The sequence below is a fragment of the Stenotrophomonas sp. FBCC-B152 genome (assembly GCF_059134105.1).
Window position 1 is genome coordinate 3,752,108 of the sequence record NZ_CP101442.1, and the last position, 111,115, is coordinate 3,863,222.

Sequence of the window (111,115 nt, forward strand, 5' to 3'; positions counted from 1 at the left end):
GCGACGGCACGCCCGCCAAGCGTGATCCGCTGCTGAGCCGCCGCTACGTGTGGCCGTTCGTACTGGCCTGCCTGGTGCTGGCCTTTACCCAGGCGACCGGCATCAACTCGGTACTGGCCTATGCGGTGAACATCCTCAACCAGGCCGGCCTGCCGGGCGCGGTGGCCAACTGGGCCGATGTCTCCATCAAGCTGCTCAACGCGCTGATGACGGTCGTCGCGCTGGTGCTGGTGGACCGCAAGGGCCGCAAGTTCCTGCTCATGCTGGGCACCGGCGGCATCACCATCGCCCTGCTCGGCGCTGCGCTGCTGTTCGTGCGCAGCGAACACGGGCGGCTGGATGTGCAGGCCGCGCTGCAGCAGCAGGTGTACGAGCAATCCCTGTCGCTGCCGATGGATGCCGCGCAGTGGCGACGGCTGGATGGCAACGCCGACGGGCAACCGCTGCAGCTCACCGTGTCCTACGCCTACGGCGGCTTCAGCAACGTGCGTTCGCTGCGCAGCGACAACCCCATCGACGCCACGTTGCAGATCCGCCGCGAAGACGCGGTATCGGCCGACAGCGTGATCGGCGCGTTCTTCCGCCGCATCCACCTCAACCCGTTTCCGGATCCGGCTGCCGCCGTACAGGCGCCGCTGGTGATCGAACGCGCGGTCATCGGCCCGGTGCCCTCGCCTGCCCACGGCTGGCTGGTGGCCAGCTGCATCCTGTTGTTCGTGGCGTTCTTCGCGGTCGGGCCGGGCGTCTGCGTGTGGCTGGCGCTGTCGGAGCTGATGCCCACCCGCATCCGCTCCAACGGCATGAGCATCGCGCTGCTGCTCAACCAGTTCGTGTCGACCGTGATCGCCGCGATCTTCCTGCCCACCGTGGGCCACCACGGCTACGCCAGCATGTTCTTCTTCTGGGCCGGCTGCACGCTGCTGTACTTCCTGGTGGCCGCGTTCCTGCTGCCGGAAACCAAGGGCAAGACGCTGGAGGAGATCGAAGCGCGGTTCCGCTAGCAGCGCTACGGTCGCCCGGTGATCCGGGTAACCAGCTCGGCGGCTTCGCCCGGCTCAAGCCCGGAGGTCATCATGCTCTCGCCGAAGGGGCCGCTGAGGTTTGCCCGGGAGATCGGTTCGCCATTGACGGTGATGACCATCGCCCGTCCCACCAGGCGCTCGGTGGCGCTATGGATGCGAGGCGCGGCGGCCTCGGTGAACGCGTAATACACGTTGGCCTTTCCGTCCTCGTTGACCACCTGGCGCACGCTGGCGATCGCGCCGGTCGTGAACACGGGCGGATTGGCCAGCTTGACGGTCTCCCCGTGGGCGAAACGCACCTCGACGCCCGGCTCGCCGTCTTCGGCAACCGGACGCATTTCGATGCGTACATCGGTGAGCGGCGGGTTGCCCTGCGCTGCAGGGTTCAACGCCGCGTCGTTATCCTTGTTGCATGCCGTGACCAGCAGCAGGCTGGCTGCCGCCAGGCTCCATCGCCATCCGTTGCGCATTGCCGTGCTCCCGTTGTTTCAAGCATTGTGGCCCGAACCGGGGCGGTCAGCGCAACTTCCTGAGCCGGAACGCCACCGCGACCTGCAGCACGCCGTAGATCAGGCTGCCGATGCCGATCCACAGCGTGGTCACCGCCACCCCGCCGAGCGGGTTGCCGAACATCATGACGCCCAGCACGATGGCCAGCAGGCCACTGACGATCAGCAGCCATTCGCCTTCAATCTGCCTGCGTACGCGGATGGCGAACACGATGCGGTATACACCGGCCAGGATCAGCCAGATCGCCAGCAGCAGCACCAGCACCTTGGCGGTCACCAGCGGGTTGATCACCGCCAGCGCGCCAAAGCCGATCGAGGCCAGCGCGTAGACCAGCGCCCAGCCACGCGGCGCGCCGCTGTTGCCGCTGAATACCGCGAACAGGCTGACCAGGCCTTCCACCAGCGCCATCACGCCGATGGCCCAGGCCAGCCCGGCGGCGGCGGACAGCGGCCGGGCGATGGCGATCAGGCCAAAGCCGATGGCGATCAGGCCATACAGCAGCACCACCCACCAACTGCGGCCCACCAGCGACAACAATGACGTAGTGCGCAGTTCCGGAGCCTGGCTCATGGCGGTGTTCCTGGGAGGAGGGTCAACTGCGATGCTAGGCCCGCTCCGTGTGCAGGCCGTGGCAAGGTGTCACGGCGCCCGGGCGCAGACCCACAGCATGGCCTCCTGCAGGCCGGACCGGCGCAGCGCCCTCACGGCGGCGTCCAGGGTCGCCCCGGTCGTCATCACATCATCCACGAGGATCAGCCGGGCCGGCGGGGTGGCCCGCACGGCGAAGGCGCCTTTGAGGTTCTGGCGACGTGCGTCGGCGTCCAGCGTGGACTGGGCCAGGGTCGCCCGGCTGCGGCACAGCCCGGTCCACAGCGGCAACCGCAGCTCCCGACCCAGCGGGCGGGCCAGTTCCCGGGCCTGGTCGTAGCCCCGCTCACGCAGCCGGCGGCCATGCAGCGGCATCGGCAGCAGCGGGTGCTGCGCGAAGTCCGGCACGGCGTGCAGCATCAACTGCGAGAGCAGCCGCCCGGCGGCCAGGTCCTGGTGGAACTTGAAGCGCAGCACCAGCCGGTCGATCGGCGGCGCATACAGGAAGGTCGCCGCCGCCCCGGCCTGGCGCGGCGGCCCAGTCAGGCAGGCACCGCACACCTTGGCCGGTTCGTCCGGCGGCAGCGGCAGCGCGCACAACGGGCAGGCATGGTCGTTCCACGGAAGCTCGGCGTAGCAGGCGGCACACAGATCCAGCCCGTCATTTCCCGGATGGGCGCAGACCAGGCAGCGCAGCGGCAGGCAGTGATGCCCCAACCAGCCCAGTGCATCGTAAACTTTGCGAAAGTCCATATGGTTGACAGCCTCCTTCAACCTCACCAGACTGCCGCCCCTTCGATCTCCAATCTGTCAGGACACTCCCATGGCTTCTGTCATCCGCCACGACTGGCACCCCGAGGAGCTGCTGGCGCTGTTCGAGCTGCCCTTCCCGGAGCTGCTGTACCGGGCGGCGGGCGTGCACCGGGAGCACTTCGATCCCACCGAGGTGCAGGTCTCGACCCTGCTCTCGGTCAAGACCGGCGGCTGCCCGGAGGACTGCGCGTACTGCCCGCAGGCGCAGCGCTACGACACCGGGGTGAGCGCACAGAAGCTGATGGCCACCGACGACGTGGTCGCCAAGGCCCGCCAAGCCAAGGCCGCCGGCGCGTCGCGGTTCTGCATGGGCGCGGCGTGGCGCTCGCCCAAGGACCGCGACATCCCCAAGGTAGCGGCAATGATCCGCGAGGTGAAGGCACTGGGGCTGGAAACCTGCGCCACGCTGGGCATGCTCGACGGCGCGCAGGCCGTGGCCCTGCGCGAAGCCGGGCTGGACTACTACAACCACAACCTGGACACCGCGCCGGATTATTACGACTCGATCATCCACACCCGCCAGTACCAGGACCGGCTGGATACGCTGGAACACGTGCGCGAGGCCGGGCTGAAGACCTGCTGCGGCGGCATCGTCGGCATGGGCGAAACCCGCGCGCACCGCGCCGGGCTGCTGCTGGCGCTGGCCAACCTGCCGGCGCACCCCGATTCGGTGCCGATCAACCGGCTGGTGCAGGTGGCCGGCACGCCGCTGCATGGCAGTGCCGAACTGGACCCGTTCGAGTTCGTGCGGATGATCGCCGTGGCCCGCATCGTGATGCCCAGGGCAATGGTGCGGCTGTCGGCCGGGCGCGAGGCAATGAGCGATGAGCTGCAGGCGCTGTGCTTCCTGGCCGGGGCCAACTCGATCTTCTACGGCGAAAAGCTGCTGACCACCGGCAACCCGGACACCGAACGCGACCTGGCCCTGTTCAGCCGGCTGGGCGTGCGCCCGATGGCGGTGCAGGTGGATGCGGCCGGGCATGACCACCCCGGCACCGTGCATGCCGACATCACCTGTGGCGGTGGTTGCGGACAAGCGGCCTGAGCCCTGCCCCGGGCGGTGCAGCGCAGCGCCCGGCAACCGGGTACGCTAGCTGCCCTGCCTGCCCATGACATTGACGACCATGGCCCGTACCGACCTGCACGACCGCATCCAGTCCCAGCGCAAGCTTTGCGACGCGCAGGGCCGTATCCGCGTGCGCCGCACGGTGACCCGGCGCGATGGCGTGCGCCTGGAGGTCAATGGCCAATGGCTTACCGGCTTCTGCAGCAACGATTACCTGGGCCTGTCCCAGCAGTTCGGCGTGGTCAGCGCGTTGCAGGATGCCGCCGCGCGCGAAGGCGCCGGGGCAACCGCCTCGCACCTGATCTGCGGCCACCATGCGCTGCATGAAGCGCTGGAACAGGAAGTGGCCGATTGGTTGGGCTACCCGCGTGCGCTGCTGTTCGGCAGCGGCTTTACCGCCAACCTGGCGGTGCAGCAGGCGCTGCTCAGCGAAGAAGACGATGTGTGCGTGCAGGACCGGCTCAACCACGCCAGCCTGCTCGATGCCACGCGCCTGGCCGGCTGCCGCCTGCGCCGCTACCCGCACATGGATACCGAAGGCGCGCTGCGCCAGCTCAAGCACGCGCCCGATGGCGCGGCGATGCTGGTCACCGATGGTGTCTTCAGCATGGATGGCGACATCGCCCCGCTGCGTTCGCTGTCCCTGGTGGCGCGCATGCAGGAAGCGCTGCTGTACGTGGACGACGCGCATGGCATTGGCGTGATCGGCGAGCACGGCCGCGGCTGCGTGGCCGAAGCCGGGCTGGGCGTGGCCGATGTGCCGCTGCAGCTGGTCACGCTGGGCAAGGCATTGGGTGGCAGCGGCGCGCTGGTGGTGGGCGACGAGGCGATGATCCAGCACCTGGCCGAAACCGCGCGCCCCTACATCTACACCACGGCGGTGCCGCCGGCGCAGGCTGCTGCGGCATTGGCCGCGGTGAAGCTGGCACGCCGCGACGACTGGCGCCGCGAAAAGCTGGCCGAACTGGTCGGCGTGTTCCGTGCCGGCGCGCGCCAGCATGGGCTGGAACTGATGCCGTCGGACACGCCGATCCAGCCGCTGCTGTGCGGGGCCGAATCGACGGTGATGGCGTTGTCGGCCTCGCTGGAAGCGGCCGGGTTCCTGGTCAGCGCGATCCGTCCACCGACCGTACCCGAAGGCAAGGCGCGCCTGCGCGTGACCCTGTCGGCGCTGCACACGGTGCCGGAAGTGCGCGCGCTTACCGATGCCATCGCCCACGCACGCGACCAGGTGCTGCGCCAGCAGACACTGGATGCGCTGAGCGCGTGATGCACGGCGGTTGGGTGTGAGCATGCATATCGAGGTGGTCGGCAGCGGGCCGGCCCTGGTACTGATCCACGGCTGGGCCCTGCACGGCGGCGTGTTCGCACCGCTGGTGGAGCGGCTGTCGGCGCAGTTCGAGCTGCACCTGGTCGACCTGCCCGGGCACGGCAACAGCCGCGACGACGTCACCCCGCTGCGGCTGCCGTTCGTGGTCGGTGCGATTGCCGCCGCGACCCCGCCCGCGGTGTGGTGTGGCTGGTCGCTGGGTGGCCTGTTCGCGCTGCATGCGGCGGCCACGCTGCCCAAGGTGCGCGGGCTGGCGATGATCGCGGCCACGCCGCGCTTCGTGCGTGGCGAGGACTGGCTGCACGCCGTGGAAGCCTCGGTCTTCGAACAGTTCGGCCAGGACCTGGCCCAGGACTATCGCGGCACGCTGGAGCGCTTCCTGGCCCTGGATGCGATGGGCTCCGAACACGCCCGGCAGGAACTGCGCACGCTGCGCGCGGCGCTGGTGGCGCGCGGTGAACCCGCCCCGCGCGCCCTGCAGGAAGGCCTGCGCCTGCTGGAAAGTACCGACCTGCGCGGTGCCCTGCCCGGCCTGCCCGTGCCCAGCCTGTGGTTGGCCGGGCAGCGCGACCGGCTGGTCTCGGCGCGGGCGATGCAGGCCGCTGCCGCGTTGGCACCGCGTTCCAGCGCGCAGGTAGTTGCCCATGGCGGACACGCGCCGTTCCTGGGCCACACCGACGAGGTGGCGGCGCAGCTGCAACACTTCGTTGCCTCGCTTTCCTGACCCACCCACGCGCGCATCGCCGATCATGTACGCCTGTCCCCTGTTACGGAGCTGATGCATGGACCTTGGAATCGCCGGCCGCTGGGCCCTCGTCTGCGCCGCCAGCAAAGGCCTGGGGCTGGGCTGCGCACGCGCCTTGGCGCGCGAAGGGGTGAACGTGGTGATCGCCGCCCGGGGTGAGGAAGCCCTGGCCCGCGCCGGTGACGAACTCCGGGCGCTGCCGGGCGCCGGCAAGGTCATTACGGTGGTCGCCGACGTCACCACCGAGGCCGGACGCGCGGCGGCGTTGGCCGCCTGCCCGCAGGTGGACATCCTGGTCAACAACGCCGGCGGCCCGCCGGCGGGCGACTTCCGCCAGTTCGAGCGCGAGGACTGGATCGCCGCGCTGGACGCGAACATGCTGGCGCCGATCGCGCTGATCCGAGCCACCGTGGACGGCATGATCGAGCGCGGCTTCGGGCGCGTGGTCAACATCACCTCCTCGTCGGTGAAGGCACCCATCGACATCCTGGGCCTGTCCAATGGCGCGCGCTCGGGCCTGACCGGCTTCGTCGCCGGGCTGGCGCGCCGCACCGTGGCCCACAACGTCACCCTCAACAACCTGCTGCCCGGCCAGTTCGACACCGACCGGCTGCGCGGCAACTTCGCCTACATGGCCCAGCAGCAGGGCGTGGATGCCGGCCAGATCGCCGAGCGCAAGCGCACCCACATTCCGGCCGGGCGCTTCGGCACCGCCGATGAATTCGGCGCGGCGTGCGCGTTCCTGTGCAGCGCGCAGTCGGGTTACATCACCGGGCAGAACCTGTTGATTGATGGCGGCGCCTACCCGGGCACGTTCTGAGTTTTCGTCGCACGACCAACGGTCGTGCGCTACCGCATGTTTCTGTTTTGTGTAGTGAGCCTTACATGACCGCCAGCTTCGATCCCCAGCACGTCCGCCGCGCGTTTTCGCGCGCCGCCAGTAGTTACGACGCCGCCGCTGCCCTGCAGCGCGAGGTGGAAAAGCGGCTTCTCGAATCGCTGGACTACCTGGAGAGCCGGCAGCCGGAGGTGGTGCTGGATGTGGGCAGCGGCACCGGCCACGCCAGTGCGGCCATGAAGAAGCGCTGGCCGAAGGCGCAGGTGATCGCGCTGGACATGGCCGAGCCGATGCTGCGCGAAGCGAAGAAGCAGGCGGGCTGGTGGAAGCCGTTCACCCGGGTGTGCGGTGATGCGCAGGCGTTGCCGCTGCGCGACCAGAGCGTGGATGTGATCTACAGCAACCTGTGCCTGCAGTGGGTGGAGGACCTGCCGGCAGTGTTCGCCGGATTCCGCCGCGTGCTCAAGCCCGGCGGGCTGCTGGTCTGCTCCACGTTCGGCCCGGAAACGCTGATCGAGCTGCGCGATGCATTTGCCAGCGCCGACGACACCTCGCACGTGAGCCGGTTCCCGCCGATTGCGCAGTTCGGCGATGCGCTGATGATGTCCGGCTTCCGCGACCCGGTGCTGGACCGCGACCTGTTCACCCTGACCTATCCCGACATGGATGCGCTGATGCGCGAGCTGCGCGCGATTGGTGCGACCAATGCACGGCAGGATCGCCGGCATACGCTGACCGGGCGCGGCAGGTTCGCGGCAGCGCGCGCCGCCTATGAACCGCTGCGCCGCGACGACGGCACGCTGCCGAGCAGCTGGGAAGTGATCTACGCGCACGCGTGGGCGCCGGATGCCGGCGCGCCGATTCGCGAGCGCGGGCAGGATGTGGCCAGCGTGCCGGTGTCGGCCATTCCGATCCGACGCAAGACCACGTAGCAAGCAGTAGAGCCACGCCCTGCGTGGCTGCGCCGGGTCAGGAACCGTTCGCGGACGGGAACATGTCGCGATGGAAGAAATAGATTTCCTGCGCCAGGAATTTCCAGCTGGTGTGGAAGCTGCGGAAGCGCGTGCTCGGCGTTGACGAGGCCAGCGCATCGATGCCCAGTTCGCGCGCCAGCCGCAGCGCGCGGGCCATATGCAGCGGGTCGCTGACGATGATCACCCGGTGCAGCTTGTGCTGGTCCATCAACAGGCGCGCTTCAACCAGGTTCTGGCGGGTGGTGCGCGAGGCGGTTTCGATCAGGATCGCGTCTTCCGGGACGCCCTGCTTCAACGCGTAACGGCGCGCGACCTGCGATTCGGAAAAGCGCGCGCCGGTACCACCGTAGCCACCGGTGAAGATCAGCAACGGCGCATAGCCCTGGCGGTACAGATCCAACCCATGCCGGATGCGTTCTTCGAACACCGGTGACGGCTTGGCATCGTAGGCCGCCGCACCCAGCACGATGATCGCGTCGGCCTTGGCCGCCTGGTCGCGCTCGCCGACCCACACGATCCACGCCGTGACGCACAACAGCCAGGCCGCCAGCAGCATGCACAGCCGCCACAGCCAACCCACCAGCCCGACCCGTGCGCGCCGGGTCATGCCGCGGCCCATGGCAGGGCGTCCAGGTCGACGTTGCCGCCGGACAGCACCACGCCCACCCGCTGCCCGGCAAACCGCGCCGGCTGGGACAGGATCGCGGCCAGGGCGATCGCCGAGGACGGCTCCACCACCTGCTTGAGCACCTGCCAGAGCAGGCGCATGGCCGCCACGGTGGCCGCATCGTCCACCGTGATGACCTCGGCCGCGCCCTGCAGCAGCGCGAAGTTCGGCGCACCGAGGGTGCCGCGCAGGCCATCGCAGATCGTATCGGGGGTGAAGTCCAGGCGGCGCTCGCCGGCGGCCAGCGAACGGGCCGTATCGGCCGCGCCCTCCGGTTCGGCCAGTACGAGCTGCGTGCCCGGGGCCGCCGCCTGCAGTGCCAGCCGGGTTCCGGCCGCCAGGCCACCGCCGCCCACCGGCACCACCAGGGTATCGAACGGGCCGTGGCTGCCCAGCAGCTCCAGCGCCGCCGTGCCCTGCCCGGCGATCACGTGGGAATCGGTGTACGGATGGACCAGGGTGGCGCCGGTCTCGGCCTCGACCTGGGCGCACATCGCCTCGCGCGCGGCGATGGTCGGTTCGCAGCGCCACAGGGTGGCGCCATGGCGCACGATGTTGGCCAGCTTGGCTGCTACCGCGCCTTCCGGCACCACCACGTGACAGGCGATGCCCCGGGTGCGCGCGGCCAGTGCCAACGCCGCACCATGGTTGCCCGACGAATGGGTGACCACCCCGCGCGCGGCCACGGCCCCGGGCAGCGCCCAGACCGCATTGCAGGCACCACGGAACTTGAAGGCACCGCCGCGCTGCAGGTGCTCGGCCTTGAACGCCAGCCGCGCCCCGCTCAACGCGTCCAGCACCTGCGACTGCAGCACCGGGGTGACGCTGGCGTGCGGCGCGATCCGCGCAGCGGCGGCCAACAGGTCATCGGCGCAGGGCAAGGATGAATCGGTCATGACACAAGATTAACGTGCCACGATGGCAACCGTTCATCCGGCCGGGGCAAAGTTAAGGGCCGATTCAATGCGGCGGCCTGAAGCTGGGCCCATACCCCAGGGGGACCCTTTCATGAAAATGCGCCTGATGCTTGCCGGCAGCCTGTTGCTGACGCTGTCCGGTTGCGCGACCTACGACTACGTGGGCGGCGGTGGTGGTGGCAACGGCTACTACCACGGCGCCCCGTCGGTGGAGTACCGCTATCCCGCCGGCTACCCGTACGGCTACGGCAGCGGCTACTACGGTGGCGGCGGCTATTACGGCTATGGCGGCTACGGTGGCTACAGCAACTACCCGATTTACCGGCCGTACCCGAACTACCGCCCGCCGCACAACCACCGCCCGCCGCCGCGCCCGGGCAACGGCAATGGCGGCCAGGTGCGCCCGCCGGACCGTCCGCGCCCGCCCTACAACGGCGGTTCGCCGTGGCGGAACATGGATTCGGTGGGGTCGCGCCCGCCGCGCCAGGACCGCCCGCCGCAGCAGCGCCCCCAGGTGCAGCAGCAGCGCCCGGTGAGCGCGCCGCAGTCCCGGCCCAACCCGCCGGCGCAGCGGAGCAGCGGCTCGCCGTGGCGGAACATGAATAAGTTGAACCAGCGCACAAATGAAAATTAAGAACGCTTGATTTTCACCCGCCTGGCAGGTCAATCTAGCCCGGCAGTGACGGCCTCGGTCGAAAAGTGACAAAAACGACAGAGGGCGTCACATTGAGCTCTATGTCGATATCCGACAGGAACATCTGGATCCCCCCTGTTCCGGCCCTGTCGGATGTCGGCACCTACAACGCAGAAGGCCCCGCCAATGGCGGGGCCTTTTGTCTTCCGGGGCATAAAAACAGGGCCGGCAGTCCCCCGACTACCGGCCCTTCTGCTTCCCCACGATGCGCATGAACCGGCCCCTGTTCCAATTCCGGTTCGTAGTGCCTTTCGGCGCCTGCCATCCTGGGTGCTATTGGGTTATCTGCAGAGAACGTGCCAACTTTAGGGTTGATTGCGATTTTTTTTGCAGGCCCCCGTTCACGGACCCGGCGCGAACGGCGCTAAAATGACCACCGCGCCCTGTCCCAGGGCGGTTCCGGGCCGTACCGGCCCTGCCCAGAGCACCCCATGACCGATTCTTTCTACGGCTACGACGTCATCGTGATCGGCGGCGGCCATGCCGGCACCGAAGCCGCGCTGGCGGCTGCCCGCAGCGGCGTACGCACCCTGCTGCTGACCCACAACGTGGAAACCATCGGCGCGATGAGCTGCAACCCGGCCATCGGCGGGATCGGCAAGGGTCATCTGGTCAAGGAAATCGACGCGCTGGGCGGCGCCATGGCGCATGCCGCCGACCGCGCCGGCATCCAGTGGCGCACGCTCAATGCCTCCAAGGGCCCGGCCGTGCGCGCCACCCGCTGCCAGGCCGACCGCAACCTGTACCGCATGGCCATCCGGGGCATGGTCGAGGCGCAGCCGAACCTGACCGTGTTCCAGGCCGCCGTGGATGACCTGGTCATCGACGGTGATGCCGTGCGGGGCGTGATCACCCAGACCGGGCTGCAGTTCAACGCCCCGGCCGTGGTGCTCACCGCCGGCACCTTCCTGGCCGGCAAGATCCACGTCGGCCAGACCCAGTACGCCGCCGGCCGCATGGGCGACCCGCCAGCCACCACGCTGGCTGCGCGCCTGCGCGAGCGCCCGTTCGCCATCGACCGGCTCAAGACCGGCACCCCGCCGCGCATCGATGGCCGCTCGCTGGATTACAGCGTGATGGACGAGCAGCCCGGCGACGACCCGCGCCCGGTGATGTCCTTCCTGGGCAGCGTGGCCGAGCACCCGGCGCAGGTGAGCTGCTGGATCACCCACACCAGCGAGCAGACCCACGAGATCATCCGCAGCGCGCTGCACCGCTCGCCGCTGTACAGCGGCCAGATCGAGGGCATCGGCCCGCGCTACTGCCCGTCCATCGAAGACAAGGTGGTGCGTTTTGCCGAGAAGGCCAGCCACCAGATCTTCGTCGAGCCCGAAGGGCTGGACGTGGTGGAGATCTACCCCAACGGCATCTCCACCTCGCTGCCGTTCGATGTGCAGCTGGCGCTGGTGCGCAGCATCCGTGGCTTCGAGAACGCGCACATCACGCGGCCGGGCTACGCCATCGAATACGACTTCTTCGACCCGCGCGGGTTGAACAACACGCTGGAAACCAAGGCGGTTGCCGGGCTGTTCTTCGCCGGGCAGATCAACGGTACCACCGGCTATGAAGAAGCGGCCGCGCAGGGCCTGCTGGCCGGCCTCAACGCCGCCCGCCGCGTGCGCGACGAAGCGGGCTGGTGCCCGCGCCGCGACGAGGCCTACCTGGGCGTGCTGGTGGATGACCTGATCACCCACGGCACCACCGAGCCGTACCGCATGTTCACCAGCCGCGCCGAGTACCGGCTGCAGCTGCGCGAAGACAACGCCGACGTGCGCCTGACCGGCATCGGCCGCGAGCTGGGCGTGGTCGACGATCGGCGCTGGGCGGCCTTCCAGGCCAAGCAGGAGGCAGTGGCGCAGGAATCTGCGCGCCTGCGTGCGCTGTGGGCGACCCCGGCCAACGCGCTGGGCCGCGAAGTGGAAGCCGCGCTGGGCGTGGCGGTCAGCCGCGAAACCAACGTGCTGGACCTGATCAAGCGCCCGGAACTGGATTACGCCAAGCTGATGCAGGTGCCCTCGCTGGGCCCGGGCGTGGCCGATGCCAAGGTGGCCGAGCAGGTCGAGATCGGGGTGAAGTACGCCGGCTACCTGGACCGCCAGCGCGAGGAGATCGAACGCCAGCAGCGCCATGAGAACACCGCCATCGACGCGGCGTTCGATTACGCCAGCGTGCGCGGGCTGTCGGCCGAGGTGCAGCAGAAGCTGGAGCGGGTACGCCCGCAGACCATCGGCCAGGCCCAGCGCATCCCCGGCATGACCCCGGCCGCGATCTCGCTGCTGCTGGTGCACCTGGAGCGGGCGCGGCGTAGTCGCGTCGCCTGATTGATTGCTTCAGCCACGCAGGGCGTGGCTCTACCTGGACTTTTTCCCATGGCTTCTCTTCGTCCCTTCCTCGACACCTTTCCCGTCGTCGGCGAACGCGCCTATATCGACCCCGCCTGCACGATCATCGGCGATGTGGTGCTCGGGGATGATGTGTCGGTGTGGCCGGGCACGGTGATCCGGGGTGACGTCAACCATGTGCGGATCGGCGCGCGCAGCAACATCCAGGATGGCACCATCATCCATGTCAGCCACCACAGCCCCTACAACAAGGGCGGCTACCCCACCCTGATCGGTGAGGGCGTCACCGTCGGCCACGGCACCATCATCCATGCCTGCACCATCGGCGAGTACAGCCTGATCGGGATGGGGGCGTGCATCCTCGATGGCGCGACCGTGAGCCGGCACGCCTTTGTCGGCGCCGGCGCGGTGATCGGGCCGGGCAAGGTGGTCGGCGAAGGCGAGCTGTGGGTGGGCAACCCGGCACGGCCGGTGCGCAGCCTGAGCGCGCAGGAGATCGAGTCGCTGCACTACTCCGCCGACCACTACGTGCGGTTGAAGGACAAGTATTTGGGGATGTGACCCCGCACACGGTAAAGTCGGTGTCCGACCCAGGAAGCAGTCGAGAACCGCATGCCGTTGGCAGCCGTCCGGAGGGACGCGTGCGCATGAGCGCACCCATGCTGGATACCTACCGTGAAGTGATCACGCCCGAAGGCGTGCCGCTGCACCTGCCGGCGGCCGGGCCGGTGCCGCGTGCGCTGGCCTGGGCCATCGACTTCATGATCCGCGTGGCGGCGCTGATGCTGCTGAGCATTCCGCTCACGCTGCTGGGCGAATTCGGCCAGGGCCTCTACCTGGGCCTGATGTTCCTGCTGATGTGGGCGTACACCATCGTGCAGGAGGCCTGCTGGGGCCGCACCCTGGGCAAGCGGGTGATGAGCCTGCGCGTGGTGGCCCAGGACGGCGCGCCGATCGGCTGGATGGCCTCCATCACCCGCAACCTGCTGCGCACCGTGGACATGCTGCCGTTCGGTTATGCGCTGGGGCTGCTGTCGAGCCTGTTCGACCGCAACGGCCGGCGCCTGGGCGACCTGGTGGCCGGCACCGTGGTGGTGCATGACAGTGGCAGGCCGTGGTCGGCCAGCGTGGCCATCGATACCGTACTGGCGCCACCGCAGCCGCTGCAGCCGGCCGAACAGGCGGCGATCATCGCCTTCGCCGAACGTGCGCCGCGTCTGTCCGGCCCGCGCCAGCAGGAACTGGCGGCGGTCGCCGCGCCGATCAGTGGTGGCCAGGGCCAGGTGGGCGTGCTGCGCCTGTATGCCATGGCCAACTGGCTGCTGGGGCGCCGATGAGGCAGGAACAGTTCGTGGCCCGCTACCAGGCCGAATGGCAGGCGCTGGAACGTTGGCTGGCGCTGCGCGGTGACCGGCCGCGACATGCGCGCCGTTCGCCCGATCCGTCCGCGCTCAACGATGAAGACATTCCGCAGCACTACCGCCGGCTGTGCCAGCAGCTGGCGCTTGCGCGCAAGCGCGGCTACAGCCCGCAGCTGGTGGCGCGCCTGCAGCTGCTGATGCAGCAGGGCCATGGCCTGCTGTACCGCACGCCGCCGCCGCGCTGGCGCCGCGCCCTGGAGTTCCTGCTGGCCGATTTCCCGCAGCTGGTGCGCAGCCAGGCGCGCAGCATGTGGGTGGCCACCGCGCTGTTCGTGCTGCCGCTGGTGGGCAGCTTCGCGGTGATCCAGTGGCACCCGGATGTGATCCACATGCTGATGGACAACGGCGCGATCGCCTCGCTGGAGAAAATGTACAACCCGGCCTCGCCGAACCTGGGCCGCGACAGTGGCACGGACTGGATGATGTTCGGCTACTACATCATGAACAACATCAGCATCGGCCTGCGTACGTTCGCCAGCGGGCTGCTGGCCGGCCTGGGCACGGTGCTGGTGCTGCTGTTCAACGGCCTCACCATCGGCGCGGCGGCCGGCCACCTGCAGCACATCGGCCACGGCGATCCGTTCTGGCGCTTCGTCTGCGGCCATGGCGCGTTCGAGCTCACCGCCATCGTCATTGCCGGCGGTGCAGGCCTGCAGCTGGGCATGAAGCTGCTGGCACCCGGCCGGCGCCGGCGCATCGATGCGCTGGTGGAAGGCGGCATCATCGGCGCCCGGCTGTGCCTGGGGGTGGCGGCGATGCTGCTGGTGGCCGCCTTCATCGAGGCGTTCTGGTCCTCCATTGCGGCCGTGCCCGCATGGGGCAAATACAGCGTGGCGGCCGTGCTGTGGACGCTGGTGTTCGTGTGGCTGTGGCGCGGTGGTCGGGGGGGCGGTCATGCGGATTGACCAGCTCAACGTCACCCTGCGCGCGCGCTCCGAATGGGAGGCGATGGAGCTGGGCACCGCCCTGGTACGCCGGCACGCGCGGGCGATCTGGCTGCCGCTGATCGCGGTGTCGCTGCCGGTGTTCGCCGTGATCAACGCCGTTGCATGGTGGGCCGATGCGTTCGGTTGGGCGTGGCTGCTGATGTGGTGGCTCAAGCCGGTATCGGACCGGATCGCGTTGTATGTGATCTCACGCGGCGTGTTCGGCGATGAACCACGTCCGTTGCAGACCCTGCGCGCGCAGCGGCACTGGGGCTGGAGCGGGTTCTGGGGCTACCTGGGCTGGCGCCGCTTCAGCCCGTTCCGCTCGCTGCTGCTGCCGGTGAACCTGCTGGAAGGCAGCGATGCTTCCCAACGCAGCGTGCGCCGCCGCGCCGTGCTCAGCGGCACGTTCGGGCATGCCGTGCTGCTCACGCTGATGTGCATGGTGTTCGAGCTGGTTATCGTCAGCGGCTGCATCGCGGCGGTCTTCCTGTTCGTGCCGCTGGAACTGCTGTCCGATTCCTGGCGCGCGGCGTGGGAGATGGTCAGCGAGAACATGCCGGCGTGGGCACAGCTGGGGGTGAATGCCCTGTTCTGGCTCGCCGCTACGTTGATCGGGCCGTTCTACGCCGGCGCCGGCTTCGCGCTGTACCTCAACCGCCGTACGGAAATGGAAGCCTGGGACGTGGAAATCGCGTTCCGGCGCATGCGTGATCGCCTGCAGCAGGCCGCCCCCCTGCTGGTACTGGCGCTGGTGCTGTGCTGGCCCATGGGTGGGCTGCACGCGGAAGAACCTGCGCAGGCGCCGAGCTGCGCTGCGCCCACTGGCACGGATGACGATGCGGGTGATGAGGAAGAAGAAGCGGCCGACACAGTGCCTGCCGACGATCCGTCGAACACCCCGGCCGTGATCTTCGGTGGCACGCCCGACACCGCCGGCTTCCGCCAGGCTGTGCAACGCGCGTACGAAGATCCGCTGGTGGCGCCCACGCGCGAAGTGAAACGCTGGGAGCGCACCCTGAGCGAGGCGGAGAAGAACAAGAAGAAGGACGATGCGGACAAGGACCGCAATCCGTTCGGGCGCGGCCCGCGCCTGCCCGCACAGATTGCCGAATGGATCCTGTGGGGCCTGGTCGGCCTGCTGGCGCTGGGGCTGATCGCCACCGCGCCGTGGTGGGTACGCTGGCTGCGCGGCACCGGCGTGAGGCGGCGCAAGGCCACCGATCCGGTGGTCGAGGAAGCGGTGGAACTGCCCGAGGTGATTCCGCCGGATCCGGCCGCACGCGCACGCGACCTGTGGCAGCAGGGCCGTCCGCGCCAGGCGCTTGCGCTGCTGTACCGGGCCAGCGTGGAATCGATGAGCGAACGCGCCGAGGTGGTGCTGCCACCGGGCGCGACCGAAGCACAGTGCCTGCGCGCCTCGCGGCGCATGCCGGTGGAGGCCGACCGCACCCTGTTCGCCCGCATCGTGCGGGTCTGGCAGTACGCCGCCTATGCCGGCCGCCTGCCCGAGCCGGACGAGTTCGACGACCTGGCCACCACCCTGCAGACCCAGTTCCGGTGGCGCGCATGAGTGCCCGCCTGCGTTGGCTGGTTGTGCTGGGCGTGCTGCTGGTGGTGGGCGTGCCATTGGCGATCCTGTTCCTGCGCAGCCATGAGCGCGTGGTCCATACCGAGCACCTGCCGCCGCAGGGCGAGGCCAGCTACAACCCGCTGTACGTGCTGGGCCAGGCGCTGCGTGCCGACGGCATCACCGTGCATTCCAGCCCGCGCATCGACCTGCCGCGCATGCAGCTCAAGCCGGCCGACACCGTGCTGCTGCTGCAGGACACCGCCGATGTGCCCGCCCCCACCGCGCAGGCGCTGCTCGCGTGGGTGGAACGGGGCGGCCACCTGCTGCTGCGCACGCCGCCGCCGTTCAAGGACGAAGACGCCCCGCAGGGTCCGCTGCTGGACGCGCTGGGCGTGGATACCGGGTACTACGAGAGCAACTGCAAGGCCTTCCACGTTGTCGACGACCCCGGCCATTCCGAGTTCTGCAGTGGCCGCCGGTTCGGCGTGGACGTACCCGACGGCATCCGCGTGGCGCGCGAGTGGGGCGATGACGAGGGCAATGTGTTCGCGCGGCTGCGCAAGGGCGCAGGCACCGTCGACGTACTGTCGGACATGGAGTTCCTCAAGGGCACGCCGAGGATCTTCAACGCCGATGATGCCAAGGGCAGCCTGGCCGACGGGCTGCACGACATCGCGCATCGCGACCTGGCCCGCTACCTGCTGGACCCGAATTACGCCGAAGGCACGGTCTGGCTGATCTACGGCTCGCGCCCGCCCACCCTGTGGTCGCGCATCTTCTACCAGGGCTGGCCGGTATGGGTGCCGTTGCTGCTGGCCCTGCTGGCGTGGCTGTGGCAGCGCGCGCAGCGGCTGGGCAGCCTGCTGCCGGCGCCGGCCACCGAACGCCGCTCGCTGCTGGAACACGTGCGTGCCAGCGGCGAGCACCTGCTGCGCTATGGCAAGGCACCACTGTTGTACGACGCCACCCGCCGCGCGTTCCTGGCCCGGCTGCGGCGGCGTGCACCCACCGCTGCCGCGCTCAGCGGCGAGGCCCAGGTGCATGCCATCGCCAGCCTGCTGCAATGGCCGCATTCCCGTGTCCAGACCGCCCTGCAGGTGCCGCCATCGAAGGATGTCACGGCCCTGCGGGAGCGCATCCGCCTGCTGATCCAGATGAGAAACCTGCTATGACCGAGCACACCGCACCGCCGCCGTTGTCCCCGCCCGCGCTGACCGGCCAGAGCCTGGTCGAACGCGTCGATGCCGTGCGCGATGCCGTGGGCCGCGCCTTCATCGGCCAGCCCGAGGTACTCGACCAGATCCTGATCGCGCTGCTGGCCGGCGGCCACGTGCTGATCGAAGGCGTGCCCGGGCTGGGCAAGACCCTGCTGGTGCGCGCCCTGGCGCAGGCACTGGAGCTGGACTACGGCCGCGTGCAGTTCACCCCGGACCTGATGCCCAGCGACGTCAGCGGCCATGCGGTATACGACCCGAAATCGGAGAGCTTCAAGATCCGCCGCGGCCCGGTGTTCACCAACCTGCTGCTGGCCGATGAAATCAACCGCGCCCCGGCCAAGACCCAGTCGGCCCTGCTGGAAGTGATGCAGGAAGGCCAGGTCACCATCGAAGGCAAGGCCTTCGCGCTGACCCCGCCGTTCCTGGCGCTGGCCACGCAGAACCCGGTGGAGCAGGAAGGCACCTACCCGCTGCCCGAAGCGCAGCTGGATCGCTTCCTGCTCAAGGTGATCATCGATTACCCGGCGCTGGAAGACGAAAAGCGCATGGTCGATGCGATCACCACCGGCCGCAGCGCGGCCGACTTCGACCTGTCGCAGGTGCCGCGCGTGCTCAATGCCGCCGAGGTGATCGCGCTGCAGCAGGCGACCGCGGCAATCACGGTGGACCCGGAAGTGGTGGACTACGCGGTGCGCATCGTCGCCGCCACCCGCACGTTCCCCGGCATCGCGCTCGGTGCGGGCCCGCGCGGCAGCATCGCGCTGGTGCGCGCGGCGCGTGCGCAGGCGGTACTGGCCGGCCGCGACTTCGTCACCCCGGATGACGTTCGAGAGATCGCCCGCCCGGCGCTGCGCCACCGCATCGCACTGGCCCCGGAACTGCAGATCGAAGGCCAATCGGCCGACGATGCGCTGACCGCGTTGCTGGCCAAGGTGGAAGCGCCGCGCAAATGAGGCCAGGCCCGCTGCTGCTGATACTGCTGGTCGGCTGGGCGCTGCTCGGGCTGCCGGTGGCGTTCGGGCTGCTGCCGGTGTCGGCGTGGTGGGCGTCCGCAGCGGTGATCGCCGTGCTGGCACTGGTGGACCTGTTGCGCCTGCGCGCGCAGCCCTCGCCCACGGTGCAGCGCGAACTGCCCGAGGCACTGGCGCTGAACGTCGAACGGCGCACCACGCTGCGCTTTGAATCCAGCCGCCGCCAGCGCGTGGAGGTGTTCGACCTCGTGCCCGGTGCGTGGACGATGCAGGGCCTGCCGCGTGCGTTGACGCTCAAGCCGCTGGTGTCCAGCAGCGTGGAGTACACGTTGACCCCGACCGCGCGCGGCCGCTTCGTATTCGATGGCGTGCACCTGCGCCTGCACGCGCCGTGGCGGATGTGGCGCCAGCGCCGCCTGCTGCCGCCAGCGCTGACCGTGCGCGTGTATCCCAACTTCGCCCCGCTCACCCGCTTCGCGTTGTTCAGTGCCGAACAGGCCTCGCGGCTCGTGGGTGCGCACCTCAAGCGCCGCCGTGGCGAAGGCACCGATTTCCACCAGATGCGCGAGTACCGCATCGGCGACAGCCTGCGCCAGATCGACTGGAAGGCGACCTCGCGCGCGCGCAAGCTGATCTCGCGCGAGTACCAGGACGAGAAAAACCAGCAGCTGGTGCTGATGATCGACACTGGCCGCCGCATGATGGCCAGCGAAGGCGGGCTGTCGCACTTCGACCATGTGCTCAATGCGGCACTGGTGGTGTCCTACCTGGCGCTGCGCCAGGGCGATGGCGTGGGCCTGTTCGCCAGTGGTGGCGAGAGCCGCTGGGTGGCACCGCAGCGCGGCATGGGCGCGATCGACGCGCTGCTGCGCGCCAGCTACGACCTGCAGGCGCAACCGGTGGCCACCGACTATCTGGCGGCTGCCACCGAACTCAGCCTGCGCCAGCGCCGGCGTTCGCTGGTGATGCTGGTCACCAACGTGCGCGATGAGGACATCGAAGACCTGCTGGTGGCGGTACGCCTGCTGCAGCGCCAGCACCTGGTGTGCGTGGCCAGCCTGCGCGAGCGCGAGCTGGACGTGGCGCTGGAGCAGGAAGTGGAAACGCTGCAGGACGCGACCCAGGCCGGTGCCATCGCGCGCTACCTGCAGCAGCGCAACGATGCGCATGAAGCACTGCGCAGCCACCGGGTGATGGTGCTGGATGTGACTGCCGATGCCCTGCCAGGCGCACTGGTAGAGCGCTACCTCGCCGTCAAGCGTGATGGGTTGCTGTAGGCACGTATCGACCAACGGTCGATACCTACCGGTCGGTGTCCGCCGGTACCGCCGGTAGGTCACGACCGTTGGTCGTGACGCCGTTGACCTATTACACGTAGATGCGCGTCGGCGCTTCGTCGATGATCGCGTGCGGCACGAAACGGGCGCTGTCGCGGGTGATCCGGCTGTTGTCTTCGCGGATGCCCATGCCGCAGGCCTGGTCGCCCACGATCCAGCTGCCGATCAGCGGGTAACCGCCGTCGAACGACGTCAGCGGGTGCGCGGCCTGGCGGATCGCCGGGCCGGTGTACGGGCCTTCGCTTTCCTGCCAGCTGCCATCGGCCAGGTGCATGGCCACGTTGGCGCCTTCGCGCGAGAACAGCGGTTTGCGTACCCAACCGGCCGGCAGCGGGCTGCCGTCATCGAACTCGGCCGCCAGCAGGTTCGGGTGGCCGCGGTGGCGATCCCACAGCAACGGCAGCACGCCCTTGTTGCTCAGGATCGCCTTCCACGCCGGTTCCAGCAGCTGCACGCCCGAGCCGGGCAGTGCCTGGCCGAACGATTCGGTCATAAGGTCTTCCAACGGGTACAGCTTGAACAGGCTGCCGATCACCGTGTCATCGAGCGCGGTGAAACGGCCATCCTCGGACAGCCCGATGTCCTCGATCGCGATCGCCTCGCCGCGCAGCCCGGCCTGGGCCGCGCAGTCGCGCAGGTAGGCCACGGTGCCCTGGTCTTCTTCCGACGCGCCCACGGCGCTGAAGTACAGCGGCGGCGGCAACTGCGCCGACAGCTGACCGAAGCGCTCCACCAGCGCCTCATGGATGGCGTTGAACTGGTCGGCCTGCGGCGGCAGGCGGTTCTGGTTGCGCTGGTCTTCCAGCCACTGCCACTGGAAGAACGACGCCTCGAACAGCGAGGTCGGCGTGTCGTAATTGAGCTCGTAGAGCTTGGCCGGACCGGTGCCGTCATAGGCGAAGTCCAGCCGGCCGTACAGGTGCGGCTCGCCACGGCGCCAGCTGTTGGCGATCCAGTCGCGGAACGCGGGCGGAATCGCCAGCTGGTCCATCAGCTGTTCGCTGCGCACCACCTCGTCCACCAGTTCCATCGCCATCGCATGCAGCTCGGCGCTGGGGTCTTCGATGTCCTGCTCGATCTGGCGCAGGGTGAAGGCGTAGTACGCGGTTTCATCCCAGTACGGCAGGCCGTCGATGGTGTGGAAGCGGAAACCGGATTCGGCGGCACGCGCGCGCCACTGGCTGCGCTCGTCGATTCGCACACGCTTCATTGCATCAACCGCCGTAGCTGCTGCGGCTGCTGCTGGTGTTGCCGAAGCCGCCGCGGCTGGCGGTAACGGCACGGTTGGGGGTGCTGGTGACCGGGGCCAGGCCGGCCTTGCCGGCGCCGATGCCGCTGGCGGTGTTCAGCCCGCCGCTGCCGCCCGGGGCCGGGCGCGCCCAGCCCTTGGCCTTGTCCTGGTAGGCCGGGCTCGCGGCCGGGGCCTGCGCCAGGCCGGCGCCACGGTTGCTGAGCATCTGCGACATGAAGAAGCCCATCATCACCGGGCCGATGAACGAATGGCCAGTGGAGGTCTTCTGTTCCACGCACTGTTCGGCGTTGTACTCGGCTTCGCATTCGGCACGCGAGGCGTACTTGGGGGCCGCGTCGGCCGACTGCTTCTGCGCCTCGGCAAATGCCGTGCGGCAGGCGGACGGGTCACCGGTGGCGTCGGTACAGGCCTGCACCGAGGTGTACAGCCCCTCCTGCACCTGCACCGCCTCATCCTTCTGGCAGGCGGTGAACAGCAGCGGTGCGGCGCTCATCAGCAGCAGTGCGGTGGTCCTGGAACGTTTCATGGCGTCGTGCCCCCTTTTTTACGGTTATCCCCTCAATCATGCCTGATCGCCGCCAACAACCAAAACCGGCAAAGTCGAAAAGATGAACGGCGTTTCAGGATCGGCCGCCCGGACGGTTGCAACAGCAACCGGAATTTTTGGGCAGAATCGAGTGGCAACGCGCCCCCACGGCCCGCCAGATCCTGCCAGCCCCCATGCCTGAATACCGCTCCCGTACCTCCACCGCCGGCCGCAACATGGCCGGCGCCCGCGCCCTGTGGCGTGCCACCGGGATGACCGATGCCGACTTCCACAAGCCGATCATCGCCATCGCCAATTCATTCACCCAGTTCGTGCCCGGCCATGTGCACCTCAAGGACCTGGGCCAGCTGGTGGCGCGCGAGATCGAACAGGTGGGCGGCGTAGCCAAGGAGTTCAACACCATCGCGGTGGATGACGGCATCGCCATGGGCCACGACGGCATGCTGTATTCCCTGCCCAGCCGCGAGATCATCGCCGACTCGGTCGAGTACATGGTCAACGCGCACTGCGCCGATGCGCTGGTGTGCATTTCCAATTGCGACAAGATCACCCCCGGCATGCTGATGGCCGCGCTGCGGCTGAACATCCCGGTGGTGTTCGTGTCCGGCGGGCCGATGGAAGCGGGCAAGACCCGGCTGGCCGAGCACAAGCTGGACCTGGTGGATGCGATGGTGATCGCCGCCGACGCCAGCGCCTCCGATGAAAAGGTGGCCGAGTACGAGCGCAGCGCCTGCCCCACCTGCGGGTCGTGCTCGGGCATGTTCACCGCCAACTCGATGAACTGCCTCACTGAAGCGCTGGGGCTGTCGCTGCCGGGCAACGGCTCGACCCTGGCCACCCACGCCGACCGCGAGCAGCTGTTCCGCCGTGCCGGCCGGCTGGTGGTGGAGCTGTGCCACCGTTGGTATGGCGGCGAAGATGCCACGGCGCTGCCGCGCGGCATTGCCACCCATGCCGCGTTCGAGAATGCGATGACGCTGGATATCGCCATGGGCGGTTCCACCAACACCATCCTGCACCTGCTGGCGGCCGCGCAGGAAGCCGAAGTGGACTTCGACCTGCACGCCATCGATGCGCTGTCGCGGCGGGTGCCGCAGCTGTGCAAGGTGGCGCCGAACACGCCCAAGTACCACATGGAGGACGTGCACCGCGCCGGTGGCGTGTTCGCGATCCTGGGGTCGCTGGCGCGCGGCGGGCTGCTGCATACCGAGGTGCCCACCGTGCACAGCCGCACCCTGGCCGACGCGATTGCGCGCTGGGACGTGGCGGTGACCGACGATGCCGGCGTGCACGAATTCTTCAGTGCCGGCCCGGCCGGCATTCCCACCCAGGTGGCTTTCAGCCAGGCCACGCGCTGGCCGTCACTGGACCTGGATCGCGCCGATGGCTGCATCCGCGATGTGGCGCACGCGTACTCGGCCGAAGGTGGGCTGGCGGTGCTGCGCGGCAACCTGGCCGAGGATGGCTGCGTGGTGAAGACCGCCGGTGTGGATGAGTCCATCCACGTGTTCGAGGGCAATGCGAAGGTGTTCGAAAGCCAGGACGCGGCCGTGCAGGGCATCCTGGCCGATGAAGTGGGCGCGGGCGACGTGGTGGTGATCCGCTATGAGGGCCCGCGCGGTGGGCCGGGCATGCAGGAAATGCTGTACCCGACCAGCTACCTGAAATCGAAGGGGCTGGGCAAACAGTGTGCGCTGCTGACCGATGGGCGGTTCTCGGGCGGTACGTCCGGGCTGTCGATCGGGCATGCGTCGCCGGAAGCGGCGGCGGGCGGCACGATTGGATTGGTGCGCGATGGCGACCGGATCCGGATCGATATTCCGGCGCGGCGGATTGATGTGCTGGTGGATGCCGCGACGTTGGCGGCGCGCCGTGCGGAGCAGGATGCGTTGGGGTGGAAGCCGCGCGAGGCGCGCCCGCGCAAGGTGACCGGCGCGCTCAAGGCCTATGCGTTGTTGGCGACCAGTGCGGACAAGGGCGCGGTGCGGGATCTGAGCAAGGTGTAGCGTTGCGACCGCCCCGCCAACCGCTGATCGATGCGTTGCGCGGGTTCGCGCTGCTGGGCGTGTTCCTGGTCAACCTGCGGTTCTATTCGCTGGATGCCTTGCTGGATGAGGCCGCGCAGCAGGCGCTGCCGAGTGCTGCGCTGGATCATGCGCTGCGCACCGGGATGGGCTGGCTGGTGGATATGAAGGCGGTGACGATCTTCTCGCTGCTGTTCGGCATGGGCTTTGCGATGCAGATGGAAATGCGCCCTGGGGTGGTTCCGCACCTGCGCCGGATGGGCGCGTTGGCACTGATCGGGCTGCTGCACGCCACGGTGCTGTGGTGGGGCGACATCCTGCTGACCTATGCGCTGGTGGGCCTGCTGCTTCCGTTGTTCCGGCATCTGGGCAACCGCGGGCTGGTGCTTGCCGGGCTGGTGTTCGCGCTGTTCCTGCCGCCGCTGCTGTCGCCGTGGATGCGCGAGTGGGTGATGACGCTGGCGCCGCGTGCGCAGATGTATGGAAATGCGTTCGAAGCCCTGTCCAGTGGCACGCTCTGGCAGGCGTGGTGGCAGAACCTGGTGCTGGGAGGGTGGGTGCGGTTGACCAACTGGGCGCTGCTGCTGTTCGTGCTGGGCCGCTTCCTGCTGGGCTACTGGGCAGGGCGCCGGGGGCTGTTACAGCGCCCCGAACAGCACCTGCCGCTGCTGTGGGGCCTGTGCGTGGGTGGCGCAGTGGTTGGATTGATGTTCCTGTGCATCGAGGCCGCTGCGCCGACGATGAAGGCCGAATGGCCACTGCTGCGCGAGGGGGTGCCGGGCTATCTGCTGCGGGTGAGCTACCGGGTGGCGCCGCTGGCGCTGGGCATCGCCATCGCCTGCGGGTTCGCGCTGCTGTACCTGCGGCCGTGGGCCGAGCGCGGGTTGCGTGTGCTGGTGCCGGCCGGGCGCATGACGCTGAGCAACTACCTGCTGCAGAGCCTGGTGTGCGTGCCGCTGTTTGCCGGGTTCGGGGCTGGCATCGGTCCCTCGCAGGGCCTGTGGCCGGTGCTGCTGGTGGCGGCCATCGTGTTTCCGCTGCAGCTGTGGCTGAGTGCGTGGTGGCTGCAGCGGTACTACTTCGGCCCGGCGGAGTGGCTGTGGCGCAGCCTGGGGGATGGGAAGCGGCTGCCGATGCGTCGCGCGTAGATTCACCGCGCTGGACACGCATGGCGTGTCCCTACGCACCGTTGACCACGTAGCGACACGCCATGCGTGTCCCACGGGATGCCCGTCAGCCGATGACCCGCTTGAACGGCGGCAACGCGTCGATGATGCGCTTGCCGTAGCGGCGGCTGATCAGGCGCGAGTCGAGGATGATCACGCGGCCGGTGTCGGTGGAGGTGCGGATCAGGCGGCCGGCGAACTGGGTCAGCGTACGCAGCGCGTGCGGGATGGCGATCAGGTTGAAGGCGTTCAACCCGCGGCTTTCAAACCATTCGCTCAGGGTGGAGGTCTGCGGATCGGTCGGCACCGCGAACGGTACCTGGGTGATCACCACCGTGGTGCAGGCTTCGCCAGGCAGGTCCAGGCCTTCGCCGAACGAATTCAGCCCGAACAGCACCGAGCCCTCGCCCGCCGAGGTGCGCCGCAGGTGCTCGTCGATCATCTTCTGCTTGGCCGTTTCGCCCTGCACCAGCACCTGCTTGCGCTGCGCGGCCGGCATCAGCTCCGCCACTTTTTCCATCTTCCAGCGCGAGGTGAACAGCACGATGCTGCCCTTGCTCCAGTCCAGTTCCTTGACCAGGTACTTGGCGACTTCCTTCGGGTGCCGCTCGCGGTCGTCCGGGGTGACCGGGAAGTTGGGCACGATCAGCTCGGCCTGGTTGGGCAGGTCGAACGGCGAGGCCAGCGAGACCATCTCGGCTTCGTTGGGAATGCCGTTATCAATCGCCAGCGCCTGGAAGTCGCCACCGCCGGTGAGCGTGGCCGAGGTCATCACCACCGAATCCACTTCGTCCCACAGCAGCTTGCGCAGCACGTTGGCGGCCGACACGGGCGAGCCGTGCAGGATCAGGTCGCCATCGCGCGACAGCGTCACCCAGCGCGCGAACGGCGGCTGGCCGTCCTTGTCTTCGCGGCGCCAGGCGGTCCACAGGTTGTGCTGCTGTTCGATCATTTCCAGCGCCATGCCCAGCGTGCGCTGCAGGCGCTCGCGCGCGGCGTCTTCGGGCTTGCCCTTGGCCACCTGGGATTGTGCGGCGTGGGCCCAGTTGAACAGCGCGCGGGTGTCGTCGGCCAGCGCTTCGATGTCGGCCATCCAGATGTCCGGCAGGCGCCCGTTCGGCGCGCGCCACATCGGCTCCTGCGCGGTCGGGTCCGGTTGCCAGCTGCGGTCGATCACATCGCGGAACGCGCGCAGCTGCTTGCTGACCCGCGCCGCCACGTCGATGGCTTCGTTGGGCAGCAGGTTGCCCAGCTTGTCCTTGTCCACCGCGCGGTAGGCGGCGGCAATCAGGATCTGCAGGCGGCCGGTGCGCTTGGCCATTTCATCCAGGGCCAGGCTGGCCGCGCCCTGGTCGATGGCCACGTTGCCGATGTGGTGGCCTTCGTCGAGCACCAGCAGCATGTCCGAGGGCGGTGCGATCAGCGGCTGGCCGTTGTCGCTTTCGCCAATGGAGAGCGCCGACAGCAGCAACGCGTGGTTGGTCACCACGATCTGCGCATCGCGCACGGTGGTGCGTGCGCGCAGCACCGCGCACTGCGCCGAGTAGGCGCACTTGCGGCCCGCGCAGCCCGACGCCGGGGTGGTGATGCGCGAACGCAGCGAGGGGCTGATGGTATCCGGCGCGTTGTCCAGGTCGCCGTTCCAGCGGCCTTCGACGAAATCCCTGCTCAGCTTCTGCGCCAGGTCCATTTCGATCGGCGCCAGCGGGCGGTCGAACAGTGGCTGCTCGTCCTCGAACATGCCTTCCTGCGCGCCATCGCCATGCGCTTCGGCGGCGTTGCGCGTGCACAGGTAGCGGGTGCGGCCCTTGGCCAGCGCCACGGTGGCCTCCAGGCCGGTGGCCTTGAGGAAGTTCGGGATGTCGCGCTCGACCAGCTGCGACTGCAGCGCCACGGTGCCGGTGCTGATCACCAGCTTCTTCTTCGTGGCCAGCGCGATCGGCACGCCGGCGGTGAGGTAGCCCAGGCTCTTGCCCACGCCGGTGGGCGCTTCGACCACGCCTACCCCGCCGCTCTGCGACAGCGCACGCGAGACCACGCCGATCATCTGGCTCTGCGAACGCCGCGTGCTGAAGCCGGGGGTATTGGCCTGCAGCTTGGCGTAGGCATCGCGGATGACGGTCTTGAGCTCGTCGTTCAGCGCGCGCGGGGCTTCAACTTTTTCGGTCACGCCGGGGAGGTCCTGCCTGGATCAGGCGGGTATTTTCTCATGCCCGGGGCCTGCGGCCGGCGCGGATTTTTCCGCGCCGGTTCAGTTCCGTGACCGGGGTCGCCCGCTCAGGCCGCCGGGGCGGTGCGATTGCGCAGCGCGCGGGTCATCGCCCACACCAGCAGCACCGTGCCCAGCGCATCCACCAGGCCGATGAGGAAGTGGCCGCCGCGCAGCAGCCACGACAGCATCTGCACGTTGCCGTACTCGCCGCGCTGGACCAGCCAGGTCGGCACGACGTTGAGGGCCAGCCCGGCCAGGCTGGCCAGCAGCAACAGGGCCAGCGACCACAGCGCCACGCTGCGGATGGTGCCGCGCGGGGCATCCACCACCCACACCAGCGATACCGCCAGCGCGATCAGCACCGGCAGGCGCAGCGCGGCCATGCCCAGCAGGCTGAGCAGCAGGTCCATGTTCACTCTTCACCCGCCAGCGCGTTCTTCGCGCGCAGCTCGGCATAGACCGGGTCGGTTTCCGGGCGCACTTCGTGCCACTGCTGGAAGCTGGTGGCGGCCTGCTCGACCAGCATGCCCAGGCCATCCACCATGTTGCGGCACTGTGCGGCGCGGGCCCAGGCCAGGAAGGCGAAGGAGGCTTCCCCGTAATTCAGGTCCACGGCGGTGGTCATGCTGTTGACCAGCGACAGCGGCAGCTTGAACTCTTCATCGCGATCACGGCCGGCGGAGGTGGCGTTGACGATCAGTTCGAAGTCGCCGAGTTCGTCCATGCGTTCCCAGTAATGCGTCAGCACGCGGCCGGGCTCGCCGATCGCATCGCTCAGCTCGTCGGCACGCTCGGGGGTGCGGTTGACCACCACCAGTTCGCGGATGCCGGCATCCAGCAGGGCCGGGGCCACGCTGCGTGCCGAGCCACCCGCGCCGAGCAGCAGCACGCGGCGGCCGCGCAGGTCGAGGCTGTGGCGGTCGGTGAGGTCGCGCACCAGGCCCACGCCATCGGTGGTGTCGCCGTGCCAGTAGTCGCCCTTGCGCAGCAGCGTGTTGACCGAACCGGCCAGCTTGGCGCGCGAGGTGAACGTCCTGCACAGCCCGAAGGCGATCTCCTTCAGCGGCGCGGTGACGTTGGCGCCCACGCCACCGTCGGCGGCGAACGCCTCCAGCGCGGCCGGGAAGTCGGCCGGTGCCGCTTCAATGGCGCGGTAATCCAGCGCGATGCCCTCCTGGCGGGCGAACGCGGCATGGATGTGCGGCGACTGCGAGTGGGCGATGGGCTGGCCGAATACGGCGTAACGGGCGGTCATGGGTGTCTTAAACTCCGGGCCTGGATTGAAACGCAAACCCCAATGGAAGCGACTATGCGCACTCCCTTGTCTCTGCTCGCGCTGAGCCTGAGTTTACTCTCCGCACCGGGCGCGATGGCGCTTTCCGAGTTCGGCATCGAAGGCATGGGGGTGGTGTCGACCAAGGCCAACGAGGCCCAGGCGACCATCGCGCCGGATGGCAAGCGCATCATCTGGGCCAGCGACCGGCCCGGCGGGGCCGGCGGCTGGGACCTGTGGCAGGCCACGCTGCGCGACGGCCGCTGGCAGGACCCGGCGCCGCTGGCGTTCAACACTGCCGGGGATGACGTGGACCCGTTCTTCAGCCATGACGGGGCCTGGCTGTACTTCGCCTCCAACGGCGGCAGCGGGAGCGGTGGGTTCGACCTGTACGGGGTGATGATCCGCGAGGACGGCAGCTTCGGCACCGTGCTGACGATGCCGGTGACGGTCAACACGGCGGCCGATGAGCGCCACCCGGCGGTGCGGCCGGATGGGCAGGTGCTGCTGTTCGCCCGTAATGGGAAAGGTACCCAGGGTGGGTTCGATCTGTACGTGGCGACCGCGCAGGGACGCGGGTTCAACGCCGCGACGCCGTTGCCGGCGCCGCTCAACAGTGCGGCCGATGAGCTGGGCGGCGACTGGCTGGGCAACGGCGGGGCGCTGGCACTGACCCGGGTGGCGGGGGGCCATTCGCAGGTGTGGGTGGCGGGCTGCGATTACCGCAAGCCGGCCGAACCGCTGGGGTTGTCGTTCAATACCGCCGACGGGCAGACCCGTGCGCCGGTGGTGGATGCATCCAAGCCCAGCGAGATGGTGGTGGCTGGGCAGGCGCGGTCGCCGAAGGCCGGCGGGTTGGATCTGTACAGGTTGCGCACACCCGCGGTGGCTGGCTGCCGGTGAGGGTGTTCAGTACGCGCGCAGCAACGCGGCGCGCTGCTGCTCGTACTCGGTTTCGCTGATCTCGCCATTGTCCTTGCGCTGGTTCAGCGCGGCCAGCTGCGCCTGCACGGCAGGCGGCAGGTTGGCTTCGCGGGCCAGGCGGGCGGCGGCCGAGGGTTGTTCGGGCGCGCGCCGGGCGGCACGCAGCACGCCGCGGATGACCAGGCCGATCACCACCGCGAACACCAGCACGCCGGTGCCCCAGGTCAGCCACTGCACCCATCCCATCGTCTGCATCATCCTGCTCCTGTCTGCGTGTTGACGCGTATTGTCAGCGTTCGCGCAGCCAACGCGCCACCTGCGGTGCGAAATAGGTCAGCACGCCATCGGCACCGGCGCGCTTGAAGCCGATCAGCGACTCCAGCACGCAGGCGCGTTCGTCCAGCCAGCCATTGGCGAACGCGGCTTTCATCATCGCGTACTCGCCACTGACCTGGTAGGCGAACGTCGGCACGCCGAACTGCTGCTTCACCCGGCGCACCAGGTCCAGGTAGGGCATGCCCGGCTTGACCATCACCATGTCCGCGCCCTCTTCCAGGTCCAGCGCGATTTCGCGCATGGCCTCGTCGCCGTTGGCCGGGTCCATCTGATAGGTCTTCTTGTCGGCCTTGCCCAGGCTGGCCGAGCTGCCCACGGCGTCTCGGAACGGGCCGTAGAACGCCGAGGCGTACTTGGCCGAATAGGCCATGATGCGCACGTTGACGTGGCTGTTGGCATCCAGCGCGCGGCGGATGGCGCCGATGCGGCCGTCCATCATGTCCGACGGCGACACGATGTCCACGCCGGCTTCGGCATGCGACAACGACTGCTTCACCAGTGCCTGCACGGTGATGTCGTTGAGCACGTAGCCCTTGTCATCGATGATCCCGTCCTGGCCGTGGGTGGTGTACGGGTCCAGCGCCACGTCGGTCATCACCCCCAGCTCGGGGAAGCGCGACTTCAGCGCGCGGATCGCCCGCTGCGCCAAGCCGTTCTCGTCCCATGCGGCGGCCGCATCCAGGCTCTTGCCGGCCGGGTCGATCACCGGGAACAGGTCGATCACCGGAATGCCCAGTTCCAGCGCTTCCTCGGCCACTTTCAGCAGCTCATCGATCGACAGCCGTTCCACGCCCGGCATCGACGCCACCGGGGCGCGCCCGGCCAGCTCGTGGACGAACACGGGGTAGATCAGGTCGTCGGTGGTCAGCGTGTTTTCGCGCATCAGCCGGCGCGAGAACTCGTCGTGGCGCATGCGGCGGGGGCGATAGTCGGGGTGGGCCATGGAATGCTCCGGGCAGTGTCGGGTTACTGCAGCAGGTAGCGCTGCGGTTGCAGGGGTTCCGGCAGCGGGCGCACGCCCAGGCTGTCGAGCAGGTCGATTTCGATGGTGCGCACCATCGCATCCAGCGGCAGGTCGTTGGGTTCCAGCCCGAACGGCTCTTCCATTTCCTCGCCCAGCTGGTCCAGCCCGAAGAAGGCATAGGCCAGCACCGCCGACACCACCGGGGTGGCCCAGCCCAGCGAGCTGGCCAGGCCGAACGGCAGCAGCACGCAGAACATCCACGCGCAGCGGTGCAGCAGCAGGGTGTAGGCGAACGGCAGCGGGGTGAGCAGGATGCGTTCGCAGCCGGCCTGGATGCTGGACAGCGCATGCAGGCGGGTTTCGAACTGGGCATACAGGATGGTGTCGATCTCACCGGCGCGCAGCGCGGCGGTGGTTTCCACCGCGATCATCGCCAGCAGCTGGTCCGGCACGTTCTGGCGCTGCGCGTAGCGCTCGCGATCCGCCTCAGGCACCCAGGGCAGCCCGGCCAGCGCGGCGTCCTGCCCGCGCAGGCGCGCGGCCAGCGCATGCGCGAAGGCGATGGCCAGGCGGCAGATGCGGTCGGCGCGTGCCGGTTGTGCGGCCAGCAGCGTGCTGCACAGCCGCGCCAGGCTGCGCGATTCATAGATGAGCTGGCCCCACAGCTTGCGCCCTTCCCACCAGCGGTCGAAGCAGGCGTTGTTGCGGAAGCTCAGGAAGATGGACAGCACCAGGCCCAGCAGGGTGAACGGCGCGACCGAGACGCGCTCGATGCCTGGCGGGTGGGCCAGTTCGGCGAACGTGGCGACCGCGACGGCCAGCACGAAGATGGCGGCCACCTTTGGCGCGATGGCAGGCACGATGGAGCCGCGCAGGATGTACAGCAGCTGCCAGCCGTGGGGGCGGGGACGAATGATCATGGGGCGGTCATTCTACGCCCTTGGGTGCGGCAACCCGGCAGGTGCGACGGGGTGTCGCAGTCAGATGATCCCGCCGCCAATGGACAGGCGGACGATGCCCACCACCACCACGACCGCATTGAGCAGCAGCCCGGTCCATGCGCGGCCGCGCTTGGTCGGGTGGGTGAACAGGATGCCCAGCGCGCCGATGACTGCACCGACCGCGGCGAACGGGATCAGGAACCAGTTGCCCCAGCCCAGCAGCGGGATCAGGGCCAGGATCATCCACAACAGGGCCACTACGCCCCACAACAAACTGATCAACCCCATGCCCCGCTCCCCTAACCTGAAAATGCTGGCGGCAGCGTAGCGACCCCCGTGCCAGTGGCGCGTGATGGCGGCGGCAAGAACGGGATGCGGCAGGCTCACCCCGGCGGTGTTAACGTTCGCCAGAACGGGGTTGGCGCCGATTCAGTGGCCGGCCCGGATGATCCAGGCGCAGGCCGACCAGGCCGAACAAGGGTGAACCCATGAACATTCGACTCCTTCCGCTGCTCGGCGTTCTGCTGGCCGTGACCGGCTGCGCCAGCACTTCCAAGGTGATGCTGGGCCAGACCCGTGCGCCCACCGATCCGGCGCTGGTGCAGATCTATTCCACTCCACCGCCGGGTTCGATTGAAATCGCCCAGCTGGAGTCCACCAGCGCCGCAGGCTTCGGCACCCAGGGCCAGACCGATGCGGCGGTGATGCGGCTGAAGAAGGAAGCGGCCGCGCTCGGCGCCAACGGGGTGATCCTGATGGGCGTGGAGTCCAGCAGCTCAGGCGGCGGCCTGTCCGTAGGCGGCGGCAGCTACGGCTCGCACAGCGGCGGCGGCGTGGGCATCGGCATTCCGACCACGCAGAAGCGCGCGGCCGGCGTCGCCATCTGGGTTCCCAACCCGCCACCGGCGGACCGCCTGCCGGTGCAGACGATCACGCCGACCCGGTGAAAGCGGGTCACGACCAACGGTCGTGACCTACCAGAGGCGCCCATGTTTGGCCGGAACGTACATATCATCCGCCGGGGCGTACATGCGACCACGTTGGGTAGGCCACGACCGTTGGTCGTGGCCCACGCGGAGGCGATTACTTCGCCTTGTACCGCGGAATGAAGACCTCGTTGACCGCCTTGGCCAGCTGGTCCGGCGGCAGCAGGCCCTGGTCGAGCAGGAAGTTGTTGAACGCCAGGCGGTCGAACTTCGCGCCCAGCGCCAGCTCGGTCTGCATGCGCAGTTCCAGGATCCGGGTGTAACCGTAGAAGTAGCTGCCCGCCTGGCCCGGCGACCGCACCATGTAGCGGTCCAGTTCCTGGGTGGCCATCGCCTGCGACAGGCCCACTTCGTCGATCAGCACGCGCTCGGCCTTGGCCCGGTCGATCAGGCCCAGGTTGAGCATCGGGTCGAGCATCGCGCGCGCGGCGCGCAGCAGCCGGAACTGCAGGGCGATCAGCTGCCCGTCCAGCGGCTCGTACGGCACCATCTCGGCTTCGGCATACAGCGCCCAGCCTTCCACATTGACCGAGTTGAACGCGAACATCGTGCGCGCCAGTGACACGCCGCGCTCCACCATTGCGGTGAACTGCAGCTCATGGCCCGGGCGGCCTTCGTGCGCGCTCAGGGTCCACGCGGCCGAGCCGAAGTTGAAGTCGTCGTACTGCGCGGCCTTGTCGCCGGCGGCCGGGTTGCCCAGCGGCAGCACGAAGGTGCCCTGCTGGCCGGTGTTGCCCACCAGCGGCGCCGGCAGGAAGTGCGGGGCCGGCGAGGCAGCGCTTTCGGCGGCCGAACCCAGCCGCATCTGCATCGGGCGCTGCGGCACGTCCACGATCTTCTGCGCGCGGATGATCGGGTCGATCGCATCGATCACGCCACGGTAGTGGTGCTCAAGCTGGTCGTCGGCGATCTTGTCGCCCTTCAGCGCGCGGATCACCGCCACCGGGTCGGTCGGGTCGGCCACCTTCAGGCCCTTGGCCTTCACCACCAGCGGCGCCAGCTGGCGCATCGCCGAACGGGTTTCCATGAATTCCAGCTGCGCCCGCTGCATCAGCAGCTTGGGGTCGATGTCGATGCCCACGCGCTTGAGCTGGAACGCGTACAGCGGCTCGGGCAGGCGCGCATCGGCACGTGCCTTGGGCAGCACCTCGCTCCTGGTCCAGTCGCGGTACTCGAGCAGCTGGGTGGCGATGGTCTTCAGCGCCTCGTCGGCACCGGCGACCTTGTACTTGTCGAACAGCTTTTCGATGCCGGTGATGTAGGTATCGACGTTGGCCAGCGACTGCTCGACCTCGATCTTCGTCGGCTGCAGCAGGGTCTTGTCGGCCAGGCGCTCTTCATAGCGCTGGCGCGACAGCGTGGTGATGGCGGTGCTGCCCGGGGCCAGGCCGGCGTAGGCCTTCAGGCGGTCCAGCGCCTTGGCGCGGCGCTCGGCCGGCACCTGGTCGGACAGCAGCAGGTTGATGCCACTGAACACCGTCTGCGGCGTGTCGCTCCACGGCAGCAGGTACTTTTCGTTGAGTTCGCTGCCTTCGATGTTCTCGTCGGCCGCAGCGATCATGATCGCCAGGTCCTGGCGCACGTTCGGGTCGCGCTCGGTGGCCAGCTTGGCCTTGAGCTGGTCGCGCGCCTTGGCCATCGCGGCGCGGTAGCGCTTGCCGTTGTCCGGACCGAAATCGGCCACCTTGTCGTCGTAGCCCGGCACACCGAAGAAGCCGGTCTCTTCCGGCTGGAACGGGCCCTGCGCGTCGAGCAGGATCTGCGCCAGTTCGTTGCTGCGGGTCACCCAGGCCGCACTGGCCGGGGCCTTGGTGGCGGCAGGAGCGGCAGCGAAGGCCGGCGGCGCACTGAGCGCGGCGGGGACGGAAAGGGCCAACGCGACGGCAAGGGCAAGCGGCTTCATGCAGGACTCCAGTGAGCGGTTGCCTGCGACCCTACGCACTCAGGGGGGCAGCGGCAATCGGCCGGAGGTCATGGCCGCCGCTCAGCTGCCCCAGCGCCCGCCCGGCAGCGGGCAGTGGCCCTGCTCGCGGCAGTCCTGCAGTGCGCACAGGCCAGCCGCTTCGGCATCGTCCAGCGCGGTCAGGTCGATGGCTTCGTCCTGGCCGGTGATCACGTACAGCAGCGGGTAGTCCCACCGGCCCTTCTCGCGATGCGCTTCCAGGTACAGCTCGGCGGTGCCGCGCGGGCCGGACAGCGCCACCACGAAGTCACTGGAACCTCCGCCCCCGGCGCTGCGTTGCATGCTGCCAGTGGGCAGGAAGCCGTCCTGGATCGGCTCGCCCAGCACTGCCACCAGTTCGATGCTGCAGCGCGCGCGGCGCATGGCTTCCTGGTACGGCTCGCTGCTCCGGCTCCAGTGCGACCATTGGCTCAGCCCCAGCCAGAGCAGCGCCGCAACCACCAGCAGCGCTGCCAGCACCGCCAACGGCATGGCCCAGCGCCAATGACGGCACCACCAGCCGGCGCGCGGCGCGCCGGGGATCGTGGGGGGGTGGGGCATCGGCGTCCTCCTTGGCAGCCCGGTCAATGCAGGTGCGTTACGGCGTCAGGCAGCGACCCAGGAAGTCTTCGGCCAGGCGGTAACGGTGCAGTGCATTGCTGCCGGACAGGCCGTGCTTGGCGCCCGGGTAGGTCATCAGTTCGAAAGGCTGGCCACGCTTCTGCAGCGCGCTCATCAGCGCGGTGGAGTTGGTGAACAGCACGTTGTCGTCGGCCATGCCGTGGATCAGCAGCAGGCGCGAACGCAGGCCGTCGATGTGGGCCAGCACGCGCGCTTCTTCATAGCCCTTGGCGTTGCGCGCCGGCAGGTCCATGTAGCGCTCGGTGTAGTGGGTGTCGTACAGGCCCCAGTCGGTGACCGGCGCGCCGGCCACGCCGCAGGCGTACTGGTCCGACGCCTTGGCCAGCAGCATCAGGGTCATGTAGCCGCCGTTGGACCAGCCCTGCACGCCGATGCGCGCCGGGTCCACCCACGGCTGCTGCATGAGCCATGCCACGCCCTTGAGCTGGTCGGCCACTTCCACCGTGCCCTGCACGCCGTACAGCGCACCACCGAAATCGCGGCCACGGCGCGGGGTGCCGCGGTTGTCCAGCGAGAACACCACGTAGCCCTGCTGGGCCAGGTACTGGTTGAACAGGTGGTCGCCACGACCGGGCCAGCTGTCGGTGACGGTCTGGCTGGCCGGGCCGCCATACACGTACACCACCACCGGGTAGCGCTTGGCCGGGTCGAAACCGGCCGGGGTGATCAGGCTGAAGTGCAGCGGGGTGCGGCCATCGGCAGCGGTGAGCGTGCCGAAGGTGACCGGGCGCTGCGCGTCCAGGTAGCGCGCGTACGGGTGGCTGGGATCGGCCAGGTTGTTTTCCACCAGCGTGGCGATCTTTTCACCAGTGGCGCGGTGCAGGGCGATCTGCGGCGGCGTGGTGGTGTTGGACCAGCTGTCCACGTACACGCTGGCATTCTTCGCGAAGCTGGCGCTGTGCATGCCCGGTTCGCTGGACAGGCGCTGCAGCGCCCCACCCTGCAGCGGCACGGCGTAGAGCTGGCTTTCGCGCGAGGAATCCACCCCGGCGCGGAAGTAGACCTTGCCGGCGTCTTCGTCCACCGCCAGCAGTTCGTCCACCGGCCAGTTACCACTGGTCAGCGCGGTCACCGTCTTGCCGTCATCGGACACGCGGTACAGGTGCTGGAAACCGCTGCGCTCGGACGACCACAGGAAGCCGCCCTGCTTGAGGAAATGCAGGCTGTTGTGCAGCGGCACCCACGTTGGCGAAGTTTCGGTCACCAGGGTGCGCTGCTTGCCGCTCTCCAGGTCGGCCTGGACCAGCTCCAGGGTCTTCTGGTCGCGCGACTGGCGCTGGAAGGTGAGGTGCTGCGGGTCACGCCAATCCACGCGGGCCAGGTAGATGTCCGCATTGCGGCCCAGGTCGACCCAGCGCGCGGCGGCATCGGCGCGCGGGGCGATCACCCCCAGCTTGACGGTGACGTTGTGGTCGCCGGCGGCCGGGTAACGCTGTTCAATCATTTCGGTGCGGTCGGCATACATCTCATAGCGCTTCTGCACCGGCACCGGCGATTCGTCGATGCGGGCAAAGGCGATGGCCGAGTCGTCCGGCGCCCACCAGTAACCGGTGTGGCGGTCCATTTCCTCGTCGGCGACGAATTCGGCCACGCCATTGCCGATGGTCTCGCTGCCGTCGCGGGTGAGCTGCAGCTGGCGGCCGCTGGCCAGGTCGATCACCCACAGGTTGCGGTCGCGCACGAAGCTGACGAAGCCGCCCTTCGGCGACAGCTTGGCATCGGTGGCGAAGCCCTCACCGTGGGTGAGCTGGCGCACGGCGGCCTTGCCCTGCTTGTCCAGGTCGTACAGGTACAGTTCGCCGCCCAGCGGGAACAGCAGGGTGCGCGCGTCGGGCGACCACTGGTAATCCACGATGCCGGTCATGGCGGCAATGCGCTGGCGCTCGCGACGGGCCTTTTCGGCGTCGCTCAGGGTTTCATCGCCGGGCAGCACCACCTTGGAATCGACGAGCAGGCGGGTCTGGCCGCTGGCGATGTCATACGCCCACAGGTCCAGCTGGTTGCGGTCGGCCTCCTTGCCGCGCAGGAAGCTCACGCGTGAGCCATCCGGCGCCACCTTGGGCTTCATCAGGGTCGGGCCGGACAGCGGCAGCGGGCCGGTGATGGCATCCAGGGTGAGCTTTTCGGCGTGGGCGATGGTGGTCGAGGCGAGCATGAGGGCGAGCGAGGCAACAATGTGGCGCATGGAATCTTCCGGCGGCGGCTGGGCGGTCCCGGTCCGGTGGGGCGGTTGGGAGCGGACCATCCTAACCAAAACCGAGGGGCGGGTGCCCGTGGGAGGTGCCCGCCCCGACGATTACCGCTGGCCGAACAGGTGCTTGCGCTCTTCGTCGCTGAGCGGCTTGCCGGCATCCGGGTTGACCTGATGCTTCAGCGCGTAGGCCCGCTGGGTCGCCGGGCGCGCGGCGATGGCGTCGTGCCAGCGCTTCAGGTTCGGGAACGCGGCGAAATCGGCCGGCAGCTTGTCGTACGCGCCGATCCAGGGGTAGCTGGCCATGTCGGCGATGCTGTAGTCGTCGCCACCCAGGTAGGCGCTGCTGGCTAGGCGCTTGTCCATCACCCCATGCAGGCGGCGCACTTCGTTGCCGTAGCGCTCGATGGCATACGGAATCTGCTCGGGCGCGTACACGTTGAAATGGCCCATCTGGCCGCTCATCGGGCCCAGCCCGGCCATCTGCCAGAACAGCCATTCCAGCACCGCCACCCGGCCGCGGGTATCGGCCGGCAGGAACTTCCCGGTCTTCTCGGCCAGGTACAGCAGGATCGCCCCGGATTCGAACACGCTCTGCGGCGCGCCCCCGTCGGTCGGCTGGTGGTCCACCAGCGCCGGCATCTTGTTGTTGGGGGAGATGGCGAGGAATTCGGGCTTGAACTGGTCGCCGCTGCCGATGTTCACCGGCTTGATGGTGTACGGCAGGCCCAGCTCTTCCAGCAGCAGGGTGACTTTGTGGCCGTTCGGGGTAGGCCAGTAATACAGATCGATCATGACAGGACCCAGCGGTTCAGGAATGCCGAGTCTAGTGCGTCAGTTGGGTTGGCAGGGTCATGAAGGCCCGCTACTCTGCGGCGTCCCCCGCAACGCAGCATTCCAGCATGAGCTCGACCGAAAAGCCCATCAGCCCCCTGTCGTCCCTGATCTTCGCCTCGCGCTGGCTGCAGCTGCCGCTGTACCTGGGCCTGATCCTGGCGCAGTGCGTCTACGTGTTCCTGTTCGGCAAGGAGCTGTGGCACCTGCTGCACAAGGCCAACAGCATGGGCGAGCAGGAAATCATGCTGCTGGTGCTGGGCCTGATCGACGTGGTGATGATCTCCAACCTGCTGGTGATGGTGATCGTGGGCGGCTACGAGACCTTCGTGTCGCGCCTGCGCCTGGAGAACCACCCCGACCAGCCGGAGTGGCTGAGCCACGTCAATGCCAGCGTGCTGAAGGTGAAGCTGGCGCTGTCGATCATCGGCATCTCCTCGATCCACCTGCTCAAGACCTTCATCGGCGCCGGCAACCTGGACGGCCTGCCCATGTGCAAGACCGAGGCCTACTACGCGGCAGCGGCGGACGTCGCGGCCAAGTACGGCCCGGACGCGCAGCTGGCCTGCGCGACCATGACCTCCAATGGCGTGATGTGGCAGACCATCATCCACGCCGCATTCATCCTGTCGGCGATCGGCATTGCCTACACCGACAAGCTGATGGCCCACACCCCGAGCAAGGCGCTGGCGCACTAAGCGCCCGCCCTGCCCGCCCCGGTCCTGCAAAGCAGGGCGCGGGGATGCTAGATTGGGCACCTGCTGCACCGCACCGGACGCTGGGAAACGTACCGGGGCTTCGGTCGGCCTGACCGCATCAGGCCTTACGTATCGTCGTTCTTCAAAGGGGAGTTGGATGTCGCACGTCAACACGAACACCAAGGCGCGCCTGCTGGTGCCGCTGACCCTGGTGGTGGCTCTGGCCGCCTGCTCGGGCAAGGACGAAACGGCTCCGGCCGCGCCGACCGCACCGGCTGCCACGGCCGCCGCACCTGCCGCCGCGCCGCCGGCGCCGGCGGTTTCGGCCAAGGTCCAGTCAATGGGGACCGAGGAACTGCGTGACCTGGCCAGCAAGGCCCTGCGCGAAAACCGCATGTACGGCCCGGCCGGCGACAACGCCATGGAGTACTACCTGGCGCTGCGCGAGAAGACGCCGGACGATGCCTCGATCAAGAGCGCGTTGTCGGACCTGCTGCCGTACACGCTGATTGCCGCCGAGCAGAGCCTGACCCGCGAGGACTTCACCGAAGGCCAGCGCCTGGTGGCGCTGATCGAGAAAGTGGACCCCACCGCACCGGCGCTGCCGCGCCTGAAGTCGGGCATCACCAACGGCATGCAGACCGCCCTCAAGCGCACCCAGGAAGAGACCGACAAGGTCAAGAAGGACGCTGAGAACAAGGTCAAGCTGCTCGCCGACCAGCAGCGCCAGCAGCAGGCCACTGAAGCGGAAGCGGCCAAGCAGATCGCCGCGCAGCAGGATGCGGCCCGCCGCGAAAGCGAGCGCCAGGACACCGAGCGCCAGGCTGCAGCCCGCCGCGAGGCCGAACAGCGCCAGCAGGCTGCCGCTGCCGCCCAGGCCGCCGCTGCCCGTCAGCCCACCGCCGCACCGGCCGCTGCGGCCGCCCTGCGCCCGATCAGCACCCCGGCCCCGCGCTACCCGACCGACGCGCTGCGCGCCGGCACCTCGGGCGAAGTGCTGGTGGAGATCACCGTGGGCACCGACGGTTCGGTCACCAGCTCGCGCGTGCTGCGCGCCACCCCGGCCCGCATCTTCGACCGCGAGGCGCTCAATGCGGTCAAGCGCTGGAAGTTCGAACCGGTCAGCGCCCCGGTCACCACCCGCCGCACGCTGTCGTTCGCGCCGGGCGGTTGATCCACGGTTGATGGGCAAAAGAAAAACCCCGGAGCGATCCGGGGTTTTTTGTGGGCTCAACCGGAGATCGCGAGCCGCTCCTGGTGGTAACGGCGTACTGCCGCGAACCACAGCAGCGCGGCCAAGCCGAAGCCAGCCACCAGGTACACCGCCCACATCTGCGCGCTGATCGGTTCGTGGCGGATGATCTTCAGCAGCATCTGGTTCTGCGCCAGGAACGGAACTGCCAGCTGCCACAGCTCGGACTTCACCGGGTACACCATCAGTGCGTAGCCGGGCAGCATCGGCAGCAGCATCAGCCAGGTCATGTGGCTCTGCGCCTCCTTCATGCTCTTGGCCGCTGCCGAGAGGAAGGTGAGCAGCGAGGTGCCGATGAACAGGATCGGCATCATCACGAACAGCATCTGCAGCATCGACAGCAGGCCCATGTTGAGCTGCCGTGCCGCCGCGCCGGTGGATAGCTGCGCGCTGAGCTTGAACGCCGCCAGCGTGAGCAGCAGCGACACCACGCCCACCACGCAGGCCGCGGCGATCTTGCCGCTGACGATGGCGCTGCGCCGGGCCGGGGTCGCCAGCAACGGCTCCAGCGACTGCCGCTCACGCTCGCCTGCTGTGGTGTCCATCACCAGGTAGGCACCGCCCAGGAACGAGGTGATGGTGAGCAGGATCGGCAACAGCAGCGACAGCATCACACCGCGCTTGGCCTCGGCCGTGGCCAGGTCCTGGGTGGCCACGTCCAGCGGGCGTGCCACCTGCGCGTCGATACCGCGCGCCAGCAACCGCAGCGCGCCCACCTGCTGGCTGTAGCCGCTGAGCGCCGCCTTCAGGCGCGCGGTGGGAATGTCGGCATCGCGGCGGGTGCTGTCCTGCACGATCTCCACCAGTGCCGGCCGGCCCTCGGCCCAGTCCTTGCCGAACTCCGGGCTGATGCGCAGCGCGATGTCGATCTTCTGGTCGCGGATCTCAGCGGTCAGGTCCTTCGGCGGGTCCACCGCGTTGAGTCCCTGCGAAGCCAGGAAGCGCACCAGGTTGGGGGCGTGCTCGCGGCCGATGGTCGGAATGTCCAACGGGGTGTCGATCTGGGTCTTGAAGCGGGTCTCGGCCAGCTTGCCCATGCCCAGGATCAGCACCGGGTAAAGCAGTGGCCCGAGCAGCAGGGTGAGCGCCAGGGTCCGGCGGTCCCGCGAGAGGTCGCGCAGTTCCTTGCGCATGACGGTCAACAACGTGGCAAACGCGCTCATGCGTGCAGTCCTTCTTCATTGCCGATCGCCTTCACGAAGGCATCTTCCAGGTTCGCCTCGCCGGTCAGCGCGCGCAGTTCATCGGCGGTGCCGGCCGCCATCACCGTGCCCTTGGCAATGATCACGATCGTGTCGCAGAGCGCGGCCACCTCCTGCATGATGTGGCTGGAGAAGATCACGCAGCGGCCTTCGTCGCGCAGCTCGCGCAGGAACCCCCGCAACGCACGGGTGGTCATCACGTCCAGGCCGTTGGTGGGCTCGTCCAGGATCACGTTGCGTGGGTCGTGCACCAGCGCACGTGCAATGGCGGTCTTGGTGCGCTGCCCCTGCGAGAAGCCGTCGGTCTGGCGGTCCAGGATGTCTTCCATGTCCAGCGCCTTGGAGAGCACCTTGGTGCGCTCGCGGATGTGCGCCGCGCTCATGCCGTGCAACTCGCCGAAGTAGGCGATGTTCTCGCGCGCGGTCAGACGCTTGTACACGCCACGTGCGTCGGGCAGCACGCCCAGGCGGCGGCGGACCTCCACCGGGTGGGTGGCCACGTCCAGCCCGTCCACCAGCACCCGGCCCTGGTCGGGCGCCATGAGCGTGTAGAGCATGCGCATCGTGGTGGTCTTGCCGGCGCCGTTGGGGCCGAGCAGGCCGGTGATGCGGCCGTCCTCGGCCTGGAAGCCGACGTTGTCCACCGCCTTGATCAAGCCGGTCTTGGTCTTGAAGGCTTTATGCAGGTTCTCGGCGACGATCATGGTTCCCATCCGTTGAACGAGGTGAAGGCCGGCACCGCGGTGAGGGTATCCAGGCAGGAGGCGTCGAGTGCCTTGGCGTCGGCCTTGTCCATGAACTGCGCCAGCAGGCGCGGCATGCAGCCGGCGCCGAGGGTGCCATGGCCCTGGCCCTTGGCCACGATGTGGCGGCCGTTGGGCAGGTGCTTGAGCACCTGTTCGGCGTAGCGCGGCGGGGTGACCGGGTCGAACTCGCCCGACAGCAGCAGCACCGGCACGTCGGTGCTCAACGGCGCGGTGAAGTCCTTCGGCCGCGTGCCCACGTTCCACACGGGGCAGGCGGCGAAGAACATGCGTGCCACTTCCGGGCCCAGAATGCGGTCGCCGGCCGGGGCTTCCTGGTAGCGGTCGGCGTCTTCGGCGCAGATCACCGACCACTGCATGCCCTGGTTCATCTGCCCGGCCATGTTGCGGGTGGCCAGGCTGTTGAGCGACATCAGCGGCGCGTAACGGCCCTGTGCGGCTTCGTCCAGCACCACCGGCAGCAGCGAGGACAGTTCCGGCATGTACGAGAACATGAAGGCCAGGCTGGTCACCGTGTTGGCACTGACCGGGTCGCGGCGTACCGCAGCGGTGCCCGGGTCGCGGTATTCCACCTCCACCGGGGCCTTGGCCAGCGTGGTCATCACGTTGCGCAGCTGGGTGCGGGTATCGACCGGGAAGCGCTTGGCGCAGGCCGGGTCCTTGCGGCACTGCGCGGACTGCAGCTCGATCGCCGATTCGAAGGTGTTGGCGAAATCGCCGCCCACCGCCAGGTCGTTCGGCGCCACCCCGTCGATCACCACCGCACGGGTGTGCTGCGGGAAGCGCGCGGCGTACTGCTGGGCCACGCGGGTACCGTAGGAGCCGCCGACCAGGTTGATCTTGTCCACGCCAAGCGCGGCGCGCACGGCGTCCAGGTCACCAATGGCCTGGGTGGTGGTGTAGAAGCGGGTGTCGGCACGGTCGGCCAGCGCGGCAGCGCAGCGGGTGGCGAACTCGGCGATCACCTCGGGCGTGGCCGCCGCGTTCTCGTCGAACGAAAGCTCCTTGCCCTCGGCATCCACGCAGCTGAGCGGGTTGGATTTGCCGGTGCCGCGCTGGTCCACCAGGATGATGTCGCGCTTCTTGCGCACATCGCGCAGCGACTGATTGATGATGGCCGCCACCTGCGTGGCCGACTGGCCCGGCCCGCCGGCCAGGAAGAACACCGGGTCCTGCTTGCCCTCGCCCTCGTTGGCGGTATCCAGCAGGGCGATGTTGAGCCCGATCTTGCGGCCAGTGGGCGCATCGGGGTTCTCGGGCACCTGCAGGGTGGCGCACTCGGCTTCCACGTTGTTGCTGGCCTGGGCGCTGGTGAGGGTGCAGGGCTTGAACGTCAGTGTTCCGTACTGGCGCTCAGCCGCCTCCGGCGGTGCCTCCGGAGTGGCCTGACAGGCCGCCAGCAGCAGCAACGCCGCACTGGTGGCCAGGGGACGGCAGGAAAGTCGCATTTCGATCGCATCCTGGATTGAAGGGTCTCAGCATGCCATGACGAGTGGGCGGGCTGGATGTGACCGAAGACCCGCGCGCGGCACTTTGCTACTGTCCGGGGCTCATGCCATGGATCGCATTGAGCTGCCGATGACACCCAGGTTGATGTTGTTGCGCACGGCCGCCGTACTGTGCGCGCTGCCCGCGCTGGTGAGCCACGCCGAGCCCTCCACAGAAGAGGTCCGGATCGCCCGTGTCGAGACCGGCCTCTCCGCGCCAGTGGCGATCAAGGGCGCCGCCGGCCAGAAGATGGACCTGCGCGAGCGCATGGCCTTCCACAAGGTCCCGGCGGTCAGCATCGCGCTCATCGACCACGGCAAGATTCAATGGGCTCGCGCCTACGGTACGGCCATCTCCCCGGAGACCCTGTTCCAGGCCGCTTCCATCAGCAAGTCGGTCAGCGCCGTGGGCGCGTTGCAGCTGGTGCAGCTCGGCAAGCTCTCGCTGGACGCCCCCGCCAACGAGCAGCTTGCGGCGTGGAAAATTCCCGACAACGGCTTCACCCGCGCCATGCCGGTCACCCTGCGCATGCTGCTCAACCACAGTGCCGGCCTGACAGTGCATGGGTACGACGGCTACCCGCAGGACCAGCCGCTGCCCTCCCTGTTGCAGGTTCTGGATGGGGCCCCGCCGGCCAACTCCGCGCCGGTGCGGGTGGACGTGCAGCCCGGCAGCCTCTGGCGCTATTCGGGGGGCGGCTACAGCGTGGTGCAGCTGATGATGGCCGAGGCCGCCGGCCAGCCCTTCGACCGCTACATGCAGCAGGCCGTGCTCGGCCCGCTGGGGATGAAGCACAGCACCTTCGATGTGACGCTTGCCCCCGCACAGCGCACCAGGGTTGCTACGGGGCATGCATGGGACGGCACCCCGGTGGCTGGCGGCTGGCATCGCTACCCCGAGTCGGCTGCGGCTGGCCTGTGGACCACCCCCACCGACCTGGCGCAGGTGGTGCTTGAAGTGCAGCGCGCTGCTGATGGCACATCGGGCAAGGTGCTGTCGCACGACACCGCACAGAAGATGCTCACACGCGGGCTGGGCGAGTACGGGCTGGGGCTGTATGTGGAAGACCTAGGCGACCGCACCAGCTTTGCCCACAGCGGTGGCACCACCGGCTTCCGCACGCAGCTGTATGGCTACACCCACAGCGGCCAAGGCGCGGTGATCATGACCAACAGCGACAACGGCGCCGCGCTGATCAGCGAGATCCTGGCCAGCCTCTCAGCCGAGTACGGCTGGCCGGAGTTCAAGGTCATTGAGAAGGTGGCTGTTGCTGGCGATGCAAGGAACAACCAGCAGATCGCCGGCACCTACCAGTTGCTGGGGCAGCCGGCGTTGCTCATCGCCGAAGGCGAACGGCTGTATCTGCAGAGCGCGCTGTTCGGCGCGCGGCGGCTTGAACTGCATGCACAGTCCAGCACGGCCTTCTTCATGACCGACCAGGATATGGTGCTGAACGTGCAACGTTCCGGAGACGGGCCCGTAACCGGGTTTGCAGTGGTGCGTGGTGCGAACACTTACATGGCAACGCGATCTGAGTAGAAGTGGCGTTGCTGTCGTTTCACCGCTGGCGGGGGTGGTTCGGCTGGTTCGCCGCTTCATTTTCCAGCGGGAAGGAATCGCCCCAGACCTCGATATCAAGGCCATTGAGGTTCCGATCCAGGGACACGCAGTTCTGGATCAACGACCGGAGCACGTAGGCAGGCGATCGTTCGCTGCGCCACGCGGAGAGCTGGAATGCCCGGCGTAGAGCGGGGTCCACCTTCACCCGTAAGTAGACCTGCTTCTTCATGGGATGACGTCCTCGGGAAGGAACTGCCCCAGGTCAGAGTTGATCTCGCCGTGGAAGATCGTGCGCTCCACGAACCTGGGCACCCGTGGATCTTCCACTGCCCTCGTGCCCAGCAGCTTGATGGTGATGACGCCGGCGCAGGCTTCGATCTGCAGCTTGCGGCCCACGTTGAAGCCGATCTGCCGCAGCCACTGCCCGCGGATCTTGAGGTAGGGAACCTTCAGCTCTTCGTGGAAGTGCGCGGGTGGCGTGCACGGCGCGGGTTGCGCGCGGCGTTCGCGTGCGCGCCGGGCAATCGCGGATTGGGAAGGGTAGTCGTTGTAGCTGTCGTCGGGTCGTTGCCTTTTCATGGTATGCCTCCAGCAGGAAGGTCCCTCGCCGGGATGGCGAGGGAGTCGGGAGGTTAGAAACCGTAAAACACGAAAACTCGGCGGGCGTATTTCCACGAGGGTGTTGTATTAGCCACCCTCCCGACGCAGGACATCCAATTCTCGTGTTTTTGGAGTTTCTACGCTCCGGAACACACCATGCGCGCCGCTGCCAGCGATGGGAAATTGTTTGTGCCTCTTGATTTCCGGACTTCGGTAGGCAAAACCTTCTCGATGACGCATATGGCGCTGAAAGCGCAGCTACCAACAGTCTCCGCATATGGAGGAGCAGGGTTCAGTAGTAACAATCAATCCAAGCTTCGCTGGGTACGACGGTACGTTCCTCAGCCCGCCAATGATGCATGTCCAGCAGCATTCGTCCGGCCTGATACCCGAGAGGAATCGATGGTCGCGGCACCGCCGATGATCCAATGCAAACGACCGCCCGTCGCCCGCTGGGCGACCGGCTGCGCCAGCTTGGCTATAAGGAGCGAGATGACAACGACAACGATTCCGGCGCGGCAGATCCGCGCCCAGTACGACGGTTCCACCCTTCGCGTTTACCAGGCCTACTCGGACACCATCGCCGACAGCGCCCTCAAGCACCAGACCTTTGTCGCCCCGCCCTTCAAGATGGAGCGGATGACATTGATCAAGCCCTCCTTCCTATGGATGATGTATCGCGCTGGATGGGGCTACAAAGATCCGGGTCAGTCGCGCATCCTGGCCATCGACATCACCCATGCGGGTTTCGCATGGGCGCTGGCTCACGGCTGTGCCAGCCACCCCGAACCGGGTATGGACGCACAGGAATGGGAGGCGCTCAAGAGCCGCTCACCGGTCCGCGTGCAATGGGACCCGGAGCGTGACCTGCACCACCGGCCGCTGGAGCACCGCGCCATCCAGATCGGACTGCGTGGCGAGGCCGTGCGCCTGTACACCGGGGAGTGGATCCAGCGTGTCACCGATGTCACGCCGCTGGCTCATCGGATCTGCAGCTTGGTACGGGAAGAAAGACTGGATGAGGCCATGGCAGTGCTGCCAATTGAATCAGCGTACACGCCGGCTTAAGGAAATAGACAGATGACAAAGCAACTCACAGAGACCAGCAAGTTCCTCAGCTACGTACTGCGTCATCAGCCCGAGGCTGTCGGGCTGACGCTGGACGCCGAAGGGTGGGCTGACGTTGATGCACTGATCGCCGGCGTAACGTCCGCCGGCCGAGAGCTGAATCTGGCACTTATCCAGCAGATCGTGAGCACGAACGACAAGAAGCGCTTCACGCTCTCCGATGACAACAGCCGCATTCGTGCAGTGCAAGGCCACTCCACCGATAGCGTTGCCATACAGCACATTGCCAAGGTTCCCCCTGCACTGCTCTACCACGGAACGGCGACGCGGAACCTTGAGCCGATCCTGGCGGAAGGGCTGCGTCCGGGCCAGCGACACCATGTGCACCTTTCCGAGGACACCACCACCGCCACGACCGTTGGCCAGCGTTACGGCAGTCCTATCGTGCTGACAGTTGATGCGCTTCGCATGCATCAACAGGGCTATACGTTCTTCCAGGCTGACAATGGCGTCTGGCTGACTGACCACGTGCCGAGGGAGTTCGTAAAGCACAGTGTGTAGCGGAACTGCTGTATCCCGAGGCCAGCAATCCTCTGGTAGGGCGATCAACCCAGGCTCTCCTACAGCCGTCAGGGTCGATTGCCGACATTGCGGCAGGGAACAGAGCCATCAAAAACGGTCAATCTCACCAAGTATTGCGACGTGGTGCGATCGAGTCCGAAGCTTTGCGCACCGGATATTGGTGACGCTTGAAGGGGCCTCTCCCCGCAGCTATAGTTAACTTGACTACGCAGACAGCAGAAAATTTGTCGGCGGAGCTGCGAAGCCTCTCAAGGGGCACATGAAGGGAAATTGCTGGCGGATGGGTTGTTCACTTGAGTGTGGAAACCTGCCAGTGAGGCCGTCCTTCCTACGTAGTCACTTCAGTATTCTGCGTTTCTTGGCCTCGGTCGCGTGATAGCACGTCACCGGGGCCAAGTACCTTCTGGAGCCCTCGATTCGGATCTCCAGGATCGCGGTGGCATAGTACGGCGTTCCACGTAGCAGCACTTTTTGTTGAGTGTTGAGAATTACCGACTGACGGTCACTTCTCCTATCGTTGCTGGCCTCACCGCTTGGGGGATTGAACCGCAACAGGCTTCGCGGGCTATATGCCTTCGCAACGATGGTTGCGATTTCGGCCATTGAAAGACCATCTTTGTCTTTGCGAGCTGCGATTACGTGCCGGATGTAGCCAGGCTTGATCATGATCGCGTAGCAGTTCACCCGTTCCCACCTGTTTTCGTCGCAGACCCTGTCGATTTCGTCGGCCTGCTTGGGGGTCAGTAGGTACGCAAAAGCAGAGGCATCCGCGTCACTCTTACGCCGTGAATCATCCACGGATTCAACAAGCTTCTGAAAGCGAGCAGCCAGCTCGTACTCTCCCTGTGCTGACATGCTCGCGAACCTCCATCTGTGCAACGGGCCATGCGCGGTCCGGGGCATTGAGCATTGTCTCAACGCAGCACTGCTGTCCGATGGTGTTTGCGTGCGTTGCCGCCGCGGCTGTAGCGGCGATTGCCGACCAAGGACCGGAACATGGGCGTCTGGGCGACCCACCCGATACGGCGTCAATCGCACCGCTAGAACTCGTTGATAGTTTCGATCAAGCGAAGTGACGCTTTTCGCCCGAGTCGCTGGCCGCAATGGATGCGGCGGATGCCGCGCTGAGGCTGCCGTTCAGAGGAACGGTCAGAATTATGCGTGGTAAGCCGGGAGAAACAGCATTCTGGGCATCCAGATGAAGGCCTGAAAAGCAGAATGCCCGCGCAAGGCGGGCATTCTGCAGAAGCTTGTAGCGGGCCGGACTCTCTTAACCACTCTTGGTGGGACCACGTTCGTGGTGGCCAATGCCCCTTTAACCGGGTCGGGACATCCGTACAGCGAACGCTATACCTGTTGTTCCACGCCAGCAACGACAGCCGTCACATTTCGGAAGGTCGGTGATTACTTGCTGCTGACGTACTTCTCCCGCCGCACCTGCGGCGTCGGCAATCCCGCTTCCTTCAGCGCCTCGAACGTCGCATCCACCATGTCCGGGTTGCCGCACAGGTAGGCGATGTCGGTGGCCGGGTTGGGGGCAAACTCGGCCAGGTGCTGCTGCACGTAACCATGGCGGACGTCCGGGTGCGGGTTCTCGGGCAGCTCGCGGGACAGGCACGGTACGTAGCGGAAGCCCGGGTGGGCGGCGGCGAAGGCGTAGAAGTCCTCGCTGTAGAGCAGCTCTTCGGGGGTGCGGGCGCCCTGCAGCAGCACCACTTCCACCCCGCGTTCGGCCATGGCGGTGGCCAGCAGCGGCAGCATGGAGCGGTACGGGGTGACCCCGGTGCCGGTGGCGATGAGCAGGTAGCGGGCGTTGTGGTCGCCCGGCATCAGGCAGAACCGGCCGAACGGGCCGCTGGCGGTCACGTGGCCGCCCAGGTCCAGGCCCTCGAACAGGGCCGTGGCGGCGCCGCCGGGCACAAAGCTGACTGCAATATCAACGGCTTCGCCCGGGGCCAGGGCGTGGTCGTGGATGGTGGCCAGGGAGTAGCTGCGCTTGGTGGCGGTGCCGTCGGCGTACTCGAAATGGACCTGGATGAACTGCCCGGGCTGGAAATCCAGCGGTTGGCCGTCATCACGCAGGAACTGGTAGTGGCCGACGGTGGGGGCCAGCATGCGCCGGTCGATCAGTTTGAGGGGGAATTGAACAGGCACGAATTTGGAAAACAGTGTGTAGCCGGGGCAGACCCCTGAGGCCTTCTATAATAGCCGCTCCCCCGCCCCTATCCAGCGCCGTCCCTTGGGCGCGAAGGCAAGAGCTTGGCATCCCAGAACACTCCCGCGACCAGTACCGCCCCCGCCCTGCGGGTGCGCGACCTCCGCAAGACCTATGACAACGGCACCCAGGCCCTGAAAGGGGTTTCGCTGGACGTTGCCCCGGGCGACTTCTTCGCGCTGCTGGGCCCGAACGGGGCCGGCAAGTCCACCCTGATCGGCATCATCAGCTCGCTGGTGAACCTGAGCGAGGGCCAGGTGGAGGTATTCGGCAGCGACCTGGTGCGCAACCGCAGCGCCACCATGCGCCTGATCGGCCTGGTCCCGCAGGAAATCAACTTCAACCTGTTCGAGAAGCCCTTCGACATCCTGGTCAACTACGCCGGCTTCTATGGGGTGGCCCGCGCCGAGGCCGAGAAGATGGCCGAGGAGGAGCTCAAGCGCGCCCACCTGTGGGAAAAGGCGCAGGTGATGAGCCGGACGCTGTCGGGCGGCATGAAGCGCCGGCTGATGATCGCCCGGGCGATGATGACCCGGCCGCGCCTGCTGATCCTGGATGAGCCCACCGCAGGCGTGGATATCGAGATCCGCCGCGACATGTGGCGGGTGCTGAAGGAGATCAACGCGGCCGGCACCACGATCATCCTCACCACGCATTACCTGGAAGAGGCCGAGCACCTGTGCCGCAACCTGGCGATCATCAACCACGGCCAGATCGTGACCCAGGGGCCGATGCGCGAGCTGCTGGCCAAGCTGGACGTGGAAGGCTTCCTGTTCGATATCGACGGTGAGCTGCCCGCGCAGTTGCCGGTGATCGAGGGCACCACGATGGTGGCCATCGACGGGCACACGCTGGACGTGGACATGCCGCGCGCGATGGATCTGAACCGGGTGTTCGCGGCGCTGAACGCGTCGGGCATCCGGGTGCGGTCGATGCGGACCAAGAGCAACCGCCTGGAGGAGCTGTTCGTGCGCCTCACCGGCAACCAGGAGAACGCGGCATGAGCAGCACCCCGACCCCGGTCCTGACCGACGGCCAGCGCAACCGGATTGCGCTGATGACGATCGTGCGCCGCGAAGTGGCGCGCATCCTGCGCATCTGGGGCCAGACGCTGGTGCCGCCGGCGATCACGATGACGCTGTACTTCCTGATCTTCGGCGGGCTGATCGGTTCGCGCGTGGGCGAGATGGGCGGCTACAGCTACATGCAGTTCATCGTGCCGGGCCTGGTGATGATGAGCGTGATCCAGAACAGCTACGGCAACATCAGTTCGTCGTTCTTCGGGGCGAAGTTCGGGCGCCACGTGGAAGAGCTGCTGGTGAGCCCGATGCCGAACTGGGTGATCCTGTGGGGTTACGTGGCCGGTGCGGTGCTCCGCGGGCTGATGGTGGGCGTGATCGTGCTGCTCATCGCGATGTTCTTCACGCCGGTGCGCATTCCGCACCCGCTGGTGACGCTGACCACGGTGCTGCTGGGCGCGACGATCTTCTCGCTGGCCGGTTTCATCAATGCGGTGTACGCCAAGAAGTTCGATGACGTGGCGATCGTGCCGACCTTCATCCTGACCCCGCTTACCTACCTGGGCGGCGTGTTCTATTCGGTGAAGCTGCTGCCGACGTGGGCGGAAGCGGCTACGCATGCCAACCCGATCTTCTACATGGTCAACGCGTTCCGCTATGGCCTGCTGGGTACGAGCGATGTGCCGCTGTGGGTGGCGTATGCGCTGATGATCGGTTTCGTGGTGGTGCTGACCGCGCTGGCGCTGTGGCTGCTCAAGCGTGGCGTGGGCATGCGGAGCTGACCTGCCCCGGTAGCGCCGGCCGTTGGCCGGCCCTCAGTATTGATGGAGAACGGTAATGCGCATTCTTGTACTGGGCGCCGGTGGCACTGGCGGTTACTTCGGCGGTCGTTTGGCCCAGGCTGGCGTGGACGTTACCTTCCTGGTCCGTCCTGCGCGCGCTGCTCAGCTGGACAGCGAGGGGCTGGTGATTCGCAGCCCCTTGGGCGATGCGACGTTCCCGGTCGCCCACGTCACTGCCGATGCACTGCCTGCGCTTGCCGCGGAGCAGCCCTTCGATCTGGTGATCCTGAGCTGCAAGGCTTACGACCTGGAGAGCTCCATCGAGGCGATTGCACCTGCGGTGTCGTCGCGTACGACGGTGCTGCCGATCCTCAACGGGCTGCGCCACTACGCGGCACTGGATGCGCGCTTTGGCCGCGATGCGGTGCTGGGCGGGCTGTGCTTCATCAGTGCGACCAAGGCGGCCGATGGCGCGGTGCTGCACCTGGCCCCGGCGGCGAAGCTGACCTTTGGCGAGCGTGATACGCCGGGCAGCAGTGCGCGGGTGCTGGCCCTGGCGGCGGCGTGTGTGCAGGCCGGGGTGGACCATGTGGCCAGCGATGCCATCGGGCAGGAGCAGTGGGTCAAGTACACGTTCCTGACCACCTTGGCGGCGGCAACCTGCCTGATGCGGGCGGATGTGGGCACGATCGTGGCCACGGAGGATGGCGCGGATATCGTGCGCGGGCTGTATGCCGAATGCCTGGCGGTGGCCGAGGCGGCGGGTGAGCCGATTCCGGAGAAGGCGCAGGCGGTGGCACTGGCGGCGACCACGCAGGAAGGCTCGGCGCTGAAGGCGTCGATGCTGCGCGATCTGGAGGCCGGCCAGCAGGTGGAGGCCGAGCAGATCGTGGGCGACATGCGGGTGCGGGCACGCGCGGCCGGCCAGGCGGCGCCGCTGCTGGCGGTGGCGTATGCGCACCTGCAGGCTTACCAGCGCCAGCGCGCGGGCTGAGCATGGCTGCCGGCGCTGCACCGATGCGGGTTCTGGTGCTGGGGCTCGGCTACAGCGGGCGGCATATAGCGGCGTTGTTGCGGGCCAAGGGTGTGGGCTGCAGCGGTACGGTGCGGGAGCCGGATGCGGCTCCCGATGATGGTGTTGTCCGCCACCGGTTGGTGGCGGGGCAGCCTGTTGATGATGCGCTGCGTGAGGCTGTCCGCAGCGCGGAGGCCGTGATCTGTACGGTGCCGCCCGATGACGCCGGCGATCCCGCATTGCGGCTGGTGGCTGCGGCGTTGCGGGAGAGCCCGGCACTTCGCTGGGTGGGCTATCTCTCTTCAACAGCGGTGTACGCCGACCGCGATAGCGGCTGGATCGACGAGACGTCGGTGGCCGATGCGGTGGATGACACGGCGCGGCGGCGGTTACTGGCCGAGGCGCAGTGGCGCGGGTTTGCGCGGGACAAGGGCGTGGCGTCTGCCGTGTTCCGCCTGCCGGGGATCTATGGGCGCGGGCGCAATGCGCTGGTGCAGCTGGCGGAAGGGCGGGCGCGGCATGTGTTGAGGCCGGGGTTGGTGTTCAACCGGCTGCATGTGGAGGATCTGGCAGCGGTGGTTGTCGCGGCGATGGGCCGCCCGGGTGAGGCGCTGTATCTGCCCGCAGACGATGAGCCGGCCGCGCCACAGGAGGTGCTGGCGTTCGCAGCCAAGCTGGGTGGGTTTACGATGCCGCCGGCGGTTGCGTGGGATGACCCGTCGCTAAGCCCGGCGTTGCAGCGGTTCTATGCCAGCAACAAACGTATCGACAGCCGGGGCACGCGCGAAGCGCTAGGGTGGAAGCCGAAGTTCGCCACCTACCGCGAAGGGCTGCAGGACGCGTCGTAGAGCCACGCCCTGGGTGGCTGAAACGTATGGCGAAACCGACGTTGTCCGGCGCGTCAGCCACGCAGGGCGTGGCTCTACGGCACGTGCGATTCGATTGATCAGGCCTGCGGCAGGCGGAAGAACGTGCGCGTCGCTGCAGTCGCATTCGCTGCGGTCAGCTCCACATCCTCGCCGCGATCACGCGCCAGCTCTTCCACGATATGCGCCAGGAACATCGGCTCATTGCGTCGGTCCTTCGGCATCGGCTTCAAACTGCGCGGCAGCAGGTACGGCGCGTCGGTTTCAATCATCAGCCGCTCGGCCGGGATGTGCTTCACCAGTTCGCGCAGGTGCGCGCCACGGCGCTCGTCGCACAGCCAGCCGGTGATGCCGATGTACCAGTCCTGGTCCAGGTAATCGAACAGCTCCTGGCGCTCGCCAGTGAAGCAATGCACCACGGCGGCGCCGATGCGGCCGTCGAAGTTCTTCATCTGCGCCATGAAATCGGCATGCGCGTCGCGCTGGTGCAGGAACAGCGGCTTGCGCTGGCCATCGGCCGCACGCACGTCACTGGCCAGCTGCAGCTGGCGCTCGAAGGCGCGGTGCTGGGCCGGGCGCGGGGCGAAATCGCGGAAATAATCCAGGCCGCACTCGCCCACCGCCACCACTTCGGCATGCGCGTGCAGTGCGCGCATTTCGGCATCGCATTCGTCGGTGTATTCCACCGCGTGGTGCGGGTGCACGCCGGCGGTGGAATACAGGAAGCCCGGGTGCTGCCGCGCCAGATCGAGGGCCATCGGCGAATGCTCGCGGCTGGCGCCGGTCAGCACCATCTGCACCACGCCGGCGTCGCGGGCGCGGGCCAGCACGGCGTCACGGTCGCGGTCGAAGGAATCGTGGGTGAGGTTGGCGCCGATATCGATCAGTTGCATGGGGCAGCTACAGGGCAATGAATCGCGGCATTGTAGCCCGGCCGGCTCGCCGGCCCCGCCGCCGGCCCGTATCCTTGCGCCATGAGTACGCCGAGTTTTCCGATTTCCGCGCTGCTGCCGCAGATCGCCACGCAGCTGGCCACGCACCCGCGCCTGGTGCTGGAAGCACCGCCGGGCGCGGGCAAGACCACCCAGGTGCCGCTGGCGCTGCTGGACGCGCCGTGGCTGGAAGGCCGGAAGATCATCATGCTGGAACCGCGCCGGGTAGCCGCGCGCAGCGCCGCGCAGTTCATGGCGCGGCAGCTGGGGGAAGAGGTCGGCGGCACCGTGGGCTACCGCATCCGCTTCGAGAACAAGGTGTCGGCGCGCACCCGGGTGGAGGTAGTCACCGAAGGCATCCTCACCCGCATGCTGCAGGACGACCCGATGCTGGAAGGCGTGGGCGCGCTGCTGTTCGATGAGTTCCATGAGCGCCACCTGGCCGCCGATCTCGGGCTGGCGCTGGCGCTGGACGTGCAGGCGCAGCTGCGCGAGGACCTGCGCATCGTGGTGATGTCGGCCACGCTGGATGGCGAGCGGCTGGCGCAGTTCCTGGAGGCGCCACGCCTGAGCAGCGCCGGGCGCAGCTTCCCGGTGGCGGTGAGCCATTTCCCGGCCCGCCGCGACGAATCGCTGGAAGCGCAGGCACGGCGCGCGGTGGAGCAGGCCCTGGCCGAGCACCCCGGGGACGTGCTGGTGTTCCTGCCCGGCCAGCGTGAGATCGCGCGCACCCAGGCGGCGCTGGAGCAGGCGCTGCCCGCCGATATCCAGGTGCTGCCGCTGCACGGCGAGCTGCCGGTGGAACAGCAGTCGCGCGTGCTGCAGCCCGATCCGCAGGGCCAGCGCCGGGTGGTGCTGGCCACCAACGTGGCCGAATCCTCGGTGACCCTGCCCGGGGTGCGCGTGGTGGTGGATGCGGGGTTGGCGCGCGAGCCGCGCTATGACCCCAACAGCGGCTTTTCGCGGTTGGATGTGGTGAACATCGCGCAGGCCTCGGCCGACCAGCGCGCCGGCCGTGCCGGTCGCGTGGCTGAAGGCTGGGCCTGGCGGCTGTGGCCGCAGTCGCAGCGGCTGGAAGCGCAGCGCCGTCCCGAGATCGCGCAGGTGGAGCTGGCCGCGCTGGCACTGGAGCTGGCGGCGTGGGGCAGCGCGGACCTGCGCTTCGTGGATGCGCCGCCGGTGGGCGCGATGGCCGCCGCGCGCGAGCTGCTGCAGCGGTTGGGTGCGCTGAGCGACACCGGCGCGCTCACCGCACTGGGCCGGCGCATGCTCACGCTGGGCACGCACCCGCGGCTGTCGGCAATGCTGCTGGCGGCCGGCAACGGTACCGAGCAGGCGCTGGCCTGCGACCTGGCCGCGCTGGTGGAAGCGCGTGATCCGCTGCGCCAGGGCGGCGATGCACTGGCCGCGCGGTGGCGGGCACTGGCCGCATTCCGGCAGGGGCGCGTGCCGCAGGATGCCAATCGCGGCGCGCTGGCGGCCATCGATGCGGCCAGCAAGCAATGGCGGCGGCGCCTGCGCTGCGATACCGCGCCGCCGTCGTCGGTGGAAGCGCACCAGCTGGGCGACCTGCTGGCGCACGCCTTCCCGGACCGGATCGCGGCGCGGCATCCCACCGACCCGCTGCGTTACCTGCTGGCCAATGGGCGCAGCGCGCGCTTGTTCGACCCCAGCGACCTGCGCGGTGAGCCGTGGCTGGTGGCGGTGGAACTGCGCTACGAAGCCCGCGATGCGCTGCTGCAGCGCGCCGCGCCGGTGGATGAGAGCCGCCTGCGCCGGGATTTCCCGCAGCGTTTCCAGCAGGAGGACGTGGTGCGCTGGGATGCGGACAAGCGGGCGCTGGTGGCGCGCCGCGAAAGCCGCTTCGACCGCATCGTGCTGGACAGCCGCTCGGCCGGGCGGGTGGATCCGGCCCAGGCCGCACAGGCGCTGACCGAGGCGGTGCGCGAGCTGGGACTGGAGGCATTGCCGTGGACTGACGGCCTGCGCCAGTGGCACGCGCGAGCACTTTCGCTGCGGGCGTGGATGCCGGAGCTGGAACTGCCGGATGTGTCGGATGCGGCGCTGATGGAGACGCTCACGACGTGGCTGACGCCGGCGTTCAATGGCAGGACGCGGCTGGATGCGCTGGATGAATCCAGCCTGGGCGAGGCGCTGAAGTCGCCGATGCCGTGGGCGCAGCGCCAGCTGATCGACAAACATGCGCCGGTGCGCATCGCGGTGCCGTCGGGCATGGAGCGGCCGATCACGTATGCGGTGGAGGCCGATGGCAGCACGCCGCAGCCACCGGTGCTGGCGGTGAAGCTGCAGGAGCTGTTCGGGCTGGCCGATACGCCGCGCATCGCCGATGGGCGCGTGCCGCTCACGCTGCACCTGCTGTCACCGGGTGGGCGCCCGCTGCAGGTCACCCAGGACCTGCGCAACTTCTGGGCCAACACCTACGCCGAAGTCAAAAAGGAAATGAAGGGGCGCTACCCGCGGCATCCGTGGCCGGACGATCCGTGGACGGCCAACGCCACCCATCGCGCCAAGCCGCGCGGGACCTAACGCCGGCTGACCGCACGACAGCTGCCCACCTGAATGGATCGCGCGGATTGGTTATCGTCGTGACCAGACCGTGGCTGGCGGATAACACGCCCTACACGGCCCCCGCGCGACACTGGATTCCGAACCGAGGCAAAGGACCCCCCAATGAGCAGACTGACCGTGATTACCGACCGCGCCCTGGAGCGTGCACTGGATCTGGCAAGCAGCGCCGGCGACGGCCTGAAGCACGCCGGCAGCAACCTGCGCCACCTCGGCCCGCAGGCAACGGACTGGATCAAGACCGGTGCGGCGCTGGGTGCGGTGAAGACCGGCAGCAAGGTGGCGGCCAAGGCCGTGCGCCGCAATCCGGCAGCGACCATTGCCGTGGCGGCAGTCGGCGTAGGCCTGCTGGGCTATGCGCTGTACCGCAAGCAGCAGAAGAAGAAGCTGGCCAACGGCAGCGTGGTGAATGGGCAGGCCGAGCGCATCAGCGCGCGCAACCGCCGCAACACCACGGTGGTGGATGAGCACAGCGATATCGGCAGCGACGCCTGATCCATCAGGTACGTTGCAGTTGACGAAAACCGCCGGCATGTCCGGCGGTTTTTGTTTGGATCAATCGATCCGCCGCCACTGCCCGGGCTGCAGATCCTCCAACCGGTGCGGACCCATCGCCACGCGCACCAAGCGCAGCGTGGGCAGGCCGACCGCCGCAGTCATGCGCCGCACCTGGCGGTTGCGGCCTTCGCGCAGGGTGATGGCCAGCCAGGCATCGGGCACGGTCTTGCGGAACCGCACCGGCGGATTGCGTTCCCACAGGGTGGGGGTTTCAAGATGGTCCACGCGCGCGGGCAAGGTCGGGCCGTCGTTCAACTGCACGCCCCTGCGCAGCGCCTGCACCTGCTCGTCGGTCGGCGTGCCCTCCACCTGCACCCAGTAGGTCTTGTCTTCCTTGTGGCGCGGATCGGTCAGCCGATGCGCGAGTCTGCCGTCGTCGGTGAGCAGCAGCAGGCCTTCGCTGTCGTAGTCCAGCCGCCCGGCCGCGTATACGTCAGGCGGCAGTCCGAAGCCGGCCAGGGTCGCGCGTGGCGGCTGGCTGCTGTCGGTGAACTGGCACAGGACGTTGAAGGGCTTGTTGAAGGCGATCAGCATGGGGCGGGACGTGGATGGCGACGTGTCATTGTCCCATCAGACGGCGTTGGACGCCGTGGTACCGACCAACGGTCGGTACCTACCGCGGTAGCGCACGACCGTTGGTCGTGCGCCCGCGTACCGGGCAGGGCCCGGCACTACTTCACGAAACGAAGGGTCATGCGGTCGCTTTCGCCGATCGCCTTGTACTTCGCATCATCGGCGGCGTCGTGGTTGTTCACCGGCGGCAGGGTCCACACGCCGTTCGGGTGGTCCTTGGTATCGCGCGGGTTGGCGTTGATCTCGCTGCTGCCAGCCAGCTTGAAGCCGGCCGCTTCGGCCATGGCGATGACCTGGGCCTGGCCGACGTAGCCGCTCTTGTCGTCGGCCGGCACGTCGGCCTTGGCGCGGTGTTCAACCACGCCGAGCACGCCGCCGGGCTTGAGCACGCTGTAGAAGCCCTTGAACATGCCTTCGGCCTGGTTGGCGCTGCGCCAGTTGTGCACGTTGCGGAAGGTCAGCACCACATCGGCGGAGTTGTCGGCGCCGAACTTCGGCGCGTTCGGGTCGTAGCCCACGACCTTTGCCTTGTCATACAGGGCCGGGGCGGCGGCGAACTTCTTTTCCAGCCCGTCTTTGCCGCGCTGCTGGTAATCGCGGCCCTTGCCTTCGGCCACGGCCATCGGGTCGACCACGGCGGCCACGTAAGTGCCCTTGTCGCGCAGCAGCGGGGCGAGGATTTCCGAGTACCAGCCGCCACCGGGAGTGATTTCCACCACGGTCTTGCCCGGTTCCACGCCGAAGAACGACAACGTCTGCGCCGGGTGGCGGTAGGCATCGCGCTTCACGTTGTCCGGGGTGCGGCCCTTGCCGTCGACCGCAGTCTGGACGGCGGCGGTGATGGCCGGCTGGGCATTGGGGCCGGCCGGCTTGATCGCCATGGCGGGAGCGGCAAGCAGCAGCGTGGAGACGGTGAACAGGCAGGCACAGCTGAGCGAACGGGCTTTCATCGGATCACCTACGGTGGCGGGATGCGGCGAGCCTAGCAGCCGCGATGTCAAAGGTGTTCACAAAACGTTAGTGCAGTGCAGCGAAGCGGAACACTGTTTTGTGGCCCGCGCCGCAGCGGTGTCATGGACAGGCACTTATGCTGTGGCATTGGATTTGACTGGAGGATTGCCCATGACTGCACCGCGCGAACTCGGCCGTTCCGGCCTGAAAGTGCTTCCCATCGCGTTCGGCGGCAACGTGTTCGGCTGGGGCGCGGACGAGAAGACCTCGTTCGCCCTGCTCGATGCGTTCGTCGATGCCGGCTACAGCCTGGTCGATACCGCCGATGTGTATTCGGCCTGGGTGCCGGGCAACCAGGGCGGCGAATCGGAAACGATCCTGGGCCGCTGGTTCCAGCGCAGCGGCAAGCGCGACAAGGTGGTGCTGGCCACCAAGGTGGCCAAATGGGCCGAACACCCGGGGCTCTCCGCCGACAACATCAATGCGGCGGTGGAAGATTCGCTGCGCCGCCTGCAGACCGATGTGATCGATCTGTACCAGGCGCACGAGGATGACGAATCCACCCCGCTGGAAACCACGCTGGCCGCTTTCGGCCGGTTGATCGAACAGGGCAAGGTGCGCGCGATTGGCGCCTCCAACTACAGCGCCGAGCGCCTGCAGGCTGCATTGAAGGTGTCGGCGGACTACAAGCTGCCCCGCTACGAGACGCTGCAGCCGGAGTACAACCTGTATGACCGTGCCGGTTACGAAAGCGGGTTGGAAGCGGTGGCGCGTGAGCACGGGCTGGGCGTGATCAGCTACTACTCGCTGGCCAGCGGCTTCCTCAGCGGCAAGTACCGCAGTGCCGACGATGCGGCCAAGAGCAGCTCCCGCGGCAGCAGCGTGGTGGCCAAGTACGTCAATCCGCGCGGCCTGCGCATCCTGCAGGCGCTGGACGACGTGGCCGGCACGTACAGCGCGACCCCCGCCCAGGTCGCCATTGCGTGGTTGATCGCCCGCCCGGGCATCACCGCGCCGATCGTCAGCGCCACCCGCGTGGACCAGCTGCACGACGTCCTCGCCGCGGCCCAGGTGGGCCTGACCGCCGAAGACATCGCGCAGCTGGAAAGCGCCAGCGCCGCCTGATTCGACGCGGACACCTCAACGAACGGCCACCCCAGGGTGGCCGTTTCCACATCACCCCACCGCCGCCCCGTCTTCTGCTACCAACGCGTGATGCAGGCTGACCCCGGCGCGCACCCCTTCCGCGCTGGCCAGCGTGATGTTGCCCATCAAGGTCGCATCGCCCGCTGCGTAGACGCCGGGCACGCTGGTCTGCTTCTGCGCGTCCACCCGCACCAGCACGCCGACCGGGCTTTCCTCCAGCTCACAGCCGAGCTGCTCCACCAGCGCCGAGCCCATCTCCTGGCGCGCACTGACGAACAGCGCGCGCAGGTCGATGTGGCGTCCATCGGCCAGCAGCGCCCCACTCAACTGCGGTGCGTCGCCTTCCAGTGCCACGACCGTTTCGGTTTCGATTTGCACGCCGCGCCGCTGCAGCGTGCCCAGCTGCTCGTCATCCAGCGCCATGCCCTGCGTGAAGAAGGTGACCTGGCCCCAGTCGGCGATCAGCCCGGCCATGATCGGCGACATCGGATGTCCCCCCAGCAGCCCGATCGCGCCACCGCCCACCTCATAGCCATGACAGTACGGGCAGTGCAGCACGCTGTGGCCCCAGCGCTCGGTCAGGCCGGGCAGCTCGGGCAGCACATCGCGGATGCCGGTGGCCAGCAGCAGCTTGCGCGCCGCCCATGTATCACCGGCTGCAGTGCTCACCGCGAAACCATCCACGGTGGGCTGCGCGTCGGTGGCGGTGTCATTGGCCCAGCGCACGCTGGGGTAATCCAGCAGCTGTGCCTTGGCCTGGCGCAGCAGGTCACCGCCGGAGATGCCGTCCAGGCCCAGCACCCCGTGCGAGTGGCTGGAGAAGCGGTTGCGCGGTAGGCCGCTGTCGATCACCAGCACCCTGCGGCGCGCGCGCGCCAGCATCATGGCGGCGGAGAGGCCGGCGAAACTGCCGCCGACGATCACGGCATCAAAGGTCATGCGGAACTCCCGTGGTGTGCTGGGCCAGGTGCTGGGCAAAGGCGTCACCCAGGGTGGCCAGCGTGGTGGCATGCAGGCGTTGTTCGAGCAGCGCCTGCGCCTGTTGGTAGCTCTCGTCCAACGCGGCGTTGACCACCTGCTGCACCGGGCAGCCGCGCCCGGTTTCGCGCGCGCCGGTGTGCAGCAGCGCCGGCGAGCCGATGGCGAGATAGACATCGTGCAGGGTGATGGTGGCCGGGTCGCGCGCCAGCTGGCTGCCGCCGCCATGGCCGCGCGCGGTGTGGACCAGCCCGCCCTTCTGCAGCGCGGCCAGCAGGCGGCGGATCACCACCGGGTGGGTGGGCAGGCAGGTGGCGAGCTGTTCAGAGGTGCGCGGTCCGTCCTGGCCGACCAGGTGGGCCATGATGTGGAGCGCGTCGGAGAACTGGTTGCTGGATTTCATGTAACACGAATAGTTACATATCAAATCCAAGCGGGCAAGCTGTCTCTCTGTTCTACCGGTGCCTGCATTGAAACGGTAATAAAAGTTTCATATGCATGAATGAGACAGAAAATGTGCTTCAGGTCGCACTTCAGAAGCTCGCGCCCCATTCCGATACCGCCATCGCCCTTCCCTTTTTCAGTGATCCGCGATGCCCATCTCCTCCGTTGCGCCCGCGCGCGCCCTCAGCCTGCAGTTCAAGCTGCTTGGCGCCCTGTCGCTTGGCCTGGCCGTGGTGGTGCTGTGCGCCCTGGCCGGGTTGGGGTCGGCCTGGCTGAATCTTTCCACCACCATCCCGCCCGAAGTGGCCCGCAACGCCCAGGCCGAAGGCCTGCAGCGCGAGTTCCGCATGCAGGTGCAGGAGTGGAAGAACGTGCTGCTGCGTGGCAGCGACGAGGCACTGCGGACCAAGCACCTGGCAGCCTTTGATGCACAGGGCGGCAAGACCCGCGACCTCGCCAAGGGACTGGCCGCGGGCGGAGATGCCGAAACGGTGCGGCTGGCGCAGGCGTTCCTGGCCCAGCATGCGGTACTGGAAAAGGAGTACCACGGTGCGCTCGAAGCGTTCGCGGCCAGCGGCTACAGCCCGCTGGAGGGCGACGCGCTGGTGCGCGGCAAGGACCGCGCACTGGGTACCACGCTGGATGCGCTGGGCAAGCAGACCGCAGCGGTGGCCGAACGCGCGGTGCAGGCGCGCTCGGAACAGGCGCGGCGCATGCTGGTCGTCTGTGCAGCGCTTACCGCGCTGGCAGCGGTGGTGCTGATGGTGGTACTGGCGGTGTGGCTGCGTCGTTCGGTGATCGCGCCGGTGGTGGCCGTGGAAGCAGCCGCGCGCGCGGTGGCACGCGGTGAGCTGGACCACATCGTGCAGGTGCGCAGTCGCGATGAGATCGGCCGCCTCGGCCAGGCGATGATCGCGGTGACCGGCACGCTGAAGGAGGTGCTGGCCGCGCAGGCCGGCATGGCACAGCGCCATGATGCGGGCGAGATCAGCTACCGCATGGATGCCAGCGCGTTCCCGGGCGGCTACGGGCAGATGGTCAACGACAGCAACGCGCTGGTGGATGCACACGTACAGGTGCAGCTGCGCGCGATCGAGGTGATGGGCCGTTACGCGGTGGGCGACCTGTCGCCCGACATGCCGCGCCTGCCGGGCGAAAAGGCGTTGATCACCGAGGCGCTGGATGCGGTCAAGCACAACCTGGGTTCGATCAACGCCGAGATCAAGCGACTGGCCACGGCCGCTGCAGCCGGCGACTTCAGCCAGCGCGGCGATGCGGCGCGTTACCAGTACGACTTCCGCGACATAATGGGCGGCCTGAACCAGCTGATGGAAACCACCGAGCGCGACCTGGGCCAGGTGTCCGGCGTGCTGCAGGCCATTGCGCGCGGCGATCTGAGCGCGCGCATGCACGGCCAGTTCCACGGTGTGTTCGCCCGCATGCGCGACGATGTGGCACTGACCAGCGGCCAGCTCACCGGCATCGTGGGCGACATCAAGCGCGCGGCGCAGGCGATCCAGACCGCCGCCAGCGAGATCGCGGCCGGCAACAACGATCTTTCCCAGCGCACCGAGCAGCAAGCCGCCAACCTGGAGGAGACCGCTGCGTCGATGGAGGAGCTGACCTCCACCGTGCGCCAGAATGCCGAACACGCACGCCAGGCCAACCAGCTGGCGATCGGCGCGGCCAGCGTGGCCGCACAGGGCGGCGAGGTGGTCGGCCAAGTGGTGACCACGATGAGCGCAATCGAAACCAGTTCAAAGCGCATTGCCGAAATCATCTCGGTGATCGATGGCATTGCGTTCCAGACCAACATCCTGGCGCTCAACGCGGCGGTGGAAGCGGCCCGTGCCGGCGAGCAGGGCCGTGGCTTCGCCGTGGTCGCCAGCGAGGTGCGCACGCTGGCGCAGCGCTCGGCGGGTGCGGCCAAGGAAATCAAGACGCTGATTGAAGCCTCGGTCGAGGATGTAGCCAGCGGTTCGCGGCTGGTGCACCAGGCCGGGCAGACCATGGGCGAGATCGTCAGTGGCGTGCAGCGGGTCACCGACATCATGGCCGAGATCTCGGCGGCCTCGCAGGAGCAGACCGCCGGCATCGAGCAGGTCAGCCAGACCGTGGTGCACATGGATGAGGCCACCCAGCAGAACGCGGCGTTGGTGGAGGAAGCCTCCGCCGCCGCGCGCAGCATGGAAGAGCAGGCCATTGCGCTGAACGATGCGGTGGATGTGTTCGTGCTGGCGCCGGTGGCGCCGGCGTTGTCGCGCGCGGCGTAGGCAAAGGCGTATCGACCAACGGTCGATACCTACCGGAGGAAGGCCTGTCCCGTCATGGATTCGGCGAGGTAATCGAGGAAGCTGCTGATGCGCGCCGACACGGCGGTGTTGCGGTAGTACACGGCGTGGATCGGCTGGCGCACTTCCACGGTCAGCGCCGGCAGCACCTGCACCAGCGTGCCCGCATCGCGGTCGCGATGGGTCATGAAGTCGGACAGGCAGACCACGCCCGCCCCTTCCAGCGCCAGACGGCGCAGGGTTTCGCCGCTGGACACCGCCACCGCCGGGCGGATGTGCAGCAGCGCGTCGGTGCGCCCGGGCAGCGGCCAGTGGTTGAGCGAGTCGGGCTCGTTGAAGCCCAGCAGCGCGTGGCCGTCGAGGTCCTCCACTGTTTTCGGGGTGCCGTGTTCGGCCAGGTAGGCCGGGCTGGCCAGCACCCGCAGGCGGCTGTGCGCGAGCGGGCGCGCATGCAGGGTGGAATCGGCCAGCGGGCCAATGCGGATGGCCACGTCGGTCCGGCGCTCGAGCAGGTCGATGTAGCGCTCGCTGCTGTTGAGCTCCAGCTGCACGTCCGGGTAGCGCATGCGGAAGCCGGCCACCAGCGGGGCGATCACATGCAGCACGAACGGGGTGGCCGCATCCACGCGCAGGCGGCCGGCCGGGCGCTGGCGGCGCGCGGTCATCTGCTCTTCGGCCGCCTCCACCGAGGCCACGATGGCACGGGCCTGGGCCAGGAAGGCGTCGCCCTCCTCGGTGAGCTGCAGCCGCCGGGTGGTGCGGGTCAGCAGCGTGGTGCCCAGCTTTTCCTCCAGCCGGCCCAGGGCCCGGCTGACCCCGGAGGTGGTCTGGCCCAGTTCTTCGGCGGCGGCGGTGATCGAACCGCTGTCGATCACGGCGATGAACGCCTGCATTTCATCGAGGGTGGTCTTCATGGGCCCATTATTGACCATGAAGCAAGAGTCATTGGCGTGAAGACCGGTTTTTCAGCAAGAGTCCGGCGCGCAGACTGCGCACCTTCTTCTTCCACCGGTAACCCTCATGTCCCGTGGCATCCCCTTGGCCCTGTTGGCGCTTACGCTGGGTGCGTACGCCATCGGCACCACTGAATTCGTCATCGTCGGGCTGATCCCGACCATTGCCGCCGATCTCGGCGTGTCCCTGCCCTCCGCGGGCCTGCTGGTCTCGCTGTACGCGCTGGGCGTGGCGGTCGGCGCGCCGGTGCTGACCGCCCTGACCGGCCGCGTACCGCGCAAGACCCTGCTGGTGGCGCTGATGGTGCTGTTCACGCTGGGCAATGTGATTGCCTGGATGGCGCCCAGCTACGGCTCGCTGATCGTGGCACGGGTGTTGACCGGGCTGGCTCACGGCGTGTTCTTCTCGATCGGCTCGATCATTGCCACGTCGGTGGTGCCGAAGGAAAAGGCGGCCAGCGCGATCGCGATCATGTTCACCGGGCTGACCGTGGCACTGGTCACCGGGGTGCCGCTGGGTACGTTCATCGGCCAGCACCTGGGCTGGCGCGCCACCTTCCTGGCCGTAGCGGCGCTGGGCGTGATCGCGCTGATCGGCAGCCTGCTGTTCGTGCCGCGCAACCTGCAGCGCAGCGAGCCGGCCACGTTCGGCCAGCAGCTCTCGGTGCTGGCGCAACCGCGCCTGCTGCTGGTGTATGCGATCACCGCGCTGGGCTATGGCGGTACGTTCCTGTCCTTTACCTATCTCGCGTCGATCCTGCAGGACGTCACCGGTTTCTCGCCGAATGCGGTGAGCGGCGTGCTGCTGGTGTATGGCGTGTCGGTGGCGATCGGCAACCTGTGGGGTGGCCGCCTGGCCGACCGCCGTGGCCCGATCCCGGCGTTGAAGCTGATCTTCGGGCTGCTGGCGCTGGTGCTGTTCGCGCTGACCTTCACCGCGCACAACACCTGGCTGGTGCTGCTGACGGTGCTGGCGCTGGGCGCGGTGGCGTTCGGCAACGTACCGGGGCTGCAGGTGTACGTGGTGAAGCAGGCGCAGCGGTTCGCGCCGCAGGCGGCGGACGTGGCCTCTGGCCTGAACATCGCCGCGTTCAACGTGGGCATCGCAATGGGTGCTTCGCTGGGCGGGCTGGTGGTGGATCACCTCGGCCTGATGCACACGCCGTGGCTGGGTGCGCTGGTGGTGCTGGGTGCGCTGGGGCTGACCGTGCTGAGCGGGCGGCTGGACCGGCGCGACGGGATCGAGGACCGCGCCGAGGGCGTGGTTGCCGCCGCCCATTGAGCCTTCTCATTTGATTCGTTTAACGGTGCACGGCGTAGCCTGCACTTCCCCCACTGAAGGAGTTTTTCATGAGCATTCCCGCATTTGGCCTCGGCACGTTCCGCCTGAAGGACCAGACCGTCATTGATTCGGTCCGCAACGCATTGGACGTGGGCTACCGCGCCATCGATACGGCGCAGATCTACGGCAACGAGGCCGAGGTCGGGCAGGCCATCGCCGAGTCGGGCGTGGCGCGTGAGGACCTGTTCCTCACCACCAAGGTCTGGATTGCCAGCTTCCAGCACGATGCGCTGCTGGAGAGCCTGCGCGAGAGCCTGCGCAAGCTGCGCACCGACCATGTGGACCTGACCCTGATCCACTGGCCGTCCCCGAATGATGCGGTGCCGATGGCCGAATACCTGGGCGCGCTGGCGCAGGCCAAGGCCGAGGGCCTGACCCGGCAGATCGGCATTTCCAATTTCACCATCGACCTCACCCGCAAGGCGATTGCGATCCTCGGTGCCGATGCGATCGCGACCAACCAGATCGAGGTGCATCCGTACCTGCAGAACCGGGCGTTGATCGCGTTCCTGCGCGAGCAGGGCATCCATGTGACGGCCTACATGAGCCTGGCCTATGGCGAGGTGTTGAAGGACCCGGTGATCCAGGCCATTGCCCAACGCCACGATGCCACCTCGGCGCAGGTGGCGCTGGCCTGGGCACTGCAGCAGGGGCTCGCGGTGATTCCGTCGTCGACCCGTCGCGAGAACCTGGCCAGCAACCTGTTGGCGGCGGACCTGCGGTTGAGCGATGAGGACATGGCCCAGATCGCCACGCTGGATCGTGGTCAGCGCCTGGCGAACCCGGAAGGCATCGCACCGGCGTGGGATTGATTGCGACGCGGGTCAGGCCAACAGCCAGTCGCGCATCGCGGCGCTGACCTCTTCCGGCTTTTCCATGGGGGCGAGGTGGCCGCAATCGGGCAGCACGACCAGGGTTGAGCCGGGGACCAGGGCATGCATCTCCTCGCTGATCGCCAGCGGGGTGATGCGGTCGTTGGCGCCGCACAGGATCAGCAGCGGGTCGCGGTAGCCGGCCAGCACGTCGTGGCCGTCAACGCGATCCAACGCGCTCTGGCGCAGGAATACGTCGGCCCCCAGCCGCGCGGTCATGTCGCGCACGCGCTGGACCAGCACGTAGTCGTCCAGCCGCGAGGCATCGATGTAGCTGCGCATCAGCTTGTCGCCGAAGCCATGGAACGTGCCAGGCAGGCGCACGCTGGAACGCTGCGACTGGCGCTGGGCGGCGCGCTCGGGCGAATCGGCGTGGATCGAGGTGTCGATCAGCGCCAGCCGCAGTACCCGCTCCGGGGCCACGCGCAGGATCTGCTGCGCGACGAAGCCGCCCAGTGAGAAGCCGGCCAGGGCGAAGCGTTCCGGCGCGTTGGCCAGTACGTCGTCGACCACGGCCTGCATCGTTTCGCCACGGGTCTGGTCGCCGACGCTGCAGTCGGCAATATCGGACAGCGCGGCGATCTGCCCGCGCCAGAGCTCGGCGTCGTTGAGCAGGCCGGGCAGCAGCAACAGCGGTACACGATCAGTCATGGGGCTATTGTCGATGATCCGGGGGGCCACGGGATGTCGTGTGTGGCCCGGTGTGTTGCAGGGCCGAAAAGCAGGGGCGCCCCATGAAACAGACACTTGGGGCAGTAGCGTGACTCAGTACCAGTCCGGTGCACCCGGCTGGTTAGGCTCGGGCCCTTCCCCTTTCCAGTGAGCCCTGCATGGATTCCATTCCCGGTATCACCGCCGCTGCCACGCCCACCGCGACGTCCACCAGCACCCCGAGTGCGCCCACCGCGCCGGCGAAAGTTGCCGCGCTGCCGCTGGAAACCATCGTGCAGCGGGAACTGGCCTATTACGAGGTGATCACCCCTGCGCTGAAACCGGCGGTACAGGACGCGAAGCTGGATACAGGGGAAAAGCGGATGGCAGCGCTGGGGGATCAGCTGCGCTACATCACCAATCGCTGCACAATTGGGAGCGTTACCCTGGAAGCGTTCATCCGCCAGTACCCAGACGTGCTGGAGCGCGGTCGGGCGTTGATGGCTGCGTTGCCGGCACCGGATGACACGAAATTCACCTATGGCTCACTCGCCTATCAGACGATGCTGACCAACGCCGCCTTCCCTGACAACCGTTTGGGACCCGTCCCGCGCGAGCATTCGGCGTTCTTCCTCAACCAGGCGACAGAGCCACCAGCACAGTGAGCGGCGCGCGGCACCGTGCAATCTGCGCGATGCCGCGATGCCGGCGGTGATAGGTACGCACGGGGATGGGCCGTCGTAGGGTCGGCTCCCAAACGACTGCCGATATGCGCGCAACGTTCGGTAACGCATGACCTTCAACGAAGGCGTCTCTTCGGTGCAGGTCATGCGTCACCGTGCCGATCACATCCATCGGCAGTCGTTCGGGAACCGACCCTACCGCGCCAACCCATTCGGATGCGTTGGCGCGGTTCCGGTTGTCAGTGGGTGACGCCTTCGGGCGGCAACGCGACCTTGGCGTCCTGTACCGGCAGGGTGACCACCATCACCGTGGGGTCGTCGGGATCGAGCTTGGTCTTGAAGCCCAGGCTCTGGCACATCGCCAGCATGGTGCTGTTTTCGCGCAACACCTGGCCTTCGACGATGTTCAGGCCCAGCCACTGGGCGTACTCGATCATGATCGTCATCAGGCGCCAGCCGATGCCGTGGCCCTTGAGGTCGGAGCGGATCAGGATGCCGTACTCGCCGCGATCGTAATCCGCATCCGCATGCAGGCGCACGGCGCCGAGCATGTCGCCGCTGCGCGGGTCGATCGCCACCAGCGCGATGGAACGGGCGTAGTCGAGCTGGGTCAGGCGCGCGATGAACTCGTGGCTGAAATGCTTCACCGACTGGAAGAAGCGCAGGCGCAGGTCGTCATCGGTGACGCGCGCGAAGAAGGCGCGGAACAAGGCATCGTCTTCCGGCCGCACCGGGCGCACGAACGCTGGCGCACCGTCAGAGAGGATGATGGTGCGTTCCCACTCCTTGGGGTACGGGAACACCGCGAAACGCGGATGGCCACGGCCCTTGTGCAGCTTGCGCGACGGCGCGATGGCCACGCGCGCGTCCAGCGCCATCACGCCCTCGCGGTCGGCCAGCAATGGGTTGATGTCCAGCGTGCGCACTTCGGGAATGTCGGCCGCCAGCTGCGCCAGCTTGACCAGGATCAGCGCCACGGCGCGCTCGTCGGCGGCGGGCACGTCGCGGTAGGCCTTGAGGATGCGCGAGACGCGGGTGCGGCCGATCAGCTCGTGGGCCAGGCGCAGGTCCAGCGGCGGCAGCGCCAGCGCCTTGTCATCGATCACTTCCACGGCGGTGCCCCCGCGGCCGAACACCACCACCGGGCCAAAGGTCGGGTCATCGGCGATGCCGGCGATCAGCTCGCGTGCCTTGGGCCGCACGATGGTGGGCTGTACCAGCACGCCGTCGATGCGCGCGTTCGGCCGCATCTCATGGGCACGGGCGAGGATGGAGCTGGCGGCGGCCTGTACCGCCTGCAGGCTGCCCAGGTTGAGGCGCACGCCATCGACATCGGACTTGTGCGGGATGTCGGCCGAGAACACCTTTACCGCCACCGTGGCGCCCTGCTCCAGCAGCGGCTGGGCCAGGTCCATGGCTTCATGCGGGTCGCGCGCCTGCATCACCGGCGCGGAGGGAATGCCGTAGGCCGAGAGCAGTTGGTGGGTGGCGATGGGATCCAGCCACTGCTGGCCGGCAGCCAGCGCGGCCTCCACGATGGCGCGCGCGGCGGCGGTATCCACCACGAAATCCTGCGGCAGGCTGGGCGGGGTTTCCATCAGCGCCGCCTGCGCATCGCGGTAGCGCACCAGGTGCTGGAACCCGCGCACGGCCTCGGCCTCGGTCGGGTAGGTCGGCACCCGCGCGGCGTTGAGGGTGGCGGTGGCACGGTCGTCGTTGCCCAGCCACACCGCGAACACCGGCTTGTCGCGGTGGTGGCGCGGGCGCAGGCCGAGCGTGCGGGTCAGCGCCTGTGCGGCGTCTGCCGATGAGGTAAACGCAGTCGGGACGTTGACCACCAGCACCGCGTCGTTGCCGGTGTCGGACATCAGCGCGTCGATGGCAGCCGCATAGCGGTCACCGTCTGCGTCGACCACGATGTCGACCGGGTTGCTGCGCGACCAGCCTTCGGGCAACACGGCATCCAGCTCAGCGATGGTACCGGGCGAGAGTTCGGCCAGACTGCCGCGCAGGGCCAGCAGCTGGTCCACGGCCAGCCGCCCTACCCCGCCGCCGTTGCTGAGGATGGCCAGCCGGCGCCCCGGGAACGTACCGAGGCGGCCGAGCGTCTCGGCGGCGGTGAACAGCTCGTCCAGCGCGCTCACCCGCAGCAGGCCGGCGCGGTTGAACGCGGCGCCGTACACCGCGTCGGAGCTGGCCAGCGCCTGCACGTGGGTGTCGCCGTCGGGATCGATGCGGATGTGGCGGCCGGATTTGACCACCACCACCGGCTTGGCGCGCGCGGCGGCACGCGCGGCGGACATGAACTTGCGCGCGTCGCGGATGTGTTCGACGTAGAGCAGGATGGCGCGGGTGCGGTAATCGGTGGCGAAGTAGTCCAGCAGGTCGCCGAAGTCGACATCCAGCGCATCACCCAGCGAGACCACGGCGGAGAACCCGACCGAGCGCGCTACGCCCCATTCGACCAGGGCAGCGGCAATGGCGCTGGATTCGGAGATCAGCGCGAGGTCGCCGGCCTGCGGGAAGTGCGCGGCGATGCTGGCGTTGAGCCGCGCGTGCGGGGCGATCACGCCCAGGCAATGCGGGCCGAGGATGCGCAGGCCCTTGGGCCGTGCGGCGGCTTCGACCTGCTCGGCCAGCGAGCCCGGGCCCTGGCCGAGGTTGGCGGTGAGGATGATGGCCGCGGCCACGCCCCGTTCGGCGGCGGTGGCCACCACCTGCGGCACGATGCTGGCCGGGGCGGTGATGACGATGAGTTCGGGCACCCAGTCGAGGTCCTTCAGCCGTTTGACCGTACTGATGCCGTCGATTTCGCCGTAACGCGGGTTGATCCAGGCGACCTTGCCGGGAAAGCCGGTGGCGCGCAGGTTGCGCATGACCGCGCGGCCGGCGGAACGCTCACGCGGGCTGCCGCCGACGACGGCCACCGACTGCGGGCGGAATACGGATTGCAGGTGGTAGGTGCTCATGGGGTCGAACAGTCACCGGGACACGTGCTGACACGGTACACGGCTGGCGGTCGCGTTGGGATGATCTGGCGCAAGCGATCGGTTACGGCCGCAACGCCACGCCGCATGCGGCGTGGCGACAGGGCCATTTACAGCAGCGTGCCGCCCAGGATCATTGCGGCGATGCTGAAGTAGATCACCAGGCCGGTGACGTCGACCAGGGTGGCCACGAACGGCGCCGAGGCACTGGCCGGGTCGAAGCCCAGGCGCTTGAGGATGAAGGGCAGCATCGAGCCGGACAGCGAGCCGAACGTGACGATGCCAACCAGCGCCGCGCCGATGGTGAGCGCCAGCAGCTGCCAGTGCTCGCCGTAGTCGTGCAGGCCGAGCAGCTGCCAGGACACGATGCGGATCATCGCCAGCACGCCGAGGATGGCGCCCAGGGTGATGCCGGTGGGCACTTCGCGCAGGGCGACCTTCCACCAGTCGCGCAGGCGCAGTTCGCGCAGCGCCAGGCTGCGGATCAGCAGCGAGGTGGCCTGCGAACCGGAGTTGCCGCCCGAGCTCATGATCAGCGGGATGAACAGCGTGAGCACCACGGCACGGGCCAGCTCGTCCTCGTAATGCTGCATGGCGCTGGCGGTGAGCATTTCGCCGAGGAACAGCACGCTCAACCAGCCGGCACGCTTGCGCAGCATCTCGAAGAAGCCGATCTGCATGTACGGCTTTTCCAGCGCTTCCATGCCGCCGAACTTGTGCGCGTCTTCGGTGGATTCTTCGATCAGCGCATCCAGGATGTCATCCACGGTGACGATGCCCAGCACCTGCTGGCGGGCATCGACCACGGGAATGGCGAGCAGGTCGTGGCGGCGGATCAGCTGCGCCACTTCTTCCTGGTCGAGCATGGCATCGACGGTGACCGGGGGGTTGACCTGGGCCACCTCCAGGATCGGCTCGTCCGGCAGGCCGGTGATCAGCCGGCGCATGGTGACCACCTGCTGCAGGGCCTGGGTGGCCGGGTCGAGCACGTAGATGGCGTACACGGTCTCGCGGGTGCGCTCGACTTCGCGGATGTGCTGCAGGGTGCGGCCCACGGTCCAGTCGGCGGGCACGCTGACGAATTCGGTGGTCATCAGCGCGCCGGCGGTGTGCGCCGGGTAGCTGAGCAGCTGCTGGATGGCCTGGCGCGAATCGGCGCTGAGCAGCGGGATCAGGCGTGCGCGTTCGTCCTCGTCCAGCTCATGGACGATGTCGGTGGCACGGTCGTCGGCCATCAGGCCCAGCAGCGCGGCGGCCTTGGCCACCGGCAGGGTGGCGACCAGGTCGCCGCTGCGGGTGAGCTCGGGCTGCTCGAGCATTTTCACCGCGCGCGGCAACGGCAACGCGGCCAGGGTGTCGGCGGCGCGCGACAGCTCCAGGGTGTTGAGGTATTCCACCGCGTCGGCGGTGTTGAAGTCCTGCAGGGGTGCGCTCAGGGCGGCGGCATCCGCCACCGGGCGCAGGAGGTCTTTCTGGTTCATGGGGTTCGCCTTGTGGATCGCGTTCGCGCGACGCCAACGCTGGCGAACCGTCCCGTGTCAGGCGGTGGCCATCGCTGGCGTCGAGCAAGGTCGACTTCTACTGTCGCTGGACATGGGTTGAGGACTCCGGATGGGTGTTTGCGCCACCGAACGGCGCCGGCGGAGTCTGGACCCGCGGGCAGGCGGGGTCAACCCCTGCCCCGCCGGCGTTCGGGCGCGGTTGAAGGTCATTGACGCGCGCGGCCGCATAATGAGCCGCCGGCGACGGGCCGATGCTTCGACACACGGGATTCCCCATGCATAGCGGTGCCCTGGAACTGGCCCTGGTGCTGCTGCTGGCCGCGGTGATCGCGGTGCCGGTGTTCAAGAAGCTCGGGCTGGGCGCGGTGCTGGGCTACCTGGCCGCCGGCGTGGTGCTGGGCCCGGATGGGCTGGGTTTCGTACAGGACGCGGACCGGATCCTGGGCGCGGCCGAGATCGGCGTGGTGATGCTGCTGTTCGTGATCGGCCTGGAACTGTCGCCGACGCGCCTGAAAGTAATGCGGCGTTCGGTGTTCGGCGCGGGTGCGGCGCAGGTGGCGCTGAGCGCGCTGGTGCTGGGCAGCCTGCTGATGCTGGACCACTTCCAGTGGAAGGCCGCGCTGATCGTGGGTATCGCGCTGGCGCTGTCGTCCACCGCGGTGGGCCTGCAGCTGCTGTCCGAACACAAGGGCATCAACAGCGATTACGGCCGGCTGGGCTTTGCCATCCTGCTGTTCCAGGACCTGATCGCCATTCCGCTGCTGGCCGCCATTCCGCTGCTGGGCGGGGCCAAGAACGAAACCCTGAGCTGGAACGATGTGGCCGTGGCGCTGGGCGCGCTGGCGGTGGTGATCCTGTGCGGGCGGCCGGTGCTACGCCGGCTGTTCAACATCATCGCGCGCACGCGCAGCCCGGAAGTGTTCACGGCCATGGCGCTGCTGGTGGTGCTGGGCACGGCCTGGTTCATGCAGGAGGCGGGGCTCAGCCCGAGCCTGGGCGCGTTCCTGGCCGGGGTGCTGCTGTCGGATTCGGAGTTCCGGCACGAGCTGGAATCGCAGATCGAACCGTTCAAGGGCCTGCTGCTGGGGCTGTTCTTCATCGCGGTGGGCATGGGCATCGACCTGGACCGCGTGGTGGCCGAACCGGCGCTGATCGCCATTGGCGTGACGGCGCTGCTGGTGGTCAAGTTCGGGCTGCTGTTCGGGATCGGCAAGGTGGCACGGCTGAGTACGCGGCATGCGCTGATGCTGGGCAGCGTGCTGTGGCTCGGCGGCGAGTTCGCGTTCGTGGTGTTCAACGAGGCGCAGCGCGTGCATCTGCTGGGTGACGCCAACCACGACCGGCTGGTGGCGATCGTGGGCCTGTCGATGGGGCTCACGCCGCTGCTGATGATCGCGTTGCTGCGCCTGCTCGGCAGCGAACATGCGCCGGCCGGTGACAAGCCGCCGGCCGACAAGGTGGACAACGGCGGCGACGGGATCACCGTGATGATTGCCGGCATGGGCCGTTTCGGCCAGGTGGTGGCGCGCCTGCTGACCGCGCAGAAGATTCCGTTCGTGGCGCTGGAGGCGAACCCGGACACCGTGTCGGACCTGCGCCGCTTCGGCAACAAGCTGTACTACGGCGACCCGACCCGCCCCGAGATGCTGCGCGCGGCGGGCGGCGAGAACGTGCGCGTGTTCGTGATCACGCTGGACGACCCGGAGGCGAACATGCGTGCCACGCGGTTGATCCGGCGCATGTACCCGAATGCGGTGGTGCTGGCCCGGGCGCGCAACCGCCAGCATGCGTGGCGCTTGATGGACATGTCGGCCGAGCCGTTCCGCGAGGTGTTCGGCACCAGCCTGGATATGAGCGAGCGGGTGCTGACCGCGCTCGGCATCCCGACCGAGACCGCGCGCGCCCATGTGGAGCGCTTCCGCGAACATGACGAGAAACTGCTGCGCGACCAGTACCTGGTCTACGACGACGAAGCCGCAGTGATCCAGACCTCACGCGATGCACGTGCAGACCTGATGCACCTGTTCGAGGCCGATGCGAGTCGCGACGGAAAAGAAGAGGGCGAACGCCGCGATTAACCGTTATCGCGCAGGAACCGGGCCATCGAAGAAACGCCCGGCACGCGCGGTTCGAACTCGCCGGCCACGTCGATGAAACCGCGCATCACCGCGATCTCGCGCGGGCTGCGGTTGAGCGCATCGCGCACGTCCGGGTCCGCGCCCGCACGCAGCAGGCGCTGCACCAGCAGCGGCAAGCCGTGCAATGCCGCCAGATGCAGCGGACCGAAGCCACGCGGATCGCGCGCCTCCAGTGATACGTCTTCATCCAGCAGGCGCTCCACGGCGGCCAGCACGATCTGCTCGTCGCACGCCGTGCCCGGCTCGGCGCGCGCGCCCAGCAGCAACAGCAGCGGGGTGACCGACCCGGCCGCGGCCTGGTCCGGCTCGGCTCCGGCCAGCAGCAAGGTATCCAGCAGGGCCAGCAGGCGCGAACGATCGCGCGCACCGAAGCCGTACAGGGCCGCGCAATGCAGCGGCCCCAGCTGCTGCGCATCACTGGCGTGGACATCGGCACCGGCGGTGAGCAGGCGCGCGGCGATGTCCGGCAGGCCCAGTGCCGAGGCCAGCATCAGCACGGTCACGCCACCGGGCAGCTTGTATTCCAGCTCCGCACCGGCATCCAGCAGCGCCGACACGATGTCGATCTGGCGCATGCTCACCGCTGCCGACAACGGCGTTGCACCACTGGCAGCGGCGTGCTGCGGGTTGGCGCCACGCGCCAGCAGCAGGTCGACTACGGCGAGGTGGCCGCCACCGGCGGCACGCAGCAGCGCGGTGCAGCCCTGCGCATCCACCACGTCCACGGCGAAGCCCAGGTCGTTCAGGCGGCGCACCGCGTCGGCATCGCCGGCCATCGCGGCCGCGGGAAGATCGGCGGCACGCAGCGCGCGGCGCGGCAGCTGCCACACGCGCCAATCCAGCCAGTCGGCCAGGTCGCGGCGGCCGATCGACAGCGCCACGCCCAGCGGGGTCTGGCCATCGGCAGCGCGAGCTTCAGGCGAGGCGCCCTGCTGCACCAGCAGCTTCAGCGAGCCTTCGCGGGCCAGCGCGGTGGCCAAGTGCAGCGCGGTCATGCCGTGGCTGTCGCGCGCTTCGCGGTCGACGCCGAGGGTGAGCAGGGCCTGCTGCAGGCGCAGCCAGCCCAGGCGCACGGCCAGCGACAACGGCGGATCGCCGGCCGGCGATGGCGCGAAGGGATCGGCACCGCGCTCCAGCAGCTCCAGTGCAAGCTGTTCCAGCCCGCGCGCGGCCTGGTCGTGCTGCGCGCAGGCGCTGAGCAGGCGCGCCAGGCCACCGGCACCGGTCGGCGATACGCCCCGGCGCAGCAGCACCTGCAGCGCGGGCACCGCATCGATGCCACGCGCCAGCAGCGCGAACATCGGGGTATCGCCGCAGGCATCCAGGACTTCCGGCGCGGCGCCATGCGCCAGCAGCCACTCCACCGCGTGCGGGTCCAGCGCCAGTTCGCCGTCGTGCAGCAGGCCGCCCAGTTCGTCCGGGCTGCACAGGCGGGCCAGCGAGGCCATGCCATCCACGTTGCCGAAGCCCAGCGCTTCGCGCAGCAGGTCCAGCGGCGGGCGGTCCGGCAGTGCCGGGCTGCCCTGGCCGCTGTCGTCATCGCCGGCGCTGGCCAGGCCATCGCTCACCGCGGTGGGCAGCGGATAGCTGCGGTCCAGCAGCGAGACGATCGCCCAGCGCCCGGCGGCGGCCGCGATATCCACCGCGCGGCGGCCCTGCGGATCCGGCACGTCGGCGGCAATGCCCAGGTCCAGCAGGCGGCGGACCAGCAACGGCGAGACGTTGTCGGCCATGCAGGCCAGCAGCACTGCATTGCGACCTTCCACGTCGACCGCATGCAGGTCGGGCTTGTGCGGCAGCAGGTGTTCAACCACGCCGGCACGGCCACCGCGCGCGGCTTCCAGCCACGGCGTGCGCGACAGCGCATCGCGCGATTCGAGGTTGGCGCCGGCGGCCAGCAGCACATCGATGATGTCGACGTGGCCGGCCAAGGCCGCTTCATGCAGGGCGCTGCGGCGCTGGCGGTCGCGCGCATCGGCGCGTGCCTTGTGCTTGAGCAGCAACTGCACGCCGGCCGGATCGTCTTCCTCAGTGCCGGCCGCGGCCAGCAGCACCGGCGTGCCTTCGGCCGGTTCGGTACGCGCACCGCGCTCGAGCAGGAACCGCGCCAGCCGCCAGTTGCCGACCTGGCAGGCCACCGCCAGCGGCGACCAGCCGTCATTGTTCAGTGCATCCACTTCAGCCGCGGCATCGCGCAGCAGCGCGGCCACGCCGGGGTCGGAGCTGCGTGCGGCGTGGTGCAGCGGGGTGTTGCCGTCGCTGTCGACCGCGCGCGAATCGGCGCCGTTGGCCAGCAGGGTCATCACCGCTTCCGGGCGGCCGTGCCAGCTGTCGCGGGTGGCGGCCAGCAGCGGGGTCATGCCCTTGTGCGGGGTGTTGACGCCCACGCCACGCGCGATCAGCTCGCGCAGCAGGCGCAGGTCGGGCAGCACGGCGGCCAGCACCACCAGGCTGCGCTGGTCGCGCCAGGTCGGGTCGGGCAGGCCCTGCGGGTCCGCCCCGGCGGCCAGCAGCTGCAGGGCGCGGTCGACCCGGCCGCTGCGCGCGGCTTCGTACAGCGCCGGCAGGCGTTCGTGCTGGGCCAGTGGTTCCAGCGGTTGGGTCGGGTCGTCGTGCTGCGCGGCGGCGGCGAACGGATCGCTGCCCAGGTCGATCACGCTGCGGCTGCCCAGCGGGTCGGCCGGCGCGATGCGCTGCAGGGCCAGGTGGGCCAGCGGCGAACCGATCAGCACCGCCAGCGCGAAGGTCCAGCGCATGCCGTCGGGCACCAGCCCCGGCCACGCCGGCACCACCACCAGCGCGCAGATGGCCACCACCAGCGCGGCCACGACCAGCCCGCGCCAGGCGCTGAGATCGCGGCCGGCCAGGGTGCGCCAGTGGCGCGCCAGGCTGCCGTCGCTGCGTTCGATTTCATTCCACAGTGGCCACGTGCGCCAGACGCCGAGCAGCGCGGCACTCACCGCCACGCTCAGGCCAAGCACGGCGGCCAGGCTGCCGCTGTCGTGCAGCGCGGCCAGCGGCCAGGCCACCAGCAGGGCCAGCAATGCCGGGCCGACCGACCACAGCGCGAGCAGCGCGGGCAGGTCCTGGCGGCCCAGCTGGGGCAGCGCCGGCACGGCGCGGCTGCGCCGCCACCACGACACCCCCAGCGCGAACGCCGGCTGCGCCAGTGCGGCACCCAGCGCAGCCGGCACCCCGCCCAGCACCGCGGCCAGCGACAGCAGGCCGCCCGTGGCGAAGGCGATGGCGGCAGCGCGGGTGCGCGGAATATCAGTCATCGCGGCGCGGCACCTTCACGGGCGCGACCGGCGGCGGTGGCATCTGCAGGTGGAAGCCGCGCTCTTTGAGGTTGGCGCGCACTTGATCGGCGTCGGCCAGGGCGAGGCGACGGTCGGGGGTCAGGGCGACTTCCAGCACGAATGCGAACGGCGCCAGCGTGACCTTCAGCGCATCAGGGATGGCATCGAAGGCGTCGCGGGCGGCGAGGTAGACGTAAGTGTCCTGCTTGCGTTGGCTTTTGTAGACGTAGGCTTGCATTGCCCGCGGGGCTTGGCCCTGGGAATAGATACGCCGATTGTGGAGTAAAGCAGGCAACTACGAAAGCCGGGCAGGTGCCAAGGTGTCGGTTTGCTGGCGCGCGGCAGATTCAGGTTCATCAATGTCGCGGCGGTGTTCAGGTAGAGCGGCCACCGTGGAGTGCACGGCGACCGCCCCCGGGTGAAATAACGCGCAGCGTTATTTCACCTTGGCGTAGGTGCCCTTCAGGGCGACGCCGGCCAGGATGGCGCCTGCGTAGCATTCGAAGTTGGTGGTGCTCTTGAATTCGTTCTTCTTGTAGTAGCTGACCACGTCGACCACGGCGTTGGCGCCGCGCGACTTGGCACCGTCCTGCAGCGCCTTCAGCGCCGACAGGGCGACCCAGTTGCAGGCCACGGCATCGCTCTTGTTGGCGGCGTTGGTCTTCTTGTTGGTCACGTCTTCGCCAAGGCGCTGCTGGACGTTGACCTTTTCGCCGGCGAGGAAGAAGCGGACGCTGCCGTCGATACCGGCGGCCTTGGCTTCCGGGGAATTGATCAGCTCATGCAGCGGCAGCTCGACCCGGGTTTCACGGGCATTGGCGGTGCTGGCAACGGCGAGCAGGGCGGTGGCGGCAATCAGGGCAAAACGACGCATTCAAACATCTCCTTGTTGGTAAGGCGGGTGTTGCTCGGGGGAAAGTCAGTCCTGCCAGCGGCGGAAGATCAACGAGGTGTTGATGCCGCCGAAGGCGAAGTTGTTGCTCATCACGTACTCGGGCTGCATCTGCCGGCCTTCGCCGCGGATGAAGTCGAGCGCGCCGCAGCGCGGGTCGACCTCGTGCAGGTTCAGGGTCGGGGCGAACCAGCCTTCGCGCATCATTTCGATGGTCACCCACGCTTCGAACGCGCCACAGGCGCCGAGCATGTGGCCGACGTAGCTTTTCAGCGAGCTGATCGGCATGCCCGGGCCGAACACCTGGGCGGTGGCCTGGGTTTCGGCGATGTCGCCGTGTTCGGTGGCGGTGCCGTGCGCGTTGACGTAGCCGATCTGCTGCGGTTCCAGCCCGGCGTCTTCCAGCGCCAGGCGCATGGCCTGGGCCATGGTGTCGGCGGTGGGCTGGGTGACGTGCTGGCCGTCGCTGTTGGTGCCGTAGCCGACCACTTCGGCCAGGATGGTGGCGCCGCGCGCCTGCGCGTGTTCGAGCTCTTCCAGGATCAGGGTGCCGGCGCCCTCGCCCAGCACCAGGCCGTCGCGGTGGGCGTCGAACGGGCTGGGCGTGGTCTTGGGTGCGTCGTTGCGCACGCTGGTGGCGAACAGGGTGTCGAACACCGCCGCGGCGGTGGCGTCGAGCTGTTCGGCGCCGCCGGTGACCATCACCGTCTGCTTGCCGCTGCGGATGGCTTCGTAGCCCGACCCCACGCCCTGGCTGCCCGAGGTGCAGGCGCTGGAGGTGGTGTAGACCCGGCCGGACAAGCCGAAGAACACGCCGATGTTCACCGGCGAGGTGTGGCTCATCATCTTCAGGTAGGTGGTGGCGCTGATGCCTTCGGTGGTGTGCTCGTGGAGCATGCGGCCGAATTCGGCGGTGGCTTCGTGGCTGCCCGACGACGAGCCGTAGGCCACGCCGGCCAGGCCGCTGCGCAGCACCGGGTGGCCGAGCAGGCCGGCCGCTTCCAGCGCCAGTTCGGTGGCGCGCACCGACATCACCGCCACCTTGCCCATGCTGCGGGTGGTCTTGCGGTTGTAGTTCGAGGGCAGCTCGTAGTCTTCGGCCGGTGCGGCCAGGCGCGTGTTGAGGCCGTCGAAGACCTCCCAGCCGGGGATGTAGCGCACCGCGTTTTCCTGCGCGTGCAGGCGCGCGCGGATGCTCGGCCAGTCATGCCCCAGCGGGCTGATGGCGGCGGCACCGGTCACCACCACGCGACGATCGGGTCGGCTCATCAGACCATTCCTCCGTTGACCGAGATCACCTGGCGGGTGATGTAGCCGGCCGATTCGGACAGCAGGAACGAGACCGCGTGCGCGACTTCGTCCGGCTGGCCCATGCGCCCGGCGGGAATGAGTTTCAGGGCGTGCTCGAGCACTTCTTCGTTGACCATCTCGGTCTCGATCAGGCCCGGAGCCACGCAGTTGACGGTGATCGCACGGCTGGCCAGTTCCAGCGCCAGCGCCTTGGTGGCGCCGATGATGCCGGCCTTGGCCGCGCTGTAGTTGGTCTGGCCGCGGTTGCCGACCAGCCCCGACACCGAGGACAGGGTGACGATGCGGCCCGGCTTGCGCCGCCGCACCATCGGCATCACCAGCGGGTGCAGCACGTTGTAGAAGCTGTCCAGGTTGGTGTGCACCACCGCGTCCCAATCCTCGGCCGGCATGGCCGGGAAGGCGCCATCACGGGCGATGCCGGCGTTGCAGACGACGCCGTAATAGGCGCCATGCGCCTCGACATCCGCTTCCAGCGCGGTGCGCGCGGCCTCGCGGTCGGACACATCGAACATCAGCACCCGGGCCTGGCGCCCCAGTGCCTGGATGTCGGCGACCACTGCCTGCGCTTCCTCGATCCGGCTGCGGCAATGCACCACCACGTCGAAGCCATCGCGCGCGATCCGCAGCGCCACGGCGCGGCCGATGCCCCGGCTGGCGCCGGTCACCAGCACGGTCAGATTCCCTGTCATGCCTCTCCACTCTCCAGATAAGCCATCGCATCGCGTGGTTCGAACACCGATACGTTGGCGACCGCCAATTCCACATCGCCTGCCAGGATCCGGCAGGCAAACATGCCCAGCCCATTTTCGCCCATCAGCTCGCACTGTGCCTCCACCCGCAGGCAGCTGCCCGGCGTGAAGGCCGGCTGGTGGGCGGTATAGCGGCGGGTGCCGAGCAGGAACCCGATCGACGGCTCGCGCCCTTCGGCACGTGCGCGGCAGCCGGCCCAGGCCGCAATCGCCTGTGCCATGTACTCCACGCCGACCCAGGCAGGCACGCCGTCGGGGCCGGTGAACAGGCCGTGGCCGGGGACATCCACTTCGACCACGATGGACTCGGGCTGCCAGTCGACCACCCGGTCGATCAGGCGCAGGCTGTCGCGATGCGGCAGCACGCTTTCAATATCGCTCGGCAGCTGCATGCTCATCCCCGCGCCAGCGCCAGCACGGCATTGCTGCCGCCGAAGGCGAACGAATGGCTGAGCACGTGCTGCAGCGGCTGCGCCGCGCGCGTGCCGGGCGCCACCAGGGCCAGCGCCGGCAGCGCGTCGTCGGCCTGCCCGTCCCACCAGTGGGTGGGCAGGCGCTGGTCCGGGTTGTCGGCCAGGGTCATCCAGCACAGCGCCGCTTCGATCGCGCCCGAGGCCCCCAGGGTGTGGCCGGTCAGCGGCTTGGTCGAACTGGCCGGCACCTGCGTGCCCAGCACGCTGGCCACGGCCACGCTTTCCATGGCGTCGTTGTGGCCGGTGGCGGTGCCGTGCAGGTTCACGTAATCAATCTGGTCGGGGGCCAGCCCGGCGCGGTCCAGCGCCTGCTGCATGGCCTCGATGGCGCCGCGCGCCTGCGGGTCCGGCGCGGACATGTGGTGCGCGTCGGAGGATTCACCCCAGCCGGACAGGCGCACCGGGCCCGGCTCGCGGGTCATCAGGAACAGCGCGGCGCCTTCGCCGATGTTGATGCCGTTGCGGTGGCGCGAGAACGGGTTGCAGCGCGCGGCAGACACCGATTCGAGCGCGCTGAAGCCGGCCACGGTGAAGCGGCACAGCGAATCGGCGCCGCCGGCCACCACCGCGTCCACCACGCCGGCGCGCAACAGGCGCGCGGCGGACATCAGCGCCTTGGCGCTGGACGAACAGGCGGTGGAAATGGTCCAGGCCGGGCCTTCGCTGCCGATCCGCTCGCGCACGAAACGCGCCGAGGTGCCCATTTCCTGCTGTGCATAGTGGAAGTCGTCCGGCCAGCGGCCTTCGTCGGCCTGCAGGCGCAGTGCGCCTTCCGATTCGCCGATGCCCGAGGTGCTGGTGCCGATGATCACCGCGACGCGTTCGGCGCCGAAGCGCGCGATGGCCGCCTCCACCGCCGGGCGGATCTGCAGCAGTGCGGTTTCCAGCAGCGCGTTGTTGCGCCCGCGCAGCGCCACCGGCAACGCCGAGAGGTCCGGCAGCGGCCCGCTCACTTCGCCCAGCGCCAGGGTACGCCCGGCGATCAGGGTGTCGTTGTCGCGCAGGCCACCGGGCTGATCGGCAAACAGGCCGTCGCGCACCTGCGCGCGCCCGCTGCCCAGTGCGCAGACCACGCCCAGCTCATTCAGATATACCGCGCTGCTGCTCACTGTCGTGCCTGTCCCATGTCCAACGATTCAATCACCAGTTCATAGCCTTCGGCCAGGTTGCGCAGGCGCAGGCGGCCGCCGTCGAGCGGTTCCAGTACCAGCCACGCCTTCCCGCCCTGCTCCAGCCGGCGGCCACCGTCGGCCTCGACCAGGGTCCAGCCCGCCGGCAGCTTCGCCCGGATGGCATCGGCCGGCCACAGCGCGAACTGAAGGTCATCCAGCACGCGTTCGCCACGTACCTGCGGCGGCAGCCACGGGGCGCGGGTCTGTTCCAGGGTGTGCCCGTCCCAGACCATGCGCACGCCGGTCTGGCCCATGGCCTGCACCGCCAGCCGCACCTGCTCGCCGTCGGCCTCGAGCAGCGCATCCAGCTCGCGCTCGTGGCTGCCGAAGCGGAACTGCAGGCGCTGCTGCAGCTGCAGGGGTTCTGCCAGCGCCGACGGCGCCAGCTGCAGGGTCGGCAGCTGCACCAGGGGAGCGGGCATGCGGGTGCTGGCGCAGGCGGCCAGCAGCACGCTCAACAACAACGTCAGGATCAGCCGGTGCACAGTTCCTCCAGCACCCGCAGGCGGCGGCCGCTGTCATCGGCCACGTACGGGTTGTTGGTGTCCCACGCGTAGCCGGCCAGGATCGAGGAGATCATGCGGCGCACGTCCGGCTGCGGGTCGGGGTGGTAGATGATCTTCTGGAAGCCACCGGCGTACCAGGCTTCGACGAAGCGGCGGAAGGTCTTCACCCCGGCGCGCAGCGGAATGGCGAACTCGCGCTCCCAGTCCACCTGCTCACCGGCATGCCGGCGCGCCAGGCAGTCGCTGGCCAGCTGCGCGGACTTGAAGGCGATGGTCACGCCAGAGGAGAACACCGGGTCCAGGAACTCGCCGGCATTGCCCAGCAGCGCGTAGCCTTCGCCCCACAGCGAGCTGACGTTGGCCGAATAGCCGGTGATGGTGCGCACCGGCAGCACCGCCCATTCGGCATTCTTCAGCAGGCGGGTCAGGTTCGGGTCTTCGCCGACGATGGCCTGCAGCTTCTCCAGGTCGGTGCCTTCGTATTTCTCGAAGAAGCTCGGCTCGGCCACCACACCCAGCGAACAGCAGCCGTTGGAGAACGGGATGGTCCAGTACCACACGTCCACGTGTTCGGGATGGGTGGTGATCAGGATCTTGTTGCGGTCGAAGCCGGCGTCGGCTGGAATGTGGTCGCGCACGTGGCAGAAGATCGCGCCACGCACCGGGAAGTTCGACGGCGATTCCAGGTTGAGCAGGCGCGGCAGCAGGCGTGCGAAACCGCTGGCATCGAGGATGAAACCGGCTTCGATGGTGTACTCGCTGCCATCCGGGCGGCGCACCTGAACACGGGCCGGGCTGCCCGGCTCCACCGACAGCACTTCATCGCCGAAGCGCAGGGTGGTGCCCATGCGCTCGGCGCCACGCGCCAGCACGTCGTCGAAGTTGGCGCGCTGCACCTGGTAGGTGGTGCCCCAGCCCGGCGAGAACTTGTCGCGGAAGTCGAACTCGGTGGTGCGCTCGCCGCGCACGAAGGCCGCGCCGTTCTTGTACTGGAAACCGGCCTCCACCACGTCCTGCAGCAGACCGGCCGCTTCGATGTATTCCATGCTCTGCGGCAGCAGGCTCTCACCGATGGAGAAGCGCGGGAACTGCTGGCGCTCCAGCATCAGCACCTGGCGGCCCTGCTGGCGCAGCATCGCGGCGGCCACGGAACCGGCGGGGCCTGCGCCGATCACCAGGATTTCGGTTGTTTCCAGTGCTGCGGTCATCGATGCATCCTTGATCAAGAAGTGTGGGGGAATCCGGCGCGGTCGCTCAGTGCGGTGCGTCGTGCGGTGGCGGGCGGAACAGCGGCGAGATCAACCACACCAGGCCGATGCCGAACAGCAGGGTGAGCCCGAACGCGCGCAGCGCCGGCGTGGCCGACAGGCCCAGCAGGCCGAACGACAGCCAGGTGCTGGCCGCGCCCACGCACACCGCCAGCCAGGCGCTGGCATCGCCGCGGTGTTCGATCAGGAAGATGCCGTAATCGATGCCCATGCCGAGCAGCAGCATCAGCGCCAGCACGTTGAACAGCTGCAGCGGCTGCCCTAACAGGCCGAGCAGGCCCAGGGTGAGCGCACCGGCGGCCAACGTGGGAGCGAACACGCGCCACGCCTGCGCGCGGTAGCGCCAGTACAGCACCGCGAACACCAGCACGATGCCCACCAGCAACAGCGCGCTCATGAGCTTGCGGTAGTGCTTGAGCAGCGCGGAGAAATCGGCGGTGCGGTCGACCCAGCGCACGCCGTCGATGCCCTTGGCCTGCGCTTCGAGCAGGGCCAGCGCATCGGCGCGGGAGAGGTCATCGACCATCACCACCGAGGCCATGCCCTTGCCCACTTCGCCCAGCCACAGGTGGCGGAATGGCATGGCGGCGGGCGACGCCAGGAACGCCTCGGCCTGCAGGTCCTGCGCCGCGTAGTCCGGGCGCTGCAGGGTTTCACCGACCGTTTCGCCGACGGCGGCCAGCACCTGCGGTTCGACCCGCGCGGTCAGCGCGGCATCGGCGTGCTGGCGCTGTACCGACGGCAGCCACTCGCTGATCGCACGGTAACCACCGATCTGCTTGTTGGCCGACAGCACGCGCAGGCGCTCGATCAGCGCTTCCTCGCGTTCCAGCACCTGTTCGGCGTTGTCGCCCTGCACCAGGTAGAACTGCGCCGGGCTGGGCATGCCCAGCATCTGGCTGATGCGGATCTGCTGGTTGATCAGCGACATCGGCGAGGACTGCAGGCTGCGCAGGTTGTCGTCGGCGGTCAGGCGCAGCATGCCCAGGCCCGACAGCACCACCACCGCGCCCAGGAACAGGCCGACCGGGCGGCGACCGTGCAGGCGCGGCCAGCGCTCCAGGGTGGCGCCCAGCCAGCGCGCGAAGCGGGTGCTGCGGATTTCGCCGCCATCCAGCCATGGGAACCAGAAGATCACGGTCAGGAACGCACCGGCCAGGCCTACCACCGAGAACAGCGCCATCTGGCGCAGGCCGGGGAACGGCGCCAGGCCCAGCGCGAGGTAGGCCAGCGCGCTGGTCACCAGCGCCAGCCACAGGCCGGGCAGCAGGTGCCGCAGCAGTTTCCAGCGGCGGTCGGCCGGTTCGGCCTGGCGCGAGGCGAACCAGTGGATGCCGTAATCCTCGGCCACGCCGACCAGCGAGGCGCCGAACACCAGGGTCAGCACGTGCACCTTGCCGAACACCAGCACGGTCACCGCCAGCGCCACGCCGCAGCCGATCAGCAGCGAGGCGGCCACCAGCAGGATCGGGCGCAGCGAACGGAACGCCAGCCACACCAGCAGCAGCACGGCTGCGAGCGAGCCCCATCCGATGGTGTTGATTTCCCAATTGGCCTGCACGGCAGCGGCTTCGGCGTGCAACGGCACGCCGGCGCGCAGTACTTCCAGGCCGGGCGCGTGCTTGGCGGCGGCCGCAGTGGCAGCGTCGAGCAGCAGGTCGATATGGCGTTCGCCATCGAGCTGGAAGGCCGACCCCAGGGTTTCGTACTGGATGACCGACCAGTGCTTGCCGTCGGCGTCCAGCAGGCCATCGTCGCCCATGCGCAGGCCGGAAGCGGCTGCCCGCTCCTGCCACCACTGCGGCCACAGCGACAGCGGGTCCTGCCGCCATTCGGTCAGGCGCGGTGCGCCCATCGGGCCGTACAACGCGGCCAACGCGGATTCGGACAGGCGTTCAGCGGACTCGTCCTGCAGGCGCTGGCGCTGCGGGTCGGTCAGCAGGCGGTCGCGGTACGGCGCGTAGAACGCGCGTGCCTGGTCGAACCAGCCTTCGATGGAGCCGCTCTCCTGCAACAGCGCCTTGCCCTGCGCATCGTCACGCAGGCTCTGGCGGAAGGCCTGTTCTGCCGCCTTGGTGGCCGCGCCGTCGGCGCTGCCGAGCAGCACCACGATCTGCCGGGCGTTGGCATCGGCGATGCGCCGGGTCACATCGGACAGCAGCCGGTCGTGCGCATCCTGCGGCAGCAGCGCCAGGATGTCGGTGTCGATCCGCGATTCCTTCGACCACAGCTGCCACTGCTGCACGCCCAGTCCGACCAGCACCAGCAGCCAGGCCACCGCCAGCCAGCGCCATGCGCGCTGCAGCCGGCCGTTCTCGCGCCAGGCCGAATTCAACGACTCATTCAAACCGGCGGCCCTCGTCGGCGCTCAGCTGCGCCGGGGTTTCGCTCAGGGCGGCGAAGTGGATGCGGGTGACATCCTGGTTCGCCTCGGTGATCTGCACCTCGCGCACGTAACGGTCGCCGCTCAGTTCAAGCGCGCTGAACACCTTGGCCAGCATCGGCGAGCGCGGGGTGAGGTGCATGCGCCAGCCGTTGTCGGGCAGCGCATCGACCTTCACCGTGAACTGCGCCGACAGCGCCTGCGCATCGCCGCTCATCAGCGCGAACATGATCGCGTTGACCGAGCGCATCGCCGGCTGCTGGCGTCCATCCAGTTCGACCCGGCTGCTGCCGTCGCGCTGGCGGCTGAGGATGCGGTCGCGGGTGACCACCACTTCGGAGGGGAACGGCTTGAGCGTGGTCCAGATCACGCCCCGGTCCTGGGCCAGCACGAAGCGGCCCTGCGAGCGCAGCGGGTTCTTGAAACCGGCCACCTGCTTGTCCTGGCTGAACTCGCCACGCAGCACGTTGACCTTGGCCACGCGCTGCTTGACCAGGTCCACGTCGGCAGCGGGCGCGGCGAGCACGGGGCTGGCCACGGCCAGCAGCATCAGCACGCCCAGCGTGCGCAGGAAACGGGTCATGGTGCCTGTACTCCCAGCCGTTCCCACAGCACCGACGGGCACAGGTACAGCATTTCGTTGGTGGCCGCGTCGACCGCGACCTGGATGGTGTGGGCGCGGGTGAGCACCTGGCCGCTGTCGGCGTCGAGGATCTCGTAGGCGATCTTCAGGCGGTTTTCCCACTCGGTGATGCTGGCGCGCACGCGCAGCGCCTGGCCGTACAGCAGCGGGCGGATGTACTTCACCCGCGCGTCGACCACCGGCCAGATGTAGCCGGAATCGCGCATCTGCGGATAGTCGTAGTCGTAGCGCTGCAGCAGCGCGCAGCGCGCGACTTCGAAGTACTTGAAGTAGTTGCCGTGCCACACCACGTGCATGGGGTCGCAGTCGTGGAAGGTCGGCGACAGCGCGACTTCGAAGCTGAGGTCAGGGGCGGTCATACAGGCTCCAGCGCTGGCCGCGGATATCGTCGAGCAGGCTGCGCAGCTCGCCGTCCAGGGCGCGGTCTTCTTCCACCAGCGCGATGCGGTCGCACAGGTCCTGGTACATCGCGGCCAGGTCGCCGTGCAGGGTGGCGTTCATGCCGACCCGCTCGCGCAGGGCCACGCCCTGGCGCGCGGCGATCAGCATGCCGGCGACCACCTGTTCGGTCAGCTCGATCACGCGCAGGCAGTCGCGCGCGGCGATGGTGCCCATGCTGACCTTGTCCTGGTTGTGGCATTCGGTGGAACGCGAGAACACCGAGGCCGGCATGGTCTGCTTGAGCGCTTCGGCGGTCCACGCCGACACGCTGATCTGCAGCGCCTTCAGGCCGTGGTTGATCGCCGCACGCTCACCGGTGGAGGCCGACAGGTTGGCCGGCAGGCCGTGGTTGAAGCGCGCATCCACCACCAGCGCCAGCTGGCGGTCGAGCAGGTCGGCCAGGTTGGCGATGGTGTTCTTCAGCGCATCCATGGCGAACGCGATGTGGCCTCCATAGAAATGGCCGCCGTGCAGGATGCGCTCGCCATCGGCGTCGATCAGCGGGTTGTCGTTGGCGCTGTTGAGTTCGGTTTCGATGAACTGGCGCAGGAACGGCAGCGCGTCCTGGACCACGCCGATCACGTGCGGGGCGCAGCGCAGCGAGTAGCGGTCCTGCAGGCGCTGTTCGTTGCGGGGCGGGCGGTCGCTGTGCAGGTCCTCGCGCAGGCGTGCGGCGATCTGCATCTGGCCCGGGTGCGGCTTGGCGGCGAACAGCATTTCATCGAAGTGGTGCGCGTTGCCGTCGCTGGCCAGCACGTTGAAGGCGGTCAGGCGGGTGGCCAGCTTGGTGAGATAGTCAGCGCGGTCGTAGGCCAGGCAGGCCAGCGCGGTCATCACCGCGGTGCCGTTCATGATCGCCAGGCCTTCCTTGGGCCGCAGCCGCAGCGGCACCATGCCGATCTCGGCCAGTACGTCGGCGGCCGGGCGGCGTGCGCCCTGGTACATCACCTCGCGTTCGCCACACAGCACGGCGGCCACGTAGGACAACGGAGTGAGGTCGCCACTGGCGCCGACCGAACCTTCGGCCGGAATCAACGGCAGCACGTCGTGGCGCAGCAGCGTGGCCAGGCCCTGCAGCAGCGGATGGCTCACGCCCGACATGCCACGCACCAGCGAGGCCAGCCGCGCGGCGATCACCGCGCGGGTCTCCTGCGCGTCCAGGAAGCGGCCCAGGCCACAGCCGTGGTAGGTGAACAGGTGGTGCGGCAGTTCGGCCACCAGCGCCGGCGGAATGTTCACCGTGCACGAATCGCCGTAGCCGGTGGTCACGCCGTAGATCACCCCGTCTTCGCGCAGCAGGCGGTCGAGGAAATCGGCGCCGCGCTGGATGCGCGCGGTGAAGGCCGGGTCGTCACTGACCACGGCGTCGGCCTGGCGCTGCGACAGCGCGACCACGTCTTCGATGGTCAGCGGCGCATCGCCGAAGCGGAGGGTCCGGGCCGGGGTGGAGCCTGCATTACGTGCCATGAGATGCCTGATCCCAGAAGGGGAAGAAGTTGAACCAGTCCAAGGGGGCTTCGGTGACCTGGAGTTCCAGCCACCGGGCGAAATGTTCGGCCTGCGCGGTCAGCGCGGCGTCGCGCGAGCCGCGCGGCAGGGTGATGCGGTCGCTGAAGTGCTCGAAGCGCACGCGGTAGCCGTTGCCTTCGTGCAGGCAGGCCATGGTGTACACCGGGCAGCCCAGCGCCGACGCGAGGACATAGGCGCCGATCGGGAACTGCGCGGTGTGGCCCAGGAACGGGGCCGGCACGGTGCGCCCGCCGCGCAGCGGCACGCGGTCGCCGACGATGGCCACGAAACCGCCGGCCTGCACGCGGCGCTGCAGTTCCACGGCGGTGGCCGGGCCCATGTCGGTGACCTGCATCAGCTCCACCGATGCCAGCGGATCCAGCCGCTGCATCAGCCGGTTGAAGCGCTGCGCGTGCGCGGTGTGCACCAGCACGGTGATGTGGAAGCCGGGCACCTGCTCGGCCAGCACCTGGCACAGTTCCAGGCAGCCGATGTGCGCGGTGAGGATCAGCCCACCTTCGCGGCGCGCGATCTTTTCCAGCATCAGGTCGCGCTGCAGGTGGATGCGCTCGGGCGGGTAGCGCCCGCCCAGGCCGAGCAGCTTGTCCAGCAGCGTGTCGGCGAACAGCGCGAAGTGTTTCAGGCTGGTCCAGCGCCCCGGCGCGCCGCCGAGCACCCCGGTGTGCGCCTGCAGGCGCTGCAGGTACTGCAGCGAGGCGCGGCGCGCCACGCCGTTGCCCAGCCAATGGCACAGCACCACCGGGTACACGCACAGGCGGAAGGGCCAGCGCCCGAACCAGCGGTGCACCCAGCACAGGAACAGCACCCCGGCAGCCGAGGTGCTTTCGCCCAGGTCGGCCCAGTGCGGGGTGTTGGCTGGTGCCGGTGCGTTCATGCCTCCGCCGCTCCGCTGGCACGGCGCCACAGCAGGCGCGGTGCGCGCCGGAGCATGCCGAAGAACAGGCGGGTATGCATGCGGCTGATGCGCACGTTGTCGCGCCACACATCGAAGTGCGACACGCCATCGCTGGGATAGGTCACCCGGGTGGGCAGGCTGATCACCCGCACACCACGCCAGAACAGCCGCACCAGGATTTCGCTGTCGAAATCCATGCGCCGGCCGATGGTTTCCTCGCCCACCAGGCGGGTGACCGTGTCCAGCGGATACAGCCGGAAGCCGCACATCGAATCGCGGATCTGCAGCGACAGGGTGTTGATCCAGACCCAGATATGGGTGGCGTAGCGACCGTACAGGCGGGCCTTGGGCACGCTGTCGTCGTAGACCGGAATGCCGCAGATCACCGCCTGCGGGTGCTGCAGGGCCAGGGCCACGAAGCGCGGAATGTCGGCCGGGTCATGCTGGCCGTCGGCATCGATCTGCAGCACGTGGGTGTGCCCACGCCGCGCCGCCTCGGCGAAGCCGGCCAGCATCGCGCCGCCCTTGCCCTGGTTCAACTCAAAGCGCAGCAGCGTGACCTGGTCCGGGTGGGCCTGCGCCAACGCCTGCAGCACCTGCGCGCAGGCCAGGTGCGAGCCGTCGTCCACCAGCAGGCACGGCAGCCCACTGGCGCGCACCCCCTGCACCACCGCGCCGATGGCGTGTTCGTGGTCGTAGACCGGAATCACTACCAGCGGCTCACGCATCGCCGAACACCACCCGGCCGCTGGCATGCACGCCGTGGTCGGAGACGTAACGGAAGCTCAGCACCGATTTGAGCGCATCCCAGCCCAGCGTCAGCTGCAGCCGGTCGCCCGGCCGTGCCACGTGCTGGAACTTCAGCGCGTCCATCCGCTCGAAGCGCGGTGGCATGGCGAAGGCTTCGCGCGCGTAATGGATCGCCCAGTCCAGCTGGACCACGCCGGGCAGGATCTTCGCCTGCGGGAAGTGGCCGTCGAACGCCACCAGGTCCGGCTCCAACGGCAGCACCAGCACGGCGGCATCCGCGTCGCGCTGCTGCCACTGGGCCGCCGGCAGCAGCGGCCGGAACAGCGCTCCCAGTGCGGCGGCGGTGATCTTGCCCTGCGCGTTGTACGGCAGCTCATCGATGAAGCGCCAGCGCCGCGGGCGGGTCACCGCATCATGGCTGTGGGCCAGGTGCGCGCCCAGCGCCTGGGACAGCTGACGCCGCTGCGCATCGGTCCACTGCGCCACGCCGCCACTGTGCGGAACCACCACGGCGGCGAGCTGTTCGCGCGCACCCGGCAGCACCAGCACGCGCACGTCCTGCACCTGCGGGTGGGCGCGCAGCTGCTGTTCCAGCGCGTCGAGCGAGACCCGGCGCTCTTCGATCTTGACGATGCGGTCGGCGCGCCCGAGCAGGCGGAAGCTGCGCCCCGCATCGGCTTCCACGCGGTCCTGGGTCTGCCACCAGGCGTCGTCGGCCAGGTGCGGCGAGGACACCGCCAGGCAGCCGTCCTCGATCCGCCAGGACACGCCCGGCAGCGGGTGCCACTGCGGTTGTTCGGCGCTCCAGCGGCGCCAGGCGATACCGCCGGTTTCGCTGCTGCCGAACACTTCGGTAGGCGCCACGCCCAGCAGCGCGCGGGCCTGCAGCGCAGCCTCGCTGGGCAGCGGGCCGCCGGAGGAAAACACCGCGCGCAGCCGGCCGTTCAACGACGGCCAGTCCAGCTGTTCGGGCAGGCGCTTGAGGTGGGCCGGGGTGGCCACCAGCACCGAGGGCTGCAGCGCCAGCGCGCTGACCAGGTCTTCATGGAAGAAGCGGCGCGGCTGGATCGCGCGGCCCGCGGCCAGCGGCCACAGCACGCGGAACAGCAGGCCGTAGATGTGCTGGTGCGACACGGTGCCGTGCACCTGCGCGCCATCGAGCTGGTCACCGAAGGCAGCCTGCAGCGCATCCACCTCGCGGGTCAGCTGGCGCATGCGCTTGCTGATCGCGCTGGGCGCGCCGGTGCTGCCGGAGGTGAACACCACCAGTTCCAGCGCGTCTTCGTCCAGCGGGGCCAGTTCGCCCTGCGGTTCGGCCAGATCGAGCGGCTGCAGCGGCGCGAAATGCGCCGGCACGTCACCGGCGAAGCCGGCCACGCGCGGGGCCAGCCCTTCCAGGGTGGCCGGCAGGTTGTCGCCGCCCAGGAACACCCGCTTGCCGGCATGCCAGGCGCCGAACAGCGCGGCGGCGAAGTCCAGGGTGTCGTCGAAATAGAGCGCCCAGTCGCGGCCGGGCGCGGCGGCGAACGCCTGCTGCCAGCCGATGACCCGGGTGCGGAACTGCGGGTGCGCCACGGGGCTGCCCGTTGCATTGATGCCGACGATGCGTTCGGCGCGGGGCAGCTGCGCCAAGCGGTCCAGCGCGATCCACTCAGCCATGCGCGTGTGCCGCCTTCACCCGCCGCCGCACCAGCCATTCACCGCCAAACAGGACACCCATCATCACGTACGCCAACAATCCGTTGTAGAGCGCCCAGACCTGGTTGGAGGCCCAGAACGCCGTGAGCAGGGCCAGGCCCCCGTTGAGAACAAAAAAGCCGCACCACACCTGGGTGACACGGCGGGTATAGACCACGGCGAACGGCGGCAGTTCCGGCTCGGTCAAGCGCGCCAGCCGCTCCACCGCGCTGGGCGGGAAACGCAGGCTGGTGGCGAAGATCACCAGCATCACCACATTCACCAGCGCCGGGTACAGCTTCAGCGGCAGGGCCTGGTTGAACGCGGTGGCCAGCAGGGCCAGCAGGCCGGCGCCGATCGCGGCGGCCCACCACACCGGCTGGCGGGTGGTCAGCGCACGCAGCGCGGCCAGGGCGAACAGCAGCAGGGCCATCCAGCGCGGCTCGAACCGACCCAGCGAGAGGTACACCACCAGCGGGTACGCCAGCGACAGCACTGCAAACGCCGCGACGCGTACCCGGACCATGGTCGTTCTTCAGCAGCTGCCGTCAGGCGGCCGCTTGCCCGGGCAGCAGCCCATGCACCACATCGACGATGTCCTGCACGGTGCGGACCGCCTTGAAGGCTTCCGGCTGCAGGTTGCGGCCGAGCAGCGGCTTGAGCTGCACGATCAGGTCCACGGCATCGATGCTGTCGATGTCCAGGTCGTCGTACAGGCGGGCCTGGGGCGTGATGCGCACCGGTTCGATCTCAAAGCTGTCCTTGAGGATCTTGACGATGCGATCGAAAAGTTCGTTCTTGGTCATGGCAAATCCTGAGACGCCGTTAAGACTGCTGGCGTGCGGCGACAAACTCGCCAAGGGCACGCACGCTGGAAAAATGGCGACGGGTCTCTTCCGAGTCGGCGGACAGGCTGACACCGTACTTTTTCTGCAGGGCCAAACCAAGTTCAAGCGCGTCGATCGAATCCAGGCCCAGCCCCTCCACGAACAGGGGTGCGGCGGCGTCGATGTCGTCCGGAGTGATGTCTTCCAATGAAAGCGATGAAATGATCAATTCCTTGATCTCGTGCTCAAGTGCCTGCACGGCTTGGTTCTCCAGCGAAGTCAAAGTAGTGGGCAAGGTGATCGGTCACGCGCCGGGCCGCCAAGGCATCCCCCCTGGGCGTGTCGTCGGCCCCGGTCAGGAACGGGGCGATCGGGAGATCTTCCCCGACTTCCAGCTGAACGTGAAAACGCCGTGATGGCACACGATACCATTTCTGGCCCTTGGTCAGGGTAGGCGGGGTGCAGGTGATCCTGACCGGGGTAATGTCCAGCCGGCCCCGGACAGCAATGTTGGCGGCCCCGCGCTGCAGACGCAGCGGCTGTCCCGGGACGGTGCGGGTGCCCTCGGGGAAGATCACCAGGTTGCCCCCGGCGCGGACGGCCGCGATGCAGTCGTCGATCAGGCCCGCGCCGTCGCTATTGGTCACATAGCCGGCCGCGCGGACCGGGCCGCGCATGAACGGGTTGCAGGCGACAGCCTGCTTCACGACGCAGTCGGCGTTGGGCAGCTGGGCGATCAGCAGCACCACGTCGATCAGCGTGGGGTGGTTGGCCAGGATCAGCAGACCGTTGCGCTGCAGGCGTTCCGCGCCGCGGATCTCGTACGTCATCACCCCCAGCCAGCGCATCAGGGCGACATGGCTGGCGAAACTGAACTGGACCAGCCGGCGCGCCAGGGTGCGCCGCCGGGCGGTGTGGCGGACCAGCAACAGCAGCGGAAACAGCAGCCCGCCCAGCAGCAGCCCGCCGATCCCGAAGGCGGCGAAGCTGAAGCCGGTACCCACCACGCGCCAGGCGTGGTCGAGGCGGGCCTGCCAGCGCTCAGCCATGGCGCTGCCAGGACCACTGCTGGCCATCGGCCTGGAACTGCAGCGCCGGTTCGCCGGACAGCAGGAAGCGCAGCGCTTCCAGACTGTGCGGCAACTCGCCGGGCGGGCTGTCCTGCCCGCCCCGGCCCCAGCCCAGCGACAGCCGGGTGCCCGGCGCATCGGCGCGGGCCAGCCGCCAGCACCAGGCGAAGAACGGGTCGGGCTCGTCGGCAAACCCGGCGTAGACCGCCGGCAGCGGCGATTCATAGGCGATCACGCGCACTTCCGGGGCGCCATCGGCAAGCAGCCCGAAGGCCTCCACGCAGGCGGCCTCCACCGTGCCACGGCCGCCGGCCAGGGCCAGGTAGTTGCCGCGCTGGCCGCGCGCGATCGAATACAGCGCGGCCACCGCGTTGTGCACCGACAGGCCGAAGCCGGTGGGCGACATGGGGGCGTCCTGGCGCAGGGTGTCCAGCAGTTCCATCGAACGGGCCACGTCGCCATGCCGGGACGCGAACACCAGCGGCACCTGGCCGGCATCGTCAGGCTGTTCACACCAGCAGGCGGCCTGGATGGCCATGCGGCCCAAGCGCTCGATGCGGCGGCGCTGCATGGCCGGCACTTCCGGCAACGCGGGCGTGTCGGCGCCTTCGGGCAGGGTCGGTGCCTGGGCCCATGCCTGCCAATCCGATTTCGTGGTCAGTCCCGGTGCCCAGGCCGACCAATCAACAACAGAGAACTCGATCATTCACGCCAACATGGTTATGGGCACCTGGACAGCACGAGCCACGGCGGCAACGCGGATCGGCTCCCCCATTCCAGCCGGTCCACGCCTGTCTTCGACATCGTCCGGCGTGTCTGGGCACGCCGCGAAAGGAGCGCACGCTATCATGACACCCTCGGCACTGGCAGCTTTCACAATCTGAAATGAGTAGCACGATCCACAGCGTAGCGGCCGCGCAGGTCCTTTCCCCCTCGGCAGACCCCGCGCTGTTCCGTGCGTTTTATGCCCCCGCTGCTGAACGCGATGCCGCCCTGGCCGATCCGCGCACGCTGGCCGTGTTCGGGTTTTCGGCCGCTGCCGCACCCTGCGACGACCCGCGCTGGCTGCAGGTACCACTGGCCGAACAGGGCCCGGCGCAGGTCGAGATCTGGCAGGGCGCCGCCCCGGTCCAGCATGGCGTGCGCGACGGCGTGCGCTGGTCGGCCAACGACGCCTTGCTGTTCGGTGCGATCGAGATTGACGAAGTCGACGGCGATATCGAATCGGCCGCGGCAGATGCCTACGCTCGAATGAGCAATTTTCTGACCAACTGCGGTTTCCCGCACCTGCTGCGCACCTGGAACTACCTGGACGCGGTGACCGAAGGCGACGGCGACCAGGAACGCTACCGGCGTTTCTGCGTGGGCCGGGTACGCGGCCTGCGCGAGCTGGACGAGGCCGCCCTGCCGGCGGCCACCTGCATTGGCCGGTTCGATGGCGTGCGCCGGCTGCAGGTGTACTGGCTGGCGGCCCGCGAGGCCGGCCTGCCGCTGGAAAACCCGCGCCAGGTCAGCGCCTTCCGCTACCCGCGCCAGTACGGCCCGCAGTCGCCCAGCTTCTCACGCGCCCTGCTGCCGCCGCTGGCCACCGGCCTGCCGCTGCTGCAGTCGGGCACGGCGGCCATCGTCGGGCATGTCTCGCAGCACACCGGTTCGGTGGGTGAGCAGCTGGAAGAGACCCTGACCAACCTGCAGAGCCTGGTGGATGCCGCGCGCCTGCAGCGGCCGGGATTGCCGGCCACGCTCGGCGCCGAATCACTGTTGAAGGTGTACGTGCGCCGTGCCGAAGACATGCCAGCCGTTGCCGCGCGGATGGCCGGACTGCCGGGTTCGCCGGCGTTCGTGGTGCTGCATGCCGAGGTGTGCCGCGCCGAATTGCTGGTCGAGATCGAAGGCCTGCACGGTTGAAGGGCGTACCGACCAACGGTCGGTACCTACCGGCACCGGGCGGTAGGTGACGACCGTTGGTCGTCACCCGATCCGTCAATGATATCCAGCGTCAGCACGGACCTTGCCGCGGAACACCCGGTACGACCAGGCGGTATAGCCCAGGATCACCGGCAGCAGCACCACCAGCCCGACCAGGCTGAAGCCCATCGACGAGGCCGGCGCCGCCGCCTGCCACAGGGTCATGCTCGGCGGCAGCAGGTAGGGCCACATGCCCAGCACCAGGCCGATGAAGCCGAGCACGAACAGCGCCAGGGTGAGCAGGAACGGCGGCAGGTCGCGGCGCGGGTGCATGGCACTGCGCCACAGCGCCACCGCCACGCCCAGGGTGAGCAGCGGCACCGGCGACAGCCACCAGAAGTTGCCGTCGCTGAACCAGCGCGCCATCAGCCGTGAATCCAGGAACGGCAGCCACGCGCTGACCAGCCCCATGAACACGATCACGGCCACCACCAGCGGCCGGGTCAGGGTGCGGGCGAAGGCCTGCTCGCGGCCTTCGGTCTTCAGGATCAGCCAGGTGCTGCCCAGCAGCGCATAGCCGAACACCACCGCCGCCCCGGTCAGCATCGAGAACGGGCTGAACCAGCCGAAAGGCCCGCCCACGTATTGCCCGTCCACCACCTGCAGGCCCTGCACCAGCGCACCCAGGATCACGCCCTGGGCGAACGCGGCCAGCAGCGAGCCCAGCCCGAAGGCCACGCTCCACAGCCGCCGCGAACGGTGCGCCTTGAAGCGGAATTCAAACGCCACCCCGCGGAACACCAGCGCCACCACCAGCAGCAGCACCGGCAGGTACAGCGACGACAGCAGCGCGGCATAGGCCTTGGGGAAGGCCGCCATCAGCCCTGCCCCGCCCAGCACCAGCCAGGTTTCGTTGCCGTCCCAGATGGGCGCGGCGGTATTCATCATCACGTCGAGCTGTTCTTCATCCTCGGCCATTGGCGCCAGGATGCCGATGCCCAGCACGAAACCATCCAGCACCACGTACATCAGCACGCCGAAGCCGATCACGGCGAACCATGCCACCGGCAGCCAGGTCGTCATCTCCATGTCAGCGCCCCTCCAGCGGTTCGTCGGCACCGGACAGCGGCCGCGCCGGGGTGTGGCTGCCGTCTTCGATCGGCGGCTGCTGGTCGTGCGGCTTGGGGCCGGTACGGATGATCTTGACCAGGTACCAGATGCCCCAGCCGAACACGAACGCATAGCCGACGATGTACACGCCCAGCGACAGCGCGGTCATCCATGCGCTCTGCGGGCCCACCGCGTCGGCCGTGCGCAGCACGCCGTACACCACCCACGGCTGGCGACCCATTTCGGTGACGAACCAGCCCGATACCAGCGCGATGAAGCCGCTGGGCAGCATCCAGTTCCAGCCGCGCACCAGCCAGCGCGATTCCAGCAGGCGGCCACGCCACCACTGGAAGGCCGAGGCCCAGGCCAGCAGCAGCATCAGCGTGCCCAGCCCGACCATGATGCGGAAGGCGAAGAAAACCGGCACCACCGGCGGCCGTTCGCTGGCCGGCACGGAGGTGAGCGGGTCGAAGGTCCCGTCCAGCGAATGGGTCAGGATCAGGCTGCCCAGGCGCGGAATGGCGATCTCGAAATCGTTGCGCTCGGCCTTTTCATTGGGCACGGCGAACACCACCAGCGGCACCCCTTCGCCCTCGCCTTCGGCGTGCCAGTGGGCTTCCACCGCGGCGATCTTCATCGGCTGGTGCTTGAGCGTGTTCAGGCCATGCATGTCGCCCACGAAGATCTGCACCGGCACGGTGAGCGCGGCGAAGGCCACGGCGGCCAGCAGCATGGTGCGCCCGGCCTCCACGTGGGTGCCCTTGCGCAGGTACCACGCCCCGACCCCGCCGATCACGAAACAGGTGGTGATGAACGAGCCCAGCGCCATGTGCGCCAGCCGGTACGGGAAGGAGGGGTTGAACACCACCTGCCACCAGTCCTGCGGCACCACGATGCCATCGATGACGGCGTGCCCGGCCGGGGTCTGCAGCCAGCTGTTGGACGACAGGATCCAGAAGGTGGACACCAGCGTGCCCAGCGCCACCATGCAGGTGGAGAAGAAATGCAGGCGCGGCGAGACCTTGCCCCAGCCGAACATCATCACGCCCAGGAAGCTGGCCTCCAGGAAGAACGCGGTGAGCACTTCATAGGTGAGCAGCGGCCCGATCACGCTGCCGGCCACCTGGCTCAGGCGCGGCCAGTTGGTGCCGAACTGGAAGGCCATGACGATGCCGCTGACCACGCCCATGCCGAAGGACACCGCGAAGATCTTCTGCCAGAAGAAGTACAGCTCGCGCCAGATCGGCTTGCGGGTGCGCAGCCACTGGCCTTCCACGAACGCCAGCCAGCTGGCGGTGCCGATCGTGAAGGCGGGAAACAGCACATGGAAACTGATGACGAACCCGAACTGGATCCGCGACAACAACAACGCGTCCAAGCGACGCCTCCGCACATTCTGGAATCCGCACCAGTCTGGGCCGGATTCCGTGAAAGGCACATGCGACTTGGTGACGCGCTGCATCAATCGGTCGCACCCCATGACCTGTGGCCCCCTCCCGGAACCTTTGCGGCTGCTACGCTTGTCGGGTTTTCCTTCACGGTGCTGCCCGCAATGCCCAGCACGCTGCCCTTGTCCCTGCTGCTGCTTGCCGCCCTCGGCGGAACGGCCCACGCGGCACCGACGCCGATCACCATCGAACAGGCCATGGCCGACCCGGACTGGATCGGTCCGCCGGTCGAGAGCGCCTGGTGGTCGTGGAACAGCCAGCAGGTGGAGTACCAGCTCAAGCGCACCGGCAGCCCGGTCCGCGACACCTTCCGCCAGCCGGTCGCCGGCGGCGCCGCCAGCCAGGTCGCCGATGACCAGCGCGGCAGCCTGGACGTGGACGCCCCGGTGTACGACAGCGCCCGCCAGCGCAGCGTGTTCGTGCGCAACGGCGACGTGTTCCTGCGCGACCTGCGCAGCGGCGCGCTGACCCAGCTCACCCGCAGCACCGAGAAGGCCAGCGCGGTCAACTTCGCCCGCGATGGCGGCGTGATCTGGCGCACCGGCCAGAACTGGTTCCACTGGACCGCCGCCGGCGGCGTGCAGCAGGTGGCCAGCCTGAAGGCCGAAAAGAACCCGGACGATGCGCCCAAGGCCGACGTGCTGCGCGACCAGCAGCTGCGCACCCTGGCCACGCTGCGCAACGACCGCGCCCAGCGCGACGCGCTGAAGGAACAGGAAGCCAGCTGGCGCCGCGCCGACAGCACCCGCGCGCCGGGCCCGGTGTACCTGGGCGCCGATGTGGAAATCGTCGACAGCGCGCTGTCGCCCGATACCCGCAGCCTGATCGTGGTGACCAAGCCGAAGGGCTTCGATGAAGGCCGCGGCGGCAAGATGCCCAAGTACGTGACCGAATCGGGCTACGAGGAGTTCGAGGACACCCGTACCCGCGTCGGCCGCAACGACCCGGAACCGAACGCGCTGTGGCTGGTCGACGCCGTCACCGGCACGGTCAAGCCGCTGTCGCTGGACAGCCTGCCGGGCATCGGCACCGACCCGCTGGCCGCGCTGCGCAAGGCCGCCGGCAAGGACGCGCTGAAGGGCACCCGCCCGGTGCAGGTGCTGGGCGGCCCCGGCGCGCCGGGCATCCGCTGGAGCAATGACGGCCAGCAGGCCGCGATCCTGCTGCGCGCCAACGACAACAAGGACCGCTGGATTGCCAGCGTCAGCCCGGCCGAGGCGAAGCTGCAGACCCGCCACCGCCTCACCGACGCGGCCTGGATCAACTGGAGCTTCAACGATTTCGGCTGGTCCAACGACAACCGCACGCTGTGGCTGCTGTCCGAGGAATCGGGCTATTCGCACCTGTACACCCAGCAGGGCACGGCCAAGCCGCAGGCGCTGACCGGTGGCAAGTGGGAAACCTCGATGCCGGTGCCCAGCGCAGACGGCCGCGGCTTCTACGTGCTGTGCAACCAGCAGGCCCCGGGCGACTACGAGGTCTGCGCGGTGGATACCGCCTCGCGCCAGGTGCGTGAGCTGACCTCGCTCAACGGCGTGGAAGACTTCTCGCTGTCCCCGGACGGCCAGCAGCTGCTGGTGCGCTACTCCGGCGCCTACCTGCCGGCGCAGCTGGCGGTGGTGCCCACCGCCGGCGGCCAGGCCAAGGTGCTGACCGACACCCGCAGCGCCGCCTTCAAGGCCCGCGAGTGGATCCAGCCCAAGCTGGTGCAGGTGCCGTCCAAGCATGGCGCGGGCGTGGTCTGGGCCAAGTACTACGGCCCGGAAAACCTCGAGCCGGGCAGGAAGTACCCGATCGCCATGTTCGTGCACGGCGCCGGTTACCTGCAGAACGTGCACCAGCGCTACCCGGCCTACTTCCGCGAGCAGATGTTCCACAACCTGCTGGTGCAGCAGGGCTACGTGGTGCTGGACATGGATTACCGCGGCAGCGAAGGCTACGGCCGCGACTGGCGCACGGCGATCTACCGCAACATGGGCCACCCGGAACTGGAAGACTACAAGGACGGCCTGGAGTGGCTGGTGGCCACCCAGCAGGGTGACCGCGACCGCGCCGGCATCTACGGCGGCTCCTACGGCGGCTTCATGACCTTCATGGCGCTGTTCCGTTCGCCGGGCACCTTCAAGGCCGGCGCCGCGCTGCGCCCGGTGGTGGATTGGCACCAGTACAACCACGGCTACACCGCCAACATCCTCAACACCCCGGACATCGACCCGGAGGCGTACCGCGTCTCCTCGCCGATCGAATACGCCGAGGGCCTGCAGGACCACCTGCTGATCGCGCACGGGATGATGGACGACAACGTGTTCTTCCAGGACTCGGTCAACCTCACCCAGAAGCTGATCGAGCTGCACAAGGACAACTGGAGCATTGCGCCCTACCCGCTGGAACGCCACGGTTACGTGCGCGCCGATTCCTGGCTGGACCAGTACAAGCGCATCCTCAAGCTGTTCGAAGAGAACCTGAAGTGAGCCACGACGCGGCGACGATACGGATCGTCGCCGCGGTCATCACCGATGCCGCCCAGCGCGTGCTGGTGGTGCGCAAGCACGGCTCGGCGGTATTCATCCAGCCGGGCGGCAAGCCCGAGCCCGGCGAAGCACCGCTGGCCGCGCTGGCGCGCGAGCTGGACGAAGAGCTGGGCGTGCAGCTGGACCCCGCCACGGCGGTGCCGCTGGGTGCCCATAGCGACTGGGCGGTGCACGAAACCGGCTGCCGGGTGCACGCCGACGCGTGGTGGGTGCAGGTGACCGGCACGCCGAAGGCGCGTGCCGAGATTGCCGAACTGGCCTGGGTGCCGTTGCGGCCACCGCATGGGTGCCGCTTGGCACCGCTGAGTGAAGACCATATCCTGCCGGCGGCCGCGCACGTGATCGTGCCGGGCTGACCCCACCGCTCACTGCCAGGACACCGGATGTCTTCGACCACGCCCCCGCTGCTGCCTGTTGCCAACCCGCGCCCGAAGGGCGATGGCACCCCGACCTTCCTTGCCCCGCTGGCCAAATCGGTGCTGGTGGTGTGCATCGTGTCGGCCGTGTGCTGGGCCGGCGGCGCCATCGTCGCTGCCCTGCTCACCCAATCGGCATGGCTGAAGGACCTGCTGGACGGCGCCGACCTGTCCTGGATGCCGTCGTCGCTGCGCTGGTTCGGCCGGCACGCGGTGGCGGTGAACGTGGGCATGCTGGTGCTTTCGGTGGTCGGTGCGGCAGCGTGCTGGGGCATCCTGCGGCGCAACCGCTGGGCACTGTGGACCTTCATCGTGCTGCTGGTGGTTACCGCACTGCTGAACTTCGTCGGGGCGTGGGTGATCGACGAGGTGTTCCGCCAACTCATCCTGCACCTTCCGCCGCACGCGGATGCGGCCGATGCCGGGCAATTGCGCCGCGACCTGCAGATGCAGCGCGCGATCTACACCGGGCTCACCGTGCTCACCGCGCTGGCGTTCGCCGCCCTGCACGCCTGGCTGGTGGTGCGCGTGCTGCGCCCGGACGTAAGGGCCCTGTTCGCCAGAAAGGCCGCGTAGAGCGAGGCCCTGCCTCGCTGTGCAGGCCCCGCCCCGCTGCCCTGCGGTAAAGTACCGCCATGAACGAATTCGAGCGCGTACGCAGCTACCTGACCGACCTGCAGGACCGCATCTGCGGCGCGGTCGAATCCGCCGACGGCCAGGCCCGCTTCAGCGAAGACCTCTGGCAGCGCGCCGAGGGCGGCGGTGGCCGTACCCGCATCCTGCGCGATGGCGCGGTGTTCGAGCAGGCCGGCATCGGCTTCTCCGACGTTTCCGGCACCCGCCTGCCGCCGTCGGCCTCGGCCAACCGGCCGGAACTGGCCGGGGCCTCGTGGCGCGCCACCGGGGTTTCACTGGTGTTCCACCCGCTCAACCCGTACCTGCCCACCACCCACGCCAACGTGCGCTACTTCAGCGCCGAGCGTGACGGCGAGCAGGTGGCCGCGTGGTTCGGCGGTGGCTTCGACCTGACCCCGTTCTACCCCTTCGACGAGGACGTGCAGCAGTGGCACCAGGTCGCCCACGACCTGTGCGCGCCGTTCGGCGAAGAGCGCTATGCGGCGCACAAGCGCTGGTGCGACGAGTACTTCTTCCTGCGCCACCGCAATGAAACGCGCGGCGTGGGCGGGCTGTTCTTCGACGACCTGCACGGCGACTTCGAACGCGATTTCGATTACCTGCGCGCGGTGGGCGACGGGTTCCTGCAGGCCTACCTGCCGATGGTGGAACGTCGCAAGCACACCCCGTATGGCGAACGCGAGCGCGAGTTCCAGCTGTACCGGCGGGGCCGCTACGTGGAATTCAACCTGGTGTACGACCGCGGCACGCTGTTCGGGCTGCAGAGCGGCGGGCGCAGCGAAAGCATTTTGATGAGCCTGCCGCCGCGCGTGCGCTGGGAGTATGGGTTCCAGCCGGAGCCCGGCAGCGCCGAGGCGCGGCTGGGCGATTACCTGGTGCCGCGCGACTGGCTCACTCCGGGCTGAGTCGCGCTGCGTTGCGACGCATCAGCGCGGCATGCGCGTCCTGCAGTTCGCGCTTCTTCCTCACGTAGTGTTCGACCTCACTCCGCGCGCTGCTGATCGCACTGCATTCGTCGTCATCGAAAAGACCACCGCCACAATAGGCGCGGCCCGATGCCGAAAGGTTTGCGTGTTCCAGAAGCACTTCGTCCAGATGCCTGTAAGCGTTGTCCAGCTTGATCTGGGTGCGTTCGCGACGCTTGAGTTGCTCCTGCAGCTCGCGCTGCTGCGAATCGGGGTGCGGCCGCCGGGAGAAGCGCAGCCGCCACGCGGGCGGTTCGTTGCCCACCACCCGGGGGATTGCACGGGAAGACGGCAGCAGCCGTGGCTCGGGCGAAGGTGCGCGCGTGGCCTCCTCGTACGACGGCGGCGGATCATCATTGCGGACGCGGGACGCAGCGCCTCCCGTGTAGACGGCCACCCAGGGACGGGCGGTGGAAGCGGCGGGTTCTAGGGGCATGACAGGCATCTCCGTTGCGTGGGCCACTCCAGCAGCGGCCCCTGATGCGGCCGATTTCAGCAGTGCGTGCCGCGATGCGCTTTCACATTCCGCTCAACCGTTACCGTCTTCCTTGGGTTGCCTGGGCACGATGGTGATGTGGCCGTTGATTTCCAGCAGCGCCATCGACACTTCGCTGATGTGGGTGCAGCCCTGCTGGCGCATGGCCGCTTCCAGGTCGGCGCGGGTGACCAGTTCGCGCTTGAGCACCGAGGCCAGCACTTCGCCGTCGCGCGCGATCAGCACCGGTTCGCCTTCCACCAGCGTCTCGACCTTGGCGCTGCGCGTGCTGAGCCAACCCACGCCGTAGTTGATGCCGATCAGCGTGGCCGCCAGCAGCAGCCCGCCACCCAGTGAGGTGTCCTTGCCCAGCAGCGCGTTCTGCACCGCATTGCCCAGCAGCACGATCAGCAGCACGTCGAACGGGGTGATCTGCCCCAGCGCGCGCTTGCCCGACAGCCGCACCATGCCCAGCACCACCGCGTACACGACCACCGCGCGCAGGATGAACTCCCACCAGGGCATGGCCAGGTCGAACAGATCGCTCATGGGGCGCCCCCGGGGAACATGGGTGCAGCATGGGTGGGGAGGCCCAAAATAAAAAGCCCCGCCGACCAGGGGGAGGTCAGCGGGGCCGGGGAACGGGCGCTTGGGGAGGAGCCCCCGTTCCGAGATCTGCTCCAGGGGATGGGAGAGATCCACAACAGGCATTGCGCCTGTCGAGGTCTATAAAAGCACCTCGAACATTGATAGTTCGTGAAGGACGCCAATTAATACTGGGGTGAAACCTAAAACATTCATCGAAGAGTCAGTTTATCGGGCCGCAATGAACCAATTCAGCTTATTCAACGTGATTCAGGTCTCAATGCGCCTCATCCCAGTTATCACCGACCCCCGCATCCACCACCAGCGGCACGCGCAATTGAGCTGAAGACGACATCAGCTCGACCACCTGCGTGCGCAAGGTTTCCAGAAACTCGCTTTCGGTTTCGAATACCAGTTCATCGTGCACCTGCAGAATCATCCGGGCGCGGCCGCCCTGGCCCTGCAGCCAGTCGTCCACCTTCACCATGGCCCGTTTGATGATGTCCGCGGCGGTGCCCTGCATGGGCGCATTGATCGCCGCGCGCTCGGCGCCGGCGCGCAGGCCCTGGTTGCGGGCGTGAATATCGTTCAGATACAGCCGGCGCCCTTCGATGGTTTCCACATACCCCTGGTCGCGCGCCTGCTGGCGCATGCGCTCCATGAAATCGCGCACGCCCGGGTAGCGGCTGAAGTACAGCGCCACGTAATCCTGCGCCTGGCCCCGGTCGATGCCCAGGTTGCGGGCCAGCCCGAACGCGCTCATGCCGTACATCAGGCCGAAGTTGATGGCCTTGGCGGCGCGGCGCTCGTTCGGGGTGACCTCGTCCAGCGCGCGGCTGAACACCTCCGCCGCCGTGGCACGATGCACGTCCACCCCCTGTTCGAAGGCACGTACCAGGCCCGGGTCCTCGGACAGGTGGGCCATGATCCGCAGTTCGATCTGCGAGTAATCGCAGGCCAGCAGCTTGTGCCCCGGCGGGGCCACGAAGGCGCGGCGGATGCGGCGGCCGTCCTCGGTGCGGATCGGGATGTTCTGCAGGTTCGGGTCCGACGAGGAGAGCCGGCCGGTGGCCGCGCCGGACTGGTGATAGCTGGTGTGGACCCGGCCGGTGTCGGGGTTGACCATCTCCGGCAGCTTGTCGGTGTAGGTGCTGCGCAGCTTGGCCAGCCCGCGGTACTCCAGGATGACTCGCGGCAGCTCGTGCTGCTCGGCGATCGCCTCCAGCGCCTCTTCATTGGTGCTGGGCTGGCCCTTGGGGGTCTTCACCAGCGCCGGCAGCTTCAGTTCGTCGAACAGCACCGCCTGCAGCTGCTTGGGCGAGTCCAGGCTGAAGGTGCGCCCGGCCAGCTCTGTGGCCTTCTGCTGGGCCGCCAGCATGCGCGCCCCCAGGTCCTGGCTCTGCCGGCGCAGCTCGGCGCTGTCGATGTACACGCCGTTGGCCTCGATCCGGGCCAGCACGGGCACCAGCGGCATTTCGATGCTGCGGTACACGTTGTCCAGCGACGCCGATTCCAGCAGCTGCGGGTGCAGCACGCGGTGCAGGCGCAGGGTGATGTCGGCATCTTCGGCGGCATAGCGGCTGGCTTCGTCCAGCCCCACCTGCGAGAACGGGATCTGCTTGGCGCCCTTGCCGGCCACGTCCTCGAACTTGATGGTGCTGTAGCCCAGGTAGCGCATCGCCAGCGAATCCATGTCGTGGCGGGTGGCGGTGGAATTGAGCACGAAGCTTTCGAGCATGGTGTCGTCGTGGTAGCCCTGCACGTTCACGCCATGGCGGCGCAGCACGTGCAGGTCGTACTTGCCGTGCTGGCCGAGCTTCTTCTTGTCCGGGTTTTCCAGCACCGGGCGCAGCGCGTCCAGCACCTGCTGGCGCGGCAGCTGGGCCGGGGCGCCGGGGTAGTCATGTCCGACCGGGATGTAGGCGGCGCGGCCGGGCTCGACCGCCAGGCTGATGCCCACCAGGTTGGCGCGCATGGCATCCAGCGCGTCGGTCTCGGTATCGAAGGCGACCAGCTCGGCCGCCTCGGCGCGGGCCACCCAGGCCTGCAGCTGTTCGGTGGTGAGCACCGTTTCGTAGTCGCCCGGGGCGGACAGGGCCGCGTCCGGCACGGGCGCCGGCTCGCTGGCCGCGCCACGGGCGTAGCCGGCGGCGGTACCGCGCAGGCTCACCGGCGCGTCGCTGGCAGCCGTCGGGGCCGGCACCGGGCCGCCCAGTTCCTTCAGCGCCTGGGTGAAGCCGTAACGCAGGTACAGCTCGCCCAGCGCGGGCACGTCCGGGTCGCGCAGGGCCAGCGTCTGCGGGGTGGCATCCAGCGGCACGTCGGTGCGGATGGTGACCAGTTCGCGGTTGAGCGGCAGGCGCTCCAGCGCCGCGCGCAGGTTTTCGCCGATCTTGCCCTTCATGCCGGGCGCGGCGGCCATGACCCCGTCCAGGGTCTGGTACTCGGCCAGCCACTTGGCGGCGGTCTTGGGGCCGCACTTCTCCACGCCGGGCACGTTGTCCACGGTGTCGCCCATCAGCGCCAGCAGGTCGACGATCTGGTCGGCGCGCACGCCGAACTTGTCCATTACCGTGGCATCCGAATCCATGCGGCTGCCGGTCATGGTGTTGACCAGCTCGATGCCCGGGCGGACCAGCTGGGCGAAGTCCTTGTCACCGGTGGAGATGGTGACCGTCATCCCGTCGCGGTGGCCCTGCAGCGCCAGCGTGCCGATCACATCGTCGGCTTCCACGCCGGGAATGCGCAGGATGGTCAGGCCCAGCGCCTCGACGATCTGGCACATCGGCTCGATCTGCGGGCGCAGGTCGTCGGGCATCGGCGGCCGGTTGGCCTTGTAGTCGGCGTACAGGTCGTCACGGAAGGTCTTGCCGGGCGCGTCGACCACAAAGGCCACGTACTCGGGTCGCTCCTTCAGGGTGGCGCGCAGCATGTTGACCACGCCGAACAGCGCGCCGGTGGGCTCACCGGCAGCGTTGGTCAGCGGCGGAAGCGCGTGGAACGCGCGATACAGGTAACTGGACCCGTCAATCAGGACTAATCGGCTCATGCGACGATTCTACGCGCCCCGCCGGGGCCATTCCCGGCACCGGCATCACCGGTCATCGGGCATAATCGAGACTCCCCCGACCCAGGAACCATGGCCCATGAAAACTCTGCTGCTGGCTGGCCTGCTCGTGTTGGCTGGTTGTGCGACCACCGGTGGTGCGGGCGTGCCCCCGGTCGATGTGAAGGGGGCCGATATCGCCAAGCGGGTCATGGACAACGGCGATGTGATCGAGGAATACCGGGTCAGTGGCCAGCTGCGCATGGTCAAGGTCACCCCGTCGCGTGGCGCGCCGTATTACATGTACGAAGGCAGCCAGCACAGCGGCGTGGACCGGAGCAAGGATGGCACCTCGCCGGTGTACTGGAAGCTCTACAGCTGGTGAGCAGGCCCTGCCGTACCCGATGACGACTCCTGAACGACGCAAGCCCATCGACCCCGCCGCCCTGCGTGCGGGGCTGAATGACGAGCAGCGCCAGGCCGTGGACACCCTGGAGCATTTCGGCTGGTCGCTGCGCTTCGTGCGCCGCCCGCTGTTCCGCGACCCGATCCCGGTGCTGTTCGACCGGGCCGGGGAACGCTACGTGGTGGTGCAGCCCGACGGCAGCCTGGACGAGTCGATGGCGTTGAAGCTGCGCCCGTAGATCACCGGATGACCAGCACCGGCACGGTGCTGCGTGCGAGCACTTCGGCGGTCTGGCTGCCGAGCAGCACCCGGGTCACGCCGCGGCGGCCGTGCGAGGTCATCACGATCAGGTCGCTGTTGCGCTCCATGGCCGTGTCGATGATGCCGTCGGCGGCATAGCGGTCCAGCACGTGCACGGTGGTGGCGCGCAGGCCCTGCGCCTCGCAGGCGGCCTTGGCAGGCGCCAGCACTTTCTCTGCGGTCTCTTCGCGGTCGGCTTTGTACTCGGGGCTGTTCATGTAGCCCACGCTCCAGCCCATGGCGTCATACATGCCGACGGCCCAGGGCTCGGAGACAGTGACGATATCGATTTCGGCGTTGAGGTCGCGGGCCAGTTCCAGCCCCTTGAGCAGGCCCTTTTCGGACAGCTCGGAGCCATCGGTGGCAATCAGGATCCGCTTGTACATGGCACGCTCCTTGGCAAAGGCAGTGGGGACACCATTGCACACCCGGCGTGGAGAGCACGCCTTGAGGCGGATCAATCCGTGCGGTCGGCCGGGGCGCCGAGCATGGCCTGCGCGGCGTCGGTGAGTTCCTGCCGGACCCTCGCCGCGCGGTCGGGATCGGCCTGCACCCAGTCGGCGATCTGCACCGGATCGAACCGCGCCAGCAGGGCGTCGCGGCGGCGGAGCAGGTGTTCGGCCAGCTCGGCGGCCGTGGGCCACGCTGCCCCCGCCTCGCCAGGCAACCCCGGCCAGTGCCGCTGGATGACGGCGATGAGCGCAGGCACCGGCAGCAGTTCCAGGCGGTAACCCATTTCGGCAAGCGTATCGGCCACGGCAGGATCAAGGGCGAGCGGTGGCCGGAACAGCGTGGCGATGCTCTCGGACTGGAACCCATAGGGCCAGGCGCTGACATCCTGCAGGGGCCCGGGATCGCTGCACATCGCATCGAGATGACCGACGTTGGTCATATATGCCAGCGGAATCGGGAACAACGACGGCGGGCGTTGTGCGATGGCCACCGCCTGGCTGGCCGCTTTGGGCAGCATCGCGCCCGTCTGCAGGTTGCGGAAGCCGAGCGGCCCGCAGGAGCCGAAATCCAGCGACATGCCCACCCGCACCCCGTCCCGGAGGGTGTAGCCGAAGTTCTCCAGCCGGTAGTTGAGCTGGTCCCAGTTGCACAGCCAGCGCGAGGCGATGAAATGACGCAGCTGTTCGCAGCGCAGTGGCGCCGGCAACAGGCGGTTCATCGCGTCCAGTGCGTTGAACCGGCGCTGGTCGTTGGCGGCGTGCTGTTGGGCTTCCTCGCCGCGCAGTGCCCACCACTCAACCCCGGCGTTGTTCGGCAGCTTGGCGTTGTCGGATACGGCCTGCGCATGGCCGGCCCCTAGCGCCTCGTAGGCGCTGCGCGCTGAAGGATCGGCCGCCGCGACCAGCGCCGCAGCCGCGTCACTGACCAGGAAGTCGCCCAGGTCCTGGAAATCCGCCTCGAAGCGTGAGCCGACATGCTGGGTACCGGTCGGCAGGCCCTCGACAGCCGCCACCAGCCCGGTGTCCGGAGCGACCAGCCCGGTGAGCTGGAACAGTTTGCCCAGCGTGACTTCCATGGCGCTGCAATGCGCGTCGGCGGTTGCCTTGACCCGCCAGCGCTCGGCCCCGCGTGTGACGATCACGGCGGGTTGGCTGCCGGGCCCGTGCCAAGGCCGGGTTGTGCAGTCGGCCAGGTCGAGCATCTGCGGCACCTGGGTCGGCGCATTCTGTAGATGTGACAACGCCAACACGGGTAGCGACCCGCGCCGCGCGCGGGCGTCGTCGGGCATGCCGGCGAGGGACCGGAGCGAAGACGTCCGCTGGATCGCGTTGCTGATCAAGGCCCATGCCGGTGCTGGAGTGGGCTCGGACACTAACAGTGTTCCGCTCTCCCACCGCTCGGACTGGTTGCAAAGCTCAGTTCAGCAGCGGCGAACGCCGGCGCGGTGGGCGCGTCCGGGTCGCGAGGGCAGCCACCACCGCGACGGCCGCAGCGGTCACCCAGAAGCCCCAGCCCTGCAGCAGCAGGTCACGCGCGCCACTTGGCGGCGCGCAGCGCATCCGCAGCAGGTCCAGGCTGCCACCGCCGTCCAGGCAGGCGGCCACATGCTCGAACAGGGCCAGTACCGGTGCCGCCCAGCCCGCCGACAGCGTCAGCGCGACCAGTGCAGCCATCAGGTACGGGATTCCCTTGTTCATGTGTGTGCTCCCAGCAGACAGCGCCAGACTCTGGGCGCCTGCCCGGGACGCCACAAGGAGCACGCGACGAACCGTGTGAAATCCGGGATGAGTCGCGTTTCACCGGGAACGAAGCGGACGCGCCGGGGAGGGGATGACCCTTTCCCGCGCGGCGTTGGGCACCTTCATCGGCTTCCCGTCACCCTTATGGCGAAGGCGCCAGCCGAGGCGTGCCGCACCAGCCGCCTGTCTGGGAAGCAATAATGCTGCACCAGTGAATTGAAACGTGGACAGGGGGAAACAATGAGGTCAATCGTCGCCGCAACACTGCTACTCATCCTGACAGGCTGTGGCATGCGCACTGAAATGGTGCGTGTCAATGTTCCGGATG

General features: G+C 68.4%; 107 protein-coding genes (2 of these 107 cut by a window edge). 44 read left to right on the top strand and 63 right to left on the bottom strand.

Annotated elements, in window-relative coordinates; all coding sequences use genetic code 11:
- Positions 1-1,001 carry the 3' portion of an MFS transporter gene (locus NMB40_RS17115; protein ID WP_494359194.1) on the top strand. Its footprint begins 808 nt before the window's first position, so 1,001 of the gene's 1,809 nt are visible here — the last part of the coding sequence; its start codon lies off the left edge, out of view; its stop codon occupies positions 999-1,001.
- 5 nt (positions 1,002-1,006) lie between these two features.
- On the opposite strand, the gene NMB40_RS17120 is transcribed toward NMB40_RS17115, so the two are convergent.
- The 3 genes from NMB40_RS17120 to NMB40_RS17130 all read right to left on the bottom strand — a co-directional run bounded on the left by NMB40_RS17120 (position 1,007) and on the right by NMB40_RS17130 (position 2,873).
- Positions 1,007-1,492, bottom strand: coding sequence for a SecDF P1 head subdomain-containing protein (locus tag NMB40_RS17120; RefSeq protein WP_494359195.1), 486 nt, complete (start codon positions 1,490-1,492; stop codon positions 1,007-1,009).
- A gap of 46 nt (positions 1,493-1,538) precedes the next feature.
- Complete coding sequence (locus tag NMB40_RS17125; RefSeq protein WP_494359196.1) at positions 1,539-2,102, bottom strand: HdeD family acid-resistance protein; 564 nt, start codon at positions 2,100-2,102, stop codon at positions 1,539-1,541.
- A gap of 69 nt (positions 2,103-2,171) precedes the next feature.
- On the bottom strand, positions 2,172-2,873 hold the full coding sequence (locus tag NMB40_RS17130; protein WP_494359197.1) for a ComFC family protein: 702 nt from the start codon (positions 2,871-2,873) through the stop codon (positions 2,172-2,174).
- Between the two features lie 70 nt (positions 2,874-2,943).
- Between NMB40_RS17130 and bioB the strand changes: the two genes are divergently transcribed.
- From bioB to bioC, 5 genes are all read left to right on the top strand, one after another.
- Entirely contained in the window at positions 2,944-3,978 is a 1,035-nt protein-coding gene (gene bioB / locus NMB40_RS17135) for a biotin synthase BioB (protein WP_494359198.1), read from the top strand.
- Positions 3,979-4,057: 79 nt separating this feature from the next.
- The gene (gene bioF, locus NMB40_RS17140) at positions 4,058-5,269 is read left to right on the top strand and encodes an 8-amino-7-oxononanoate synthase (protein ID WP_494361095.1); all 1,212 of its coding nucleotides are present in this window, start codon (positions 4,058-4,060) and stop codon (positions 5,267-5,269) included.
- A gap of 22 nt (positions 5,270-5,291) precedes the next feature.
- The gene (bioH, locus tag NMB40_RS17145) at positions 5,292-6,053 is read left to right on the top strand and encodes a pimeloyl-ACP methyl ester esterase BioH (RefSeq protein WP_494361096.1); all 762 of its coding nucleotides are present in this window, start codon (positions 5,292-5,294) and stop codon (positions 6,051-6,053) included.
- Between the two features lie 58 nt (positions 6,054-6,111).
- Entirely contained in the window at positions 6,112-6,894 is a 783-nt protein-coding gene (locus tag NMB40_RS17150; protein WP_448143806.1) for an SDR family oxidoreductase, read from the top strand.
- Between the two features lie 65 nt (positions 6,895-6,959).
- Positions 6,960-7,844 carry a malonyl-ACP O-methyltransferase BioC gene (bioC, locus tag NMB40_RS17155; RefSeq protein WP_494359199.1) on the top strand — a complete coding sequence of 295 codons (885 nt, stop codon included), beginning with the start codon at positions 6,960-6,962 and terminating at the stop codon, positions 7,842-7,844.
- Between the two features lie 37 nt (positions 7,845-7,881).
- Here the strand turns inward: bioC and NMB40_RS17160 are convergent, their stop codons facing one another.
- Together NMB40_RS17160 and NMB40_RS17165 are read right to left on the bottom strand one after the other, a co-directional pair.
- Positions 7,882-8,505 carry a YdcF family protein gene (locus NMB40_RS17160; RefSeq protein WP_494359200.1) on the bottom strand — a complete coding sequence of 208 codons (624 nt, stop codon included), beginning with the start codon at positions 8,503-8,505 and terminating at the stop codon, positions 7,882-7,884.
- A complete protein-coding gene (locus NMB40_RS17165) occupies positions 8,490-9,449 on the bottom strand; it encodes a pyridoxal-phosphate dependent enzyme (RefSeq protein WP_494359201.1) in 960 nt (319 codons plus the stop codon). Before NMB40_RS17165 ends, NMB40_RS17160 begins: the two co-directional genes overlap by 16 nt.
- 112 nt (positions 9,450-9,561) lie before the next feature.
- Here NMB40_RS17165 and NMB40_RS17170 point away from each other — a divergent pair, with 112 nt between their 5' ends.
- From NMB40_RS17170 to NMB40_RS17210, 9 genes are all read left to right on the top strand, one after another.
- Positions 9,562-10,104, top strand: coding sequence for a hypothetical protein (locus NMB40_RS17170; RefSeq protein WP_494359202.1), 543 nt, complete (start codon positions 9,562-9,564; stop codon positions 10,102-10,104).
- Positions 10,105-10,595: 491 nt separating this feature from the next.
- On the top strand, positions 10,596-12,485 hold the full coding sequence (mnmG, locus tag NMB40_RS17175) for a tRNA uridine-5-carboxymethylaminomethyl(34) synthesis enzyme MnmG (protein ID WP_494359203.1): 1,890 nt from the start codon (positions 10,596-10,598) through the stop codon (positions 12,483-12,485).
- 48 nt (positions 12,486-12,533) lie between these two features.
- The gene (locus tag NMB40_RS17180; RefSeq protein WP_448143811.1) at positions 12,534-13,067 is read left to right on the top strand and encodes a gamma carbonic anhydrase family protein; all 534 of its coding nucleotides are present in this window, start codon (positions 12,534-12,536) and stop codon (positions 13,065-13,067) included.
- 86 nt (positions 13,068-13,153) lie between these two features.
- Entirely contained in the window at positions 13,154-13,843 is a 690-nt protein-coding gene (locus NMB40_RS17185) for an RDD family protein (RefSeq protein WP_068854364.1), read from the top strand.
- The gene (locus NMB40_RS17190) at positions 13,840-14,832 is read left to right on the top strand and encodes a stage II sporulation protein M (protein WP_494359204.1); all 993 of its coding nucleotides are present in this window, start codon (positions 13,840-13,842) and stop codon (positions 14,830-14,832) included. The genes NMB40_RS17185 and NMB40_RS17190 overlap by 4 nt, the downstream gene beginning before the upstream one ends.
- On the top strand, positions 14,822-16,426 hold the full coding sequence (locus tag NMB40_RS17195) for a DUF4129 domain-containing protein (RefSeq protein WP_494359205.1): 1,605 nt from the start codon (positions 14,822-14,824) through the stop codon (positions 16,424-16,426). Before NMB40_RS17190 ends, NMB40_RS17195 begins: the two co-directional genes overlap by 11 nt.
- Entirely contained in the window at positions 16,423-17,598 is a 1,176-nt protein-coding gene (locus NMB40_RS17200) for a DUF4350 domain-containing protein (protein ID WP_494359206.1), read from the top strand. Before NMB40_RS17195 ends, NMB40_RS17200 begins: the two co-directional genes overlap by 4 nt.
- Positions 17,595-18,596, top strand: coding sequence for an AAA family ATPase (locus tag NMB40_RS17205; protein ID WP_448143816.1), 1,002 nt, complete (start codon positions 17,595-17,597; stop codon positions 18,594-18,596). Before NMB40_RS17200 ends, NMB40_RS17205 begins: the two co-directional genes overlap by 4 nt.
- Positions 18,593-19,891: a DUF58 domain-containing protein gene (locus tag NMB40_RS17210; RefSeq protein WP_494359207.1), complete on the top strand. Its 1,299-nt coding sequence runs from the start codon at positions 18,593-18,595 to the stop codon at positions 19,889-19,891. The genes NMB40_RS17205 and NMB40_RS17210 overlap by 4 nt, the downstream gene beginning before the upstream one ends.
- A gap of 91 nt (positions 19,892-19,982) precedes the next feature.
- Here NMB40_RS17210 and NMB40_RS17215 read toward each other — a convergent pair whose 3' ends face one another.
- Both NMB40_RS17215 and NMB40_RS17220 read right to left on the bottom strand, forming a co-directional pair.
- A complete protein-coding gene (locus tag NMB40_RS17215; RefSeq protein WP_494359208.1) occupies positions 19,983-21,161 on the bottom strand; it encodes a glutathionylspermidine synthase family protein in 1,179 nt (392 codons plus the stop codon).
- 4 nt (positions 21,162-21,165) lie between these two features.
- Entirely contained in the window at positions 21,166-21,729 is a 564-nt protein-coding gene (locus tag NMB40_RS17220) for a DUF1190 domain-containing protein (protein WP_494359209.1), read from the bottom strand.
- 194 nt (positions 21,730-21,923) lie between these two features.
- On the opposite strand from NMB40_RS17220, the gene ilvD reads away from it, so the two are divergent.
- Together ilvD and NMB40_RS17230 are read left to right on the top strand one after the other, a co-directional pair.
- Complete coding sequence (gene ilvD, locus NMB40_RS17225) at positions 21,924-23,756, top strand: dihydroxy-acid dehydratase (protein WP_494359210.1); 1,833 nt, start codon at positions 21,924-21,926, stop codon at positions 23,754-23,756.
- A gap of 2 nt (positions 23,757-23,758) precedes the next feature.
- Positions 23,759-24,922, top strand: coding sequence for a DUF418 domain-containing protein (locus tag NMB40_RS17230; protein ID WP_494359211.1), 1,164 nt, complete (start codon positions 23,759-23,761; stop codon positions 24,920-24,922).
- An 85-nt stretch (positions 24,923-25,007) separates the two neighbouring features.
- Here NMB40_RS17230 and dinG read toward each other — a convergent pair whose 3' ends face one another.
- The 3 genes from dinG to aroE all read right to left on the bottom strand — a co-directional run bounded on the left by dinG (position 25,008) and on the right by aroE (position 28,407).
- Complete coding sequence (gene dinG / locus NMB40_RS17235; RefSeq protein ID WP_494359212.1) at positions 25,008-27,110, bottom strand: ATP-dependent DNA helicase DinG; 2,103 nt, start codon at positions 27,108-27,110, stop codon at positions 25,008-25,010.
- Between the two features lie 107 nt (positions 27,111-27,217).
- On the bottom strand, positions 27,218-27,562 hold the full coding sequence (locus NMB40_RS17240) for a hypothetical protein (protein ID WP_448143822.1): 345 nt from the start codon (positions 27,560-27,562) through the stop codon (positions 27,218-27,220).
- 2 nt (positions 27,563-27,564) lie between these two features.
- A complete protein-coding gene (gene aroE, locus NMB40_RS17245; protein ID WP_494359213.1) occupies positions 27,565-28,407 on the bottom strand; it encodes a shikimate dehydrogenase in 843 nt (280 codons plus the stop codon).
- Between the two features lie 54 nt (positions 28,408-28,461).
- Between aroE and NMB40_RS17250 the strand changes: the two genes are divergently transcribed.
- Complete coding sequence (locus NMB40_RS17250) at positions 28,462-29,328, top strand: TolB family protein (protein ID WP_494359214.1); 867 nt, start codon at positions 28,462-28,464, stop codon at positions 29,326-29,328.
- Between the two features lie 6 nt (positions 29,329-29,334).
- On the opposite strand, the gene NMB40_RS17255 is transcribed toward NMB40_RS17250, so the two are convergent.
- The 4 genes from NMB40_RS17255 to NMB40_RS17270 are packed head-to-tail and all read right to left on the bottom strand — an operon-like array spanning position 29,335 to position 31,878.
- Positions 29,335-29,607 carry a gas vesicle protein GvpG gene (locus NMB40_RS17255; RefSeq protein ID WP_184125973.1) on the bottom strand — a complete coding sequence of 91 codons (273 nt, stop codon included), beginning with the start codon at positions 29,605-29,607 and terminating at the stop codon, positions 29,335-29,337.
- 31 nt (positions 29,608-29,638) lie between these two features.
- Positions 29,639-30,628, bottom strand: coding sequence for a porphobilinogen synthase (hemB, locus tag NMB40_RS17260; protein ID WP_494359215.1), 990 nt, complete (start codon positions 30,626-30,628; stop codon positions 29,639-29,641).
- A gap of 23 nt (positions 30,629-30,651) precedes the next feature.
- Positions 30,652-31,569, bottom strand: coding sequence for a bestrophin family protein (locus NMB40_RS17265; RefSeq protein WP_494359216.1), 918 nt, complete (start codon positions 31,567-31,569; stop codon positions 30,652-30,654).
- A gap of 60 nt (positions 31,570-31,629) precedes the next feature.
- Positions 31,630-31,878: a hypothetical protein gene (locus NMB40_RS17270; protein ID WP_282246846.1), complete on the bottom strand. Its 249-nt coding sequence runs from the start codon at positions 31,876-31,878 to the stop codon at positions 31,630-31,632.
- 200 nt (positions 31,879-32,078) lie between these two features.
- Here NMB40_RS17270 and NMB40_RS17275 point away from each other — a divergent pair, with 200 nt between their 5' ends.
- A complete protein-coding gene (locus NMB40_RS17275; RefSeq protein ID WP_282246845.1) occupies positions 32,079-32,537 on the top strand; it encodes a hypothetical protein in 459 nt (152 codons plus the stop codon).
- Positions 32,538-32,673: 136 nt separating this feature from the next.
- Here the strand turns inward: NMB40_RS17275 and NMB40_RS17280 are convergent, their stop codons facing one another.
- The 4 genes from NMB40_RS17280 to NMB40_RS17295 all read right to left on the bottom strand — a co-directional run bounded on the left by NMB40_RS17280 (position 32,674) and on the right by NMB40_RS17295 (position 38,146).
- Complete coding sequence (locus NMB40_RS17280) at positions 32,674-34,479, bottom strand: DUF885 domain-containing protein (RefSeq protein ID WP_494359217.1); 1,806 nt, start codon at positions 34,477-34,479, stop codon at positions 32,674-32,676.
- Positions 34,480-34,560: 81 nt separating this feature from the next.
- Positions 34,561-35,079 carry a cytochrome c oxidase assembly factor Coa1 family protein gene (locus NMB40_RS17285; RefSeq protein WP_494359218.1) on the bottom strand — a complete coding sequence of 173 codons (519 nt, stop codon included), beginning with the start codon at positions 35,077-35,079 and terminating at the stop codon, positions 34,561-34,563.
- A gap of 37 nt (positions 35,080-35,116) precedes the next feature.
- Positions 35,117-37,345, bottom strand: a complete 2,229-nt coding sequence (locus NMB40_RS17290) for a S9 family peptidase (protein ID WP_494359219.1) — start codon at positions 37,343-37,345, stop codon at positions 35,117-35,119.
- Positions 37,346-37,456: 111 nt separating this feature from the next.
- Positions 37,457-38,146: a glutathione S-transferase N-terminal domain-containing protein gene (locus NMB40_RS17295; protein ID WP_093532681.1), complete on the bottom strand. Its 690-nt coding sequence runs from the start codon at positions 38,144-38,146 to the stop codon at positions 37,457-37,459.
- 107 nt (positions 38,147-38,253) lie between these two features.
- On the opposite strand from NMB40_RS17295, the gene NMB40_RS17300 reads away from it, so the two are divergent.
- Together NMB40_RS17300 and NMB40_RS17305 are read left to right on the top strand one after the other, a co-directional pair.
- Positions 38,254-38,883 carry a TIGR00645 family protein gene (locus tag NMB40_RS17300; protein WP_494359220.1) on the top strand — a complete coding sequence of 210 codons (630 nt, stop codon included), beginning with the start codon at positions 38,254-38,256 and terminating at the stop codon, positions 38,881-38,883.
- A gap of 157 nt (positions 38,884-39,040) precedes the next feature.
- Positions 39,041-40,057, top strand: a complete 1,017-nt coding sequence (locus NMB40_RS17305) for an energy transducer TonB (RefSeq protein WP_282243358.1) — start codon at positions 39,041-39,043, stop codon at positions 40,055-40,057.
- Between the two features lie 56 nt (positions 40,058-40,113).
- On the opposite strand, the gene NMB40_RS17310 is transcribed toward NMB40_RS17305, so the two are convergent.
- The 3 genes from NMB40_RS17310 to NMB40_RS17320 are packed head-to-tail and all read right to left on the bottom strand — an operon-like array spanning position 40,114 to position 43,549.
- Complete coding sequence (locus NMB40_RS17310; protein ID WP_494359221.1) at positions 40,114-41,298, bottom strand: ABC transporter permease; 1,185 nt, start codon at positions 41,296-41,298, stop codon at positions 40,114-40,116.
- On the bottom strand, positions 41,295-42,041 hold the full coding sequence (locus tag NMB40_RS17315; RefSeq protein ID WP_448143830.1) for an ABC transporter ATP-binding protein: 747 nt from the start codon (positions 42,039-42,041) through the stop codon (positions 41,295-41,297). Before NMB40_RS17315 ends, NMB40_RS17310 begins: the two co-directional genes overlap by 4 nt.
- Positions 42,038-43,549 carry an alpha/beta hydrolase gene (locus tag NMB40_RS17320; protein ID WP_494359222.1) on the bottom strand — a complete coding sequence of 504 codons (1,512 nt, stop codon included), beginning with the start codon at positions 43,547-43,549 and terminating at the stop codon, positions 42,038-42,040. Before NMB40_RS17320 ends, NMB40_RS17315 begins: the two co-directional genes overlap by 4 nt.
- Positions 43,550-43,658: 109 nt before the next feature.
- On the opposite strand from NMB40_RS17320, the gene NMB40_RS17325 reads away from it, so the two are divergent.
- Positions 43,659-45,128 carry a serine hydrolase domain-containing protein gene (locus NMB40_RS17325; protein WP_494359223.1) on the top strand — a complete coding sequence of 490 codons (1,470 nt, stop codon included), beginning with the start codon at positions 43,659-43,661 and terminating at the stop codon, positions 45,126-45,128.
- 19 nt (positions 45,129-45,147) lie between these two features.
- Here NMB40_RS17325 and NMB40_RS17330 read toward each other — a convergent pair whose 3' ends face one another.
- Complete coding sequence (locus NMB40_RS17330) at positions 45,148-45,378, bottom strand: hypothetical protein (protein WP_494359224.1); 231 nt, start codon at positions 45,376-45,378, stop codon at positions 45,148-45,150.
- Positions 45,375-45,728: a SymE family type I addiction module toxin gene (locus NMB40_RS17335; RefSeq protein WP_494359225.1), complete on the bottom strand. Its 354-nt coding sequence runs from the start codon at positions 45,726-45,728 to the stop codon at positions 45,375-45,377. The genes NMB40_RS17330 and NMB40_RS17335 overlap by 4 nt, the downstream gene beginning before the upstream one ends.
- Positions 45,729-46,241: 513 nt before the next feature.
- Here NMB40_RS17335 and NMB40_RS17340 point away from each other — a divergent pair.
- Positions 46,242-46,817: a DUF4291 domain-containing protein gene (locus tag NMB40_RS17340; RefSeq protein WP_494361097.1), complete on the top strand. Its 576-nt coding sequence runs from the start codon at positions 46,242-46,244 to the stop codon at positions 46,815-46,817.
- 12 nt (positions 46,818-46,829) lie between these two features.
- Positions 46,830-47,378, top strand: a complete 549-nt coding sequence (locus NMB40_RS17345) for an RNA 2'-phosphotransferase (protein ID WP_494359226.1) — start codon at positions 46,830-46,832, stop codon at positions 47,376-47,378.
- Positions 47,379-47,735: 357 nt separating this feature from the next.
- On the opposite strand, the gene NMB40_RS17350 is transcribed toward NMB40_RS17345, so the two are convergent.
- Together NMB40_RS17350 and NMB40_RS17355 are read right to left on the bottom strand one after the other, a co-directional pair.
- Entirely contained in the window at positions 47,736-48,254 is a 519-nt protein-coding gene (locus tag NMB40_RS17350) for a hypothetical protein (RefSeq protein ID WP_494359227.1), read from the bottom strand.
- A 549-nt stretch (positions 48,255-48,803) separates the two neighbouring features.
- Positions 48,804-49,553 (bottom strand): ferredoxin--NADP reductase, encoded by a 750-nt coding sequence (locus tag NMB40_RS17355; RefSeq protein WP_282243406.1) that lies wholly within the window; start codon positions 49,551-49,553, stop codon positions 48,804-48,806.
- 105 nt (positions 49,554-49,658) lie between these two features.
- Here NMB40_RS17355 and NMB40_RS17360 point away from each other — a divergent pair, with 105 nt between their 5' ends.
- From NMB40_RS17360 to NMB40_RS17375, 4 genes are read left to right on the top strand one after another with little or no spacing between them, the layout of a single operon-like run.
- Entirely contained in the window at positions 49,659-50,618 is a 960-nt protein-coding gene (locus tag NMB40_RS17360) for an ABC transporter ATP-binding protein (RefSeq protein ID WP_068854421.1), read from the top strand.
- Entirely contained in the window at positions 50,615-51,415 is an 801-nt protein-coding gene (locus NMB40_RS17365) for an ABC transporter permease (RefSeq protein WP_068854422.1), read from the top strand. The genes NMB40_RS17360 and NMB40_RS17365 overlap by 4 nt, the downstream gene beginning before the upstream one ends.
- Before the next feature lie 55 nt (positions 51,416-51,470).
- The gene (gene panE, locus NMB40_RS17370; RefSeq protein WP_494359228.1) at positions 51,471-52,409 is read left to right on the top strand and encodes a 2-dehydropantoate 2-reductase; all 939 of its coding nucleotides are present in this window, start codon (positions 51,471-51,473) and stop codon (positions 52,407-52,409) included.
- A 2-nt stretch (positions 52,410-52,411) separates the two neighbouring features.
- Positions 52,412-53,278 (top strand): Rossmann-fold NAD(P)-binding domain-containing protein, encoded by an 867-nt coding sequence (locus tag NMB40_RS17375; RefSeq protein WP_494359229.1) that lies wholly within the window; start codon positions 52,412-52,414, stop codon positions 53,276-53,278.
- Positions 53,279-53,376: 98 nt separating this feature from the next.
- Here NMB40_RS17375 and NMB40_RS17380 read toward each other — a convergent pair whose 3' ends face one another.
- Positions 53,377-54,189 (bottom strand): TatD family hydrolase, encoded by an 813-nt coding sequence (locus NMB40_RS17380; protein WP_494359230.1) that lies wholly within the window; start codon positions 54,187-54,189, stop codon positions 53,377-53,379.
- Between the two features lie 81 nt (positions 54,190-54,270).
- On the opposite strand from NMB40_RS17380, the gene hrpB reads away from it, so the two are divergent.
- Together hrpB and NMB40_RS17390 are read left to right on the top strand one after the other, a co-directional pair.
- Positions 54,271-56,775: an ATP-dependent helicase HrpB gene (gene hrpB / locus NMB40_RS17385; protein WP_494359231.1), complete on the top strand. Its 2,505-nt coding sequence runs from the start codon at positions 54,271-54,273 to the stop codon at positions 56,773-56,775.
- 144 nt (positions 56,776-56,919) lie between these two features.
- Positions 56,920-57,309 carry a hypothetical protein gene (locus NMB40_RS17390; protein WP_068854427.1) on the top strand — a complete coding sequence of 130 codons (390 nt, stop codon included), beginning with the start codon at positions 56,920-56,922 and terminating at the stop codon, positions 57,307-57,309.
- A 60-nt stretch (positions 57,310-57,369) separates the two neighbouring features.
- Here NMB40_RS17390 and NMB40_RS17395 read toward each other — a convergent pair whose 3' ends face one another.
- Entirely contained in the window at positions 57,370-57,906 is a 537-nt protein-coding gene (locus tag NMB40_RS17395) for a pseudouridine synthase (protein WP_494359232.1), read from the bottom strand.
- 137 nt (positions 57,907-58,043) lie between these two features.
- Complete coding sequence (locus tag NMB40_RS17400; RefSeq protein ID WP_494359233.1) at positions 58,044-58,895, bottom strand: class I SAM-dependent methyltransferase; 852 nt, start codon at positions 58,893-58,895, stop codon at positions 58,044-58,046.
- Between the two features lie 172 nt (positions 58,896-59,067).
- Between NMB40_RS17400 and NMB40_RS17405 the strand changes: the two genes are divergently transcribed.
- On the top strand, positions 59,068-60,021 hold the full coding sequence (locus NMB40_RS17405; protein WP_494359234.1) for an aldo/keto reductase: 954 nt from the start codon (positions 59,068-59,070) through the stop codon (positions 60,019-60,021).
- A gap of 51 nt (positions 60,022-60,072) precedes the next feature.
- Here NMB40_RS17405 and NMB40_RS17410 read toward each other — a convergent pair whose 3' ends face one another.
- Positions 60,073-60,981 carry an NAD(P)/FAD-dependent oxidoreductase gene (locus NMB40_RS17410; protein WP_494359235.1) on the bottom strand — a complete coding sequence of 303 codons (909 nt, stop codon included), beginning with the start codon at positions 60,979-60,981 and terminating at the stop codon, positions 60,073-60,075.
- Positions 60,971-61,423, bottom strand: coding sequence for an Rrf2 family transcriptional regulator (locus NMB40_RS17415; protein ID WP_494359236.1), 453 nt, complete (start codon positions 61,421-61,423; stop codon positions 60,971-60,973). The genes NMB40_RS17410 and NMB40_RS17415 overlap by 11 nt, the downstream gene beginning before the upstream one ends.
- A gap of 190 nt (positions 61,424-61,613) precedes the next feature.
- Here NMB40_RS17415 and NMB40_RS17420 point away from each other — a divergent pair, with 190 nt between their 5' ends.
- Positions 61,614-63,737, top strand: a complete 2,124-nt coding sequence (locus NMB40_RS17420; protein ID WP_494359237.1) for a methyl-accepting chemotaxis protein — start codon at positions 61,614-61,616, stop codon at positions 63,735-63,737.
- A gap of 29 nt (positions 63,738-63,766) precedes the next feature.
- Here the strand turns inward: NMB40_RS17420 and NMB40_RS17425 are convergent, their stop codons facing one another.
- On the bottom strand, positions 63,767-64,669 hold the full coding sequence (locus NMB40_RS17425; protein ID WP_494359238.1) for a LysR substrate-binding domain-containing protein: 903 nt from the start codon (positions 64,667-64,669) through the stop codon (positions 63,767-63,769).
- A gap of 106 nt (positions 64,670-64,775) precedes the next feature.
- On the opposite strand from NMB40_RS17425, the gene NMB40_RS17430 reads away from it, so the two are divergent.
- The gene (locus NMB40_RS17430) at positions 64,776-65,990 is read left to right on the top strand and encodes an MFS transporter (protein WP_448143844.1); all 1,215 of its coding nucleotides are present in this window, start codon (positions 64,776-64,778) and stop codon (positions 65,988-65,990) included.
- A gap of 68 nt (positions 65,991-66,058) precedes the next feature.
- Entirely contained in the window at positions 66,059-66,862 is an 804-nt protein-coding gene (gene dkgB / locus NMB40_RS17435) for a 2,5-didehydrogluconate reductase DkgB (RefSeq protein WP_494359239.1), read from the top strand.
- 12 nt (positions 66,863-66,874) lie between these two features.
- Here dkgB and NMB40_RS17440 read toward each other — a convergent pair whose 3' ends face one another.
- Entirely contained in the window at positions 66,875-67,573 is a 699-nt protein-coding gene (locus NMB40_RS17440) for an alpha/beta fold hydrolase (RefSeq protein ID WP_494359240.1), read from the bottom strand.
- 179 nt (positions 67,574-67,752) lie between these two features.
- Between NMB40_RS17440 and NMB40_RS17445 the strand changes: the two genes are divergently transcribed.
- Positions 67,753-68,238 carry a hypothetical protein gene (locus NMB40_RS17445; RefSeq protein ID WP_494359241.1) on the top strand — a complete coding sequence of 162 codons (486 nt, stop codon included), beginning with the start codon at positions 67,753-67,755 and terminating at the stop codon, positions 68,236-68,238.
- Positions 68,239-68,495: 257 nt separating this feature from the next.
- Here NMB40_RS17445 and NMB40_RS17450 read toward each other — a convergent pair whose 3' ends face one another.
- Together NMB40_RS17450 and mgtE are read right to left on the bottom strand one after the other, a co-directional pair.
- Positions 68,496-71,225 carry a bifunctional acetate--CoA ligase family protein/GNAT family N-acetyltransferase gene (locus NMB40_RS17450; protein WP_494359242.1) on the bottom strand — a complete coding sequence of 910 codons (2,730 nt, stop codon included), beginning with the start codon at positions 71,223-71,225 and terminating at the stop codon, positions 68,496-68,498.
- A gap of 128 nt (positions 71,226-71,353) precedes the next feature.
- Positions 71,354-72,724 (bottom strand): magnesium transporter, encoded by a 1,371-nt coding sequence (mgtE, locus tag NMB40_RS17455; protein WP_494359243.1) that lies wholly within the window; start codon positions 72,722-72,724, stop codon positions 71,354-71,356.
- Between the two features lie 296 nt (positions 72,725-73,020).
- Between mgtE and NMB40_RS17460 the strand changes: the two genes are divergently transcribed.
- Positions 73,021-74,823, top strand: coding sequence for a monovalent cation:proton antiporter-2 (CPA2) family protein (locus NMB40_RS17460; protein ID WP_494359244.1), 1,803 nt, complete (start codon positions 73,021-73,023; stop codon positions 74,821-74,823).
- On the opposite strand, the gene NMB40_RS17465 is transcribed toward NMB40_RS17460, so the two are convergent.
- The 21 genes from NMB40_RS17465 to NMB40_RS17565 all read right to left on the bottom strand — a co-directional run bounded on the left by NMB40_RS17465 (position 74,820) and on the right by NMB40_RS17565 (position 95,475).
- The gene (locus tag NMB40_RS17465; RefSeq protein WP_494359245.1) at positions 74,820-78,161 is read right to left on the bottom strand and encodes an ankyrin repeat domain-containing protein; all 3,342 of its coding nucleotides are present in this window, start codon (positions 78,159-78,161) and stop codon (positions 74,820-74,822) included. The genes NMB40_RS17460 and NMB40_RS17465 overlap by 4 nt on opposite strands.
- Positions 78,154-78,420 (bottom strand): YcgL domain-containing protein, encoded by a 267-nt coding sequence (locus NMB40_RS17470; protein ID WP_494359246.1) that lies wholly within the window; start codon positions 78,418-78,420, stop codon positions 78,154-78,156. The genes NMB40_RS17465 and NMB40_RS17470 overlap by 8 nt, the downstream gene beginning before the upstream one ends.
- Positions 78,421-78,618: 198 nt before the next feature.
- Positions 78,619-79,056 (bottom strand): excinuclease ATPase subunit, encoded by a 438-nt coding sequence (locus tag NMB40_RS17475; RefSeq protein WP_282243463.1) that lies wholly within the window; start codon positions 79,054-79,056, stop codon positions 78,619-78,621.
- 45 nt (positions 79,057-79,101) lie between these two features.
- Positions 79,102-80,343 (bottom strand): beta-ketoacyl-ACP synthase, encoded by a 1,242-nt coding sequence (locus tag NMB40_RS17480; protein ID WP_282243465.1) that lies wholly within the window; start codon positions 80,341-80,343, stop codon positions 79,102-79,104.
- Positions 80,343-81,074, bottom strand: a complete 732-nt coding sequence (gene fabG / locus NMB40_RS17485; RefSeq protein ID WP_093532654.1) for a 3-oxoacyl-ACP reductase FabG — start codon at positions 81,072-81,074, stop codon at positions 80,343-80,345. The genes NMB40_RS17480 and fabG overlap by 1 nt, the downstream gene beginning before the upstream one ends.
- A complete protein-coding gene (locus tag NMB40_RS17490) occupies positions 81,071-81,532 on the bottom strand; it encodes a hotdog family protein (protein WP_494359247.1) in 462 nt (153 codons plus the stop codon). The genes fabG and NMB40_RS17490 overlap by 4 nt, the downstream gene beginning before the upstream one ends.
- Complete coding sequence (locus NMB40_RS17495; RefSeq protein WP_494359248.1) at positions 81,529-82,716, bottom strand: beta-ketoacyl-[acyl-carrier-protein] synthase family protein; 1,188 nt, start codon at positions 82,714-82,716, stop codon at positions 81,529-81,531. The genes NMB40_RS17490 and NMB40_RS17495 overlap by 4 nt, the downstream gene beginning before the upstream one ends.
- A complete protein-coding gene (locus NMB40_RS17500; RefSeq protein WP_494359249.1) occupies positions 82,713-83,264 on the bottom strand; it encodes a DUF3261 domain-containing protein in 552 nt (183 codons plus the stop codon). Before NMB40_RS17500 ends, NMB40_RS17495 begins: the two co-directional genes overlap by 4 nt.
- Positions 83,252-84,493, bottom strand: coding sequence for an NAD(P)/FAD-dependent oxidoreductase (locus tag NMB40_RS17505; protein ID WP_282243472.1), 1,242 nt, complete (start codon positions 84,491-84,493; stop codon positions 83,252-83,254). Before NMB40_RS17505 ends, NMB40_RS17500 begins: the two co-directional genes overlap by 13 nt.
- A gap of 46 nt (positions 84,494-84,539) precedes the next feature.
- Positions 84,540-86,888, bottom strand: a complete 2,349-nt coding sequence (locus NMB40_RS17510; protein WP_494359250.1) for an MMPL family transporter — start codon at positions 86,886-86,888, stop codon at positions 84,540-84,542.
- 4 nt (positions 86,889-86,892) lie between these two features.
- On the bottom strand, positions 86,893-87,519 hold the full coding sequence (locus NMB40_RS17515) for a LolA family protein (RefSeq protein ID WP_494359251.1): 627 nt from the start codon (positions 87,517-87,519) through the stop codon (positions 86,893-86,895).
- The gene (locus NMB40_RS17520) at positions 87,516-87,938 is read right to left on the bottom strand and encodes an acyl-CoA thioesterase (RefSeq protein WP_494359252.1); all 423 of its coding nucleotides are present in this window, start codon (positions 87,936-87,938) and stop codon (positions 87,516-87,518) included. Before NMB40_RS17520 ends, NMB40_RS17515 begins: the two co-directional genes overlap by 4 nt.
- On the bottom strand, positions 87,925-89,487 hold the full coding sequence (locus NMB40_RS17525) for an HAL/PAL/TAL family ammonia-lyase (protein WP_494359253.1): 1,563 nt from the start codon (positions 89,485-89,487) through the stop codon (positions 87,925-87,927). The genes NMB40_RS17520 and NMB40_RS17525 overlap by 14 nt, the downstream gene beginning before the upstream one ends.
- On the bottom strand, positions 89,477-90,424 hold the full coding sequence (locus NMB40_RS17530; protein WP_494359254.1) for a lysophospholipid acyltransferase family protein: 948 nt from the start codon (positions 90,422-90,424) through the stop codon (positions 89,477-89,479). The genes NMB40_RS17525 and NMB40_RS17530 overlap by 11 nt, the downstream gene beginning before the upstream one ends.
- Positions 90,421-91,173: a glycosyltransferase family 2 protein gene (locus NMB40_RS17535; protein ID WP_494359255.1), complete on the bottom strand. Its 753-nt coding sequence runs from the start codon at positions 91,171-91,173 to the stop codon at positions 90,421-90,423. The genes NMB40_RS17530 and NMB40_RS17535 overlap by 4 nt, the downstream gene beginning before the upstream one ends.
- Positions 91,166-92,854 carry an ApeI family dehydratase gene (locus NMB40_RS17540; RefSeq protein ID WP_494359256.1) on the bottom strand — a complete coding sequence of 563 codons (1,689 nt, stop codon included), beginning with the start codon at positions 92,852-92,854 and terminating at the stop codon, positions 91,166-91,168. The genes NMB40_RS17535 and NMB40_RS17540 overlap by 8 nt, the downstream gene beginning before the upstream one ends.
- Positions 92,847-93,398 carry a COG4648 family protein gene (locus NMB40_RS17545; RefSeq protein WP_494359257.1) on the bottom strand — a complete coding sequence of 184 codons (552 nt, stop codon included), beginning with the start codon at positions 93,396-93,398 and terminating at the stop codon, positions 92,847-92,849. The genes NMB40_RS17540 and NMB40_RS17545 overlap by 8 nt, the downstream gene beginning before the upstream one ends.
- A gap of 22 nt (positions 93,399-93,420) precedes the next feature.
- Positions 93,421-93,678 carry an acyl carrier protein gene (locus NMB40_RS17550; RefSeq protein ID WP_068854458.1) on the bottom strand — a complete coding sequence of 86 codons (258 nt, stop codon included), beginning with the start codon at positions 93,676-93,678 and terminating at the stop codon, positions 93,421-93,423.
- A 19-nt stretch (positions 93,679-93,697) separates the two neighbouring features.
- Positions 93,698-93,958 carry a phosphopantetheine-binding protein gene (locus tag NMB40_RS17555; RefSeq protein WP_068854459.1) on the bottom strand — a complete coding sequence of 87 codons (261 nt, stop codon included), beginning with the start codon at positions 93,956-93,958 and terminating at the stop codon, positions 93,698-93,700.
- A complete protein-coding gene (locus tag NMB40_RS17560) occupies positions 93,945-94,748 on the bottom strand; it encodes a lysophospholipid acyltransferase family protein (protein WP_494359258.1) in 804 nt (267 codons plus the stop codon). Before NMB40_RS17560 ends, NMB40_RS17555 begins: the two co-directional genes overlap by 14 nt.
- Complete coding sequence (locus NMB40_RS17565; protein ID WP_494359259.1) at positions 94,741-95,475, bottom strand: beta-ketoacyl synthase chain length factor; 735 nt, start codon at positions 95,473-95,475, stop codon at positions 94,741-94,743. The genes NMB40_RS17560 and NMB40_RS17565 overlap by 8 nt, the downstream gene beginning before the upstream one ends.
- 179 nt (positions 95,476-95,654) lie before the next feature.
- Here NMB40_RS17565 and NMB40_RS17570 point away from each other — a divergent pair, with 179 nt between their 5' ends.
- The gene (locus tag NMB40_RS17570) at positions 95,655-96,677 is read left to right on the top strand and encodes a chorismate transformation FkbO/Hyg5 family protein (protein WP_494359260.1); all 1,023 of its coding nucleotides are present in this window, start codon (positions 95,655-95,657) and stop codon (positions 96,675-96,677) included.
- A 75-nt stretch (positions 96,678-96,752) separates the two neighbouring features.
- Here NMB40_RS17570 and cydB read toward each other — a convergent pair whose 3' ends face one another.
- Both cydB and NMB40_RS17580 read right to left on the bottom strand, forming a co-directional pair.
- The gene (cydB, locus tag NMB40_RS17575) at positions 96,753-97,766 is read right to left on the bottom strand and encodes a cytochrome d ubiquinol oxidase subunit II (RefSeq protein ID WP_494359261.1); all 1,014 of its coding nucleotides are present in this window, start codon (positions 97,764-97,766) and stop codon (positions 96,753-96,755) included.
- 1 nt (position 97,767) lies between these two features.
- The gene (locus tag NMB40_RS17580) at positions 97,768-99,165 is read right to left on the bottom strand and encodes a cytochrome ubiquinol oxidase subunit I (RefSeq protein WP_494359262.1); all 1,398 of its coding nucleotides are present in this window, start codon (positions 99,163-99,165) and stop codon (positions 97,768-97,770) included.
- 174 nt (positions 99,166-99,339) lie between these two features.
- On the opposite strand from NMB40_RS17580, the gene NMB40_RS17585 reads away from it, so the two are divergent.
- The 4 genes from NMB40_RS17585 to hemF are packed head-to-tail and all read left to right on the top strand — an operon-like array spanning position 99,340 to position 103,723.
- Positions 99,340-101,706, top strand: a complete 2,367-nt coding sequence (locus NMB40_RS17585) for a S9 family peptidase (protein WP_494359263.1) — start codon at positions 99,340-99,342, stop codon at positions 101,704-101,706.
- Positions 101,703-102,122: an NUDIX hydrolase gene (locus NMB40_RS17590; RefSeq protein WP_494359264.1), complete on the top strand. Its 420-nt coding sequence runs from the start codon at positions 101,703-101,705 to the stop codon at positions 102,120-102,122. Before NMB40_RS17585 ends, NMB40_RS17590 begins: the two co-directional genes overlap by 4 nt.
- Positions 102,123-102,149: 27 nt before the next feature.
- Positions 102,150-102,758 carry a tetraspanin family protein gene (locus tag NMB40_RS17595; RefSeq protein ID WP_282243502.1) on the top strand — a complete coding sequence of 203 codons (609 nt, stop codon included), beginning with the start codon at positions 102,150-102,152 and terminating at the stop codon, positions 102,756-102,758.
- 59 nt (positions 102,759-102,817) lie between these two features.
- A complete protein-coding gene (gene hemF, locus NMB40_RS17600; protein WP_282243503.1) occupies positions 102,818-103,723 on the top strand; it encodes an oxygen-dependent coproporphyrinogen oxidase in 906 nt (301 codons plus the stop codon).
- Here the strand turns inward: hemF and NMB40_RS17605 are convergent.
- The 3 genes from NMB40_RS17605 to polA form a co-directional block, all read right to left on the bottom strand.
- Positions 103,710-104,219, bottom strand: coding sequence for a hypothetical protein (locus tag NMB40_RS17605; protein ID WP_494359265.1), 510 nt, complete (start codon positions 104,217-104,219; stop codon positions 103,710-103,712). The genes hemF and NMB40_RS17605 overlap by 14 nt on opposite strands.
- A 93-nt stretch (positions 104,220-104,312) precedes the next feature.
- Positions 104,313-104,807, bottom strand: coding sequence for a DUF421 domain-containing protein (locus NMB40_RS17610; protein WP_494359266.1), 495 nt, complete (start codon positions 104,805-104,807; stop codon positions 104,313-104,315).
- A gap of 313 nt (positions 104,808-105,120) precedes the next feature.
- Entirely contained in the window at positions 105,121-107,892 is a 2,772-nt protein-coding gene (gene polA / locus NMB40_RS17615; protein WP_494359267.1) for a DNA polymerase I, read from the bottom strand.
- Between the two features lie 97 nt (positions 107,893-107,989).
- On the opposite strand from polA, the gene NMB40_RS17620 reads away from it, so the two are divergent.
- Together NMB40_RS17620 and NMB40_RS17625 are read left to right on the top strand one after the other, a co-directional pair.
- Complete coding sequence (locus tag NMB40_RS17620) at positions 107,990-108,274, top strand: DUF2782 domain-containing protein (RefSeq protein ID WP_448143873.1); 285 nt, start codon at positions 107,990-107,992, stop codon at positions 108,272-108,274.
- A 19-nt stretch (positions 108,275-108,293) separates the two neighbouring features.
- Positions 108,294-108,533 carry a hypothetical protein gene (locus tag NMB40_RS17625; RefSeq protein ID WP_068854463.1) on the top strand — a complete coding sequence of 80 codons (240 nt, stop codon included), beginning with the start codon at positions 108,294-108,296 and terminating at the stop codon, positions 108,531-108,533.
- A gap of 1 nt (position 108,534) precedes the next feature.
- Here the strand turns inward: NMB40_RS17625 and NMB40_RS17630 are convergent, their stop codons facing one another.
- The 3 genes from NMB40_RS17630 to NMB40_RS17640 form a co-directional block, all read right to left on the bottom strand.
- Positions 108,535-108,981, bottom strand: coding sequence for a universal stress protein (locus tag NMB40_RS17630; RefSeq protein WP_068847830.1), 447 nt, complete (start codon positions 108,979-108,981; stop codon positions 108,535-108,537).
- A gap of 71 nt (positions 108,982-109,052) precedes the next feature.
- A complete protein-coding gene (locus tag NMB40_RS17635) occupies positions 109,053-110,336 on the bottom strand; it encodes a hypothetical protein (protein WP_494359268.1) in 1,284 nt (427 codons plus the stop codon).
- Between the two features lie 127 nt (positions 110,337-110,463).
- The gene (locus NMB40_RS17640; RefSeq protein WP_494359269.1) at positions 110,464-110,745 is read right to left on the bottom strand and encodes a hypothetical protein; all 282 of its coding nucleotides are present in this window, start codon (positions 110,743-110,745) and stop codon (positions 110,464-110,466) included.
- A 282-nt stretch (positions 110,746-111,027) separates the two neighbouring features.
- Here NMB40_RS17640 and NMB40_RS17645 point away from each other — a divergent pair, with 282 nt between their 5' ends.
- Positions 111,028-111,115: the start of a hypothetical protein gene (locus NMB40_RS17645; protein WP_494359270.1), read on the top strand. The gene runs 551 nt beyond the window's last position; 88 of the gene's 639 nt are visible here — the first part of the coding sequence; its start codon is at positions 111,028-111,030; its stop codon lies beyond the right edge, outside the window.

Excerpts from the sequence above, each read along its gene's own strand:
- NMB40_RS17120 (WP_494359195.1), bottom strand. The coding sequence starts at position 1,492 with ATGCGCAACGGATGGCGATGGAGCCTGGCGGCAGCCAGCCTGCTGCTG.
- NMB40_RS17125 (WP_494359196.1), bottom strand. The coding sequence starts at position 2,102 with ATGAGCCAGGCTCCGGAACTGCGCACTACGTCATTGTTGTCGCTGGTG.
- NMB40_RS17130 (WP_494359197.1), bottom strand. The coding sequence starts at position 2,873 with ATGGACTTTCGCAAAGTTTACGATGCACTGGGCTGGTTGGGGCATCAC.
- bioB (WP_494359198.1), top strand. The coding sequence starts at position 2,944 with ATGGCTTCTGTCATCCGCCACGACTGGCACCCCGAGGAGCTGCTGGCG.
- bioF (WP_494361095.1), top strand. The coding sequence starts at position 4,058 with ATGGCCCGTACCGACCTGCACGACCGCATCCAGTCCCAGCGCAAGCTT.
- bioH (WP_494361096.1), top strand. The coding sequence starts at position 5,292 with ATGCATATCGAGGTGGTCGGCAGCGGGCCGGCCCTGGTACTGATCCAC.
- NMB40_RS17150 (WP_448143806.1), top strand. The coding sequence starts at position 6,112 with ATGGACCTTGGAATCGCCGGCCGCTGGGCCCTCGTCTGCGCCGCCAGC.
- bioC (WP_494359199.1), top strand. The coding sequence starts at position 6,960 with ATGACCGCCAGCTTCGATCCCCAGCACGTCCGCCGCGCGTTTTCGCGC.
- NMB40_RS17160 (WP_494359200.1), bottom strand. The coding sequence starts at position 8,505 with ATGGGCCGCGGCATGACCCGGCGCGCACGGGTCGGGCTGGTGGGTTGG.
- NMB40_RS17165 (WP_494359201.1), bottom strand. The coding sequence starts at position 9,449 with ATGACCGATTCATCCTTGCCCTGCGCCGATGACCTGTTGGCCGCCGCT.
- NMB40_RS17170 (WP_494359202.1), top strand. The coding sequence starts at position 9,562 with ATGAAAATGCGCCTGATGCTTGCCGGCAGCCTGTTGCTGACGCTGTCC.
- mnmG (WP_494359203.1), top strand. The coding sequence starts at position 10,596 with ATGACCGATTCTTTCTACGGCTACGACGTCATCGTGATCGGCGGCGGC.
- NMB40_RS17180 (WP_448143811.1), top strand. The coding sequence starts at position 12,534 with ATGGCTTCTCTTCGTCCCTTCCTCGACACCTTTCCCGTCGTCGGCGAA.
- NMB40_RS17185 (WP_068854364.1), top strand. The coding sequence starts at position 13,154 with ATGAGCGCACCCATGCTGGATACCTACCGTGAAGTGATCACGCCCGAA.
- NMB40_RS17190 (WP_494359204.1), top strand. The coding sequence starts at position 13,840 with ATGAGGCAGGAACAGTTCGTGGCCCGCTACCAGGCCGAATGGCAGGCG.
- NMB40_RS17195 (WP_494359205.1), top strand. The coding sequence starts at position 14,822 with ATGCGGATTGACCAGCTCAACGTCACCCTGCGCGCGCGCTCCGAATGG.
- NMB40_RS17200 (WP_494359206.1), top strand. The coding sequence starts at position 16,423 with ATGAGTGCCCGCCTGCGTTGGCTGGTTGTGCTGGGCGTGCTGCTGGTG.
- NMB40_RS17205 (WP_448143816.1), top strand. The coding sequence starts at position 17,595 with ATGACCGAGCACACCGCACCGCCGCCGTTGTCCCCGCCCGCGCTGACC.
- NMB40_RS17210 (WP_494359207.1), top strand. The coding sequence starts at position 18,593 with ATGAGGCCAGGCCCGCTGCTGCTGATACTGCTGGTCGGCTGGGCGCTG.
- NMB40_RS17215 (WP_494359208.1), bottom strand. The coding sequence starts at position 21,161 with ATGAAGCGTGTGCGAATCGACGAGCGCAGCCAGTGGCGCGCGCGTGCC.
- NMB40_RS17220 (WP_494359209.1), bottom strand. The coding sequence starts at position 21,729 with ATGAAACGTTCCAGGACCACCGCACTGCTGCTGATGAGCGCCGCACCG.
- ilvD (WP_494359210.1), top strand. The coding sequence starts at position 21,924 with ATGCCTGAATACCGCTCCCGTACCTCCACCGCCGGCCGCAACATGGCC.
- NMB40_RS17240 (WP_448143822.1), bottom strand. The coding sequence starts at position 27,562 with ATGGACCTGCTGCTCAGCCTGCTGGGCATGGCCGCGCTGCGCCTGCCG.
- aroE (WP_494359213.1), bottom strand. The coding sequence starts at position 28,407 with ATGACCGCCCGTTACGCCGTATTCGGCCAGCCCATCGCCCACTCGCAG.
- NMB40_RS17250 (WP_494359214.1), top strand. The coding sequence starts at position 28,462 with ATGCGCACTCCCTTGTCTCTGCTCGCGCTGAGCCTGAGTTTACTCTCC.
- NMB40_RS17255 (WP_184125973.1), bottom strand. The coding sequence starts at position 29,607 with ATGATGCAGACGATGGGATGGGTGCAGTGGCTGACCTGGGGCACCGGC.
- hemB (WP_494359215.1), bottom strand. The coding sequence starts at position 30,628 with ATGGCCCACCCCGACTATCGCCCCCGCCGCATGCGCCACGACGAGTTC.
- NMB40_RS17265 (WP_494359216.1), bottom strand. The coding sequence starts at position 31,569 with ATGATCATTCGTCCCCGCCCCCACGGCTGGCAGCTGCTGTACATCCTG.
- NMB40_RS17270 (WP_282246846.1), bottom strand. The coding sequence starts at position 31,878 with ATGGGGTTGATCAGTTTGTTGTGGGGCGTAGTGGCCCTGTTGTGGATG.
- NMB40_RS17275 (WP_282246845.1), top strand. The coding sequence starts at position 32,079 with ATGAACATTCGACTCCTTCCGCTGCTCGGCGTTCTGCTGGCCGTGACC.
- NMB40_RS17280 (WP_494359217.1), bottom strand. The coding sequence starts at position 34,479 with ATGAAGCCGCTTGCCCTTGCCGTCGCGTTGGCCCTTTCCGTCCCCGCC.
- NMB40_RS17285 (WP_494359218.1), bottom strand. The coding sequence starts at position 35,079 with ATGCCCCACCCCCCCACGATCCCCGGCGCGCCGCGCGCCGGCTGGTGG.
- NMB40_RS17290 (WP_494359219.1), bottom strand. The coding sequence starts at position 37,345 with ATGCGCCACATTGTTGCCTCGCTCGCCCTCATGCTCGCCTCGACCACC.
- NMB40_RS17295 (WP_093532681.1), bottom strand. The coding sequence starts at position 38,146 with ATGATCGATCTGTATTACTGGCCTACCCCGAACGGCCACAAAGTCACC.
- NMB40_RS17300 (WP_494359220.1), top strand. The coding sequence starts at position 38,254 with ATGAGCTCGACCGAAAAGCCCATCAGCCCCCTGTCGTCCCTGATCTTC.
- NMB40_RS17305 (WP_282243358.1), top strand. The coding sequence starts at position 39,041 with ATGTCGCACGTCAACACGAACACCAAGGCGCGCCTGCTGGTGCCGCTG.
- NMB40_RS17310 (WP_494359221.1), bottom strand. The coding sequence starts at position 41,298 with ATGAGCGCGTTTGCCACGTTGTTGACCGTCATGCGCAAGGAACTGCGC.
- NMB40_RS17315 (WP_448143830.1), bottom strand. The coding sequence starts at position 42,041 with ATGATCGTCGCCGAGAACCTGCATAAAGCCTTCAAGACCAAGACCGGC.
- NMB40_RS17320 (WP_494359222.1), bottom strand. The coding sequence starts at position 43,549 with ATGCGACTTTCCTGCCGTCCCCTGGCCACCAGTGCGGCGTTGCTGCTG.
- NMB40_RS17325 (WP_494359223.1), top strand. The coding sequence starts at position 43,659 with ATGGATCGCATTGAGCTGCCGATGACACCCAGGTTGATGTTGTTGCGC.
- NMB40_RS17330 (WP_494359224.1), bottom strand. The coding sequence starts at position 45,378 with ATGAAGAAGCAGGTCTACTTACGGGTGAAGGTGGACCCCGCTCTACGC.
- NMB40_RS17335 (WP_494359225.1), bottom strand. The coding sequence starts at position 45,728 with ATGAAAAGGCAACGACCCGACGACAGCTACAACGACTACCCTTCCCAA.
- NMB40_RS17340 (WP_494361097.1), top strand. The coding sequence starts at position 46,242 with ATGACAACGACAACGATTCCGGCGCGGCAGATCCGCGCCCAGTACGAC.
- NMB40_RS17345 (WP_494359226.1), top strand. The coding sequence starts at position 46,830 with ATGACAAAGCAACTCACAGAGACCAGCAAGTTCCTCAGCTACGTACTG.
- NMB40_RS17350 (WP_494359227.1), bottom strand. The coding sequence starts at position 48,254 with ATGTCAGCACAGGGAGAGTACGAGCTGGCTGCTCGCTTTCAGAAGCTT.
- NMB40_RS17365 (WP_068854422.1), top strand. The coding sequence starts at position 50,615 with ATGAGCAGCACCCCGACCCCGGTCCTGACCGACGGCCAGCGCAACCGG.
- panE (WP_494359228.1), top strand. The coding sequence starts at position 51,471 with ATGCGCATTCTTGTACTGGGCGCCGGTGGCACTGGCGGTTACTTCGGC.
- NMB40_RS17375 (WP_494359229.1), top strand. The coding sequence starts at position 52,412 with ATGGCTGCCGGCGCTGCACCGATGCGGGTTCTGGTGCTGGGGCTCGGC.
- NMB40_RS17380 (WP_494359230.1), bottom strand. The coding sequence starts at position 54,189 with ATGCAACTGATCGATATCGGCGCCAACCTCACCCACGATTCCTTCGAC.
- hrpB (WP_494359231.1), top strand. The coding sequence starts at position 54,271 with ATGAGTACGCCGAGTTTTCCGATTTCCGCGCTGCTGCCGCAGATCGCC.
- NMB40_RS17390 (WP_068854427.1), top strand. The coding sequence starts at position 56,920 with ATGAGCAGACTGACCGTGATTACCGACCGCGCCCTGGAGCGTGCACTG.
- NMB40_RS17395 (WP_494359232.1), bottom strand. The coding sequence starts at position 57,906 with ATGCTGATCGCCTTCAACAAGCCCTTCAACGTCCTGTGCCAGTTCACC.
- NMB40_RS17400 (WP_494359233.1), bottom strand. The coding sequence starts at position 58,895 with ATGAAAGCCCGTTCGCTCAGCTGTGCCTGCCTGTTCACCGTCTCCACG.
- NMB40_RS17405 (WP_494359234.1), top strand. The coding sequence starts at position 59,068 with ATGACTGCACCGCGCGAACTCGGCCGTTCCGGCCTGAAAGTGCTTCCC.
- NMB40_RS17410 (WP_494359235.1), bottom strand. The coding sequence starts at position 60,981 with ATGACCTTTGATGCCGTGATCGTCGGCGGCAGTTTCGCCGGCCTCTCC.
- NMB40_RS17415 (WP_494359236.1), bottom strand. The coding sequence starts at position 61,423 with ATGAAATCCAGCAACCAGTTCTCCGACGCGCTCCACATCATGGCCCAC.
- NMB40_RS17420 (WP_494359237.1), top strand. The coding sequence starts at position 61,614 with ATGCCCATCTCCTCCGTTGCGCCCGCGCGCGCCCTCAGCCTGCAGTTC.
- NMB40_RS17425 (WP_494359238.1), bottom strand. The coding sequence starts at position 64,669 with ATGAAGACCACCCTCGATGAAATGCAGGCGTTCATCGCCGTGATCGAC.
- NMB40_RS17430 (WP_448143844.1), top strand. The coding sequence starts at position 64,776 with ATGTCCCGTGGCATCCCCTTGGCCCTGTTGGCGCTTACGCTGGGTGCG.
- dkgB (WP_494359239.1), top strand. The coding sequence starts at position 66,059 with ATGAGCATTCCCGCATTTGGCCTCGGCACGTTCCGCCTGAAGGACCAG.
- NMB40_RS17440 (WP_494359240.1), bottom strand. The coding sequence starts at position 67,573 with ATGACTGATCGTGTACCGCTGTTGCTGCTGCCCGGCCTGCTCAACGAC.
- NMB40_RS17445 (WP_494359241.1), top strand. The coding sequence starts at position 67,753 with ATGGATTCCATTCCCGGTATCACCGCCGCTGCCACGCCCACCGCGACG.
- NMB40_RS17450 (WP_494359242.1), bottom strand. The coding sequence starts at position 71,225 with ATGAGCACCTACCACCTGCAATCCGTATTCCGCCCGCAGTCGGTGGCC.
- mgtE (WP_494359243.1), bottom strand. The coding sequence starts at position 72,724 with ATGAACCAGAAAGACCTCCTGCGCCCGGTGGCGGATGCCGCCGCCCTG.
- NMB40_RS17460 (WP_494359244.1), top strand. The coding sequence starts at position 73,021 with ATGCATAGCGGTGCCCTGGAACTGGCCCTGGTGCTGCTGCTGGCCGCG.
- NMB40_RS17465 (WP_494359245.1), bottom strand. The coding sequence starts at position 78,161 with ATGACTGATATTCCGCGCACCCGCGCTGCCGCCATCGCCTTCGCCACG.
- NMB40_RS17470 (WP_494359246.1), bottom strand. The coding sequence starts at position 78,420 with ATGCAAGCCTACGTCTACAAAAGCCAACGCAAGCAGGACACTTACGTC.
- NMB40_RS17475 (WP_282243463.1), bottom strand. The coding sequence starts at position 79,056 with ATGCGTCGTTTTGCCCTGATTGCCGCCACCGCCCTGCTCGCCGTTGCC.
- NMB40_RS17480 (WP_282243465.1), bottom strand. The coding sequence starts at position 80,343 with ATGAGCCGACCCGATCGTCGCGTGGTGGTGACCGGTGCCGCCGCCATC.
- fabG (WP_093532654.1), bottom strand. The coding sequence starts at position 81,074 with ATGACAGGGAATCTGACCGTGCTGGTGACCGGCGCCAGCCGGGGCATC.
- NMB40_RS17490 (WP_494359247.1), bottom strand. The coding sequence starts at position 81,532 with ATGAGCATGCAGCTGCCGAGCGATATTGAAAGCGTGCTGCCGCATCGC.
- NMB40_RS17505 (WP_282243472.1), bottom strand. The coding sequence starts at position 84,493 with ATGACCGCAGCACTGGAAACAACCGAAATCCTGGTGATCGGCGCAGGC.
- NMB40_RS17515 (WP_494359251.1), bottom strand. The coding sequence starts at position 87,519 with ATGACCCGTTTCCTGCGCACGCTGGGCGTGCTGATGCTGCTGGCCGTG.
- NMB40_RS17520 (WP_494359252.1), bottom strand. The coding sequence starts at position 87,938 with ATGACCGCCCCTGACCTCAGCTTCGAAGTCGCGCTGTCGCCGACCTTC.
- NMB40_RS17525 (WP_494359253.1), bottom strand. The coding sequence starts at position 89,487 with ATGGCACGTAATGCAGGCTCCACCCCGGCCCGGACCCTCCGCTTCGGC.
- NMB40_RS17530 (WP_494359254.1), bottom strand. The coding sequence starts at position 90,424 with ATGAACGCACCGGCACCAGCCAACACCCCGCACTGGGCCGACCTGGGC.
- NMB40_RS17535 (WP_494359255.1), bottom strand. The coding sequence starts at position 91,173 with ATGCGTGAGCCGCTGGTAGTGATTCCGGTCTACGACCACGAACACGCC.
- NMB40_RS17540 (WP_494359256.1), bottom strand. The coding sequence starts at position 92,854 with ATGGCTGAGTGGATCGCGCTGGACCGCTTGGCGCAGCTGCCCCGCGCC.
- NMB40_RS17545 (WP_494359257.1), bottom strand. The coding sequence starts at position 93,398 with ATGGTCCGGGTACGCGTCGCGGCGTTTGCAGTGCTGTCGCTGGCGTAC.
- NMB40_RS17550 (WP_068854458.1), bottom strand. The coding sequence starts at position 93,678 with ATGACCAAGAACGAACTTTTCGATCGCATCGTCAAGATCCTCAAGGAC.
- NMB40_RS17560 (WP_494359258.1), bottom strand. The coding sequence starts at position 94,748 with ATGGCTGAGCGCTGGCAGGCCCGCCTCGACCACGCCTGGCGCGTGGTG.
- NMB40_RS17565 (WP_494359259.1), bottom strand. The coding sequence starts at position 95,475 with ATGATCGAGTTCTCTGTTGTTGATTGGTCGGCCTGGGCACCGGGACTG.
- NMB40_RS17570 (WP_494359260.1), top strand. The coding sequence starts at position 95,655 with ATGAGTAGCACGATCCACAGCGTAGCGGCCGCGCAGGTCCTTTCCCCC.
- cydB (WP_494359261.1), bottom strand. The coding sequence starts at position 97,766 with ATGGAGATGACGACCTGGCTGCCGGTGGCATGGTTCGCCGTGATCGGC.
- NMB40_RS17585 (WP_494359263.1), top strand. The coding sequence starts at position 99,340 with ATGCCCAGCACGCTGCCCTTGTCCCTGCTGCTGCTTGCCGCCCTCGGC.
- NMB40_RS17595 (WP_282243502.1), top strand. The coding sequence starts at position 102,150 with ATGTCTTCGACCACGCCCCCGCTGCTGCCTGTTGCCAACCCGCGCCCG.
- hemF (WP_282243503.1), top strand. The coding sequence starts at position 102,818 with ATGAACGAATTCGAGCGCGTACGCAGCTACCTGACCGACCTGCAGGAC.
- NMB40_RS17605 (WP_494359265.1), bottom strand. The coding sequence starts at position 104,219 with ATGCCCCTAGAACCCGCCGCTTCCACCGCCCGTCCCTGGGTGGCCGTC.
- NMB40_RS17610 (WP_494359266.1), bottom strand. The coding sequence starts at position 104,807 with ATGAGCGATCTGTTCGACCTGGCCATGCCCTGGTGGGAGTTCATCCTG.
- polA (WP_494359267.1), bottom strand. The coding sequence starts at position 107,892 with ATGAGCCGATTAGTCCTGATTGACGGGTCCAGTTACCTGTATCGCGCG.
- NMB40_RS17620 (WP_448143873.1), top strand. The coding sequence starts at position 107,990 with ATGAAAACTCTGCTGCTGGCTGGCCTGCTCGTGTTGGCTGGTTGTGCG.
- NMB40_RS17625 (WP_068854463.1), top strand. The coding sequence starts at position 108,294 with ATGACGACTCCTGAACGACGCAAGCCCATCGACCCCGCCGCCCTGCGT.
- NMB40_RS17630 (WP_068847830.1), bottom strand. The coding sequence starts at position 108,981 with ATGTACAAGCGGATCCTGATTGCCACCGATGGCTCCGAGCTGTCCGAA.
- NMB40_RS17635 (WP_494359268.1), bottom strand. The coding sequence starts at position 110,336 with ATGCCCGACGACGCCCGCGCGCGGCGCGGGTCGCTACCCGTGTTGGCG.
- NMB40_RS17640 (WP_494359269.1), bottom strand. The coding sequence starts at position 110,745 with ATGAACAAGGGAATCCCGTACCTGATGGCTGCACTGGTCGCGCTGACG.